This is a genomic window from Halobaculum saliterrae (genome assembly GCF_009831625.1).
Lineage (GTDB): Archaea > Halobacteriota > Halobacteria > Halobacteriales > Haloferacaceae > Halobaculum > Halobaculum saliterrae.
Window position 1 is genome coordinate 224,172 of the sequence record NZ_WUUS01000004.1, and the last position, 108,396, is coordinate 332,567.

The 108,396-nt window shown below is 70.9% G+C and carries 119 protein-coding genes (2 of these 119 running past the window's edge); 65 read left to right on the plus strand and 54 right to left on the minus strand.

The features are described 5' to 3' along the window. The 8 genes from GRX01_RS07875 to GRX01_RS07910 form a co-directional block, all read left to right on the plus strand. Positions 1 to 422 carry the 3' portion of a DUF7319 domain-containing protein gene (locus GRX01_RS07875; protein WP_201289541.1) on the plus strand. The gene continues 472 nt to the left of window position 1, outside the view, so the window shows 422 of its 894 coding nt (coding positions 473-894); its start codon lies beyond the left edge, outside the window; its stop codon occupies positions 420 to 422. Positions 423 to 499: 77 nt separating this feature from the next. Next, positions 500 to 1,126 (plus strand): plastocyanin/azurin family copper-binding protein, encoded by a 627-nt coding sequence (locus tag GRX01_RS07880; RefSeq protein ID WP_159665261.1) that lies wholly within the window; start codon positions 500 to 502, stop codon positions 1,124 to 1,126. Positions 1,127 to 1,129: 3 nt separating this feature from the next. After that, positions 1,130 to 1,516, plus strand: a complete 387-nt coding sequence (locus tag GRX01_RS07885) for a DUF7318 family protein (RefSeq protein ID WP_159665263.1) — start codon at positions 1,130 to 1,132, stop codon at positions 1,514 to 1,516. Positions 1,517 to 1,520: 4 nt separating this feature from the next. Further along, a complete protein-coding gene (locus GRX01_RS07890; protein WP_159665266.1) occupies positions 1,521 to 2,327 on the plus strand; it encodes a cytochrome b in 807 nt (268 codons plus the stop codon). A gap of 9 nt (positions 2,328 to 2,336) precedes the next feature. Beyond that, positions 2,337 to 3,110: a cytochrome bc complex cytochrome b subunit gene (locus GRX01_RS07895; RefSeq protein ID WP_159665269.1), complete on the plus strand. Its 774-nt coding sequence runs from the start codon at positions 2,337 to 2,339 to the stop codon at positions 3,108 to 3,110. A 236-nt stretch (positions 3,111 to 3,346) separates the two neighbouring features. Next, on the plus strand, positions 3,347 to 3,811 hold the full coding sequence (locus tag GRX01_RS07900; RefSeq protein WP_159665272.1) for a DUF7315 family membrane protein: 465 nt from the start codon (positions 3,347 to 3,349) through the stop codon (positions 3,809 to 3,811). Positions 3,812 to 3,815: 4 nt separating this feature from the next. Beyond that, positions 3,816 to 4,079, plus strand: a complete 264-nt coding sequence (locus GRX01_RS07905; protein ID WP_159665275.1) for a DUF7314 family protein — start codon at positions 3,816 to 3,818, stop codon at positions 4,077 to 4,079. A 112-nt stretch (positions 4,080 to 4,191) separates the two neighbouring features. Then, positions 4,192 to 5,166: a cation diffusion facilitator family transporter gene (locus tag GRX01_RS07910; RefSeq protein ID WP_159665278.1), complete on the plus strand. Its 975-nt coding sequence runs from the start codon at positions 4,192 to 4,194 to the stop codon at positions 5,164 to 5,166. A 7-nt stretch (positions 5,167 to 5,173) separates the two neighbouring features. Here the strand turns inward: GRX01_RS07910 and GRX01_RS07915 are convergent, their stop codons facing one another. The 3 genes from GRX01_RS07915 to GRX01_RS07925 form a co-directional block, all read right to left on the minus strand. Beyond that, positions 5,174 to 5,635, minus strand: a complete 462-nt coding sequence (locus GRX01_RS07915) for a hypothetical protein (RefSeq protein WP_159665281.1) — start codon at positions 5,633 to 5,635, stop codon at positions 5,174 to 5,176. 113 nt (positions 5,636 to 5,748) lie between these two features. Beyond that, positions 5,749 to 6,327 (minus strand): S26 family signal peptidase, encoded by a 579-nt coding sequence (locus GRX01_RS07920; protein WP_321167966.1) that lies wholly within the window; start codon positions 6,325 to 6,327, stop codon positions 5,749 to 5,751. Positions 6,328 to 6,451: 124 nt separating this feature from the next. Then, positions 6,452 to 7,702 carry a tRNA (N(6)-L-threonylcarbamoyladenosine(37)-C(2))-methylthiotransferase gene (locus GRX01_RS07925; RefSeq protein ID WP_159665284.1) on the minus strand — a complete coding sequence of 417 codons (1,251 nt, stop codon included), beginning with the start codon at positions 7,700 to 7,702 and terminating at the stop codon, positions 6,452 to 6,454. 145 nt (positions 7,703 to 7,847) lie between these two features. Between GRX01_RS07925 and GRX01_RS07930 the strand changes: the two genes are divergently transcribed. After that, positions 7,848 to 9,035, plus strand: coding sequence for an outer membrane protein assembly factor BamB family protein (locus GRX01_RS07930; protein ID WP_159665287.1), 1,188 nt, complete (start codon positions 7,848 to 7,850; stop codon positions 9,033 to 9,035). A 64-nt stretch (positions 9,036 to 9,099) separates the two neighbouring features. Here GRX01_RS07930 and deoC read toward each other — a convergent pair whose 3' ends face one another. Beyond that, positions 9,100 to 9,792, minus strand: a complete 693-nt coding sequence (gene deoC / locus GRX01_RS07935) for a deoxyribose-phosphate aldolase (protein ID WP_159665290.1) — start codon at positions 9,790 to 9,792, stop codon at positions 9,100 to 9,102. A gap of 133 nt (positions 9,793 to 9,925) precedes the next feature. Here deoC and GRX01_RS07940 point away from each other — a divergent pair, with 133 nt between their 5' ends. After that, positions 9,926 to 10,786 carry a DUF63 family protein gene (locus tag GRX01_RS07940; protein ID WP_159665293.1) on the plus strand — a complete coding sequence of 287 codons (861 nt, stop codon included), beginning with the start codon at positions 9,926 to 9,928 and terminating at the stop codon, positions 10,784 to 10,786. A 48-nt stretch (positions 10,787 to 10,834) separates the two neighbouring features. On the opposite strand, the gene GRX01_RS07945 is transcribed toward GRX01_RS07940, so the two are convergent. The 3 genes from GRX01_RS07945 to GRX01_RS07955 form a co-directional block, all read right to left on the minus strand. Then, entirely contained in the window at positions 10,835 to 11,698 is an 864-nt protein-coding gene (locus GRX01_RS07945; RefSeq protein ID WP_159665296.1) for an isoaspartyl peptidase/L-asparaginase, read from the minus strand. A 70-nt stretch (positions 11,699 to 11,768) separates the two neighbouring features. Next, positions 11,769 to 12,581, minus strand: coding sequence for a CDP-alcohol phosphatidyltransferase family protein (locus tag GRX01_RS07950; RefSeq protein ID WP_159665299.1), 813 nt, complete (start codon positions 12,579 to 12,581; stop codon positions 11,769 to 11,771). Continuing rightward, positions 12,578 to 14,659, minus strand: coding sequence for an aldo/keto reductase (locus GRX01_RS07955; protein WP_321167967.1), 2,082 nt, complete (start codon positions 14,657 to 14,659; stop codon positions 12,578 to 12,580). Before GRX01_RS07955 ends, GRX01_RS07950 begins: the two co-directional genes overlap by 4 nt. A 179-nt stretch (positions 14,660 to 14,838) precedes the next feature. Here GRX01_RS07955 and icd point away from each other — a divergent pair, with 179 nt between their 5' ends. After that, a complete protein-coding gene (icd, locus tag GRX01_RS07960; protein WP_159665302.1) occupies positions 14,839 to 16,101 on the plus strand; it encodes an isocitrate dehydrogenase (NADP(+)) in 1,263 nt (420 codons plus the stop codon). A gap of 181 nt (positions 16,102 to 16,282) precedes the next feature. Here the strand turns inward: icd and GRX01_RS07965 are convergent, their stop codons facing one another. Then, the gene (locus GRX01_RS07965) at positions 16,283 to 17,632 is read right to left on the minus strand and encodes an NAD(P)/FAD-dependent oxidoreductase (RefSeq protein ID WP_159665305.1); all 1,350 of its coding nucleotides are present in this window, start codon (positions 17,630 to 17,632) and stop codon (positions 16,283 to 16,285) included. Positions 17,633 to 17,759: 127 nt separating this feature from the next. Here GRX01_RS07965 and GRX01_RS19130 point away from each other — a divergent pair, with 127 nt between their 5' ends. From GRX01_RS19130 to GRX01_RS07985, 4 genes are all read left to right on the plus strand, one after another. After that, positions 17,760 to 18,056: a hypothetical protein gene (locus tag GRX01_RS19130; protein WP_159665308.1), complete on the plus strand. Its 297-nt coding sequence runs from the start codon at positions 17,760 to 17,762 to the stop codon at positions 18,054 to 18,056. An 81-nt stretch (positions 18,057 to 18,137) separates the two neighbouring features. Beyond that, the gene (locus GRX01_RS07975; RefSeq protein WP_159665311.1) at positions 18,138 to 18,671 is read left to right on the plus strand and encodes a DUF5815 family protein; all 534 of its coding nucleotides are present in this window, start codon (positions 18,138 to 18,140) and stop codon (positions 18,669 to 18,671) included. Positions 18,672 to 18,886: 215 nt separating this feature from the next. Then, the gene (gene carB, locus GRX01_RS07980; RefSeq protein ID WP_159665330.1) at positions 18,887 to 22,240 is read left to right on the plus strand and encodes a carbamoyl-phosphate synthase large subunit; all 3,354 of its coding nucleotides are present in this window, start codon (positions 18,887 to 18,889) and stop codon (positions 22,238 to 22,240) included. Positions 22,241 to 22,312: 72 nt separating this feature from the next. Further along, positions 22,313 to 22,966 carry an HD domain-containing protein gene (locus tag GRX01_RS07985; protein ID WP_159665333.1) on the plus strand — a complete coding sequence of 218 codons (654 nt, stop codon included), beginning with the start codon at positions 22,313 to 22,315 and terminating at the stop codon, positions 22,964 to 22,966. Between the two features lie 35 nt (positions 22,967 to 23,001). On the opposite strand, the gene GRX01_RS07990 is transcribed toward GRX01_RS07985, so the two are convergent. Continuing rightward, positions 23,002 to 23,823: an NAD(+)/NADH kinase gene (locus tag GRX01_RS07990; RefSeq protein WP_159665336.1), complete on the minus strand. Its 822-nt coding sequence runs from the start codon at positions 23,821 to 23,823 to the stop codon at positions 23,002 to 23,004. 203 nt (positions 23,824 to 24,026) lie between these two features. Here GRX01_RS07990 and GRX01_RS07995 point away from each other — a divergent pair, with 203 nt between their 5' ends. Together GRX01_RS07995 and GRX01_RS08000 are read left to right on the plus strand one after the other, a co-directional pair. Then, positions 24,027 to 25,448, plus strand: coding sequence for a KaiC domain-containing protein (locus tag GRX01_RS07995; RefSeq protein WP_321167968.1), 1,422 nt, complete (start codon positions 24,027 to 24,029; stop codon positions 25,446 to 25,448). 308 nt (positions 25,449 to 25,756) lie between these two features. Beyond that, positions 25,757 to 26,245: a universal stress protein gene (locus tag GRX01_RS08000; protein WP_159665342.1), complete on the plus strand. Its 489-nt coding sequence runs from the start codon at positions 25,757 to 25,759 to the stop codon at positions 26,243 to 26,245. 78 nt (positions 26,246 to 26,323) lie between these two features. Here GRX01_RS08000 and GRX01_RS08005 read toward each other — a convergent pair whose 3' ends face one another. Both GRX01_RS08005 and GRX01_RS08010 read right to left on the minus strand, forming a co-directional pair. Continuing rightward, entirely contained in the window at positions 26,324 to 27,028 is a 705-nt protein-coding gene (locus tag GRX01_RS08005; RefSeq protein ID WP_321167969.1) for a class I SAM-dependent methyltransferase, read from the minus strand. A 123-nt stretch (positions 27,029 to 27,151) separates the two neighbouring features. Beyond that, positions 27,152 to 27,544: a PPOX class F420-dependent oxidoreductase gene (locus GRX01_RS08010; RefSeq protein ID WP_321167970.1), complete on the minus strand. Its 393-nt coding sequence runs from the start codon at positions 27,542 to 27,544 to the stop codon at positions 27,152 to 27,154. A gap of 233 nt (positions 27,545 to 27,777) precedes the next feature. Here GRX01_RS08010 and GRX01_RS08015 point away from each other — a divergent pair, with 233 nt between their 5' ends. Next, positions 27,778 to 28,050 (plus strand): MarR family transcriptional regulator, encoded by a 273-nt coding sequence (locus tag GRX01_RS08015; protein ID WP_159665345.1) that lies wholly within the window; start codon positions 27,778 to 27,780, stop codon positions 28,048 to 28,050. A gap of 137 nt (positions 28,051 to 28,187) precedes the next feature. Then, a complete protein-coding gene (locus tag GRX01_RS08020; protein WP_159665348.1) occupies positions 28,188 to 29,102 on the plus strand; it encodes a glycosyltransferase family 2 protein in 915 nt (304 codons plus the stop codon). Between the two features lie 39 nt (positions 29,103 to 29,141). On the opposite strand, the gene GRX01_RS08025 is transcribed toward GRX01_RS08020, so the two are convergent. The 4 genes from GRX01_RS08025 to GRX01_RS08040 form a co-directional block, all read right to left on the minus strand. Further along, a complete protein-coding gene (locus GRX01_RS08025) occupies positions 29,142 to 29,975 on the minus strand; it encodes an amidohydrolase family protein (RefSeq protein WP_159665350.1) in 834 nt (277 codons plus the stop codon). A 165-nt stretch (positions 29,976 to 30,140) separates the two neighbouring features. Beyond that, positions 30,141 to 30,773: a trimeric intracellular cation channel family protein gene (locus GRX01_RS08030; protein WP_159665353.1), complete on the minus strand. Its 633-nt coding sequence runs from the start codon at positions 30,771 to 30,773 to the stop codon at positions 30,141 to 30,143. A gap of 3 nt (positions 30,774 to 30,776) precedes the next feature. Next, on the minus strand, positions 30,777 to 31,601 hold the full coding sequence (locus GRX01_RS08035) for an SAM hydrolase/SAM-dependent halogenase family protein (protein ID WP_321167971.1): 825 nt from the start codon (positions 31,599 to 31,601) through the stop codon (positions 30,777 to 30,779). 7 nt (positions 31,602 to 31,608) lie between these two features. Then, positions 31,609 to 32,169, minus strand: a complete 561-nt coding sequence (locus GRX01_RS08040; RefSeq protein ID WP_159665356.1) for a nicotinamide-nucleotide adenylyltransferase — start codon at positions 32,167 to 32,169, stop codon at positions 31,609 to 31,611. A 166-nt stretch (positions 32,170 to 32,335) separates the two neighbouring features. On the opposite strand from GRX01_RS08040, the gene lonB reads away from it, so the two are divergent. The 3 genes from lonB to GRX01_RS08055 all read left to right on the plus strand — a co-directional run bounded on the left by lonB (position 32,336) and on the right by GRX01_RS08055 (position 35,986). Then, a complete protein-coding gene (gene lonB / locus GRX01_RS08045; RefSeq protein ID WP_159665359.1) occupies positions 32,336 to 34,462 on the plus strand; it encodes an ATP-dependent protease LonB in 2,127 nt (708 codons plus the stop codon). A gap of 9 nt (positions 34,463 to 34,471) precedes the next feature. Further along, positions 34,472 to 35,386: a CPBP family intramembrane glutamic endopeptidase gene (locus tag GRX01_RS08050; protein ID WP_321167972.1), complete on the plus strand. Its 915-nt coding sequence runs from the start codon at positions 34,472 to 34,474 to the stop codon at positions 35,384 to 35,386. Between the two features lie 252 nt (positions 35,387 to 35,638). Then, positions 35,639 to 35,986: a hypothetical protein gene (locus GRX01_RS08055; RefSeq protein ID WP_159665362.1), complete on the plus strand. Its 348-nt coding sequence runs from the start codon at positions 35,639 to 35,641 to the stop codon at positions 35,984 to 35,986. A gap of 50 nt (positions 35,987 to 36,036) precedes the next feature. On the opposite strand, the gene GRX01_RS08060 is transcribed toward GRX01_RS08055, so the two are convergent. After that, the gene (locus GRX01_RS08060; protein WP_159665365.1) at positions 36,037 to 36,528 is read right to left on the minus strand and encodes an MGMT family protein; all 492 of its coding nucleotides are present in this window, start codon (positions 36,526 to 36,528) and stop codon (positions 36,037 to 36,039) included. Positions 36,529 to 36,617: 89 nt separating this feature from the next. On the opposite strand from GRX01_RS08060, the gene trpC reads away from it, so the two are divergent. Genes trpC through GRX01_RS08080 form a run of 4 tightly spaced genes read left to right on the plus strand, consistent with a single transcriptional unit; the run spans position 36,618 to position 40,409 of the window. Next, the gene (trpC, locus tag GRX01_RS08065) at positions 36,618 to 37,424 is read left to right on the plus strand and encodes an indole-3-glycerol phosphate synthase (protein ID WP_159665368.1); all 807 of its coding nucleotides are present in this window, start codon (positions 36,618 to 36,620) and stop codon (positions 37,422 to 37,424) included. After that, positions 37,421 to 38,710, plus strand: coding sequence for a tryptophan synthase subunit beta (gene trpB, locus GRX01_RS08070; protein ID WP_159665371.1), 1,290 nt, complete (start codon positions 37,421 to 37,423; stop codon positions 38,708 to 38,710). The genes trpC and trpB overlap by 4 nt, the downstream gene beginning before the upstream one ends. Then, the gene (gene trpA / locus GRX01_RS08075; protein WP_159665374.1) at positions 38,707 to 39,567 is read left to right on the plus strand and encodes a tryptophan synthase subunit alpha; all 861 of its coding nucleotides are present in this window, start codon (positions 38,707 to 38,709) and stop codon (positions 39,565 to 39,567) included. Before trpB ends, trpA begins: the two co-directional genes overlap by 4 nt. A 44-nt stretch (positions 39,568 to 39,611) precedes the next feature. After that, on the plus strand, positions 39,612 to 40,409 hold the full coding sequence (locus GRX01_RS08080) for a 2-amino-3,7-dideoxy-D-threo-hept-6-ulosonate synthase (protein ID WP_159665377.1): 798 nt from the start codon (positions 39,612 to 39,614) through the stop codon (positions 40,407 to 40,409). Positions 40,410 to 40,435: 26 nt separating this feature from the next. Here GRX01_RS08080 and GRX01_RS08085 read toward each other — a convergent pair whose 3' ends face one another. After that, positions 40,436 to 41,122 carry an HAD family hydrolase gene (locus tag GRX01_RS08085; protein ID WP_159665380.1) on the minus strand — a complete coding sequence of 229 codons (687 nt, stop codon included), beginning with the start codon at positions 41,120 to 41,122 and terminating at the stop codon, positions 40,436 to 40,438. A 92-nt stretch (positions 41,123 to 41,214) separates the two neighbouring features. Here GRX01_RS08085 and GRX01_RS08090 point away from each other — a divergent pair, with 92 nt between their 5' ends. Continuing rightward, positions 41,215 to 42,411 carry a 3-dehydroquinate synthase II gene (locus GRX01_RS08090; RefSeq protein ID WP_159665383.1) on the plus strand — a complete coding sequence of 399 codons (1,197 nt, stop codon included), beginning with the start codon at positions 41,215 to 41,217 and terminating at the stop codon, positions 42,409 to 42,411. A gap of 44 nt (positions 42,412 to 42,455) precedes the next feature. Here the strand turns inward: GRX01_RS08090 and GRX01_RS08095 are convergent, their stop codons facing one another. From GRX01_RS08095 to GRX01_RS08105, 3 genes are all read right to left on the minus strand, one after another. After that, positions 42,456 to 42,848, minus strand: a complete 393-nt coding sequence (locus GRX01_RS08095) for a DUF7575 domain-containing protein (protein ID WP_159665386.1) — start codon at positions 42,846 to 42,848, stop codon at positions 42,456 to 42,458. Positions 42,849 to 43,029: 181 nt separating this feature from the next. Beyond that, positions 43,030 to 43,737 (minus strand): type I 3-dehydroquinate dehydratase, encoded by a 708-nt coding sequence (locus GRX01_RS08100; protein WP_159665389.1) that lies wholly within the window; start codon positions 43,735 to 43,737, stop codon positions 43,030 to 43,032. A gap of 112 nt (positions 43,738 to 43,849) precedes the next feature. Further along, positions 43,850 to 44,848, minus strand: a complete 999-nt coding sequence (locus GRX01_RS08105; RefSeq protein WP_159665392.1) for a transcription initiation factor IIB — start codon at positions 44,846 to 44,848, stop codon at positions 43,850 to 43,852. Positions 44,849 to 45,045: 197 nt separating this feature from the next. On the opposite strand from GRX01_RS08105, the gene GRX01_RS08110 reads away from it, so the two are divergent. Then, complete coding sequence (locus GRX01_RS08110) at positions 45,046 to 45,819, plus strand: helical backbone metal receptor (RefSeq protein WP_159665395.1); 774 nt, start codon at positions 45,046 to 45,048, stop codon at positions 45,817 to 45,819. Between the two features lie 71 nt (positions 45,820 to 45,890). On the opposite strand, the gene GRX01_RS08115 is transcribed toward GRX01_RS08110, so the two are convergent. Continuing rightward, positions 45,891 to 46,157 (minus strand): MarR family transcriptional regulator, encoded by a 267-nt coding sequence (locus GRX01_RS08115; RefSeq protein ID WP_159665398.1) that lies wholly within the window; start codon positions 46,155 to 46,157, stop codon positions 45,891 to 45,893. Between the two features lie 127 nt (positions 46,158 to 46,284). Between GRX01_RS08115 and pan1 the strand changes: the two genes are divergently transcribed. The 3 genes from pan1 to GRX01_RS08130 all read left to right on the plus strand — a co-directional run bounded on the left by pan1 (position 46,285) and on the right by GRX01_RS08130 (position 48,568). Further along, positions 46,285 to 47,502: a proteasome-activating nucleotidase Pan1 gene (gene pan1 / locus GRX01_RS08120; protein WP_159665401.1), complete on the plus strand. Its 1,218-nt coding sequence runs from the start codon at positions 46,285 to 46,287 to the stop codon at positions 47,500 to 47,502. Between the two features lie 119 nt (positions 47,503 to 47,621). Continuing rightward, a complete protein-coding gene (locus GRX01_RS08125) occupies positions 47,622 to 48,140 on the plus strand; it encodes a DUF2240 family protein (protein WP_159665403.1) in 519 nt (172 codons plus the stop codon). Continuing rightward, positions 48,140 to 48,568, plus strand: a complete 429-nt coding sequence (locus GRX01_RS08130) for a hypothetical protein (RefSeq protein ID WP_159665405.1) — start codon at positions 48,140 to 48,142, stop codon at positions 48,566 to 48,568. The genes GRX01_RS08125 and GRX01_RS08130 overlap by 1 nt, the downstream gene beginning before the upstream one ends. A 35-nt stretch (positions 48,569 to 48,603) precedes the next feature. Here GRX01_RS08130 and GRX01_RS08135 read toward each other — a convergent pair whose 3' ends face one another. Further along, a complete protein-coding gene (locus GRX01_RS08135) occupies positions 48,604 to 49,269 on the minus strand; it encodes an HAD family hydrolase (protein WP_321167973.1) in 666 nt (221 codons plus the stop codon). Positions 49,270 to 49,439: 170 nt separating this feature from the next. On the opposite strand from GRX01_RS08135, the gene GRX01_RS08140 reads away from it, so the two are divergent. Then, on the plus strand, positions 49,440 to 50,696 hold the full coding sequence (locus GRX01_RS08140; RefSeq protein ID WP_321167974.1) for a DNA double-strand break repair nuclease NurA: 1,257 nt from the start codon (positions 49,440 to 49,442) through the stop codon (positions 50,694 to 50,696). 109 nt (positions 50,697 to 50,805) lie between these two features. On the opposite strand, the gene GRX01_RS08145 is transcribed toward GRX01_RS08140, so the two are convergent. Next, positions 50,806 to 51,558 (minus strand): hypothetical protein, encoded by a 753-nt coding sequence (locus tag GRX01_RS08145; RefSeq protein WP_201289542.1) that lies wholly within the window; start codon positions 51,556 to 51,558, stop codon positions 50,806 to 50,808. 117 nt (positions 51,559 to 51,675) lie between these two features. Next, positions 51,676 to 52,011, minus strand: coding sequence for a DUF7113 family protein (locus tag GRX01_RS08150; protein ID WP_159665411.1), 336 nt, complete (start codon positions 52,009 to 52,011; stop codon positions 51,676 to 51,678). Positions 52,012 to 52,181: 170 nt separating this feature from the next. On the opposite strand from GRX01_RS08150, the gene GRX01_RS08155 reads away from it, so the two are divergent. The 3 genes from GRX01_RS08155 to GRX01_RS08165 all read left to right on the plus strand — a co-directional run bounded on the left by GRX01_RS08155 (position 52,182) and on the right by GRX01_RS08165 (position 55,226). Further along, entirely contained in the window at positions 52,182 to 54,113 is a 1,932-nt protein-coding gene (locus tag GRX01_RS08155) for an ATP-binding protein (RefSeq protein ID WP_159665414.1), read from the plus strand. A gap of 59 nt (positions 54,114 to 54,172) precedes the next feature. After that, the gene (locus GRX01_RS08160; protein WP_159665417.1) at positions 54,173 to 54,598 is read left to right on the plus strand and encodes a universal stress protein; all 426 of its coding nucleotides are present in this window, start codon (positions 54,173 to 54,175) and stop codon (positions 54,596 to 54,598) included. Positions 54,599 to 54,683: 85 nt separating this feature from the next. Beyond that, positions 54,684 to 55,226, plus strand: coding sequence for a CARDB domain-containing protein (locus GRX01_RS08165; protein ID WP_159665420.1), 543 nt, complete (start codon positions 54,684 to 54,686; stop codon positions 55,224 to 55,226). A gap of 50 nt (positions 55,227 to 55,276) precedes the next feature. Here the strand turns inward: GRX01_RS08165 and GRX01_RS08170 are convergent, their stop codons facing one another. Both GRX01_RS08170 and GRX01_RS08175 read right to left on the minus strand, forming a co-directional pair. After that, the gene (locus tag GRX01_RS08170) at positions 55,277 to 55,690 is read right to left on the minus strand and encodes a TRAM domain-containing protein (RefSeq protein WP_321167975.1); all 414 of its coding nucleotides are present in this window, start codon (positions 55,688 to 55,690) and stop codon (positions 55,277 to 55,279) included. A gap of 89 nt (positions 55,691 to 55,779) precedes the next feature. Next, positions 55,780 to 56,625: a YkgJ family cysteine cluster protein gene (locus tag GRX01_RS08175; RefSeq protein ID WP_321167976.1), complete on the minus strand. Its 846-nt coding sequence runs from the start codon at positions 56,623 to 56,625 to the stop codon at positions 55,780 to 55,782. Positions 56,626 to 56,766: 141 nt separating this feature from the next. On the opposite strand from GRX01_RS08175, the gene GRX01_RS08180 reads away from it, so the two are divergent. Beyond that, positions 56,767 to 56,979: a DUF7511 domain-containing protein gene (locus tag GRX01_RS08180; RefSeq protein WP_159665426.1), complete on the plus strand. Its 213-nt coding sequence runs from the start codon at positions 56,767 to 56,769 to the stop codon at positions 56,977 to 56,979. Positions 56,980 to 57,027: 48 nt separating this feature from the next. Here the strand turns inward: GRX01_RS08180 and GRX01_RS08185 are convergent, their stop codons facing one another. The 4 genes from GRX01_RS08185 to GRX01_RS08200 all read right to left on the minus strand — a co-directional run bounded on the left by GRX01_RS08185 (position 57,028) and on the right by GRX01_RS08200 (position 60,929). Then, the gene (locus GRX01_RS08185; RefSeq protein ID WP_159665429.1) at positions 57,028 to 57,837 is read right to left on the minus strand and encodes an MBL fold metallo-hydrolase; all 810 of its coding nucleotides are present in this window, start codon (positions 57,835 to 57,837) and stop codon (positions 57,028 to 57,030) included. Next, complete coding sequence (locus tag GRX01_RS08190) at positions 57,837 to 59,618, minus strand: radical SAM protein (RefSeq protein ID WP_159665432.1); 1,782 nt, start codon at positions 59,616 to 59,618, stop codon at positions 57,837 to 57,839. The genes GRX01_RS08185 and GRX01_RS08190 overlap by 1 nt, the downstream gene beginning before the upstream one ends. Before the next feature lie 98 nt (positions 59,619 to 59,716). Beyond that, a complete protein-coding gene (locus GRX01_RS08195) occupies positions 59,717 to 59,959 on the minus strand; it encodes a hypothetical protein (protein ID WP_159665435.1) in 243 nt (80 codons plus the stop codon). Between the two features lie 79 nt (positions 59,960 to 60,038). Beyond that, positions 60,039 to 60,929: a DUF429 domain-containing protein gene (locus GRX01_RS08200; RefSeq protein ID WP_159665438.1), complete on the minus strand. Its 891-nt coding sequence runs from the start codon at positions 60,927 to 60,929 to the stop codon at positions 60,039 to 60,041. 147 nt (positions 60,930 to 61,076) lie between these two features. Between GRX01_RS08200 and GRX01_RS18800 the strand changes: the two genes are divergently transcribed. Next, complete coding sequence (locus GRX01_RS18800; RefSeq protein WP_201289543.1) at positions 61,077 to 61,235, plus strand: DUF7559 family protein; 159 nt, start codon at positions 61,077 to 61,079, stop codon at positions 61,233 to 61,235. A gap of 2 nt (positions 61,236 to 61,237) precedes the next feature. Beyond that, entirely contained in the window at positions 61,238 to 61,822 is a 585-nt protein-coding gene (locus tag GRX01_RS08205; protein WP_159665441.1) for an Hsp20/alpha crystallin family protein, read from the plus strand. Between the two features lie 17 nt (positions 61,823 to 61,839). Here GRX01_RS08205 and GRX01_RS08210 read toward each other — a convergent pair whose 3' ends face one another. The 4 genes from GRX01_RS08210 to GRX01_RS08225 form a co-directional block, all read right to left on the minus strand. Further along, positions 61,840 to 63,033 carry an NAD(P)/FAD-dependent oxidoreductase gene (locus GRX01_RS08210; RefSeq protein WP_159665444.1) on the minus strand — a complete coding sequence of 398 codons (1,194 nt, stop codon included), beginning with the start codon at positions 63,031 to 63,033 and terminating at the stop codon, positions 61,840 to 61,842. Next, entirely contained in the window at positions 63,033 to 63,800 is a 768-nt protein-coding gene (locus tag GRX01_RS08215; protein WP_159665447.1) for a creatininase family protein, read from the minus strand. The genes GRX01_RS08210 and GRX01_RS08215 overlap by 1 nt, the downstream gene beginning before the upstream one ends. A 93-nt stretch (positions 63,801 to 63,893) precedes the next feature. After that, positions 63,894 to 64,922, minus strand: a complete 1,029-nt coding sequence (locus tag GRX01_RS08220) for a phosphotransferase family protein (protein ID WP_159665450.1) — start codon at positions 64,920 to 64,922, stop codon at positions 63,894 to 63,896. Positions 64,923 to 64,974: 52 nt separating this feature from the next. Continuing rightward, positions 64,975 to 65,781 (minus strand): DUF7388 family protein, encoded by an 807-nt coding sequence (locus GRX01_RS08225; protein ID WP_159665452.1) that lies wholly within the window; start codon positions 65,779 to 65,781, stop codon positions 64,975 to 64,977. Positions 65,782 to 66,080: 299 nt separating this feature from the next. On the opposite strand from GRX01_RS08225, the gene GRX01_RS18805 reads away from it, so the two are divergent. Next, on the plus strand, positions 66,081 to 66,245 hold the full coding sequence (locus GRX01_RS18805) for a hypothetical protein (protein WP_201289544.1): 165 nt from the start codon (positions 66,081 to 66,083) through the stop codon (positions 66,243 to 66,245). Positions 66,246 to 66,320: 75 nt separating this feature from the next. Continuing rightward, positions 66,321 to 66,461 carry a hypothetical protein gene (locus GRX01_RS08235; RefSeq protein WP_159665454.1) on the plus strand — a complete coding sequence of 47 codons (141 nt, stop codon included), beginning with the start codon at positions 66,321 to 66,323 and terminating at the stop codon, positions 66,459 to 66,461. A 20-nt stretch (positions 66,462 to 66,481) separates the two neighbouring features. Here GRX01_RS08235 and GRX01_RS08240 read toward each other — a convergent pair whose 3' ends face one another. Continuing rightward, entirely contained in the window at positions 66,482 to 67,081 is a 600-nt protein-coding gene (locus tag GRX01_RS08240) for an NUDIX hydrolase (protein WP_159665457.1), read from the minus strand. A 95-nt stretch (positions 67,082 to 67,176) separates the two neighbouring features. Beyond that, complete coding sequence (locus GRX01_RS08245) at positions 67,177 to 68,292, minus strand: glycosyl transferase family 2 (RefSeq protein WP_159665459.1); 1,116 nt, start codon at positions 68,290 to 68,292, stop codon at positions 67,177 to 67,179. 223 nt (positions 68,293 to 68,515) lie between these two features. Between GRX01_RS08245 and GRX01_RS08250 the strand changes: the two genes are divergently transcribed. The 3 genes from GRX01_RS08250 to GRX01_RS08260 are packed head-to-tail and all read left to right on the plus strand — an operon-like array spanning position 68,516 to position 71,238. After that, entirely contained in the window at positions 68,516 to 68,743 is a 228-nt protein-coding gene (locus GRX01_RS08250) for a DUF3311 domain-containing protein (RefSeq protein ID WP_159665461.1), read from the plus strand. Then, positions 68,736 to 70,214, plus strand: coding sequence for a sodium:solute symporter family protein (locus tag GRX01_RS08255; RefSeq protein WP_321167977.1), 1,479 nt, complete (start codon positions 68,736 to 68,738; stop codon positions 70,212 to 70,214). Before GRX01_RS08250 ends, GRX01_RS08255 begins: the two co-directional genes overlap by 8 nt. A 46-nt stretch (positions 70,215 to 70,260) precedes the next feature. Then, a complete protein-coding gene (locus GRX01_RS08260) occupies positions 70,261 to 71,238 on the plus strand; it encodes an HFX_2341 family transcriptional regulator (protein WP_159665463.1) in 978 nt (325 codons plus the stop codon). A gap of 79 nt (positions 71,239 to 71,317) precedes the next feature. Here GRX01_RS08260 and GRX01_RS08265 read toward each other — a convergent pair whose 3' ends face one another. Further along, positions 71,318 to 72,457 (minus strand): hypothetical protein, encoded by a 1,140-nt coding sequence (locus GRX01_RS08265; RefSeq protein WP_321167978.1) that lies wholly within the window; start codon positions 72,455 to 72,457, stop codon positions 71,318 to 71,320. 58 nt (positions 72,458 to 72,515) lie between these two features. Further along, a complete protein-coding gene (locus tag GRX01_RS08270) occupies positions 72,516 to 73,274 on the minus strand; it encodes a DUF1405 domain-containing protein (protein WP_159665465.1) in 759 nt (252 codons plus the stop codon). Between the two features lie 168 nt (positions 73,275 to 73,442). Between GRX01_RS08270 and GRX01_RS08275 the strand changes: the two genes are divergently transcribed. Both GRX01_RS08275 and GRX01_RS08280 read left to right on the plus strand, forming a co-directional pair. After that, positions 73,443 to 74,162: a DUF1405 domain-containing protein gene (locus GRX01_RS08275; RefSeq protein WP_321167979.1), complete on the plus strand. Its 720-nt coding sequence runs from the start codon at positions 73,443 to 73,445 to the stop codon at positions 74,160 to 74,162. A gap of 26 nt (positions 74,163 to 74,188) precedes the next feature. Then, positions 74,189 to 74,932, plus strand: a complete 744-nt coding sequence (locus tag GRX01_RS08280; RefSeq protein WP_159665467.1) for an ArsR/SmtB family transcription factor — start codon at positions 74,189 to 74,191, stop codon at positions 74,930 to 74,932. A gap of 121 nt (positions 74,933 to 75,053) precedes the next feature. Here the strand turns inward: GRX01_RS08280 and GRX01_RS08285 are convergent, their stop codons facing one another. Further along, a complete protein-coding gene (locus GRX01_RS08285; RefSeq protein WP_159665469.1) occupies positions 75,054 to 75,581 on the minus strand; it encodes a hypothetical protein in 528 nt (175 codons plus the stop codon). A gap of 182 nt (positions 75,582 to 75,763) precedes the next feature. Between GRX01_RS08285 and gatD the strand changes: the two genes are divergently transcribed. The 5 genes from gatD to GRX01_RS08310 all read left to right on the plus strand — a co-directional run bounded on the left by gatD (position 75,764) and on the right by GRX01_RS08310 (position 78,968). Continuing rightward, on the plus strand, positions 75,764 to 77,032 hold the full coding sequence (gene gatD, locus GRX01_RS08290; RefSeq protein ID WP_159665471.1) for a Glu-tRNA(Gln) amidotransferase subunit GatD: 1,269 nt from the start codon (positions 75,764 to 75,766) through the stop codon (positions 77,030 to 77,032). Beyond that, the gene (locus tag GRX01_RS08295) at positions 77,029 to 77,982 is read left to right on the plus strand and encodes a GNAT family N-acetyltransferase (protein ID WP_159665473.1); all 954 of its coding nucleotides are present in this window, start codon (positions 77,029 to 77,031) and stop codon (positions 77,980 to 77,982) included. Before gatD ends, GRX01_RS08295 begins: the two co-directional genes overlap by 4 nt. A 45-nt stretch (positions 77,983 to 78,027) precedes the next feature. Next, positions 78,028 to 78,348 (plus strand): hypothetical protein, encoded by a 321-nt coding sequence (locus GRX01_RS08300; RefSeq protein WP_159665475.1) that lies wholly within the window; start codon positions 78,028 to 78,030, stop codon positions 78,346 to 78,348. A gap of 64 nt (positions 78,349 to 78,412) precedes the next feature. Next, the gene (locus GRX01_RS08305; RefSeq protein WP_159665477.1) at positions 78,413 to 78,661 is read left to right on the plus strand and encodes a hypothetical protein; all 249 of its coding nucleotides are present in this window, start codon (positions 78,413 to 78,415) and stop codon (positions 78,659 to 78,661) included. A 55-nt stretch (positions 78,662 to 78,716) separates the two neighbouring features. Further along, positions 78,717 to 78,968: a hypothetical protein gene (locus GRX01_RS08310; protein WP_159665480.1), complete on the plus strand. Its 252-nt coding sequence runs from the start codon at positions 78,717 to 78,719 to the stop codon at positions 78,966 to 78,968. A gap of 14 nt (positions 78,969 to 78,982) precedes the next feature. Here GRX01_RS08310 and GRX01_RS08315 read toward each other — a convergent pair whose 3' ends face one another. After that, positions 78,983 to 79,444 (minus strand): hypothetical protein, encoded by a 462-nt coding sequence (locus GRX01_RS08315; RefSeq protein WP_159665482.1) that lies wholly within the window; start codon positions 79,442 to 79,444, stop codon positions 78,983 to 78,985. 161 nt (positions 79,445 to 79,605) lie between these two features. On the opposite strand from GRX01_RS08315, the gene GRX01_RS08320 reads away from it, so the two are divergent. Next, complete coding sequence (locus GRX01_RS08320) at positions 79,606 to 80,232, plus strand: adenylate kinase (protein WP_159665485.1); 627 nt, start codon at positions 79,606 to 79,608, stop codon at positions 80,230 to 80,232. Between the two features lie 99 nt (positions 80,233 to 80,331). After that, positions 80,332 to 81,249, plus strand: a complete 918-nt coding sequence (locus GRX01_RS08325; RefSeq protein WP_159665497.1) for a DUF106 domain-containing protein — start codon at positions 80,332 to 80,334, stop codon at positions 81,247 to 81,249. Between the two features lie 55 nt (positions 81,250 to 81,304). On the opposite strand, the gene GRX01_RS08330 is transcribed toward GRX01_RS08325, so the two are convergent. Beyond that, positions 81,305 to 82,003 carry an SDR family NAD(P)-dependent oxidoreductase gene (locus tag GRX01_RS08330; protein ID WP_159665499.1) on the minus strand — a complete coding sequence of 233 codons (699 nt, stop codon included), beginning with the start codon at positions 82,001 to 82,003 and terminating at the stop codon, positions 81,305 to 81,307. Positions 82,004 to 82,143: 140 nt separating this feature from the next. Between GRX01_RS08330 and GRX01_RS08335 the strand changes: the two genes are divergently transcribed. The 3 genes from GRX01_RS08335 to cruF are packed head-to-tail and all read left to right on the plus strand — an operon-like array spanning position 82,144 to position 85,606. Beyond that, entirely contained in the window at positions 82,144 to 83,727 is a 1,584-nt protein-coding gene (locus GRX01_RS08335; protein ID WP_159665501.1) for a phytoene desaturase family protein, read from the plus strand. A gap of 8 nt (positions 83,728 to 83,735) precedes the next feature. Next, the gene (locus tag GRX01_RS08340; protein WP_159665503.1) at positions 83,736 to 84,692 is read left to right on the plus strand and encodes a prenyltransferase; all 957 of its coding nucleotides are present in this window, start codon (positions 83,736 to 83,738) and stop codon (positions 84,690 to 84,692) included. A 44-nt stretch (positions 84,693 to 84,736) separates the two neighbouring features. Continuing rightward, positions 84,737 to 85,606 (plus strand): bisanhydrobacterioruberin hydratase, encoded by an 870-nt coding sequence (cruF, locus tag GRX01_RS08345; RefSeq protein WP_159665789.1) that lies wholly within the window; start codon positions 84,737 to 84,739, stop codon positions 85,604 to 85,606. Positions 85,607 to 85,655: 49 nt separating this feature from the next. Here cruF and GRX01_RS08350 read toward each other — a convergent pair whose 3' ends face one another. Beyond that, the gene (locus GRX01_RS08350; protein WP_159665505.1) at positions 85,656 to 86,615 is read right to left on the minus strand and encodes a phytoene/squalene synthase family protein; all 960 of its coding nucleotides are present in this window, start codon (positions 86,613 to 86,615) and stop codon (positions 85,656 to 85,658) included. Positions 86,616 to 86,810: 195 nt separating this feature from the next. Then, positions 86,811 to 86,948, minus strand: a complete 138-nt coding sequence (locus tag GRX01_RS18810) for an HVO_2523 family zinc finger protein (protein WP_201289545.1) — start codon at positions 86,946 to 86,948, stop codon at positions 86,811 to 86,813. Positions 86,949 to 87,063: 115 nt separating this feature from the next. On the opposite strand from GRX01_RS18810, the gene GRX01_RS08355 reads away from it, so the two are divergent. Both GRX01_RS08355 and GRX01_RS08360 read left to right on the plus strand, forming a co-directional pair. Further along, complete coding sequence (locus GRX01_RS08355) at positions 87,064 to 88,614, plus strand: molybdopterin-dependent oxidoreductase (protein WP_159665508.1); 1,551 nt, start codon at positions 87,064 to 87,066, stop codon at positions 88,612 to 88,614. Between the two features lie 85 nt (positions 88,615 to 88,699). Further along, complete coding sequence (locus tag GRX01_RS08360; protein WP_159665511.1) at positions 88,700 to 89,560, plus strand: ZIP family metal transporter; 861 nt, start codon at positions 88,700 to 88,702, stop codon at positions 89,558 to 89,560. 61 nt (positions 89,561 to 89,621) lie between these two features. Here the strand turns inward: GRX01_RS08360 and GRX01_RS08365 are convergent, their stop codons facing one another. Next, positions 89,622 to 90,005, minus strand: a complete 384-nt coding sequence (locus GRX01_RS08365) for a hypothetical protein (protein WP_159665514.1) — start codon at positions 90,003 to 90,005, stop codon at positions 89,622 to 89,624. Next, positions 90,002 to 91,012, minus strand: a complete 1,011-nt coding sequence (locus GRX01_RS08370; RefSeq protein WP_159665539.1) for a DUF7490 domain-containing protein — start codon at positions 91,010 to 91,012, stop codon at positions 90,002 to 90,004. The genes GRX01_RS08365 and GRX01_RS08370 overlap by 4 nt, the downstream gene beginning before the upstream one ends. A gap of 113 nt (positions 91,013 to 91,125) precedes the next feature. Between GRX01_RS08370 and GRX01_RS08375 the strand changes: the two genes are divergently transcribed. Then, positions 91,126 to 91,527: a universal stress protein gene (locus GRX01_RS08375; RefSeq protein ID WP_159665542.1), complete on the plus strand. Its 402-nt coding sequence runs from the start codon at positions 91,126 to 91,128 to the stop codon at positions 91,525 to 91,527. A 102-nt stretch (positions 91,528 to 91,629) separates the two neighbouring features. After that, a complete protein-coding gene (locus tag GRX01_RS08380) occupies positions 91,630 to 92,163 on the plus strand; it encodes a GNAT family N-acetyltransferase (RefSeq protein WP_159665545.1) in 534 nt (177 codons plus the stop codon). Here the strand turns inward: GRX01_RS08380 and GRX01_RS08385 are convergent, their stop codons facing one another. The 4 genes from GRX01_RS08385 to GRX01_RS08400 form a co-directional block, all read right to left on the minus strand. Continuing rightward, on the minus strand, positions 92,164 to 93,420 hold the full coding sequence (locus GRX01_RS08385; RefSeq protein ID WP_159665548.1) for an ornithine cyclodeaminase: 1,257 nt from the start codon (positions 93,418 to 93,420) through the stop codon (positions 92,164 to 92,166). 100 nt (positions 93,421 to 93,520) lie between these two features. Continuing rightward, entirely contained in the window at positions 93,521 to 94,015 is a 495-nt protein-coding gene (locus GRX01_RS08390) for a hypothetical protein (RefSeq protein ID WP_159665551.1), read from the minus strand. A gap of 100 nt (positions 94,016 to 94,115) precedes the next feature. Further along, positions 94,116 to 95,063, minus strand: a complete 948-nt coding sequence (locus GRX01_RS08395) for an alpha/beta hydrolase (RefSeq protein ID WP_159665554.1) — start codon at positions 95,061 to 95,063, stop codon at positions 94,116 to 94,118. Beyond that, a complete protein-coding gene (locus GRX01_RS08400) occupies positions 95,060 to 95,494 on the minus strand; it encodes a hypothetical protein (RefSeq protein WP_201289546.1) in 435 nt (144 codons plus the stop codon). Before GRX01_RS08400 ends, GRX01_RS08395 begins: the two co-directional genes overlap by 4 nt. Before the next feature lie 289 nt (positions 95,495 to 95,783). Between GRX01_RS08400 and GRX01_RS08405 the strand changes: the two genes are divergently transcribed. Continuing rightward, a complete protein-coding gene (locus tag GRX01_RS08405; protein ID WP_159665557.1) occupies positions 95,784 to 96,671 on the plus strand; it encodes a winged helix-turn-helix domain-containing protein in 888 nt (295 codons plus the stop codon). Positions 96,672 to 96,684: 13 nt separating this feature from the next. Here GRX01_RS08405 and GRX01_RS08410 read toward each other — a convergent pair whose 3' ends face one another. From GRX01_RS08410 to GRX01_RS08425, 4 genes are all read right to left on the minus strand, one after another. Beyond that, complete coding sequence (locus tag GRX01_RS08410; protein ID WP_159665560.1) at positions 96,685 to 98,916, minus strand: prolyl oligopeptidase family serine peptidase; 2,232 nt, start codon at positions 98,914 to 98,916, stop codon at positions 96,685 to 96,687. A 136-nt stretch (positions 98,917 to 99,052) separates the two neighbouring features. After that, positions 99,053 to 101,290, minus strand: a complete 2,238-nt coding sequence (locus tag GRX01_RS08415) for an amino acid permease (protein ID WP_159665563.1) — start codon at positions 101,288 to 101,290, stop codon at positions 99,053 to 99,055. Further along, on the minus strand, positions 101,287 to 101,733 hold the full coding sequence (locus GRX01_RS08420; RefSeq protein ID WP_321167980.1) for a universal stress protein: 447 nt from the start codon (positions 101,731 to 101,733) through the stop codon (positions 101,287 to 101,289). Before GRX01_RS08420 ends, GRX01_RS08415 begins: the two co-directional genes overlap by 4 nt. 262 nt (positions 101,734 to 101,995) lie before the next feature. Next, entirely contained in the window at positions 101,996 to 102,190 is a 195-nt protein-coding gene (locus tag GRX01_RS08425; protein WP_159665566.1) for a hypothetical protein, read from the minus strand. Positions 102,191 to 102,356: 166 nt separating this feature from the next. Here GRX01_RS08425 and GRX01_RS08430 point away from each other — a divergent pair, with 166 nt between their 5' ends. After that, positions 102,357 to 103,403 carry a DHH family phosphoesterase gene (locus tag GRX01_RS08430; protein ID WP_159665569.1) on the plus strand — a complete coding sequence of 349 codons (1,047 nt, stop codon included), beginning with the start codon at positions 102,357 to 102,359 and terminating at the stop codon, positions 103,401 to 103,403. A gap of 150 nt (positions 103,404 to 103,553) precedes the next feature. Beyond that, complete coding sequence (locus GRX01_RS08435) at positions 103,554 to 103,985, plus strand: universal stress protein (RefSeq protein ID WP_159665572.1); 432 nt, start codon at positions 103,554 to 103,556, stop codon at positions 103,983 to 103,985. 30 nt (positions 103,986 to 104,015) lie between these two features. Here GRX01_RS08435 and GRX01_RS08440 read toward each other — a convergent pair whose 3' ends face one another. Continuing rightward, positions 104,016 to 105,221, minus strand: coding sequence for an inorganic phosphate transporter (locus tag GRX01_RS08440; protein ID WP_321167981.1), 1,206 nt, complete (start codon positions 105,219 to 105,221; stop codon positions 104,016 to 104,018). Between the two features lie 261 nt (positions 105,222 to 105,482). Between GRX01_RS08440 and GRX01_RS08445 the strand changes: the two genes are divergently transcribed. From GRX01_RS08445 to GRX01_RS08455, 3 genes are all read left to right on the plus strand, one after another. Further along, the gene (locus GRX01_RS08445) at positions 105,483 to 106,913 is read left to right on the plus strand and encodes an APC family permease (RefSeq protein WP_159665575.1); all 1,431 of its coding nucleotides are present in this window, start codon (positions 105,483 to 105,485) and stop codon (positions 106,911 to 106,913) included. A gap of 1 nt (position 106,914) precedes the next feature. Further along, positions 106,915 to 107,646 carry a universal stress protein gene (locus GRX01_RS08450; RefSeq protein WP_159665578.1) on the plus strand — a complete coding sequence of 244 codons (732 nt, stop codon included), beginning with the start codon at positions 106,915 to 106,917 and terminating at the stop codon, positions 107,644 to 107,646. A gap of 178 nt (positions 107,647 to 107,824) precedes the next feature. After that, positions 107,825 to 108,396, plus strand: the 5' end (the start) of a protein-coding gene (locus GRX01_RS08455) for an amidase (RefSeq protein WP_159665581.1). Its footprint extends 952 nt past the window's final position; 572 of the gene's 1,524 nt are visible here — the first part of the coding sequence; its start codon is at positions 107,825 to 107,827; its stop codon lies beyond the right edge, outside the window.

Consider the following 108,396-nt stretch of genomic DNA (forward strand, 5'->3'; position numbering starts at 1 on the left):
TCGAGGGGGGGACCGGCGAGTTCGGGAACCTGATGATCCAGGCCGTCGCGGCGATGCAGATCCTCGGCGGACTGGGGCTGTTCGTCGCGTGGCTGTTCCTGGGCGTCGAAACGATCGTCGCCCCCGTCATGGGGGGGTTCTTCCTCCTCGTCGGGGTGCTGTTGTTCGCGCTGGTCGCGAACGCCAGGCTGTCGGACCGATTCCGGGCCGAGGAGTACCGCGACCGACTCCGCGCGGCCGGCATCACCGACCCGGGCGAGGACGCCGAGTTCGTCCCCTTCGAGGAGGTCGCAGAGGAGGCACTCGCGGCCGCCCGTGCCGAGGGGTCCGACTCGCTGGACACGAGCGGTTCACCCGAGAACGGCGACGGGGAGTCCGTCGGCTCCTCCGCCGACGCGACCCGCCCCGAAACCGACGGATAGCGGGCCGTTGTATGGGCTATGCGCCGGCCGAGAGGTCGGTGGGTTTATGCGCGCGCAACCCCGACCCTCAAACACCCATGAAGAGGCGGGATTTTATGCGACAGGCCGGCGGTGCGACGGCCGCCATCGGGGCGGGCGCGACCGCGACGGCCGGCACCGCCGCGGCCCAGGAGGGCGGCGGCGGCCAACGGCCCGACTTCGGCGGCTACACCGACGGCGCCAAAGGCGGCGAGTACCTCGATGCCCGCGGCGAGTCGGAGGTGACCGTCGAGGTCGGCGGCGGCGGGGGCCTCGCGTTCCTGCCGACCGACCTGTGGATCGACACCGGGACCACCGTGGTGTTCGACTGGGTCTCCGACGGACACAACGTCCTGTTCGAAGACAACCCCGGCGACGTCTCCGGGCACGAGCCGCTCGAGGGAGAGGGGTTCTCCTTCGAGGTGACGTTCGAGTCCGGCGGGATCTACACGTACTACTGTGACCCCCACAAGTCGCTGGGAATGCTCGGCGCCATCGCCGTCGGCGAGGACGTTCCGACGGTGTCCACCGGCGGCGGCGGTCCGAAGGAACTCGACGAGCTGGGCGTCGCCATCCAGGCCCACTGGGTCGGCGCGGCGACCATCCTCGGCATCATCATGAGCGTGATCTTCACGTTCTACCTGGTGAAGTACGGGGAGTCCGCACACACGGGCACGGGGAGATAACACATGTCAAGCACCGGATCAACCTACGGCGACATCCATCGCTACGAACCGGCGCGCGAGAGCACCGCCGCGGCCATCGCTATCGTCCTCCTGACGATCGTGGAGGTCGTGTTCGTGTTCATGTTCACCTACGGCCTCGTCAACGGCTGGGGCCTCTCGGACACGGGGAACATGTTCCTCGGCGGCATCCTCGCGGTGGTCTTCATCGACCTCGCGTTCATCCTGGCGCTGTACCGCAAGGAGTTCCTCCCGGACGTCGTGATCGTCAAGAAACGGCGTCGCAAGTGGGAGGACCTCTACATCCGTGAGGACGACGTGGACGGAACCGACCTCGGCGGCGACGCGTGGGAGCAGGTGAAACGCGCCGTCTACCCCTACTACAAACGGTGAGACGATGAGTCTGGAAAAGAAAGACGAGTACGACCACAAGAACTGGCTCGAGAGCAAGGACCTCACGCCGGTGGAGGCGACGTTCCTCACCGCGCTCATCTGGGTCGACAAGCGTCTCCGCATCGTCGACTACCTCGAACTGCTGGAGTCGCTGTACTACCGGTCGAACCTCCAGATGCCGAAGTCCCACACGGAGCAGTACGACCTGGACAACAAGTTCTGGTACTGGTACGCGCTGTACACGCTGGGCTTCTTCAGCACGCTCGCGTACGTCGTGGCGGCGATATCGGGCGCCCTACTGGGGTTCTACTACGTCCCGGCTGTCGGATCGGCGGGACCGGGCGAGGCGTCGATCGCGTACAGCCAGATCGCGTTCATCATGCGCGACCTCCAGTTCGGCTTCATGCTGCGCTCCATCCACCGGTGGTCCGCGCAGGTGATGACTGCCGCGGTCTTCCTGCACATGCTGCGCGTCTACTTCACTGGCGCGTACAAGGAGCCGCGCGAACTGAACTGGCTGCTCGGCATCGTGCTCATCTCGCTGACGATGGTGTTCGGGTACTCCGGATACCTCCTGCCGTGGGACCAGCTGGCGTTCTGGGCCGGCCAGATCGGCGTCGAGATGAGCCTCTCGATCCCGCTCATCGGCGAGTGGGTCGCTCAGCTCCTGTTCGGCGGGTTCTCGCTGAGCCAGGCGACGCTGCAGCGCATGTACATCCTGCACGTGTTCCTGCTCCCGTTCGTGGTGACGGCGCTCATCGCGCTCCACATCGGCATCGTGTGGGTGCAGGGCATCGCGGAGCCGCACTAAGCCAAACCAATGACCGACGACACCACCAACACGGACGACGAACCGCGGACGGACGGCGGCGGTACCGGCATCGTCGCGCCGGACGACGAGACCCCGACGTGGCGCGAGCGCAAGGAGCGCACCGAGGGGCTCTCCCGGCTGACGTACGAGTACTTCGAGCGTGCGCGCAGCGAGGACGAGTCGCTGCGCCGCGAGTCCGACTACGTCGAGCGCGACGTGCTCGCGTTCCCGACGTGGCCCCACGAGACGGTCCGCAACCTCGCGCTCACCAGCTTCTTCGTCGGGATGATCATCTTCCTGTCGGCGACGCTGCCGCCGCACATCGGCAACCCGGCGAACCCGAACTCCACGCCGGCGATCATCCTGCCCGACTGGTACCTCTACTGGTCGTTCGGGCTGCTCAAGCTCGGCCCGCTCAACCCCGAGCTCGCCATTCTCGGCGGACAGAAGCTGATGGCCGACCGCACGTACGGCGTGCTCACGAACGGCGTCGTCGTCGGCGCCATCGCCATCGTCCCCTTCATCAACAAGGGGAGCGCGCGTCGGCCCGTCGAACAACCGTTCTGGGCGGCCGTCGGCATGTTCGGCGTGACGCTCGCGTTCACGCTGTCGATGCTGTCGGTGAAGAACCTCATGCCGATGAACGTCGACCTGCTGTTCGACCTGACGTTCCTCGTCCCGCCGATCGTCGCCGCGATCACCTACGCGGTGCTGAAGACGATGCGGGAGGGATACATGTACGACCTCAATCGGCGGTACTACCGGCTGCGCCCCCCGAAGTAGGGACCGCGCCGGCCCGCCACGCCCCGTCCCGCCTCTTCGATTCGCCGTCCGTTCCGTTCCCGTCTCCGTCCGTCCCGTCCGATATCTCCCCGATCGCACGACGACCATCCTCGCGTCCGCCATGACTCCTCGTGTCCGCTGTAAGTGCCCTCGTCCGCCGGGATGCCGCGCCTTCGAACGACTCCCGAACGGGCGATGCCGCAGGACATAGTACCGTCGAGCCCTTCCGACGAGACATGAGCGATACGTCCCCCGAGGGGGACACCGTGGCCGTGTCAGACGACGGTCCGCCGGGGACGACCGCGAGCGCCGACGCCGCGTCCACACGGGACGACGCGTCCGAGCCCGACGCGCCGGTCGCGAGCGGCGAGGGTCGCGCCCGGGACGTGGTCGTGCCGATCGCGCTGTACAAGCGGGTCACCGCGTACTCGACGCTGGCGGCGGTCGTCGCGGTCGTTCTCGGGTTCGTCATGCTCGATGCGGCGACGCTGCAGGTGTCGTTGACGCGGCGGTTCGTGGTGGCCGCCGCGGGTACCGTCGGGATCGTCCCGCCGGAGACCCTCCTGACTGCGTTGTTCTCTGTCGCCGGATTGGGGTTGATCGCGTTCGGCGCCGGCGTGTACGTGCTCGGATCGCGGTTCCGCGCGGCCGGGATGAGCGCGGGGAACGGAAACGCTCAAGACGGCGACGACGAAGTGTAGGACAATGGCAGACGAGTTCATCAAGGGCCTCGGGCTGTTCTGCGGCGCGGGCCTCGCGTGGATGGTGCTCGCGGGCTGGTACCGGACGCCCTCGTTCGAGAGCCCCAAGCAGTTGATCGCGGCGCCCCCCGAGCCGAATTCCGTCTTCGACGCCATCGGCATCTTCCTCAACGACGTGTTCTTCTGGACGGCGATCATCGGCGCGTTGACGTTCTGGGTGCTGATCCCGGCCGTCAACCAGGTCCGCGAGTCGTCCTCCTCGGCGTAACCCCTCGTCGTAACCCATCGTATCGACGAACCAGCCGCGACTGCTCCGACGCCGTCGCCCGATTCGATCACCCGTGCGGAGCGTTTTTCATCGCCCGGGGTCCCACACCGGTATGGACCGCCGCGCGACCGTCCGCCGGGTGGGCGTCGTCATCCTCGTCGTCAACCTGCTGTTGGCGGTCGCGAAGGCGATCGTCTGGCAGGTGACCGGGAGCCTGGCGGTGGGTTCGGAGGCGGTGAACTCCGTCGCGGACGTGGCGTACTCCGCGGTGGTGGTCGCGGGACTGTTCCTCACGACGCAGCCGCCGGACTTCGAACATCCGCACGGCCACGAGCGCATCGAGCCGTTCGTCTCGCTGTTCGTCGCGGCGGGGGTGTTCGTCGCGGGGATCGGGGTCGCCTACTCCGGCGTCACGGCGCTCGTCTCCGCCGGGCCGCCGCGAACGGTCACCGGCGGCCCCCTTGCGATCGCCGTGCTCGTCGCCACGGGCGCGGTGAAGCTCCTCCTGTACCGCTACTGCGTGCGCGTCGGCCGCCGGCGGGACTCCCCGGCGCTGGTCGCGACCGCCCTCGACAACCGCAACGACACGTTCACGGCGCTGGCGGCGCTGATCGGGGTTCTCGGGGCGACGGCGGGATTCCCGCTGCTCGACCCGCTTGCGGCGGTGGCCGTCTCCGTCGGCATCCTCTACACGGGCTATGAGATCGTCCGCGACAACGTCGGCTACCTCGTCGGCGCGGCCCCCCCGGAGGATCTCCGTGCGGAGATCCTCGATCGGGCGCTCTCCCACCCGGAGGTCCGGGGCGCCCACGACGTGGTCGCCCACTACGTCGGGCCCGAGGTCGACGTGAGCCTCCACATCGAGGTCGAGGGCGAGCGCTCGCTGTTCGAGGCCCACGACATCGAGACCGAGGTGGTGGACTCGATCCGGTCGATAGCCGCCGTCGACGACGTGTTCGTCCACGTCGACCCGAAGGAACTGGGCGAGTGGAAGGAGGCGGACGACGTGCGGATCGCCGCCGAGGAGGTCACCGAGGGGGACGAGCAGGAGGCGGACGTCCGGCCGCCGGACGCCACGGACCGGTAGGCCACGGTCAGTAGAAGTTCACCCGTCGGTCGTCATCGCTCGACAGCGACACCGATGGATCCGCCTGGTCGACGGTCGACTCGCCCGAGACGCCCGTCTCGATCCGCGCGGCCATTCGACTCGCCGCACGGAGCGCCGCCGCCAGTTCCTCGCGGTCGTCGCCGGTCGCGGGGACGTCCGCGACGACGGTTCGACGGCCGGCGACGCGGTCCCGTTCGTGGACGACGAGCGCCTCGTCGCCGTCGGCGCCCGCGTCGGAGATCACGAGGTCGCGGGGGTAGTCGTCGTGCCCGAGGGTGACGCCGTCGGCGGGAAGCCGGTCCTCGAACTGCACCACCTCGGTGCCGACGCGCCAGCCCGCGGGGACGAGCGCGTCGACCGGGATCTCGTGGAGGGTGTCCCGGAGAGTGCGCTGGGTCCGCGTCGCGCTCAGGTCGCCCGCGCGGTCCCCGCCGCGAGGCCGAGTCATGCATGTCAATTCGTTGGCGTCCGACATGAATCCGGCGGTCGTTCGGGTGGGGAGCTCGTCGCCGTCGGCGTCGCCCGGGCGTTCCCGAGGATCCCGGAAACCCTCCCGGCGTCTCAGGCGCCGGTGAGCGCGAGCCGAACGTGGCCGAGCAGCGGGATCCTGACGCGCGCCTCCGCTCGGATCCGGTCTGCGGTGACGATCGGCGAGTTCCCGTTCACCTGGTCGTACCGGTCGTTGGCGTCGCCCTTCGTGACGAACCCCGTCCGCGGCGCCGGACACCGGGTCAACTCCGTGCAGGAGTCGACTCCGGGCGGGAGGTACTCCGGGTTCGCCTCGCCGTACCAGTTCTCCCCGCGCTCGACGTGGAAGTGCGCTCGATGGATGATCGGCGTCCCGGGAAGCGCGGGGGAGGAGAACACGATCACGTCGCCGCGCGCGCCGAGCGTCCGGCTTCCGGACGGTGCGCCGTGGGCCGTTCGGACGCCGGCGGCCGTCCCGTCGGCGCCGAAGCGGGCCGGCTCGGAGACGACGATCAGGTCGCCCCGTTCCATGTGCGGCTCCATGCTCCCCGACTGGACGGCCACCATCGGCGGCCACACGCCGACGAGGGCGAACAGCAGCGCCGCGACGACGGCCACCGCGAGCGCCGTGCTCGCGGCGTCGCGGACGACCTGCCGGAGGGCACGGATCACGACCGGAGGTACGACCGGGAGGGAATCAGTCTTCGGGTCGGACGGGGTTCGACCGCCCGACACGCGAGCGTACGGCCGGCGTTCGACCGCCCGACACGCGAGCGTACGGCCGGCGTTCGCCGCGTCAGACCGGCTCGCCGAAGGCGTACATCGTGTTCTGTCCGGTGATCTCCACGTCGAGGAAGTCGCCGGGCTCGACGCCGTGCTCGTCGGCGTGCTGGACGATCACCTGCCGGTAGGCGCCGTCGCGACACTTGACGGAGTCGCCGGTGCCCTCCTCGACGACGAGCACGCGGCGGGAGGAGCCGACCATCGACTCGTACGCCTCGCCGACGATCTCGCGCTTGGCCGCGCTCATCTCCTTCGAGCGGTCCTTCTTCGTCTGGCCGCCCAACCCCTTCAGATCGGCCGCCTCGGTGCCCGGGCGCTTGGAGAACCGGGTGACGTTCACCTTCTCGGGGCGGATCTCCCTGAGCAGCGCCATCGACTGCTCGTGGTCGTGATCGGTTTCGGTGGGGAACCCGACGATGAAGTCCGTCGAGAGCGTCCACTCGTCGAGGCGCTCGTCGAACGTCTCGACGATCTCGAGGAACTCCTCGACGCGGTGTTGCCGGCGCATCTCCTCGAGCACCTCGTCGCTGCCGGACTGGACCGGGAGGTGGATGAAGTCGTACAGCTTCTCGTTGCGGGCGAACACGTCGGCCAGTTCCTCGCGGATGCCGTGGATGCCGCCCGGGTTCGCCATCCCGACGCGCACGCGGAACTCGCCGTCGATGTCGCAGATGCGGTCGAGCAGCTCGGGAAGCTTCCGCTCGCCCTCGTCCCAGCCGTACACGCCGGTGTCCTGCCCGGTGACCCGGATCTCGGTGGCGCCGGCGTGGACGAGCGCCCGGGCCTTCTCGACGTTCTCGGCGACGGGCGGGGAGTCGATGCGGCCGGTCGCGAACTTCGTGATGCAGTACGAGCAGTTGCTCATACAGCCGCGGGCGATCGGGAGGATGCCGACCTGTCCGTCGAGGACGGGGGCGGTCCCCTCGGTCGGCGTCGGGCACTCGCCGTTCATGACGGCCGTGGGGACGTCCTCCCAATGGAGCACCTGCGCGTCCACGTCCGCCTCGGCGAACTGTTCGCCCTGCGCGAGCGCCATGCAGCCGGTGACGATGAGATCGGCCGTCTCGTCGGACAGCTCCTCGGCCCGTCGGAGCATGTTGCGCTCGGTCTTCTCGACGACGGTGCAGGTGTTGAGGATGGCCACGTCCGCCTCGGCCGGCCCGTCCACCGGGCGGTGGCCGCCGTCGCGGAGCCGTCGCTCGATCTCGCGGCTCTCACCCCGGTTGGACGTGCAGCCGTAGGTCTCGATGTGGTACGTCGCCATTCGCTTGGACGGATCTTCCCGCGAGCGAGGTTAAGGGGTGCGGTCCGGGGAGAGTGTGTGGTTCGGGGCGACGGGCCGATTCGCTCCGATCGGCCTCACGGATGGGAAACGGATATACGCCGTCCGTCGAAGGATCCGTCGAACGATGCCCTCGCGTCGCCGGTTCCTCACCGGGCTCGCCGCCGCCGGAGCCGCGGGACTGGCGGGCTGTTCCGGGGGTGGCTCCCGGGGCACGAACTTCTCGCCGGGGCGCGAGTCGAACACGGAGTGGCCGCTCCCGGGACACGGCGCGCGCGCGAGGAGTTACGTCCCCGACGCCGTCGCCCCGCGCACGCCGCCGGCCGAGCGCTGGCGCGCGGAGACGGGACGGGCGGTCGGGCGCGTCGTCGTCGCCGACGGAACGGCGTTCGTCCCGGCCGAGGACGGCCTGCACGCCCTCGGACTGCGGGACGGCGAGGAGCGCTGGCGCGCCTCGATCAGGCCGTACGGGGTGGCCGTCGACGACGGCGTCGCGTACGCCTCGAGCCGATCGGAGCCGCTGGTGTACGCCTTCGAGGCCGACACCGGCGAGGTGCGCTGGCGCGCCGAGACGAGCGGCGACTTCGCGGTCGCGCCGCTGCCAGCGCCCGCCGGCGACGCGGTGATCGTCGGCGACACCGACGGACGAGTCGCGGCGCTGGCGCCCCGGACGGGGGAGCCGCGCTGGACGTTCGACGCGTTCACCGGCGTCTACTCGATGGCCGCGCGCGACGACCGGATCTACGTCGGGACCACCGGCGGCGAGGCGTACGAGCTGCACGTCGTCGAGGAGGAGCCGGGCGACCCCCGCGGCGTCCCGCTATGGCGCCGCAAGCTCCCCGGCACCGTCCGCGCGCTGACGGCGGCGCCCGAGTCGGTGTACGCGGCCACCTTCGGCGGCGGGCTCCTCCGGCTCGCGACGGGACCCGCGGCCGGCCGCACGGAGTGGCACGCGCCGGACGCGCCGACGGTGACGGACGCGCTCGTGCACGCCGGCGGGCTCGTCGCCGGCGCGGGGTCGGAGGGCGTCTCCGCGTTCGGCGCCGCCGACGGCGCGCCGCGGTGGCGCGTCGCCGTCGACCGCGTCGCCCCGGTGTCTCCGGCGATCGCCGCGGGGGACACGCTGTACGTCGGCGTCGGCGGGGCGCTCCGGGCGTACGCGCTCGGCGGGGGCGTCGGCGTCGGCCCCTACCGGGCGGACATGCAGCGGTGGCGTCGTGACCTGTCCGTCAGAACCCTCGCGATCGCCGACGGCGCGCTCGTCGTCGCGTCCGACGACCTCGACGGCTCGCCGGGCGTCGTCGTGCTGGAGTGATCGCCGGCGGTGCGCGCCGTCGGGGCCGTCGGCGGTCCCGTTCCCCCGTCGAGGCTCGAACCGCTCAGGCGTCCGGGTGGCCGCTGACGATGGCGGCGCCCGAGGACGCGCCGATCCGGACGGCGCCCGCATCCAGCATCGCGATCGCCTCCTCGTAGCTGCCGACGCCGCCGCTGGCCTTCACCGGGAGGTACTCGCTCATCAACTCCACGTCGGCGACGGTCGCGCCCCCGTCCGCGAAGCCGGTGGCGGTCTTCACCATCGCGGCGTCGGCGTCGCGGGCGGCAGCGCACGCCCGCCGCTTCTCCTCGTCGGTGAGCAGCGCCGTCTCGATGATCACCTTCACCGGAAGGGGGACGGCGGCGACGATCTCGGCGATCTCCTCGCGGACCGTGTCGTCGTCGCCCGCCTTCAGGCGGCCGACGTTGATCACGAGGTCGAGTTCGTCGGCGCCCGCACGCCAGGCGTCCTCCGCCTCGGCGCGCTTGGCGGCCGGAGTGTGCTGTCCGTGGGGGAAACCGATCACCGTCGCGGTCGTCACGTCCGGGGCGTACTCGACGGCTTCGGCGACGTAACACGGGGGAATACAGGCGTTCATGCCGTGCTCGGCCGCCTCGTCGAGGACGCGCTCCACGTCCGCGAGCGTCGTCTCCGGCCCGAGCACGGTGTGATCGATGGTCGCGGCGAACTCCCCCAGCGAGAGGGACGTGGGGTCGTCGATGGCGTGCGCGTCGGCGGCGTCGTCGGCGTCAGTCATGTCGGTCACTCCGACGCGCCGCCCGGAAAAGCTACCGAGTGGCGGCGATCGCGACTCGCGAGGCGGGCCTCGACGCGAGCGAACGCGCGCCGACTTCCCCAACGCTTTCACTCGCCGACACGCCCCCACGAACATGGACGCCTTCGCCCTCTCCCTCGCCCGCCGGCCCTCGACCCCGGGACAGGTGCTCCCGGCCGGCTTCGGGCTGCCGCCGTTGCCGTACCTCCTCGCGCTCGCGGTCGTGCTCGCGGGCGTCGCCCTCGGCCTCCGGCGACGCGACCCCGACTTCGGCGGGCGCCACGTGCTTGCGCTGGTGCCGTGGATGTGCGTCGGCGCCGCCGGCCACGTCCTGTACGCCCTCGGCGCGCTCCCGAGCGCACTCACGCCGCTGTTCGGCACGCCGAGCGCGTACCTCACGACCGCGGCGATCGCGGGGGTCGTGTGGCTCGTCGCGCTCTCCCTCGACCGCGCGGACGATGCCCTCGCGCTCGGCGTCGCCGGCGCGGTCGCGCTGGTCCCGGCGGTCGCCGGCGTCGTCGACCACGGGCTCTCGAACGGAACCCTCTCCCCGGCCCTCCCGGCTGCGGGGCTCGTCGGCGGCGCCGCCCTCGGCGTCGGCGCCGGGGCGTTGCTGTACCGCGTTCGCGAGCCGGCCCGGATCGCCGGCCGCGCGGGCCTCCTCGCGGTCGCCGCCCACGGCGTCGACGGCGTCACGACCGCCGTGGGCATCGACCTGCTCGGCTTCGGCGAGCGCACGCCCGCCTCGCGGCTGATCATCGAGTTCGCGGCCGGCCTGCCCACGGCCGACGCGCTCGGCGCCGGCTGGCTGTTCGTGCTCGTGAAGCTCGCGGTCGCGTGTCTGGTCGTCGTCGCCGTCGCGCCGACCGTCCGCGAGGAGCCGCGCTATGGGCACGCCCTGCTCGCGCTCGTAACGGCCGTCGGGTTGGGCCCCGGCGTCCACAACGCGCTGCTGTTCACAGTGGAAGTCGCGTAGAAACGCGTCGAACCCGTCCGAGGAGGTGAGCGTGTCGAACGTCGCAGGCTACTCCGAGGTCGCGACGCTCGTCTGCATCCCCTCCGAGTTGTACGCCGACCCGGCGCCCGCCTCGTCGAGGACGATGACGCCCGCCGAGGAGCCGGTCAGCTCCCCGAACTCCGCGATCGCGCGGTCGGCCGCCGCCTGCGCGTCCAGCCCGTTCTCCAGGTGGCGAACCGCCCGGCGCGTCAGCGTCGCCTTCGCGATGTCCTCGCCGGCGCCGGTGGCGCTGGCGCCGCCGGCGGGCGCACAGAAGAAGCCCGAGCCGATCTGGGGCACGTCGCCGACGCGCCCCGCGAGCGCGAACGTCCGTCCGCCGGTAGAGGTACAGGCGGCGAACGTCCCCGTCTCGGGGTCGTGGGCGACCGCTCCGACGGTGTCGTGGCCGCCGAACTTCTCGTCCAGCCACTCCAGGTGGGCCTTCGGCCCGGCGTCGTGCGCCGGCGGGTCGGCGTCCTCGTAGTCCGCGCGGCCGTCGTCGGTCAGCAGCTCCCGCTCGACTTCGATTCCGAAATCGTCGGCGAGATCGACCGCGTGGACGCCCGAGACGAACACGTGGGGCGTCTCCTCCATGACGACGCGCGCGACGCCGGCCGCGTTGGCGACGCCCGGCATCGACGCGACGGCGCCGGCCTCGCGCTCGTCGGTCATGATCCCCGCGTCCGTGCGGACGACGCCGTCCGACTGGACCGCGCCGCCGTAGCCGGCGTTGAATCGGGGCGACTCCTCCAGCACCTCGACCGCCGAGACGACAGCGTCGACGACACCCGACTCGCCCGCGCCGGTCTCGGCCGCCTCGTCGAGGATCGCCTGTCGGGGCTCCGGTTCGTCCGGGACGCCGCCCGCGCCGCCGTGGCAGATGACTCGCATGGGAGTCCCGGCGGCGTCGCCCCGCATCAATCCACGGGAACCGGCGCGGCGGGGGGACGCGTGGCGGGAATCAGTCGTCGCCGGCGCCGGTCACGTCGCCCGCGGTTTCGGATCCCTCGCTGCCGGTTCCGTTCGACCTGTCGCCCTCGCCCCCGATGCGCCCCGCGACGACGAGGTAGTCCCGCGCGAACACCGCGAGCGAGGGGACGACGACCACGGCGGCGATCACGGCGACCACCGAGGGCGGGAGCACGGGCGCGAGCGCGACGGCGATGAACGCCATCTGAACCCCCGCGAGCGGTCGTCGCACCCGGCTCGGCGGGAGGTCGAACACGGGGAGGCCATGTCGCTGCCGTCGCCAGCGACCCAGCTTGAACAGGTAGCGCGCGGCCGACAGCGACAGGTACCAGATCGGGATCCGTCCCCACGCGACCCCCGCCAGCGGCGCGACGAGGAACCCGAGCGTGTCGGTCCCCATGTCCAGTTTCTCCCCGAGGACGGTCGGATGACCGAGTCGGCGCGCGACCGCGCCGTCGACGGCGTCCAGCGCCGCGCCCGACCCGTACAGCAGCGCCGGCGCCCACGCCCAGGTCCCCGAGATCGGCCCGGTCAGGACGAACCCCGCGACGCCGGCGTACAACAGCCCCCGCCCGAGCGTCACCGCGTTCGCGACGCCGAGGCCGTCGGCGACCGCGTTCGGGTCGCCGGGCGGATGGTTCAGGCCGGTTCGACGGGAGAGGAACACGGCCTCCCAGGCGACGACGACCGCCGCCGGAAGGAGCCACGCGCCGGCGGCCTCGGGGCCGATCCCGGCGGTTACCGCGCCGGCGCCGACCGCGAGTCCGATCGCGAGCACCGCCGAGACGACCGGGACGGGGGTCATCGCTCGAAGTCCGGGTCGGCGAGCGCGTCGAGGCGCTCGCGCTGGTCGGTGGTCAGTTCGACCCGCGCGGCCGCGAGGTTCGAGACGACGTGCTCGGGGTCGGTGCTTGCCGGGATCGGGACGACGCCGGCGGCGACGTTCCACGCGAGGACGACCCCCGCGGGCGTCGCGTCCGCCTCAGCGGCGACCGCGGTCACGACGGGATCGTCGAGCAGTCCCGGCGCCGACAACGGGGAGTGCGCGACCACCCGGATCCCCCGGTCGTGGCACCAGTCGACGAGGTCTACCTTCGGCGCGTACGGGTGGCGCTCCACCTGCACGAGCGCCGGCTCGATATCCGTCTCGGCGACGAGGTCGCGTAGGTCGTCCAGACCGACGTTGCAGATGCCGATGGTTCGGGTGAGCCCCTCCTCGCGGAGCGCGGCGAGGTCGCGCCAGGTGTCCGCGAGGTCGCGGTCGACGGTCGCGCGCTCCCCCTCGTCGGTCTCCGGGAACGCGAGCCGCTCCTGCTCCTCGACGGGGCGCTCGGCCAGCTCGCGGAGCGGTCCCTGATACGCCCAGGCGTCCGGCCAGTGGAGCGCGTAGCAGTCGAACGCGTCGACGCCAAGTTCCGACAGCGACCCCTCACACGCCTCGCGGAGGTGCCCGTGGTTCGTGTTCCACGCCTTCCCGAGCAGGAACACCCCCTCGCGGTCGGGCGTCCCCGGCGACGCGAGCAGGTCGCCGATCCGCGACTCGTTGCCGTACAGCTCCGCCGAGTCGAGCAGGCGGTACCCCGCGTCCAGCGCGGTGCCGATCGACTCGATCCGGTCGACGTACTCCTCCCCCCGGTAGCGTGAGCAGCCGAATCCCACCGGGGGGAGACGGAGCGCGGCGCCGTCGGGAACCCCGGACGCGGGCGGACGGACGGTCGGGGCCGACCGGGACCCGACGGCCGCGAGCGCGGCGAGGTCGCCGAGGTCGCGGTCGTCACACACGGTCGCGTCGACGCCGCCGACCGCATGACCCGTCCCGTCCGATCCCGTCGTGTCCGGTTCGGTCGCCGCCGCCTCGATCGCGGCGCAGACGGCGACGACGTGGGCCGCGCGCCGCGCCGACGCTCGCGGGCGATCGCCGCGGTCGACCGCCCGGGCGAGCCGTTCGGGGCCGTCGAGGTGCGAGCGCTCGCGTCGCGGGCGCGGATGGGGCGCGGACACCGACCCGCGGTCGCCCCCGCGGACCCGGACCGCGTCGCGGTCGGCGGCCATCGCGCCGGCGTCCGCCAGATACAGGGTGCCGTCGTCGCCGTGACACTCCAGCGAGTAGAACTCCCGGCTGCGGTGGTCGGCGTACAGGCTCGCCCGCAGGGAGACGACCGGCCCGTCGGCGAACTCGACGGTCGCCTCGACGTGCGCGGGCGCCTCCGGCCGGCGTTCCTCGCGGTCGGGCCAGGCGTCGACGGCGTCGGCCGAGCGCACCCGCGCGACGGGGCCGAACCAGTCGACGAGGACCGACAGCGGGTACACCGCCCCGTCGAACAGCGGGCCGACCGCGAGGAAGGAGTCGGGTCGCTCGTGCCACTCGGTCACGCGGCCGACGTGAGCCGTCGCATACACGAGCCTCACGTCGCCGAGGCGGCCGTCCGACAGGAGCGTCCGCGCGTGGCGCTGGGCGTCGCAGTCGGGAGCGATCGGCGCACAGCCGAGCGCGAGGTCGCGCTCGCGGGCGAGCCGGAGGAGATCGCCGGCTTCCGCCGGATCGAGCGCCAGCGGCTTCTCGGAGAAGACGTGTCTCCCCGCCGCCAGACAGGTCCGCGTCACCTGCGCGTGGGCGGCGTGGCTCGTGAGGTTCACGACGACCGGGGCCGACTCGGCGTCGAGCATCGCGTCGAGGTCGGCGTAGACGGCGGGGGATCCCGCGTCCGATCCCGCGTTCTCTCCGGGCTCCGTCTCGGACTCCGATCCCGTCACCGTCCGCGCGAGCGACGCGGCGCGGTCGCGATCGGTGTCACAGACGGCCGCGAGCGACAGTCGAGAGCCGCCGAGGTCGGCCGCGTACTGGCGGGCGACCGCGCCGGCGCCGACGAACAGACAGTCCACGTCCCGTCAACGGGACGATCGACCAAATAACCGGAGGGCGGGTCCCCATGGCGAGTATCGGAACGGCGTTCGGTGGCGTCGTCCGCCGACCGGTTACCGACGTTCATCCCCCGAGTTAGTCGCCGGGAGACGGAGAACGGCAGGCTTTTTCGCGCGCCCTCGGAACTCGCCTGTAGCCTATGAGCTACGACATCGCCGAACGCCCCGAGGAGGGCGAGGTCATCACCCTCGCCGACGAGGAGACGGGCGAACTCGACGTTCCCGAGAACCCGATCATCCCGATCATCCACGGCGACGGTATCGGCACCGACGTCGGTCCCGCCGCCCAGAAGGTACTGGACGCGGCCGCCGAGGCCACGGGCCGCTCCATCGCCTGGATGCGCGTATACGCCGGCGAGTCCGCCCGCGAGAAGTACGACGAGAACCTGCCCGAGGAGACCGTCGAGGCGTTCCGCGAGTTCCGCGTCGGCATCAAGGGACCGCTGACGACGCCCGTCGGCTCCGGCTTCCGCTCGCTCAACGTCGCGCTGCGGAAGACGCTCGACCTGTACGCGAACGTCCGACCCACCTACCACCTCGACGGCGTCCCCTCGCCGGTCAAGAACCCCGGCGAGATGGACATGGTCACGTTCCGGGAGAACACCGAGGACGTGTACGCCGGCATCGAGTGGGAGGCCGGCACCGACGAGGTCGAGGAGGTCCGCGAGTTCGTCGAGGACGACATGGGATTCGACTCGACCATCCACGACGGCCCCGTCGGTATCGGCGTCAAGCCCATCTCCGAGTTCGGGTCCAAGCGCCTCATCCGCCAGGCGATCGACTACGCGGTCAAGAACGACCGCGACTCGGTCACGCTCGTCCACAAGGGGAACATCATGAAGTTCACCGAGGCCGCCTTCCGCGACTGGGGCTACGAGGTCGCCGAGGAGGAGTACGGCGAGGACGTGATCACCGAGGACGAGCTGTGGGACGAGCACGACGGCGAGCAGCCCGAGGGCACGGTCGTGGTCAACGACCGCATCGCCGACAACATGCTCCAGCAGCTCCTCACGCGGACGGACCAGTACGACGTCATCGCGACGATGAACCTCAACGGCGACTACATGTCCGACGCCGCGGGCGCCCAGATCGGCGGCCTCGGCATCGCGCCGGGCGTCAACTACGGCGAGGGCAAGGCGCTGGCCGAGCCGGTCCACGGCTCCGCCCCGAAGTACGCGGGCGAGGACAAGGTCAACCCGACCGCGATGATCCTCTCGGGCCGCGAGATGCTCGACTACCTCGGCTGGAACGACGCCGCGGACCTCGTCCGCGACGCCGTCGAGGAGCAGATCAGCGAGGGTCGCGTCACCTACGACCTCGAACGGCAGCGCGAGGGCGCCACGAAGCTCGCCACCTCCGAGTTCGCCGAGGAGGTCGTCGAGCGCATCCACGACCTCGCGTAAGCGGGTCGCACCGCTCGGCCGGACGCATCGGCCGAACCCGATACCGCGCGCCCGCCGTTCGCGGCGCGTCCACGACTGCACCGCTGTTCTTTCGCCATCGCCGCGTACGGACGCCCGTGAGCGACGGTCACACCGACGGTGATCGTCGCGCGCCCGCACGACGGAACCGTTCCGGGGACGATCAGCTCGGGGACGATCGGTTCCCGAGGATCCGGTCGGCGCACTCGTAGCCCGCGACGACGCCGCCGTTCAGACTTCGCTCGGGGTACTGCGCCTCGCTTGCCATTCCCGCGTAGTACAGTCCGTCGGCGACGTCGTCCGCGAGGTCGTAGGGGACGACCATCTCGCGGTAGCCGCGCTCGTAGACGGGCGCCGCCCGCGGCGCGCGGGCGATGCGGAACTGCGAGACCGAGTCGCGCGAGAAGTCCGGGAACATCTCCTCCACGTGGTCGAGCCAGCGCTCCTCCACCTCCGCGTCGCTCGCGTCCCAGAGCCACTCGTCGGGCGACTGGACGTAGCTGGCGACGTACAGGAGGTGGTCGCCGCCGTAGCGCTCGGGCGGCACGAAGTTCGTGTGCTCGATGAGCGCGCCGAACGGGGCGTCGTGGCCGATGTTGAGCCAGTAGGTGTCCGTCAGCGGTTCGTCCATCGTCGCGACCGCACAGACGGCGCCCTGGAAGTCGATGTCGCAGACGTAGCCGGTGAGGTCCTCCAGCACGTTCGGCATCGTCGCGACGACGACGCCGTCGACGGCCTCCGTTCGCGTCTCGCCGTCCCGCTCGACGGTGATCGCGGAGACCGCGTCGCCCTCGCTGTCGCCAGCCTCGTGGACGTCGAGGTCGACGACGCGGGCGTTCGTCTCGATGTGCTCGCGGCCCACGTCGTCGATCAGCGCGTCGATGACGGGCGCGAAGCCGCCGTCGAAGTAGCCGAGGATCTCCCCGCGAAGGAGGTCGCGCTCGCCGCGGAACTTCACCCGACCGAGCAGCCACGCCGCGCTCACGTCGTCCTTGCGGGAGCCGAACTTCGCGTCCAGCAGCGGCTCGAAGAAGTTCTCGTACACGCCGCGAGAGGTGTGGTCCAACAGGAAGTCCCTGATAGGCACGTCCTCGAAGTCCGCGAGGTCGTCGTAGGTGTCGAAGGAGGGGATCCCGCCGCGCACGTCGATCTCGAGGGTGAGCATCCCGAGGCGGAACTTGTCGTACACGCTCATGTGCGGGTACGCGAGGATCTGCCAGGGGGTGTCCAGCGGATGGACGACGCCGTCGACGTAGTACGCGTTCTTGCCGACCAGCCACTCCAACCGGTCGCCCAGCCCGAGGTCCTCGGCCAACTCGACGATCGTCTCCTCGGACTTCGAGAGGTGGTGGTAGAACTGCTCGATGTCGTCTCCCGCGGTCTCGTAGGTGCGCGCGAGCCCGCCCAGCGCGTCGTCGCCCCCGGCCTCGTAGACCGTCACCTCGCGGCCGTTCGCGCGCAGGCGACGTGCGGCGGCCAGCCCCGCGATGCCGCCGCCGACGATAGCGATCATGTCGGAGCGTGCGCGACGGCGTGGCAAGTCGCTTGTGGATGGTCGGCGGGAGGAAGTCGACGGCGGGACTCGACGCGGCGCCGACGCGGCGAGAACGTTGAAATCGCTGGCGAGCGAACACGGCGGCATGGCAGACGAGGACATCGAAGTGGACGTCGAGGTGGAGATCGAGGTCGACAGCGACGAACTGGAGGTCGAGGTCGGCGACGCCGCTGAGTACGAGGCCGAACTGGAGACCGACGGGCTGGAGATCGAGATCGAAGTCGAGGTGGAACGCGGCGGCGACGAGCACGGCGAGCACGAGCCCGGGGAACACGAGGGGGAGGACGAGCCGGACGAGGTCGGCGAACCGAGCCACGAGGCCGAGCCGGACGGGAACACCGACCGGGACTCGGAGGGGGAGGAGCACGAGACCGACGGGTAGCCGTCGCCCAGGGTCGTGGCCGACCGAAGCCGAGTCGCCGACGAACGCGCTTTTTAACCCACGCGGCCGCCAACGACGGGTATGAGCGAACCGCGCGTCCCCGGAGGCGGGGACGACGCCGTCGAGTTGCCCTGCGGCGAGACGCGGGCGCTGTCGGTGTTCGACCTCGGCATGCGCGAGTACGACTGCGCCTGTGGGGCGACCCACGGCGTCGTCACCGACGTGAACCCCCCCGAGCGCTTCCTCCCGGAGTTCCTCGTCACGACCCTCCGGGAGGCCGTCGAGACGACCAGCGAGGAGATGCCCGAGTTCGGGACCCCACACCTGATGGGGGTCGTGCTGGAGGAGTTCCCCGAACAGGTGACGGCCGTCGACGCCAGCGAGAACCCCGACATGGGGTACTCGATGCTGTGGGTGACCGAGTTCGACTCGCGGCGCCTTCACGAGATCATCGTCGAGTTGGTGATCGAGCTGATGGAGCACGCGGTGAGTCACGCCGACGACTCGACCGCGATGACGCAGTTCGAGGAGAAGATGCTGCAGTTCGACGTGGCGGAGTTCGTCGACCAGTACCGCGCGGAGCGGGACCTCGACGCCGACGACGTGTACGTCTGACATCGACGGTCCGTCCGATCCCGCGACGTGTCCGTCCCTCCCCGTGGAGCGGCGTTCTCGCCACGGTTCCGACCCCGGCCGGACAGCGACTGCGACGGGGAACGAGGCCGCGCTGTGAGGTGTGGCACACCGCCTCATTACGAATTTCGTAATGACACTACGAAAATCGGTGCAAGTCGTCGGCCTTATTACGATGAGCGCACTCGGTGGCGGTAATGAGTCAGGACACCGACGGGGAGGACCGCACTATCCTCCTCATCGGCAGCGGGCCCATCCAGATCGGACAGGCGGCAGAGTTCGACTACTCCGGCGCGCAGGCGTGTCGCGCGCTGCAGGAGGAGGGCGCGCGAGTCGTCCTCGTCAACTCCAACCCGGCGACGATCATGACGGACCCCGAGATGGCGGACAAGGTGTACATCGAGCCGATCACGGTCGAGGCGATCTCGGAGGTCATCGCGAAGGAGACGCCCGACGGCGTCATCGCCGGCCTCGGCGGGCAGACCGGCCTCAACGTCACGGCCGAGCTGGCCGAGGAGGGCGTGCTCGAGGAGTACGACGTGGAGATCATGGGCACGCCGCTGGACACCATCTACGCGACCGAGGACCGCGACCTGTTCCGGCAGCGGATGGAGGAGTTGGGCCAGCCGGTCCCCGCCTCGACCACCATCTCGCTGGACGAGGGTGAGTCGGTTGCGGCCCTTACCGAGGAGAGCTTGCGCGAGCGCGTCGAGGACGCCGTCGACGCCGTCGGCGGCCTCCCGGTCATCGCGCGGACGACCTACACCCTCGGCGGGAGCGGGTCGGGCGTCGTCGACGAGATGGAGGAGCTGATCGACCGCGTTCGGAAGGGGCTCCGCCTCTCGCGCAACTCCGAGGTGCTCATCACCGAGTCCATCTCCGGGTGGGTCGAGCTGGAGTACGAGGTGATGCGCGACGCTGACGACTCCTGTGTCATCATCTGCAACATGGAGAACCTCGACCCGATGGGCATCCACACGGGCGAGTCGACAGTCGTCACGCCCTCGCAGGTCATCCCCGACGACGGCCACCAGGAGATGCGCGACGCCGCGCTCGAAGTGATCCGCGACTTGGGGATCCAGGGCGGCTGTAACATCCAGTTCGCGTGGCGCGACGACGGCACGCCCGGCGGCGAGTACCGCGTCGTGGAGGTGAACCCCAGGGTGTCGCGCTCCTCCGCGCTGGCGTCGAAGGCGACGGGCTACCCCATCGCCCGCGTCACCGCGAAGGTCGCGCTCGGCAAGCGCCTCCACGAGATCACAAACGAGATCACCGGCGAGACGACCGCGGCGTTCGAGCCCGCGATCGACTACGTCGTGACGAAGGTGCCGCGCTGGCCCATCGACAAGTTCGAGGACACCGACTTCACGCTCTCGACGGCGATGAAGTCGACCGGCGAGGCGATGGCGATCGGCAGGACCTTCGAGGAGAGCCTCCTGAAGGCGCTTCGCTCGTCGGAGTACGACCCCGCCGTCGACTTCGGCGATCTCGAGGACGACGAGCTCACCGAGGAGTACCTCGTCCGTCCCAGCCCCGACCGGCCGTACGCGATGTTCGAGGCGTTCGAGCGCGGCTTCTCGATCGACGAGGTCGTCGAGGCGACGGGCATCTACGAGTGGTACGTCGAGCGGTTCGCCCGCATCGTCGAGGCGAGCAAGGAGGTCGTCGACGGCGAGTTCACGCCCGCGGCGACCGCCGGCTTCACGAACGCGGAGATCTCGGCGCTCGCGGGCAACGTCTTCGAGGACAGCAGCCTCACGTGGCTCCCCGAGACGCGCGGCGCCTGGCGCACCGCGGAGGCGACGGAGGCGGCCGCCGCGGGCGCCGCCGGCATCGAGACGACCGACGACGGGGTGCCGGTGTCGGCCGCCCGCGCTGGCGTGGGCCAGGTCGAGGCGGACGTGCCCGGCCGGACGTACAAACAGGTCGACACCTGCGCCGGTGAGTTCGAGGCGTCGACGCCGTACTACTACTCCTCGCGCAAGCCGGAGTGGTTCTCCGGCCCCTACGAGGGCGACGCCGCAGCGGGCGAACTCCGCGTGAACCGCGACGCCGAGAGCGTGGTCGTCGTCGGGGGCGGCCCGATCCGCATCGGCCAGGGCGTCGAGTTCGACTACTGCTCGGTCCACGCGGTCCGCGCGCTCCGGGAGGCGGGCATCGAGGCGCACGTCGTCAACAACAACCCCGAGACGGTGTCCACCGACTACGACACCTCCGACGGCCTGTTCTTCGAGCCCATCACCGCCGAGGAGGTCGCCGACGTGATCGAGGCGACCGCCGCCGACGGGGTCATGATCCAGTTCGGCGGACAGACCTCCGTCGACATCGGCGAGCCGCTTCGCGACGAACTGGAGCGCCGCGGCGTCGACTGCGACATCATGGGCACCTCGGTCGAGGCGATGGATCTGGCGGAGGACCGCGACCGGTTCAACCGCCTCATGGACGAGCGCGGCATCGCCCAGCCCGAGGGTGGCAGCGCCACCAGCGAGGAGGAGGCGCTGGAGCTCGCTCGGGAACTGGGCTACCCGGTACTGGTCCGCCCGAGCTACGTGCTCGGCGGTCGCGCGATGCGCGTCGTCGACGACGACGCGGAGCTGAAGGAGTACATCGAGGAGGCGGTCCGCGTCTCCCCGGACAAGCCGATCCTCGTCGACGAGTTCCTCGCGGACGCGATCGAGCTCGACGTGGACGCCGTCTCGGACGGCGAGGACACCCTCATCGGCGGCGTGATGGAGCACGTCGAGGCAGCGGGCGTCCACTCGGGCGACTCCGCATGCGTCATCCCGCCGCGCTCGCTGGACGCGGAGACGATGACCCGCGTGCGCGAGGTGACCGAGGAGATCGCCGACGCGCTCGACACGGTCGGCCTCATGAACGTGCAGCTCGCTGTCCGCGACGGCGAGGTGTACGTGCTGGAGGCGAACCCGCGCTCCTCGCGCACGGTTCCGTTCGTCTCGAAGGCGACGGGCGTCCCGATCGCGAAGCTCGCCGCGCGCGTGATGGCCGGCGAGTCGCTGGCGGACATGGACATCGACGAGGCCGTCCCGGAGCACTACTCGGTGAAGGAGGTCGTCCTGCCGTTCGACCGCCTGCCGAACTCGGACCCGCGCCTCGGTCCCGAGATGAAGTCGACGGGCGAGGTGATGGGGACGGCGAGCGACTTCGGCGTCGCCTACGGGAAGGCCCTCGACGCGGCCGGACAGCGGCTCCCCGACGGGGGGACGGTCGCCTTCGAGACGGTCGGCGACAGCCTCCCGCTGAAGGCCACCGAGGAGTACGAACACCTCCGTGCGGGGCTGGAGGAGTACTACGATATCGAGCCCATCGGCGACATCGAGGAGGCGCTGCGCCGCGGCGACATCGACCTGCTGATCTCCGACGAGGTAGACGCGCTGCGCGCGGCGGTCTCCGAGGAGGTCGCGTACCTCTCGACGACCGAGTCGGTCGAGGCCTCGCTGGAGGCGCTCGCCTCCCGCGGAAAGGACCTGGACGTGCTCGCGGTCTCGGAGCGCCCCCGCCGCTTGGAGGCGTGGGGACGCGCGGACGACTGAGGCGCGCGACGACCCGATCCGTCGACCGTAGCCGCGACCCGTTTTTTCACCGTTTCCCGCGTACGGCCGCACATGAGCGACGACCCGACCGACCACGCGGGCGCTCCCGACGGTTCCGACCGACTCCCCGCGGATCTCGCCGACGTGTTCCCGGCGTACGACGAGATCGAGGACCCCGACCTCCGAGACGGAGTCCGCGACGCGTACGCCCTCGCGCTTGCCGAGACCGGGTGGGACGACCTCCGGGCGGTGCCGTGGCTCCCGGACGAGCAGGCGCGCCTCGGGCTCCCCGACGAGACGAACGTCGAGCACGTCAACGACGTGGCCGCGCTGTCGACGGCGCTGGCCGACGGGTTGCTCGAACGTCGACCGGACATCGGCCTCGACCGCGATCTCGTCGTCGCGGGCGCGCTCGTCCACGATATCAGCAAGCTGTACGAGTTCTCCCCCGAGGGCGTGGGCGGGGTCGCCCCCGGAGACGACGAGCCGGCCGCGGACGGGTCACACGGCACCGACTACTACGATCTCCTCGGCCACCCGTACGTCGGCGTCCACGTCTGTGAGGCCGCGGGGCTGCCGGTCGTGGTGTCGCATATCGTCCTCTCACACACCGGACGGACGAACGTGGAACCGGCGACGATCGAGGCCGCGGTCGTCAAGCGCGCGGACGAGGTCGCCGCCGCTGCGATACGATCGCGGGCGCTGGCGGACCTGCGCGACGCGTGACTCGGTCGTCCGGAGGGCGTCGGCCGCTCCCCGCGTTACTGTAGCTTCCCGAGCGCCTCGAAGAAGTCCGAGGAGGGCCCGGCGACCCGGACCGGCGGCTCCGTCGTCGCGACGGTCACCTCCGTGGGCACGTCGAGGGTGCGCTGTCCCCGGCCGTCGGTGATGACGACGGCCTCGTCGGCGTCGGTGAGCGTGACGCTCACCGCGGCCCCGGGATCCGCAAGCAACGGGGGCATGCCTCCCTCGGCGCACATCTCGGTGACGACGAGGCCGTCGACCGACGGATGGACGAGCGGTCCGCCCTCCGAGAGGTTGTACGCCGTCGATCCCGTCGGGGTCGCGACGAGCACGCCGTCGGCGTGGCCGCTGGAGTACAGCGAGCCGTCGACGCGAACCTCGTAGCCGACGCCGCCGCCGCGGCCCCGACGGGCGCCCTGCACGACGACCTCGTTTGCCGCCGGCTCCGAGCGCCAGCCGTCACACTCGGCGGCGAGGCGAGGAGCCTCGCGCACGCGCATTCCCTCGCCGCGGAAGGCCTCGACCTCCGCGAGCACGGCGTCGACGGCTTCCTCGGGGGCGACCGCGTTGAGAAAGCCAACCTCGCCGAGGTTCACGCCCAGGATCGGCACGCCGCCGGCGCCGCGGGCCGCGAACAGGAACGTCCCGTCGCCGCCGACGGAGACGACGAGGTCGACGCCGTCCATCTCTGCGACGGGGATCCCATCGAGGCCCAGCGCGTCGGCGGTCGCCTCGTCGACGGCGACGCGCACGTCGACCTCGCGGAGCCTGTCGCGGAGGTCCTCCGCGAGGAACGCGGCGCGGTTGTTCCCCTTCTGGGCGACGATGCCGACTTCCATACGCGCCCGTCGCCGTCCCCGGGCAAAAAGCCATCCGACAGCGGCTCGCCGTCCACACGGCGCCCTCGACTGCGCACTGGGGAACATTCATGCCCGCGGACCGTCTCCGGGGTGACGATGAGCGAACGACCGACGACGCCGTACGCCGTCCACGACACGCCGCGGCCGGCGCCAGTCGGTTGGATTCGCCGGGGGAACCGACCGTGAGCGACGACGACGACTGGTTCGAACGCGCGCTCCGTGAAGCCGACCGGGACGACGGGGGGGAAGCGGAGGGCGGCGATGCGGAAACGGGGCCGGACGAGGATCGGACGGACGATAGCGACGCCGGGACGGACGCCGAACGGACGGACGTCGGGGACGCGGCCGCCGACACTGAGACGCCGGATCCCGCCGACGAGGACGTGTTCGGCGGCGGGGAGTTCGGCGGGGACGGCTTCGACGGAGACGAGTTCGGCGGGGACGGCTTCGACGGAGACGAGTTCGGCGGCGAGGAGTTCAGTGAGGACGGGTTCGATGGCGAGGGGTTCGATGGGGACGGATTCGGCGGCCTCGACGGAAACGGCGGCGTCGACGACGGCGGAGGAGCTCCGGACCGTCCGACGGGGGACGCGGAGGACGACCGGGCGACCCCGCCGGCAACCTCGGACGACGCCGACCCGTTCGGCGGCGCGAGCGGCGAGCCTGCGGACGGTGCGACCGCCGGCCGCGACCCCATCGACGGCGACGGCGGCCCGGCGAACGACCCGTTCGGTGAGGACTTCGGCGCCGCGATGGAGCGGTCGCCCGGAGCGGGCGGACCGGACGCCGGCGCGCCGGGAGGGGGCGGCGCCGACTTCGGCGGCGGCTTCGGGAACTTCGGTGGCGGGGCCGGCGGCGACGACTTCGGGGGCGGCCCGGAGTTCGACGAGGAGGAGTTCGACTCCGACATCGACCGCATCGACGTCGGGATCGAGGGCCTCGACGAGATGATCCTCGGCGGGGTTCCCGAGCGGTCGCTGATGGCGGTCATCGGGAGCGCGGGGACGGGGAAGACGACGTTCGGGCTCCAGTTCCTCAACGAGGCGCTGGAGAACGACGGCGACGCGGTGTACATCACGCTGGAGGAGTCCAAGGAGGCGATCCTCTCGACGGCCGAGGAGAAGGGGTGGGAGTACCGGCGGTACGCCGAGGAGGACCGGCTCGCAGTCATCGCCATGGACCCCATCGAGATGGCGAACTCGCTGGACTCCATCCGGGACGACATCTCCCGGCTGATCACCGACTTCGGGGCCGACAGGCTCGTCCTCGACTCGGTGTCGCTGCTGGAGATGATGTACGACAGCCCGAGCAAGCGGCGCTCGGAGGTGTTCGACTTCGCCCGCTCGCTGAAACAGGCCGGCGTGACGACGATGCTGACGAGCGAGGCCTCCCAGGAGAACGCCTACGCCTCCCGCCACGGCATCGTCGAGTACCTCACCGACGCCGTGTTCGTCCTCCAGTACGTCCGCCCGTCGGACTTCCGTGAGACCCGCCTCGCCGTCGAGATACAGAAGATCCGCGACGCGAACCACTCGCGCGAGACGAAGCCCTACGAGATCATGAACGACGGCATCTCCGTGTACCGACAGGCGAACATCTTCTGACCGACCGTCGTTCCGACGGGGGAGGAGTTCGATCGGCCGGCCGAGGACCCGATCGACCGGTCTCTACCGTGTAGGGTCGCAGTCCTCACCCAGCGACAGGCCGTGTTCGTCCCGTGTTCTCGCTGTCATTGCCTGCCGTCGATCGTCGCACACGCCTGTCGCCCCGCCGGCGACGGATCGCGATCCATCACGAACGTCGACAATGTAATGGATATTCATACGCTATTCGTCTGTAACGGTCGATGATTTCGTTGTATTCGGCGCATGTATGGACAAATATTTGGTGATGGGGCCCTATTGGTGTAGTAATGGCAACTACGAGTTCGAGCATCGACGCGGCGGACACGCGGGCGGTCGGGTCGGGCGCGGCGGCCGGCACGTTCGACCGGGTGCTTCTCGCGGTCGACGACGACACGGACGATCGGGTACGCGACGTGGCGGTCTCGCTGGCCGCCGCACACGGCGCCGAGTTGGACGCGCTGTCGGTCGTTCGGATGGACGCGTCGGTGGACCACTGGGACATGGTCGTCGAGCGGCGCGAGGAGGAGGCGGAGACGGCGCTCGACGCCGTCGGCGACGCCGGTCGGAAGGCGGACGTACCGGTACACAAGCGGCTCCGCTACGGCACGCCCTCGGCGGAGATCGGCCTGTACGCCGACGGCAACGACGTGGACCTCGTCGTCGTCCCCGAGCCCGACCGGAGCGGGCTCAAGCGGCTGTTCTCCCCGTCCAACCTGGCGAGCAACGTGCGGGACGCGACCGCCGTTCCGGTCGTCTCCGTGCCGACGAACGAGTGACGAGCGGCGGTAGCTGTGCGTGGCGACGGCCGACGACGTGGTGACCGGATACGACGGAGCCGCCGCCGATCCGGCGGGTCAGACCTCGGTCGTCCAGTAGGAGACGGAGGAGAGCTTCTCCCCCAGAGCGTTCGAGCCGACCGCCCCATCGAGCGACCAGAACGGGTCGGCGACCGCGTTGGGGACCTCGCGGTAGAAGCCGTAGGGGAACACGAAGTCGTGGTCGGCACGACGGAGACGCAACCCGGCGCCGTCGATGAGCCGCTCGACCTCCTCGCGACCGTACAGGCGCGAGCCCATCGGCAACGCCCAGTTGTACAGGACGCGGAACGAGGACCCGCGGAACGTGTCGAAGAAGACGACGTCCTTGGAGACGCGAGCCATCTCCGCGAGGAACTTCGCCGGGGTGTCCGCGAGGTGGAAGAAGCGCATCGCGAACACGGCGTCGAAGTGGTCGTCGGGGAACGGCAGCCGGGCGGCGTCGCCGCGCATGAACTCGACGGTCGACTCGAGGCCGGCGCGGCGGGCCTTCTCCCGGCCCTGCGCCAGCATCGCGTCGGAGATGTCGAGGCCGACGATGTCGGCGCCCCGCTCGGCGAGCATCACGGTGAACCGGCCGGTGCCGCAGGCGATCTCGAGCACGCGCTCGTCCTCGACCGGCCCGAGCGCCTCGAGCACGGCGCGCTTCTCGCGGCGGTCGATGAGCCGCCCGCCCTTCGAGAACCGCTTGTCGTCGTACTCCTCGGCGACCGAGTCGGCCTGGTACCACTCCTGGCCCTTCACACTACACTCGACTGCTCGGGCGAGCGGTAAAACGATACTGATAGCCCGACGACCGGGACGCCGTCGGCTGACCTCGCCCGTCCCCGGTTCCCGTTGGGCATCCGGCCGCGGTTGCCGGATCGATCACCCGCTGGTGACGATCCGCTCCGTCGGGATACGAACGATGACACGCGGTCCGGACTCCTCGCCGTGATGCGGGTACTCGTCGACGTCGAAGTACCGTCGGGCCAGCTCGTCGATGTGTTCGACGGCCCCCTCCTCGGTGAGCTCGGCCTCGCCCATCACGGACACGTAGCGGTACGGGTCGTCGGGGTCGGTGACCGAGAGCCCGACCTTCGGGTTGTTCCGAACGTTCCGTTCCTTGCGTCGCCCGCGGGCGGTGTTCACGAGCACGTACTCCCGGTCCTCGTGGTCGACCCACACCGGCGTCACCTGCGGGGTGCCGTCCGGCATGACCGTCGAGAGGTGGGCGAACGACTCCGACTCGAAGATGTCGACGTGTGACTCGGGGATCACGCCGGCACACTCGTCCGGAGATCACTTGGTCGTTCGCGTCCCGTCGCTCCCGTCCGCGCCATCGCGGTCGGTCCATAGCGTCGCCTCCGACGCACGTGTCGACGCGAGTATCGGGAGACGGCGCCGCCTTCCACCCCCTCACGATCGGCTTCTTATAATGAGTATAAGGGATATGGAGGGGTTGCACTTGTATTGAGGCAACCTTTACCATCACCCTCGGACTTCGGACGGGTATGAGCACCAGTACCGCGGACCCGGACGCCGCAGACGCGCTCACCGACACGGAGTATCGCGACCTCCTCAGGGATCTGCCCCCGAGCGCGAAGCTCGTCGCCAAGGTCCTCGAGGGCGATGCGCCGCTCTCGCAGGGCCAGTTGGCCGAGGAGTCGCTGCTGCCCGACCGCACCGTGCGCTACGCGCTCAACCGGCTGGAGGAACAGGGACTCGTCGGCTCGCGCTACTCGTTCAAGGACGCGCGCAAGCAGGTCTACTACCTGAACCGCTGACCGGTCGACCGTCCACCTGAACCGCAGACCGTTCGAACGCCACCGCGGGCCCTCGAGGGCGCCGTCGTCCGCTGTGCGTTCGGCTCGACCCCGGCGCGAAACCCCTCTTTTAAGTCTCCGACCGCCTATCTCCGGCTATGGAGATCTCGGTCGTCGTCCCGACGCTCAACGGTCGGGACAGGCTGGCGACGGCCCTCGACGCCCTGTCGGCCGTCGCGCCGAACGTGGAGGTGATCGTCGTGAACGGTCCCTCCGCCGACGGGACGACCGGGATGGTGCGCGACCGCGACGACGTGGACGTCCTCGTCGAGATCGCGGCGCGCAACGTGAACGTCGCCCGCAACGCGGGCCTCGAGGTGGCGAACGGGGACGCGATCGCGTTCCTCGGCTACGACCACGAACTCGAGCCGGGGTGGCGCGAGGCGGTCGAGGAGGCGTTCGCCCGGGGCGCGTCGGTCGTCACCGGACCCCTGCGCCGGACGGTGCGCGGCGGCGCGACCAGCGACGGGCTCGAGCGTCGTCGGATCGCCGACCGGGAAGTGTCGTACTTCAACGGCCGCAACGTCGTCTTCGCGCGGCACGTCCTGGAGGAGTTGGACGGCTTCGACGAGTACCTCGAGACCGGCGGCGCCCGCGACGCCGCCCACCGCCTCGCCGGGATGGACGTGGACGTGACCTGGCGGGGCGACGTCGCGGCCAGACGCCCCACGGAGGCCACAGACGGGGGGATCGAGCGCCGCGACCTCGGGTGGAAGTACCGGGCGCTCGCGTACCGGCTCACGAAGAACTACGGGCTCCGTCCGACGGTGCTCCGCCGAACGATCGGCCACGCCGTCGGCGACGCCGCGGACGCGATGCGCGACGTCCTCGGCGGCGACGCGACTCCGACCTCGTGGGCGCGGAACGGACGCGACGTGGTCGGGGGTATCTCCACGGGTGCGTCCGACGGCCTCGTCGCCCGCGCGCGCGACCGCTCCCCGAAGCGAAATCCCAACGGGGTCACCGCGCGCGCCGACCGGGCCGTCGCGCGGTACGACCGGCGAACGGACTAGGCGATCGATGCGGGGTCGGACCGGACGGTCGGTGCGGAGTCAGGCGTCGGCGCCGGGCGCCAGTCCCTCGATGACGCGCGCGGCGTTCTTCGAGAGCGCGCGGTCGAGCAGGTCCTCGGGCACGTCGAGCGTGAGCACCTCCATCACGCCCACGTCCGGGTGCGTGTCGGGCGCGCCCGAGCCGAACAGGACGCGATCGGGGTGTTCCAGCAGTCCGCGTTCGAGAACGTCCCGGAACCGCACGAACGCGGTGTCGAGGTACAGGTCGTCGTAGGAGTCCAACAGCTCCAGCGCCTCGTCCATCAGCGCCCGGTCGAGGGGGTAGCCGCCGAACGACGAGAGGATCGTCGGAAAGTCGTACGACAGCACCGTCTCGGCGACCACGTCGGGCGGATAGCCGCGCCCGGCGTGGACGAGCACAGGTTCGCCGGCGGCCGCGATCTGGTCGAGCGTCGCCTCCGTGGGAAGTCCGTCGTTGATCGGGTCGAGCACGAAGCCGTGGAGGCGGCTGTCGTAGGCGTACTGCTCGACGTCGCCGGGGTCGGTGTGGTGATCCGCCGGGGCGGCGGCGAGGTTGCGCAGCCTGGAGACCGCGGAGTCGCCGGGATCGCGGGGACCGTTCAGCCGCGCCATCGCGCGGAACGGTCGATCGACCGAGAGGCGCGCGACGGCGTTGTTCGCGCGGAGGTACCCCTCGCCCGCCGGGCGCGGCCCCGGGGAGACGGCCGACAGCACGACGCCCGCCTGGTGCATCTCGCGCTGGAGTCGCTCGGGGGAGATGTCGCGCCCCCGAGAGGCGACGACGGCTCCGTCGTCGGGGTCGAGGCGGGCGTGCACGTCGACCACACGGAACCCGTGCTCTAACTCCAGCATCTACCAGTTCCCAACGACGCGCTCGACTTGAGTGTTGCAGTCTCCAGTTGCGCCCGACACCCCGGGCGGTCAGGTACGTTCGGCGGACGTTCGGCCCTCGACCCACACACGACTCGCGCGCGACCGTTCCCCGTCTCGCGTCAAGTCGATCGGACGACCCCCGAGTCAGACGGTCGGCAGCGACCACCCGCGCCGAACCGCGACGACCCGGAGGACGAACACGCCGACTGCGACCCCGAGCGTCGCCGTCGCGCCCCGAACGCCGGCCGCCGCGGCGACGACGTAGGCGGCGCCGCCGAGCAGCGCGGGCGTCGCGTAGAAGTCCTCGCGGAGCACGACCGGCGTCCGCGTGAGCAGCAGGTCAGACAGCGAACCGCCGCCGACGCCGGTGAGCGTCGCGGTGACGACGACGCCGAACGCCGAGAGGCCGGCGTCGGCGCCGACGGCCGCGCCCGAGGCGGCGAACGCCGCGAGCCCGACCGCGTCGGCGACGAGGAACGCCGAGTGATCGCGGACGCGGCCCGTTCCTCCGGTCAGCGCCCACGCGACGAGGAGGCCGACGCCGACGCCCGCGAGGACGACGAGCACGTCGCCGGTCGAGCGAAGCGCGGCGGGGACGCGTCCGACGAGCACGTCCCGGATTGTGCCGCCGCCGAGCGCGGTGAGGACGCCGAGGGTCGCGACGCCGAAGGGGTCGAGGTCCGCGTCGGCGCCCTTGAGCGAGCCCGCGACGGCGAACGCAAGCAGGCCGACGAGGTTCATCGCGGCGACCGCGGCGGCGGCGGAGACGACGCCCATGGGTCAGGCCGTCGGCACCGTCGCCGCGATGGCCTCCTCGAACGAGAGCGTCACGGCCCGCCCCGGCGCCAGGTCGAACGCCTCGTCCCCGCGTCCCTGGTTCGCGTCGCACTCCACGAAGCCGTGGCTGCCGACGGTGACCAACGGGTCGTGTTTGTCCACGTCGGCGAACGTCTCGACGACCGGCACCTCCCGGGTCCCTGCGGCCGTCTCGACGGCGATGGTCTCGCCGACGCGTCCGTCGAGGAACGAGCCGGGGACGTTGGTGATCGCGTTGCCGAAGTCGTCGACGACGAGCACCTCCCCGGCGGCCGTCTCGGCCTCCACCCACGCCTCGGGAAGCGCGTAGTCGTCGTACTCGTCGGTCCGCGAGAGGCCCTCAAGCGACTCGATCGCGTCGACGCCGGCCTCGTGGACGCGGGCGGCGGTCGGCGCGAACACGTCCCGTCCGTGGAAGGTGCTGGACCTGGGGTCGTCGTCGTCGACCGCGAACACCTCGATCCCCCCGTCGGTATCGCCGTCGTCGGCCGCCGCCAGCGCCCTCGCGGGCGGGAGGAGACAACCGTTGTCCGGGCCGACGAGCGCGTGATCGCCCGCGCGAACGCAGACTGCCGCGCGGTCGGTGCCGACGCCGGGGTCGACGACGACGAGGTGGACACCGGGCGGGAACTCCGGGAGGACGAAGCGCAGCCAGAAGGCGGCCGCGCGGGGGTCGCCCTGCGGGAGGTCGTGCGTGACGTCGACGAGGTCGGTCACGCCGCGCGAGCGGAGCACTCCCTTCATCGCGGCGGGGTACGGGCTGCCGAAGTCGGATGCGAGCGTCAACACGGGTGGATCACTCCGGGTCGGGGGCCGCGTCGCGGTCGGTCGGTACGCCGTCGTTCGCGCCGTTGGCGTCCGAGGAGGCCACCTGTCGGATGCGGTCGACGCCGTCGATCTCCTCGATCGTCCCGGCGACCTCGTCGGGGACGAGCCCCTTCCAGCCGTCGCCGCGGATCATGCGCTGGCGGAGCTCGCTGCCCTCCAACACCTCGCGTCGGAACATCGGCGACGAGCGAACCTCGACGCCGGCCTCCTCGAACAGTCGGACCACGAGCGGGTTGTTGGAGTACGCCACGTCGAACTTCGGCGACATCGACTGGACGTGGCTCACCCACACGGAGTTGCGCTCGAGGTCCTCGATCGGAACCACGTACGTCGTCACGTCCAGATCCCCCAACGCCTTCGTCACCATCATGACGCGCTCGCCGGCGGTGAACGGGTTGCGACGGGTGTGCGAGTCGCCCGCCGAGCCGATGCCGAGAACGATCTCGTCCACCTCGTCGGCGATCTCCTCGACCATGTGGTGATGGCCGTTGTGGTACGGCTGGAACCGCCCGATGTAGAACCCCCGCATGCGTGGACGTATCTCGTGGCGAGTTTAAAAGCCCGGCGAGAGGCGCGGATGCCATCGAACGGCGTCATCAGGGCCTCTGTTGCCGGTTCCCGTTCGGGCGGGCGGGACTCACAGGGGGAGAAAGTATATGAATCGACGGACCCTGTTTATCGGTAGCGACGATTCTATGAGCAACGATCGAAACGACAGCCGGGACGGCGGTGATGTCCTGGATCCGGAGGACGCCCCCGACGGCGGCGGTCCCGACTCGAACGGGACCGGCGGCGGGAGGTCCGGCGGAACGACCGGCGGTCGGTCGGTGGGCGCCTCCAACGATCCCTCCGAACAGGAGGCGGACATCGACGACCTCGGGAGCGACGTCGAGATCGACGCCGAGATCGACGAGGAGATCGCGGAGGACCACCTCCTCGGCGGCCTCAGGATCGACTCGACCGACGACATCGAGGTCCCCGATCGTCTGGTCGACCAGGTGATCGGACAGGAGCACGCCCGCGACGTGGTCATGAAGGCGGCCAAACAGCGGCGCCACGTCATGATGATCGGCTCGCCCGGGACGGGCAAATCGATGCTCGCGAAGGCGATGTCCGAACTGCTCCCGAAGGAGGAGCTACAGGACGTGCTCGTGTATCACAACCCCGACGACGGCAACAATCCCAAGGTGCGGACTGTGCCGGCGGGCAAGGGCGAACAGATCGTCGAGGCCCACAAGGAGGAGGCCCGGAAGCGCAACCAGATGCGCAGCTTCCTCATGTGGATCATCATCGCGGTGGTGCTGGGCTACTCGCTGCTCGTCGTGAGCAACATCCTGCTCGGCATCCTCGCGGCCGGTATCATCTACCTCGCGTTCCGGTACGGCTCCCGGGGCTCGGACTCGATGATCCCGAACCTCCTCGTCAACAACGCCGACGAGCAGTCGGCGCCGTTCGAGGACGCCACCGGCGCCCACGCCGGCGCGCTGCTGGGCGACGTTCGCCACGACCCGTTCCAGTCGGGCGGGATGGAGACGCCGAGCCACGACCGCGTCGAGGCCGGCGCCATCCACAAATCGAACAAGGGCGTCCTGTTCGTCGACGAGATCAACACCCTCGACATCCGGTCCCAGCAGAAGCTGATGACCGCGATCCAGGAGGGCGAGTTCTCTATCACCGGGCAGTCCGAGCGCTCCTCGGGAGCGATGGTCCAGACGGAGCCGGTGCCGACGGACTTCATCATGATCGCGGCGGGGAACCTCGACGCGATGGAGAACATGCACCCGGCGCTGCGCTCGCGCATCAAGGGGTACGGCTACGAGGTGTACATGGACGACACCATCGACGACACCCCCGAGATGCGGCGCAAGTACGCCCGCTTCGTCGCCCAGGAGGTGGCCAAGGACGGTCGCCTCCCGGCGTTCGCCGACGAGGCCATCGAGGAGCTCATCCTCGAGGCGCGCCGTCGCGCGGGCCGGAAGGGACACCTCACGCTGAAGCTGCGGAACCTCGGCGGGCTCGTCCGCGTCTCGGGCGACATCGCCCGCGGCGAGGACGCCGAGGTCGTCACCCGCGACCACGTGCTGCAGGCGAAGGGGCGCTCGCGCTCGATCGAACAGCAGCTCGCCGACGACTACATCGAACGCCGCAAGGACTACGAGCTGCAGGTCGCCGACGGCTTCCAGGTCGGCCGCGTGAACGGCCTCGCCGTCATGGGCGAGGACTCGGGTATCATGCTCCCGGTCATGGCCGAGGTCACCCCCTCGCAGGGGCCGGGACAGGTGATCGCCACGGGGCAGCTCCAGGAGATGGCCGAGGAGGCCGTCCAGAACGTCTCGGCGATCATCAAGAAGTTCTCCGACGAGGACATCACCGAGAAGGACATCCACATCCAGTTCGTCCAGACGGGCCAGCAGGGCGTCGACGGCGACTCGGCGTCGATCACGGTCGCCACGGCCGTCATCTCGGCGCTGGAGAACGTCGGCGTCGACCAGAGCCTCGCGATGACGGGGTCGCTGTCGGTCCGGGGCGACGTGCTTCCGGTCGGCGGCGTCACCCACAAGATCGAGGCGGCCGCCAAGTCCGGCTGCGACCGCGTCATCATCCCGAAGGCGAACGAGCAGGACGTGATGATCGAGGACGAGTACCAGGAGATGGTGGAGATCATCCCGGTCTCGCACATCTCGGAGGTGCTCGACATCGCGCTGGAGGGCGAGCCCGAGAAGGACTCGCTGGTCGCCCGGCTCAAGAGCATCACCGGCTCCGCGCTGGAGAAGACGGGCGAGGGCGCCGGCGCCGGCCCGACCAGCCCCAGCCCGCAGTAGCGACCCGACGTGACGCGCTGGACGGCGTTCGCCGGCCTGACGGGCGTCGTCCTCCTCCTGTTGCTCGGCCTCGCGCGGCTTTCCGCGGCGCAGTTCTCCTCGACCCCACAGCCCGACCGCCGCGAGCGGGTCGGCGGCGACGGCGGCGACTCCCGATGGGCCCCGGAGGACGCGGCACCCGCGGCGCCGTCGCCGTCCCACCCGGCATACGACACCGCCCCGACGCTCTCCACGCCGGAGCGTAGCCCCGTCGCCGCCGGTGGAGCGGAGGCGTCGATGTCGCCGGGCGCACTGCTCGCGAACGTCGCGCTCTCCCAGGGGCTGTTCGGCGCGATGCTCGTCGCCGCCGCGGTGTGGGCCGGGGTGCCGGCGGCGGCGCTCGGGCTCGTGCCGCCCGCGACGGCGACGGACGTGGCACTCGGGGCCGGCCTCGGGGCGACGCTGTGGCTCGCCAGCGAGGCGGCCGGCCGCCTCGCGGAACGTGTCGGGATCGAGGTGAACGAGTCGCTCCGGGGCGCACTCGCGCCCGACACCGCCCTCGGGTGGGCGGTGCTCCTGCTCGCGGTGTTGCCGACGGTCGCGCTGTTCGAGGAGTTCCTCTTTCGTGCGGCGCTGGTGGGTGCGCTCTCTGTCGGGCTCGACGCGCCGGCGTGGCTCCCGGCGGCGGTCCTCGGGACCGACCCGTGGCCGTGGCTGCTGGCGGGCGCCTCCTCGGTCGCGTTCGCGCTCGGGCACGGCGCCCAGGGTCGCGCCGGGATCGTCGCCACGGGCGTGCTGGGGTTCGTTCTCGCGGGGGCGTTCGTGCTCACCGGGAGCTTCGCGCTCGTCGCCGTCGCACACTACGTCGTCAACGCGGTCACGCTCGTCGTCCACGAGTTCGACCCGGCCACGCTCGGCGCCGGACCCGCCCGCGCCCGTCGGTAAGCGTCTCTCACGGGTACCCACGCGCCCCCGTGTGCTGACCGAACGCGGTCGCACGTGGAACACGGCCGCCGGGGCCGAGGTGGACCGACCCGACGGCTCGGACCGCCGGGTCCCGGGCCCGAGTCCGCGCCTGCCCGCGGGAACCTCATCCGAACGCGGCAGCGACGGCGCCGGCACCGGCGTTGGACGCGCGACCGACGGACGGCAGACGCACCCGTCGCACTTACGTCGATCCCGCTCCCGTCATGCGGTATGCACGTTTCGAACCGTGGCGTCGACCTGTCGGCCTGGGCGGCGGTGTTCCTCGCCTGTGCCGCCGTCTTCGTCGGCGTCAGCGGGTGGGTCCGTGGGCTGGTCCCCGCGGACATGGCGGTCGGGGCGGCGATGCTGGCGGTCGGCGTCCTCGCGAGTCAGCGGACGATGTGGCTCCACAGCGCGCCCACCGAGGCCGGCGCGCTCTCGAACGCCGGGCTGTTCGCGCTCGCGGCGGGCGCGAAGATCGGCGGCGTCGAGGTGGGTCTCGGCCCCCTCGAAACCGCCGGGGAGGCGCTGTTCCTCATCGCCCTCGCCTACTACCTCGTCCGGGCGTACGGCCGCTAACGCCACGCTCGCCGGCCCGGTCAACAGTCCGACTGACGCCCCCTTCGCGGTCAGAACGACCTGACTCCCTCTATCTCCCTGAGCCGGGCGGCCGTCGCCTCGGGCGTCGCCCCCGCGGCGTCGCGGACCCGGTGATCCGGGACGACGATCGGGAGCGGATTCGCGCGCAACGCCTCCCGCGCGAGTTGGAGGTCCGTCTCCTCCTCGTGATCGAGCCCCGCGGTCATCCTCGCGATCCGCGCGAGGTCGACCGACTCGCCGTAGGGGACGTTCCGAACCGACTCCAGTACCGACCGCTGATCGGTCGGGACGGTGAGGGCGATCTCGACGTCGGCGAAGTCGTCCTCGGCGCCGTCGAGGTACTCCTGAATTCGGTCCAACAGCGCGTGGTCGGCGGCGGCGTCCGCCGAGAGCGCCTCCGGGAGGGTGACGGAGATGAGCCGTCCGCTCGCGGTCCCCAGTTCGACCGCGCGGTCGATCGCGTCGTACTCGCGTCCGAACACGCCGGTGTCGCCGACGCCGGCGCCCGTGTCCGCTGTCATATCGGATCGAAGGCGACGACGGCGTTTGAATCCACCCCTGCCCCACCGACGCAACACTTTTGAACGAAAGAGCCCACCGATGTACATAGATGAACACACAATCCGACGACCTCGCGCCGGCCGTGCGCTCCATTCTGGAGGCCGCGGCCGAGCGGTCCGGCGCCGACGGGCGGACGTCCGTCGACGCGCGATCGCTGCCGGCGGCGTTCGCGGCCGCGGAGGCGGACGGGCGGGTGCCGGTGATCGCCGAGGTGAAGCCGACGAGTCCGACGACCGACGGGACGCGCCGCGACGACCCGGTCGACCTCGCGGAGGCGATGGTCGAGGGCGGCGCGGCGGCGCTGTCGGTGCTGACCGAGCCCGAGCACTTCGACGGCTCCGTCGAGAACCTCCGACGGGTGCGCGAGGCGGTCGACGTCCCTGTCCTGCGCAAGGACTTCCTCGTCCGCGAGGACCAACTGGACGCCGTCGAGGCGGACGTGGTGCTGCTCATCGCCCGGTTCCTCGAGGACGACCTCGCGGACCTCGTGACGGCGGCGCGCGACCGCGGGTTCCAGCCGCTCGTCGAGGTGCACACCCGGGAGGAGCTCGCGGCGGCGCTGGCGGCGGGCGCGGAGCTGATCGGCGTCAACAACCGCGATCTCGGGAGGCTGGAGGTGGACCTCTCGACGTTCGAGGCGCTCGCCCCGGAGGCGCCCGACCGCGTGACGCTGATCGCGGAGTCGGGGATCGCGACGCCGGCGGACGCGCGACGAATGCGCGAGGCGGGCGCGGACGGCCTGCTCATCGGGTCGGCGATCATGGACGCCGAGGGGGCCGACGAGGCGGGCACCGACGGCGACGTCGCCGCCAATACCCGGCGGTTTACGGCCGCGGAGACGGAGGGTGACGTATGAGCAGCGACGCAGGGTTCGGTGAGCCGTCCGACGGGGAACACGTCTCCGCCGGCGACGGGAAGTTCGGCCGCTACGGGGGCCAGTACGTTCCCGAGGCGTTGATGCCGGCGATCGAGGAGCTGACGGACGCCTACGAGCGATACGTCCTCAACAACGAGGACGGCTTCATGGACGAGTTCCGCCGACGCATCCGCGAGTTCGGCGGACGACCGACCCCGCTCCAGCGCGCGGATCGGCTCTCCGAGCGCTACGACACCGAAGTGTACCTCAAGCGCGAGGACCTGCTCCACGGCGGCGCACACAAGCTGAACAACGCGCTCGGGCAGGTGCTGCTCGCGAAGTACATGGGGAAAGAGCGCATCATCGCCGAGACCGGCGCCGGGCAACACGGCACCGCGACCGCGATGGCGGCGGCCCACCTCGACATGCCCTGCGAGGTGTACATGGGCGAGCGCGACATCAACCGCCAGCGGCCGAACGTCTTCCGCATGAAGATCAACGGCAGCGAGGTGACGCCGGTGACGACGGGCCGAGGGACGCTGAAGGAGGCGATCTCGGAGACGATGCGCGACTGGGCGACGAACGTCGAGGACACCCACTACGTCATCGGCAGCGTCGTCGGTCCACACCCGTTCCCGCGGATGGTGCGGGACTTCCAGTCGCTCATCTCCGAGGAGGCACGCGAACAGGTGATCGACCGGACCGGCGGCCTCCCCGACTCGGTCGTCGCCTGCGCGGGCGGCGGGTCGAACACGATGGGCACCTTCCACAACTTCGTCGGCGACGAGGCGGTCGACCTTCTCGCCGTCGAGGCCGGCGGCTCCTCGCTCGGGGTCGACGCCGAGGAGGGCGTGGCGCCCAACTCCGCGTCGCTGTCGACCGGGAGCGAGGGCGTGCTCCACGGCGCGCGCACGAAGCTCCTGCAGGACGGCGACGGCCAGATCGTCGAGAGCCACTCCGTCTCCTCCGGGCTCGACTACGCCGGCGTCGGACCGGAGCTCGCGCACCTCGTCGACGAGGGACGCGTCTCTCCGGTGAACGTCGACGACGACGCGGCCCTCGAGGGGTTCCACCGGCTCTCACAGGAGGAGGGGATCATCCCGGCGCTGGAGACGGCCCACGCGTTCGGCTACCTCCACGAGCACCACGACGAACTCGGCGACGTGACGGTGATCAACGTCTCCGGGCGCGGCGACAAGGACCTCGACACGGCCATCGAGGAGACCACGAAACGGGACATCCCGAACGCGCCGGACATGTCGATGTTCGAGGGGGGACTGCGATGAGCGACGACGGAGCATCCGACCGTGTCGCCGCCGCGTTCGCCGACGGCCCGGCGTTCGTCCCCTATCTCGCCGTCGGCGACCCGGACTACGAGTCGTCGCTGGCGTACGTCGAGGCGCTCGCCGAGGGCGGCGCCGACGTGATCGAGCTCGGACTCCCCTTCTCCGAGCCCATCGCCGAGGGGCCGACGATCCAGAACGCCGTCGTGCGCGCGCTGGAGTCGGGCATGACGCCGACGCGCTTCTTCGAGTTCGTCGAGGAGGTGGACGTCGACGTGCCGCTCGTGTGCATGACGTACTACAACCTGATCTACCAGTACGGGGACGAGCAGGGGCCGCGCCCGTTCGTCGAGAAGGCGGCCTCGGTCGGCGTCGCCGGGTTCGTCGTCCCCGACCTCCCGGCCGAGGAGGCCGGGCCCCTCCGGGAGGCGTGCGACGAGTTCGGCCTCCACCTGATCTCCATCGTCGCGCCGACGACCGACGAGGACCGGCTGGAGCGGCTGGTCGAGGTGTCCTCCGGGTACCTCTACGTCCAGGCGCGACTGGGCGTCACCGGGGCGTCGTCGTCGGTGTCCGACCGGACGGGCGAGTCGCTCGCGCGCCTCTCGGACGTGGACCTGCCGAAGGCGGTCGGGTTCGGCATCTCCTCGGGCGAGCAGGCCGCGACGATCGTCGAGGCGGGCGCCGACGGGATCATCGTCGGCTCCGCGCTCGTCGACATCGTCGCCGAGGGTCACGAGCGGGGCGAACCGACCGAGGAGACCGCGGCCCGCCTCGAAACGAAGGCGCGCGAACTGAAGCGGGGAGCCCTCGACGGGTACGGGCGACGGACGCCGACACCCGAAGGTACTTCCGATTGACCCGTTCGCAAGCCATTTACGCCCGATCACGCCATACCACACCAATGGAACACGCCGGCCTCACAGCACGACTGGATCGCATCTCCACGGACGACCGAATCCTCATGGTGCCGATGGACCACGGCATCACCCTCGGCGCGGTGAAGGGCCTGAAGGACATCGAGGGCACCATCGACGCCGTCACGCGCGGCGGCGCAGACGCGGTGCTCACCCAGAAGGGGATCGCCCCGCGTGTCCACGCGAACCTCAACGGCGCGGGCTACGTCGTCCACCTGAACGCCTCCACGTCGGTCGGTCCCGAGAACAACGACAAACGACCCACGGGAACCGTGAAGGCCGCCATCCGCGCGGGCGCCGACGCCGTCTCGATGCACATCAACGTCGGCTCCGACTACGAGCCCGGCCAGATGACGTTCCTCTCGGAACTGTGTGAGGAGGCCGGCGACTACGGCGTCCCCGTCCTCGCGATGGCGTACGCCCGCGGCGCGAACCTGGAGGGCGACGACCCCGAGCACGACGCCGAGTACCTCGGGCACGCCGTCCGACTGGCGGAGGAGTGCGGCGCCGACCTGGTGAAGACCGCGTACTCGGGCGACGCCGCGAGCTTCGAGCACGTCTGCGAGTCGACCCGCCTGCCGGTGATCATCGCCGGCGGGTCCCCGTCGGGCGACCGTCGGACTCTGGAGAACGTGCGCGGCGCGATGGACGCCGGCGCCGCCGGCGTCTCGATGGGGCGCACCATCTTCCAGCACGACGACCCCGAGGCGATGACCGCGGCGGTGTCGGCGGTCGTCCACGACGACGCCGACGCGGAGGACGCGCTGTCGGCGTCCGGGCTGTAGCGGGTCGGACGCCCGTCGTCGCGCGCTCAGATCAGTTCGGCGAGCTCCGCCATCGCGTCGATCGTGTGGTCCGGCGACGGTCCGCCGCCGGGGACCGGCCGACCCGACCCCCCGCGGTACCAGACCGCCTCGATCCCGAGGGCGTTCGCGCCGGCGATGTCGGCGTCGAGGCTGTCGCCGACGGCCGTCGTCTCGCCCGCCTCGACGCCCAGTCGCTCCAGCGCCGCCTCGAACGGCTCCGGGTCAGGCTTCGCGGGCCCGCCGGGCTCGGCGAAGACACACGCGTCGAACCGGTCGCGGACCCCCAGGGCCGCCAGCTTCGTCGTTTGCGTCTCGCGGCTCCCGTTCGTGACGAGCCCGACCGGCCGGTCGGAGGCGACCGCTGCCTCCAGGGCCACCTCGGCGCCGGGGACGAACGAGACCCGCCGGTGGTCGCGCTCGGCGTCGTAGGCGGCGGCGAGCTCCGTCAGCACGGGCGAGTGGGGGTCGGGGACCGACGGGTCGTCCGCGCGGCGCTCGGCGACGATCCGGAACTGCTCGCGGTAGAACCCCGCCTCGGTGTCGGCGTCGTCGACCTTGGTCCACGTCGCGACGAACTCGTCGGCATCACAGAACGGCTCGACCCCGACCCGGTCGCACGCAGCCGACAGCATCGCGGCGGGGGACTGGTCGTCGACACAGAGCGTGCCGTCGAGGTCGAACACGACCGCCATCACGGGGCGGTGTCCCCGCTCGGACATGACTGTTGTCCCGCGGCGTCACCGTATCCGCCAACTTCAAGCGCCGTCCGCGATAGCGACCGACAATGACACGAACGCGGTCCGTCTGGATCCGCGCCGACGGCGACGTGGGCGACTGGAACACGCGACGCGAACGGATCACCGCGGGCCTCGAGGCCGGCGTCGACTGGGTGCTCGTCGACGAGCGGGACGTGGCGAAGGTGCGCGAGCTTGGCGACGTGAACGTCGCGGCGTTCCTGTCGGACGCCGACGTCGACGTGATCGACGACGCCGAGTCCGGCGGCGACGACGCGGTCGCGGACGCCTACGTCGTCGGCAAGAACGGCGAGGGCGACGGCACGGTCGACCTCCCCGCGGACCTCTCGGGCTCCGCGGACCTGTCGACGCTCCGGCGCGACGACGACCGCGCGCAGGGCGCGTTCGTCCGCATCTTCGACGAGGAGTACGAGGCGTTCGCGGAGTCCGCCGCCCGCGACGCGGAGTTCGTCGTCGTCGCCAGCGAGAACTGGGAGATCATTCCCCTCGAGAACCTCATCGCCCGCATCGGCGACGACACCACCCTCGTGGCCGGCGCGACGACCGCCGAGGAGGCGCGTACCGCCTTCGAGACGCTGGAACTCGGCGCGGAGGGCGTCCTGCTGGACACGGACGACCCAGACGAGATCCGCAAGACGGTGGAGGTCCGCGACGAGGCCGACCGCGAGACGCTCGATCTCACGACGGCGACGGTGACGGCGGTCGAGCGCACGGGGTCGGCCGACCGCGTCTGCGTCGACACCGGCACCATGATGGACCACGACGAGGGGATGCTCGTCGGGTCGATGTCGCGCGGGCTGTTCTTCGTCCACGCCGAGACCGCGGACTCCCCGTACGTCGCCTCCCGGCCGTTCCGCGTCAACGCCGGCGCGGTCCACGCGTACGTCCGCACGCCCGACGGCGGCACGAAGTACCTCTCGGAGCTCCGCTCGGGCGACGAGGTGCAGGTGCTCGACACCGACGGGCGGACCCGCGAGGCCGTCGTCGGCCGCGTGAAGATCGAGAAGCGCCCCATGTTCCGCGTGCAGGCGGAGGTCGAGACCGACGACGGCGAGGTCGACCGCGTCGAGACGCTGATCCAGAACGCCGAGACGGTGAAGGTCGCGACGACCGGCGGGCGGAAGGCCGTCACCGACCTCGCGGAGGGCGACGAGGTGCTCGTCTACTACGAGGACGTGGCCCGCCACTTCGGCGAGGCCGTCGAGGAGTCGATCATCGAGCAGTAAGCCCCCGTGCGGGCGGACGGCCCTCACCACGCACCGCGACACCCCTACCGTTCGACGTACTCGAACTCCACCGCGCAGTACCAACAGAACCGCAGCGACAGGTCGACGCCGCGGCCGCACCGCGGGCACGCGAGGACGCCCCGCCGGCCCTCCCGTCGCGCGAGGACGTACGCGTCGACCGCCGACAGCGCGATGACGACCCCCACCGGGACGGCGAACGCCGTGAGGCCGGCCGGCGCGGTCGAGAACGCTCCCGTCGAACCGCCCGCCGACGACAGCCAGCGGCCGCTCCCGCCCTCCGACAGCCCCGCGAACACGAGCGCCGCTCCGACCAACAGCGACAGCCACGCGATCCCCCGGGTCCACTTCCGGAGGTACGCGTGCCCGAGCGCGGGCACCACCGCCAGCGCCGCCGCGACGACGGGTCGGCGTTGCATGGCCCCACACACCGAAGCGACCGATAAGAAGGTTCTCACGCCACGTCAGACGCCCGTCCGCCCCGCGGCGGTCCCACGTCAGCGGACCGTCGATGCCGCGTCCACGGGTCCCCTTCCGGATCCGGCCGACTCGGTCCGACGGGTGTTCGCGGAGGACCGCGGTCCGACGGCGCTCACTGGGTCACGAGAGGTCGTCGACGAGCCGCCGCAGCGTCGCGAGGTCGTACTGGCCCGGCGCGGTCGCGTCGGCCGCGTCGACGGGGGCGTAGCCGAGCCGCGATCCGTACACCGGCGCGACCGCGCGGGTGTGGCGTCCCGCCTCGCCCATCGCCATCGTCGCCACGCGGTCGCCGCGGATCGTCGCCCGGTGAGTCGCCGTCAGCAGGTCGAGCGCCTCCCCGGTCGTCCGCGCGGTGACGGCGAGCTTCCCCACGTCGCCGGCGGCCGCCGCCGCACGGAGCAGGCCGTCGAGCGTCGCCGGCGCGGGCGTCCCGTCGAAGTCGTGCACCGACGCGACGACCGCGGCGTCGCGTTCGCGGGCTCGGTCGAGCAGTCCCTCGGCGTCGATCTCGTTCGTCCCAGCCGGTCGCCCGCGCAGCGTCGCCAACTCCACGTCGACGGCGGCGACGGCGGCGTGCTCGACCGCCGCCGCGAGGGCGTCTAGGCGACCGTACGGCGCCGTCTCTCCACCCTCCCAGTGTGGCCGATTCGTCACGAGCAGCGGGGGGTCGCCGTCGTAGTCCGCAAGCGCGTCGAGCGGGTCGTCCGCGAGGTCCATCCGGAACTCGATCAGGTCGGCGTGTTCGCGGGCCGCCGGCTCCTCGTCGAGGTCCGCGGTGCTCGCACACAGCGAGAACGAGTCGAGGTCGACGGAGAACGCGTCGCTCATGGACGGTGGACGTGGGCGGGACGCAAAACCGTACGTGATCGTTCGACGGCTCCGGCCGATCCCGGCCCCGCCGTGGGTCGCCGGTTCGCCGGTCCCTCGTTCGGCGAGCCGCCTACGCGACGAGGCCGTCCTCGGCCTCGAGCAGCTCGTGGTACCGGTTGCGGATCGTGACCTCGGAGATGTCAGCGACCTCCGAGACGGCCGCCTGCGTCGTCTTCTCGTTCGTGAGCAGCGCGGCGGCGTAGACGGCCGCGGCCGCGAGGCCGACCGGCGACTTGCCCGAGTGGACGCCCTTCTCCTTGGCGTTCTTCAGGAGCTGCTTCGCGCGCATCTCCGACTCCTCGGAGAGCTCCAGCGAGGAGGCGAACCGGGGGACGTACTGCTCGGGGTCCGCGGGCTTCACCTCCAGCTTCAGCTCGCGGACGACGTAGCGGTACGTGCGCGCGACCTCGTCCTTGCCGACGCGGGAGACCTCCGCGATCTCGTCGAGGCTTCGCGGGACGCCGGCCATGCGGGCGGCGGCGTACACGCAGGACGTCGAGACGCCCTCGATGGAGCGGCCGGGCAGGAGGTCCTCGTCGAGCGCTCGGCGGTAGATGACCGAGGCGGTCTCGCGGACGTTGTCCGGCAGCCCCAGCGCCGAGGCCATCCGGTCGATCTCGCCGAGCGCCTGCTTCAGGTTGCGCTCCTTCGAGTCGCGCGTGCGGAACCGCTCGTTCCACTTGCGCAGGCGGCGCATCTTCTGGCGCTGGCGGGCGCCCAGCGAGCGGCCGTAGGCGTCCTGGTCGCGCCAGTCGATGTTGGTCGACAGCCCCTTGTCGTGCATCGTGTTCGTGGTCGGGGCGCCGACGCGGGACTTCTGGTCCTTCTCGGCGGCGTCGAACGCGCGCCACTCGGGCCCGCGGTCGACGGAGTCCTCCTCGATGACGAGGCCGCACTCCTCGCAGACGGTCTCGCCGTGCTCCTCGTCCTGGATGACGTTGCCCGAGCACTCGGGGCAGACGAGCTCGTCGCCCGACTGGGCCTCCTCCTCGGACTCCTGCTGGTGTTCGTGTGCTGTTCCTCGTTCGCGCCCGGCGGGTCGCCGGCGGGTGTGGGTGTTCTCGCTCATTGCGTCTGAGGGGGCGTGAGCCCGAAAGGGGATACAAAAAACCCCGGGTGACTCTGTGCCCAACAGATGTGTGATCGATATAAAAATCAAACGGTGTGGCGACGACGGTGCCACGCCGTCACGTGATCTCGAAACCGCCCGACGGGAGCTATTTATGCGAGCGTGTCTCACGCCCTAACGATGGTGAACGTTCCGCGATGGTGACCGAGCGCGTCGTCTCGCTGGCGCCGAGCGCGACGGCGACGGTCTCGGCGCTGGGCGCGAGCGAGGCGCTCGTCGGGGTGACACACGCCGGCGATCGGTCGGACGCGGGATCGCGGGCGGCGGTCGTCGGCGGCTGGCCGAACCCGGACCTCGATGCGGTCGAGGGGCTGGAGCCGACGGTCGTGTTGACGTGCGATCCGCTGCAGCGGGAGACGGCCGACGCGCTGCGGGACCGTGGACTCAGGGTCGTTCACGCCGAGCCCACCCGATTGGCGGACGTGTTCGAATACGTCGCGGACGTGGGAGCGGCGGTCGGGCGCAGGGACGCGGGCGAACGGGTTGCGAGCGACCTGCGCGACCGTGTCGACCGGATTCGGGCGGCGGTCCCCGACGACCCGGCGGAGCGCCCGGTGGTCTACGCCGAGGAGTGGGGCGAGCCCCCGATGGCCGCCGGCAACTGGGTTCCCGACGCGGTCGCCGCCGCGGGCGGCCGCTGTCCGTTCGTCCCGGCGGGCGAGCGCTCGCGGGAGGTCGACGCCGCGACGGTCGAGCGCGTGGATCCGGATCACGCGGTGCTTCACTGGTGTGGCGCGGATCGCGAACCCGACCGCGACGCGGTCGCCGACCGCGACTGGGATATCGATCCCGCGGTTCACGTGATCGACGACTCGCTGTTGAACCAGCCGAGCCCGCGGCTGGTCGACGGGATCGAGGCGCTCGCCGGGCTGCTCCACGGGGTGGACGTGACGGAGCAATCGGCGCTGTGAACGGATAATCGACGCCGTGAACGGATGAAGGAACTCGTACGCGGACGACTGCGGGATCCGGCGGTGGCCGCCTACAGGTCCAGCGTGTAGAGCCGCTTGCGTGCGTCGGTGAAGGAGAACCGCGACTCGACCGCGTCCGCGTCCTCGAGGCGAGTCAGCGCGTAGCGGACGGTCCGCGGCGGGAGGAGCGTCTCCTCGGCGAGCTCGCTCTGGCTCAGCGTGTCCTCGTAGTCCAGCACCTTCGCGACCAGCTTCGCGCTCGGCGGCAGGTCGCGAACGCGTTCCCATCGATCGATAGCGGCGTCGTCGACGACCCCCTCCGCGTCGGATGCGCTCATGGTGTCCCGATCCACGTGATGCCATCTGTTAATAGTTTCTATTTTCAATATTACCATCAGATATTCGATTCTCACGATCCTCACCCCGACCCGAAGTCTCTTGGTACTCACCGCCCTAGCTTCGCCGATGACTGACACCGTTGACGACGTCGAGCTCCCCTACAAGGAGGAGGCGGCGTCGCAGCAGGAGAAGATCGAGGCCCTCCAGGAGCGCCTCGAGGTTCTCGAGGGGCAAAACGAGGAGATGCGCGACAAGCTCCTGGACGCGAACGCGGAGAACAACAAGTACCAGCAGAAGCTCGAGCGGCTCACCCACGAGAACAAGAAGCTCAAGCAGTCGCCGCTGTTCGTCGCGACCGTCCAGGAGCTGACCGACGACGGCGTCGTGATCAAACAGCATGGCAACAACCAGGAGGCGCTGACCGAGGTCACCGACGAGATGCGCGAGGACCTCGACCCCGACGACCGCGTCGCCGTCAACAACTCCCTGTCGGTGGTCAAGAAACTGGAGAAGGAGACGGACGTGCGCGCCCGCGTCATGCAGGTCGAGCACTCGCCGGACGTGACCTACGCGGACATCGGCGGCCTCGACGAGCAGATGAACGAGGTGCGCGAGACCGTCGAGATGCCGCTGAAGAACCCCGGCATGTTCACCGAGGTGGGCATCCAGCCGCCCAGCGGCGTCCTGCTCCACGGGCCGCCCGGCACGGGCAAGACGATGCTCGCGAAGGCCGTCGCGAACCAGACGGACGCGACGTTCATCAAGATGGCCGGCTCGGAGCTGGTCCACAAGTTCATCGGCGAGGGCGCCAAACTCGTTCGCGACCTGTTCGAGGTCGCTCGCGAGAACGAGCCGGCGGTCATCTTCATCGACGAGATAGACGCCATCGCCTCCAAGCGGACGGACTCGAAGACCTCCGGCGACGCCGAGGTCCAGCGCACGATGATGCAGTTGCTCTCGGAGATGGACGGCTTCGACGAGCGCGGCGAGATCCGCATCATCGCGGCGACGAACCGCTTCGACATGCTCGATCCCGCGATCCTCCGCCCGGGCCGGTTCGACCGCCTCATCGAGGTGCCCAAGCCCGGTCCCGAGGGGCGCGAGCTCATCTTCGAGATCCACACCCGCGACATGAACGTCGCCGACGACGTCGACTTCGCGGCGCTGGCGGAGCTCACCGACGGCGCCTCCGGCGCGGACGTGAAGGCCGTCTGCACCGAGGCCGGCATGTTCGCGATCCGCGAGGACCGCACGGAGATCACGATGGCGGACTTCCGCAGCGCCTGGGAGAAGACCTCCCAGGTCGAGGAGACCGACGCCGCCGACTCGATCGCGTTCGCGTAGTCCGAGCCGTCCCCGTACGGCCTTCTCGCGTTCTCCCCGGTCTCTCAGCGTCTCGCTTCCCGTCCGATCGAGCGTCGCCCAACGGGCGGCTTTTGTTCCGGGGGACGAACCGAACGGGCATGACGCTGGAGGCGGCCGTGGCCGCTCCGTTTCACGGCGCTGGCACCGACCGGATGGGGGAGGGCGAGTTCGTCGTCGCGCTCTCGCTGGACCGCGACTGGTTCTCGCCGGATCAGGCGAAGCGCCTCGTCGACATCGCGACGGGACGGGGACTGCTCACGGAGGAGGGCGGCGACCTCGTGGCCGAGTTCGACCCCGCGGAGGTCCACGTCCCGCCGGACTTCGTCCCCGACGAGTCGATCCTCCGGGAGCAGTCGACCTTCGAGAAGGCGATCGACGCGATCGTCGCCGACGGGATGGAGAAGCGCGAGGCCGTCGCCGCCGCGAACCGTCGGCAGCGCGAGGTCGGCGTGACCCTCGAGACGGCGGCGGTGCTCGTCGCCCGCGAACGCGGCGTCGACGCGGAGGCCGTCGCCGACGCGGCGCGCGAGGAGTTGCTCGTCGGCGACGGCGACGCCGCCGCCGCTCCCGACGGCGGAGACAACGACCGCGACGAGCCGGCGGCGGGGGGCGCGTGATGGTCGCCGACCGGACGACGGACGGCGTCCGTCTCGCGCAGCTGCTCGCCTCCGAACTCGTCGGCGACGGCGGCGTCCTCGCTGACGTGCACGTGAGCGACGCGGACCCCGGAGTGGATCCGACGACGCAGGGAACGCTCGCGTATCGCGTCCGGGTCGGTGGCGGCGAGGGATCGGACGACAACGAGGGCCCCGAGGCCGACGACGCCGAACGACCCCTCGCGGAGGTGTACGTCCACCCGGACCGCGCGCGGGTCGAGTTCGTCGTCGCCCCCGACGTCGCCGCCGAGGCCGCTGAAGACGCCGGACTGCGCGTCCGCCCGAAGGCCGTCGAGCCGCCGCGAACGGTCGCCTTCGTCGAGGACGGCGCGCAGGTGAAGCGGGTGCTGTCGGCGTTCCGTGCGGTCGTGAGCGGGAACTCGGCGTAACCCGGTCGGACGGGCCCCCGAACCGCCCACGGTTCTCACAGGCTCCGAAGGATCCCCGGAAGCTCCGCGGCCAGCCGGTCGCGTGCGACCGTCGCGTCCGCCTCCGGCGCGGGGTCGTCGTCCTCGCCGAGGACGTGGACGGTCCGCAGTCCCGCGTCGGCGGCGCCCCGCATGTCCTCCTCGGGGTGGTCGCCGACGAACGCCGTCTCCGCCGGGTCGCTCCCGAGTCCGTCGAGCAGCGCCGCGAACGCGCGCCCGTCGGGCTTTCCGGCCGGGAGCTCGCCGGAGATGTGGACGGTGTCGAACGCGTCCCACCAGCCGAGGTAGTCCAGCTTCGCCGACTGCGCGCGCACCGGGCCGTTGGTGAGCAGGCCGACGCGGTACGTCCCGCGCAGGTCCGCGACGAGGTCGCGAACGCCGGGCACCGGGACGAGCGCGGAGGTCACCGCCTCGCGGTAGGCGTCCGCGAGGTCGACGGGGTCCGCCTCGGCGTCGAGAGGGTCGAGCAGTTCCGCGAAGACGGGGATCCTGCTGTCCGCAGTCCGGTGGTTGGCGTGGGCGTCGAGGTACGCCGCCCGGTCGACGATGTCGATCAACTCCGGGGCGCCGCCGGCGTCGAGGGCGTCCGCGAGCAGCCGGGCCCGCGAGCGCTCGGGGACGGCGAGCGTGTCGTCGAGGTCGAATCCGACCGCGCGTATCACGACCGGGAGGTGGGCACGGGGGGGTATGAAGACGGCGACGCCGACACGGCGGCAGACCCACGCGTGCACCCGCGACTGGCGGGCGTCCGCCGGCAGCGCCGCGGCCGATGACGCCGTCGGACGCGCCGCCGACCGCACCGCTTTTGCGCCGCCGGCGCCCGCGTTCGGGCGTGACGCTGGACCCCGTACACGTCGACACCATCGCGTACCTCGCCTCGGCCATCGCGGACGGGGTCGACGACGCCGACCACGACGACCTCGCGGGCACGGCGTGGACTGAGTGGCTCGACCCGCTCCACGACGACGGCCGGGTGGTGCTGGAGGCGTTGGGCGACCACGAACTCCGACGGACGCCCGTCGAGGACGCCGCGCTCGCGGACCGGCCGTTCGAGACGAGTCACGGCGTCGACTCCGGCACGCTGAACCCCACCTCGTTCAAGAACGGCCTCGTGGTCGACGTGGCGCAGGCGGCGATGGGCGCCGAGCCGACCGACCTCGACCTCCACCGCGCGCGCTCCATCGTCGTCACCGTCCACGCCAACGACGCGACGGTGTTCTTCCCCGACGTGCCCGACGGCTGGATGCCGTACGACGACGGCAACTCCGAGCGGCGAGTGCTGAAGGTGCCCCGGAGCCGTCGGTTCGCAGACGAGATGGTTCACGAGCTGGCGCTGTCGCTGGCGGAGTCACACCACGCCCGCAAGCACCTCGAACGCGGCGAGGTGTCGGACCTGCTCGTGCTTGACGGCCCCCTGTACCCGAAACGCCTGTTGAACTGGGCAACCCGCGACAGCGAGCTCCGCGAGGTCGCCCACGGCGAGACGGTACGGGAGGCCGTCCGGACGTACGTCCGGCTCGTGGAGTCGTGCATCGAGCGCGGCGTGCCCGTGCTGGGGTTCGTGAAGAACCCGACCTCGGGGTACGTCACCCGGACGCTCGACCGCAAGGGCGTCGAGGCGCCGTGGCCCGACGACGCCGCGCTGTTCACCCGACTGCTGGAGCGCCGTCCCGACGGCGACCGCGCGGACGACGCGATCACGTTCACCTCGTGGCTGCGGTCGCGGGGCGGCTCCGACGCGCCGCTGGCGAGCGACGGGGACGCGCTCGGCGTCGAGCGCGCGGCGGCGCCCGAGCGGTACGAGGTGACGTACATGCACGTGTACGAGCCCCGCGAGGACGTGCTGTTCAAGGTGGAGGCGCCGGCCGCGTTCACGGGCGACCCGGAGACGCGCGAGCGGCTCACCCGACAGGTCGTCTCGGAGGTCGCCGCCGAGGCCGGGCCGCCGACGCCGGTCGCGAAGGCCGACGAGCTGGCCCGGATCGGCGTCGGCGAGACGGAGGCGCTACGGCGGAAGTTCGAGGAACGGTTCGGCGCGGAGCACCTGCGGACGTACGACGACGTCCGGTGGGGGGACGGCGAGCCGTGAGCGAAGCGAACGGCTCGGATCACGGCGGAGCGGTCCCCGAGCCGTCCAAAATCGGCGAGCCGTGAACGGAGCCGACGCGGCGACCGAGTGGTAGAGCGAACGTCTCGGTTCAGTCCGCCAGCTCGGACACCTGCGGGGAGTCGGCCGCGTTCGTGTCGGCGAGCTGGCGGTAGGCGCTCACCAACACGGCGAGGCTGAAGAGGCTCGCGACGCCGCTGACGGCGGCGGAGACGATGTTCCCGACGGCGGGGGAGATGATGCCGAGCAGGCCGAACGCACCCCCGACGACGCCTGCGACGACCACGACGAGCAGCCCGAGCAGGAACAGCCGGATCCGGTTGCCGGACGTCAGCGACCAGCTTCGCTTCAGCGCCTCGACCACGCCGGCGTCCTCGATGACGACCGCCAGCTGGGCGAACACGAGGCTGACGGCGAGGAACAGCCCGGGGAAGAACAGCATCGCGAACCCGACCGTGATCGCGACGGAGACGATCACCGAGAGGACGATCAACACGGCTGCCGTCCGACCGAGTCGGCGGGTGTGCCGTTCGTTGGGAACCGCATCGATGTCGGCGTACACCGCGCGCATGGCGACGATAGTGACGAGGAAGGTCCCGATCAGGGCGACCGCGGTGATCAGCGCGGACGCCGCCACCGGAACGGGGAGCGCGAGCGGGTAGGCGTTCGCGGCGGCCTCGGCCGGGAGGTTGTCCGCCAGCAGGTCCGCGAACAGGGAGTTGAGCCCGACCTGCGCGATCACCTGCAACGCCGCGAGCACGGCCGCGAGCTTCAGTCCGCCGCGAGTGGTCAGCTGGTCGACACCGTTCGAGAGGGCCGTGCCGATACGTAATTTCGGGGACACGAGCCGATTTTGAACACACGTTCAGCAAAAAACTACTGATACGCCGTCGGGCCGTCCCGGTGTTATCGCGGTAGGGGAGTACACGGACGGCGACGGCGGCGGTCGCGGGTGGAACGGCTACGTGGGGTTCCGCTTCTCGATCTCGACCTCCACGTCGCGCTCGGGGACGCCGACGCGGGCGAACTGCGTGCGGACGTGCTCCTCGGCGGCGGCGACCGCCTGCTCGCGCGTGTCGAAGCCGCGGGGCGTCGGCGACTCGAAGGCGACGCGGATTGGTTCGCCGTCGACGACCAGCTCCGAGCCGCCGGACTCGACCTCGTAGAACGCGTCGCACACCCACACGTACGGCGCGTCCTCGTCGGGCGCCCCCTTGAACGACGGCGCCTCCTCGCCGCGTTCGTAGATCGTGCCGGTGAGGGCCGTTCCGCCGCCGCTCCCGCGGACCAGTAACATGTCCGCAGGTTGTCGCCCACGTCGGAAAAGCGGTCGCATCGGCGGACTCGATCCGCCACGTCTGACGGGGGGCGTCTGTCTCGAACGGGGCGGGCGTCCGTCTCGAACGCGGCCGCCGTTCGCGTCCGGCGACGGATACGGTTTTCACCCCGCGCGCCACAGACCCGGGCATGACCGACGCCGGAGAGCCGAACCTCGGCGACTTCGAGGACCCCGGACGATTCGACGAGTCGAACGGCGGGGACGGGGCAGTCGACGGGGTCGACGAAGCCGACTCGATCGCCGGCGACGACGCGGAGGTGACCACGGACGGCGCCGACTCGACCGCCGGCAGCGACGGCGAGGCGGGCGCCGAACCCGGCTCGGACGCGACTGGCGACCCGGAGTCCGGGTTCGCCCAGTACGCCATGGACGCCGCCGAGGCGGCCACCGCCGACGGGATCGGGACGGTCTCGGTCGCGCAGGGGCTGCGCGTGGCCGAGGACGACGACGAAACGAGCCTGAAGGCGTTCGTCACCGCCGGCAACCGCGAGGACGTCAGGATCGGGACGTACCTGCTCGTCCCGTACCCCGACGGGGAACAGCTGTTCTGTCGGATCACGGCGCTCGAATACGACCAGGAGTTCCGCACCGACGACGCGACGGAGCTGACGGCGCGCCGGCGGATGCGAACCGGTCGCGGCGACTTCACCGAGGCCGACTACAAGTACATCGCGGAGCTGTCGCCGGTGGCCGTGCTGTTCTCCGAGGGCGACGATCTCAAGCGCCGGATGGTCGATCGCGTTCCCAAGCCGGGCGCGCTCGTCCGACAGGCCGGCGACGCTGAGCAGATCAAGACCGGGCTCGCGATCCCGGAGGAGGGCGTCTTCCTGGGCCACCTCTCGGTCGGCGGCGAGACGGTCCGGACCGCCGCCGAGCCCCCGACGGTCGACTACCGGCTGAAGGACGACTACGCGGACGGCGACCCGCTGGTGTTCCGGCACACGCTCGTCGCCGGCGGCACGGGGTCGGGGAAGACCCACGGCGCGAAGAACGTCCTCCGGCAGTACCTCGGGCGCTCCTACGAGACCGACGACGGCCGCGACGCGCGCGCGGCGGTCGTGATGTTCGACCCGCAGGACGAGTACGCCCAGATGCACGACGACAACCCCGCGCTCGACGACGAGTGGGCGCGGCGGCTGGAGCGCGAGAACGTCGCGTACGGCGGCCACGACGACACCGTCGCGCTCGTGCCGAAGGAGGCGGGCGTCACCTACCCCGGCCGGGGGCACCGTGCCGAGCAGGTCGAGTTCACGATCCCGTTCTCCGTGGTCGACGAGTACGACATGCCGTGGCTCGTCGCCGGCGCCTCGCTCAACGAGAACCAGTACCCGGCGCTGCTCACGCTGATCAACCGCTTCTTCCGGAACCACGACGACGGCACCTACCAGCAGTTCCTGAACTTCCTCGACGACCCGGCGCTGAAGGAGGAACTCGACGAGACCGGCCGGGTCCACGAGGCGACGTTCGACGCGGTGAAGCGACGCGTGCGCGGCGTTCCCTCGGGCGTGTTCGATCAGGACGCCAAGCCGATCACGGAGCTGGACACGACGCTCGTTCGCCCCGGCGGGCTGACCGTCGTGCCCACGTATCACCTCTCGTCGGCGCGCGCCAAGGAGACGTTCGTCCTCGCGGTTTCGGCGATGCTCGTCGACGACAAGCTCTCGAACTCGCCGCGAAGCGACCGTATCGACGAGACGCCGCTCGTGCTCGGCATGGACGAGGCGCACAACTTCCTCTCGGACGCCGACAACGTCCAGGCGCGACAGGTGGTTTCGAAGTTCACCGAGGCGGCCAAGCAGGGGCGCAAGGAGCGGCTCGGGCTGTTCCTCATCACGCAGGACCCGCAGGACATCGCCGACCCCGTGTTCAAGCAGGTGAACACCCGGCTCGTGCTCAACCTCGGCGACGAGGAGGCGATCCAGTCGGTCAACATTCCGCCGTCGCTCGCGAGGAAGGTGCCGTACATGGAGAAGGGCCAGCAGGTCGTCTACTCCCCGGACAACTCGGAGCCGGTAGAGGTGACCGGGCTCCCGGTGTGTGTGACCCGACACGGGGAGTGACCGCCGACGGGGGACGCTCGTAACCGACCTTTTTCTCGGCGTAGGGGTATCGTTCGGTCATGACAGACCGTATCCTGATCGGCGTGGACGAGTCCGAACAGGCGCTCGACGCGCTGTCGTTCGCCGCCGACGAGTGGCCCGAGTCGGATCTGGTGTTGGTGTCCGTGATCGACCCCTCAAAGGGCGGATACACGCCGGGCACGGGGATCCCCAGCGGCGCCGAGCAGTGGTACGAGCGACGTAAGTCGGAGACCGAGGAGCTGCTCGCGTCGGCCGCCGACTCGCTCGACACCGCCGGCTCCGTCGAGACGACGACGAGGGTCGGAACGCCCGCGGCCGCCATCGTGGAGTACGCGGCCGACCACGACGTCGATCACATCGTCGTCGGGAGCCACGGGCGGGGCGGGATCTCGCGGATCGTGCTCGGCAGCGTCGCGGAGGCGGTCGTCCGCAACGCACCGGTCCCGGTGACGGTCGTCAGGTAGGACCGGACGGCTCCGTTCGGCCCGGAGTTTCAGCTTCGATAGTCGCGGGCGAGGGTTTAGGTCGCCTCCCGGACCGGGTGCGGGTATGGGAGCGCGGAGCGCGGTCGTTCGGGGAGCAGTCGTACTGGTTATCACGGCGCTGCTGGTGGGGCCGGCCGTCGGGGGAGCGGCCGGCGCGCAGGCGTCGTCGTGTCAGCCGAACGGGGACCAACAGGTGTGTCTCACCGCGGCGTCGCTCGATCGGGGGACGCTGACCGCCGGCGAGTCGACGGAGCTGTCGTTGACCGTCGAGAACACCGGCGAGGAGCGTGCGACCGCGATCGTCGCCCTCAACGTCGTGAGTCCCGACAACGAGACGAACACCTACGAACTCCGGAACCGATCGCTGGCGCCCGGGGAGACGCTCTCGGTCACGCAGTCGATCGACGCGAGCACGCCCGGGACACACGGGATACAGGCGGTCGTGTACGCCGACGGCTACGCGCACCGCTACGACGCCTCAGAACCCATGAGCGTCACCGTCGAGCGACAGGGCCTCGGCGGGAGCATCGACACGCCGGAGTACGCGCTCGCGGCGCTCGTCGGATCGCTGGCGGTCATCGGCGCGGTGATCTACCGCCGCCGATAACCGGAACGGAGGACGCGGCCGGCCGGGGATCCGGTCGGCCGGCGGCCTCCTCAGTCGTCGTCGATGACCTCGCCGACGGCGAAGTTCGACTTCACTTCGGTGATCTCGATCTTCACCCGTTCGCCGACCTCGGTGTCGGGAACGATGATCACGTACCCGCGCTCGACGCGAGCGATACCGTCGCCCTGCTTTCCGAGGTCCTCGATCTCGACGTAGCGGATCTCGCCGCGCTCGACCGGCGGTTGGGGACCGTCGACGGTCGCGGTCGACTCCGTCGTGTCGGCGTCGGAGCCGGCGTCGCCGGCGGCGCCCCTGTCGCGCTCGATGAGCGCCACGCGGTACACGCCGCCGGGGGACACCGACCCGGCGTCGACCTCGCGTTTCGGGATCTCGATCGTGTATCGGTCGCCGTCATCGCGGACGTCCGCGCTGAACAGACAGATGAGTTCGTCGGAGATTTCCACGGAGATAACCCTCCACCGGCACGTTCGACCGATGTGCCATATACCTACCGCCCAACGGGAGCGACGCGGTTCGTCCCGCGCCCACCTCCCTACCGGTCGCCCTCCTCGTCGACCCGGCTCCCGTCCGGGCGCTTGGCCCCCTCCGAGTCGTGGACGACGACCTCCCCCTGTCCCGGGGAGGTCGGCTCGTACGCGTCGCGGACGCCGATCGCCTCCTCCAGTTCGCGAACCGCGCGCTCCTTCAGCGCGCTCGCCAGCGACTCGGCGTCGGCACGGTCGATGTCGCGTCCGAGCCCCTCGCACTCGTGGGCGCGGACGACTCCCCCGGCATCGTCGGTCCCGTCGTGCTCCCGTTTCCCTCCAAGCGCGACGGTGTCGACCACCTCCCCCATCGGCTGGCTCGTCCCGCCGAGGCCGACGGAGAACGGGTACGTCTCGCAGATGAGCGGCCGGTCGGCGTGGACACGGCAGGCGCCCGCTCCGACGGCTTCGTCGTCTCCGGGGGACGCCTCCGACGCCTCGCGCTCCTCGTAGAACACGCAGTCGCCACAGGAGTCGGTCTGCAGCGCCCACTCGAACGTCTCGCCCTCCGGGCCGTCGTCGCCCTCGGTCAGTCCGTACGGCATCGGACGGGCCACGTCGCGCCAGTCGCGGGCGTCGCCGTCGTCACCGTCGATGTCGCCGTCGTCACGCGCCTCGCCGTCGGTGTCGTCGCCATCGCTGCCGGCCCCATCGTCGGACGCACCGGCGACGGCCGCCTCCTGGAGCCGCCGCACCTCGTCAGGGAACACGGTCGCGGTGTGGGGGTCGTCCGCCTCGCTCTTGCAGCACGCGCCACAGCGCGTGCACTCGAAGCCGATCGCCTCGACGGCGTCCGCCAACTCCGCCACGTCGAGGTCCCGCGCGCGCTCCAGTTCCGTCTCCAGCGACTGCACGTCCAATCGTGCGGCCCTCGCGGACAAAACGTCGTCGGGGCGCCGGCGGGACCCGTCCGCGCGACACCGCTCTGTAGCGCTCGGTAGGGCTCGAAACTCGTCTTAGCGAGGTTTAAGTATGTTCGCCGGGTTGACACGAGTATGTCGGCCGCATCCGACCGGTCACCCGAGGACGTGCGCACGCCCGACCCCCGCTTCTCGGCCCCGTCGGGGCTCCGAGCGGCGGTGGTTCGCCACGACGGCGAACCGGACCGGTGTACGCTGTACCCCGAGGACGCCGACGACGTCGATCTCGTGACGACGTGGCTCTCGGTCGACGCCGACTGCCTCGTCGGGCTCGACGACGCCCGCTGAGTCGACGCTCCTCCACCGACCCGACGGTCCCCGAACCCGTGACGACGCTCACTCGTCGCCAGCTTCGACGGTCCCCGACGACGGATCCCAGCGCACGCGACGCTCGCGTGCCAGCTTCTCGACGTGCGCCCGGACCGTGGCGCGAGCCAGGTCCCTGACACCCGTGAGGTCCTTCTCGTAGGCGCGCTCCAGCACCCCGTCGAGGTCCGTCGCTCCCCCGCGGACCGCCGCGAGCACGGCGCGCTCTCGGTCGCGCCGGTGGTCGATCAGCCGGGCGCAGGTCGCCCGCGTGTCGTCGATCCGGGGACCGTGCCCGGGGAACAGCGCTGGGGGGTCGCGGGCGTGGAGACGACGGAGCGTCGTGAGGTACGCGCGCATGTCGCCCTCGGGCGCCGCGACGACGACGCTCCCCTCCGCCACCGCCACGTCGCCGCAGACGACGCCGTTCCGGGTCTCGAAGCCGACGCCGTCGGGGGCGTGCCCCGGGAGGGCGACGACCGTCGTCGGGCCGACCGAGTCGCCGGCGAGGAACGTGCGGTCGGGCTCGACGCCGGTCGCGTCGACGAAGCGGTCCTCGTACCCCCGCCGCGCCCAGACGGTCGCACCCGTCTCGGCGGCGTACGCCGCGACCGCCCCGACGTGGTCCGGGTGGGTGTGCGTGACGGCGACGTGGTCGGCGACCTTCTCGCGGACGACGGTGTCCAGCGTGTCGGTGCGGGCCGCCGGGTCGACGAGCAGCGTCTCGTCGGTTCCGACGACGTACGCGTTCGTCGACCCGCCGGGCGCGCGGGTGTCGACGGGGACCGAGAAGCGGTCGACGTGCGTGCCGGCCCCGCCGCCGGTCTGTGACCCGCTCATCAGTCCGCGCTCCGCGGCGCCGGCGCGCCGGGGTACTCCGCGTCGGCGTCGACGCCGGGGACACCGGCGTCGGCGAACCGGGTCAGGTCGGCGTCGGCGCCGGCGACCTCGGCGGCCTCGGCGGCGCTCGCGTACGGGCGGTTCACGACCAGATCGCCAGCCGTCCCGCTCGCGATCCCCGGGATCGCGGTCAGTTCGTTCATCGAGGCGCCGTTGAGATCCAGCGGGTACGGAACGCCCGTCACCGAGCGGTAGCCCCAGTCGACGACGGCCACGTCGACGGTCCGGCCCAGTTCGTGTTCGCCGGGGACGCCGACGAGGATCGGATAGGTGCCGAGCTGGCGGCCGAAGGTGGTGCCGTCCTCGTGGTACTCCAGGTACACGTCGGGGAGGACGGTCCCGGTGGGCATCACGCGCTCCAGCATCGGGCGGTCGACCGTCTCGCGCACCTCCCGCTTGTACTGCTGGAACTCCTTCTTGTGCTCGCGGGCGAGGCGCGCGCCGGTCTCGGCCATCTCGGTGCCCTCGAACGCCATCACCTGCCGGACGTTCACCCGGCGGAGCATGAGCCCCTCGTCCATCACGGAGTCGAGGAAGTCCCTGTTGTGCTCGAACGTCTCGCTGGTCTCGCCCTCCAGCCCGTGGACGAGGTTGATCCCGGGCAGGAGCTTGGGAAGCCGCCGCGGGGCCGAGTCGCCGAAGCTCGGCGCGTCCGCGGGCGACTCGCCGGGTCGCCACCCGGCGGCCTCGTTGACGACGCGGACTGCCTCCAGACACTCCTCGGCGCTGACGAGGAGGTTGTTCCTTTCACGGACCTCGGGGTCGGCGGATTCGAGGCCGAAGGCGGCGGTGTCGCCCGGGGTGTTGTGCCGGGCGATCACTTCGATGGCCTCCCGCGACGCCTCGGGGTAGTCGGTGATCGTCACCGGGTTCATGTTGTCGAGGTGGAGCGTGCGCAGGTCCGGGGCCACCTCGCGGATCCCGCCGTACAGCTGTCTGAGGGCGTCCGGATTGGGCGCCTCGCCGTCGCCGCCGAACGCGAGGATGTCCGCCTGTCGGCCGAGCCGGAAGTGGCGGACGCCGTGGTCCGAGAGGGCGTCGACCTCCGAGACCACGTCCGGCGCGGTCCGGAAGTCGGGGTCCCCGTACAGCGGCTCCGTGCAGAACGAACAGCGATAGGCGCAGCCGCGGGAGGTCTCCAGCTCCGCGATGAGGTACTCGGGGTGGTTCGGGTGCTGCTCGACCACGAACGCGCCCATGCTCGACCATCGAGACACCTCGTCGTAGTCGCGGATGCGGTTGCCGAAGCCCTCCAGCCCGCTCTCGACGATGTCGAAGGCGGCCGCCTCCACGTCGCCCATGGCGACGAAGTCGTAGTCGAGGTCGTCGCGCTCCATCTCCTGTGCGCCGGCGTTCTCGTCGCCGACGCCGAAGCGCACCGGACCGCCGAGGAGGGTGACGCCGTCGGCGGTCCACGCGAGTTCGCGCACCTCGTCGGGTTCGGCGGGGGTCCCCCCGACGTACTTCCCCGGGACGGTCATCCCGCCGACGTAGATCATGAGGTCGGCATCGGCCACGTCGGCCCGCTTGCGGCGCTCGTCGCGTAGCTCGTCGATCGTGTGGTAGGTGACGTTCGACTCGGGAACGCCGGCGTCGACGAGCGCGCCCGCGGTGAAGCGGGGGTACGTCGAGACGTAGGGCGGGACGCCGAAGTGCGCCGGCTCGTCGACGTAGCCGTCGACGATCGTGACGGAGAGGTCGCTGGGATCCGGCGCGGTCATAGCCGACGATGGCGGGCCGAGCGGCTAAAGCCGTGCGGTCCGGGGTCGCTCCCCGGCGACCCGGGATCGCTCACTCACGCGGACGTGACACGCCCGGATCACCAGCCGCCGCGCGTCCGGGCGTCGCCGTCGGTCTCGAACCCGCCGACCTCCTCCTCGATCCCGCCGACGAGCGCCGCCTCCTCGTAGGTTATCCCGTCGCCCTCTTCAAGGATGTCGAGCAGGTCGCCGACCGTCCCCGGCGGGTCGGCCACCGTCGCGTCGACGTCCCGTCGTTCCTCCCGGTCGGCCGCCTCCCGGGCACGACGCTCCCGCTCTCGTTCCCGCCGTCTCGTGCGCATTGGTGTCACCCCACACGAACTCGAACGGCGGAGCTATTGAGTGTTGTGTCGGACTCCGTTCCGTATCGCTCACGCCTCCTCAGCCGTAGATCCGTCCCTCCAGTCGTTCGGTCCGATCCGAACCGTCGTCCGGATCGAGCGCCGTCTGGTAGTTCCGCTCGGCGGCGGACGCCGCCGCGACCGCATCGAGCGCGTCGTCGGTCGCGACCGCGCAGTCGCGGGCGGCGTCGTCGGCGAAGCGAACGCCGTCGTCGACGAGCGCCGCGACGTTCCGACGGCGCGCCTCGACGTGCCGGCGTTGGGCCTTCTTGTATCCGGTTCGCTCGGCGCCGTCGAGTCGGTCGAACACCGACGCGGGGTACGTCTCCAGTACGGCGAGGCGGGGGAGTTGATCGCCGTCGGCGCCGGCGGTACCGCCGAGCGCGGACGCGGGCAATGCCGGCGGGACGCACACCCCCTCGCGTTCGATCAGTCGGCGGAGGAGCACGGAGATGCCGTAGTACGTCTGCGTCTTGATCCGGAAGCCGGCGGGGTCCTGTCCGCCGTGCGCGTCGTCGGTCGCGCGCCGGATCGGCCGTCCTGCGTCGGCGTCGGCCGCCTCACGCACCGCGTCGTACAGGTCGCGCGGGTCGTCGACGGCGTCGAGCACGCCCCACTCCCCGGGCGTCGCCGCCACGAACTCGCGCCACGTGCGGTCGCCGAGCACCCACGCCGGGAGGCTGAACGGCACGTCGACTCCCGCGACTGCGGGGCCGTCGACGCCGCCGAGGTGCGCGGAAAGCGCCGGCAACACGTCGTCGCGGGCGGTCGAACCGAGACCGAGGAACTCGGCGGCCGACGCCAACTCGTCCACGACGAGCGTGCCGTCGTCGACGAAACAGCGCGCGACCCAGGTGTCGGCGCCCGCGCTCGCGGCGGCGGCGCTGAGGTCGACGCCGTACACGGCGGTCGGATCGGGGATCCGGGGCACGGGTGTTCGAAGGGATGCGACAGTCAAAAGCGGCGGCGACTCGGAGGGACAGACCGAGCCGCGGCGACCCTCGGGGGAGCGGATCGAGATACCGGAACGGCCCGCCCTCCCCACGTCGTTTATGGCGCGTGCGGCCCAAGTCGGGGTATGCCCGCCACGAAGGAAGTCAAGTGCACCAGCGAGAACTGCGAGCTCGACATGTTCGAGAACCACTACACCTACGACATCGCGGACGACCACACTGTTGCCGACCTGTCGTGCCCGCTGTGCGGGGGGACCGACTGTCTGGAGGAGATCGAGCTGTAACCATGCCGGAGCGAGACCAGTTCGCCGAGGGTGCCGACCGACTGAAGGACGTCGGCGAGTCGGCGATGAACACGGTGCTCGACCGCGTCGGGCGCGGCGTCGCGACGGTGCAGGAGAAGTCGCCGCTCGCGTACGACGTGTTGGAGTCGGCGGACGCGTTCCTCGTCGTCTTCGATGCCCCGGGCGCCGAGCGCAGCGACGTGCAGGTCCGGTTCAACGAGGGCGCCGTCGAGGTGCGGATCGACCGCTTCCGCGACTTCCGCGAGGGGTTCGAGATGCGGTTCCCCGGCCGCGGGCTCGCGCTCGACGGCCGCGCGGAGCTTCCCCCGGGCGCCGCCGTCGAGCCCGAGGATGCCTCGTCGACGCTCACCGACCACGGCACGCTCCGCGTTCGCGTTCCCAAGGCCCCGGGCGGCTCAGTCGCCGTCGAGGAGAGCGACGCGGACGCGAACGCCGACGACGAGCCGGTGCAGTTGGACATGGAGGAGGACGCGGACGCCGGAGACGACGACGCCGATGACGCCGATGCCGGCGCGGACGACCCGGCCGACGGTGACGGCGACGACGCGGACGCCGACGAGGAGTAGTCGCTCCCGACCGACGGTCAGCAGCCCTTCTCCGGTCCGTCGTCCGTGTCGACGGCCATCCCCTCGCTGATCTCGAACGCCTCATCGCCGTCGAAGCGTCCGGGAGCGAACTGCGGAACCCCCTCCCGCTCGCCGAGCACCTGCCGTGCGATCGCCTCGCCCGTCGCCGGCGCGCGCATGAACCCGTGTCCCTGCCAGCCGGCGGCGACGAGGACGCCGTCGGCGACCTCGCCGAGCAGCGGGTCGCCGTCGGGCGTCGCCGTGCACAGCCCGGCCCACGCGCGCTCCACGTCCGGATCGTGGCCCGCGCGGTCGCGGAGCGTCCCGCCCACGTCCGCGAGGAACCAGTCGTCCGCGTCCCGATCCCACTCGTCCGGGTCGGCCTCGACCGGGACGGTGCCGTCGCCCGCGAGCAGGCCCGCTGGGTGCGGGCGCGCGTACGCCCCCGCCGAGGCGTCGTACCACATCGGCCCGTCGAACGCGCGCCCGGAGACGAGCGCCTGCACGCGGTAGGGCTTCAGCGGGACCGCGATCCCGGCGTCCGCGAGCAGCCGCTTCGTGTGTGCGCCGGCGGCGACGACGACGGCGTCGAAGCGCCGCGTCACGGGCGCCTCGTCGGCGACGGCCACGCCCGGAGGCGCCGTCGACACCGCGACTTCGCTGTCGGTCCGGATCTCCGCGCCCGCGGACGCGGCGAGGTCGGCGACCGTGGCCACGTAGCTCCCGGGGTCGGTCCACCCGGCGTTGCGCGCGACGGCCGCGACGGCCACGTCGTCGACCTGAAGGCTCGGGAACCGTTCGCCCAGCTCGTCGCCGCCGAGGGTCTCGACGTCGCGGTCGTGGACGCGCATCCGCCCGGCCGCGCCGCGGATCGCCTCCGCGAGGTCGTCGTCGCCCTCGCGCGCGAGCATCACGTACGGGCACTCCGTGAACGTGAACTCGCCGGTTCCCGAGAGCCGCCGGAAGCGCTCCAGCGCGCGGGCCCCCATCTCGGCGTCGATGTCCTCCGCATAGGCGTCGTAGAGGACGCCGGCGGCGCGGCCCGACGCGCCCGAGCCGATGTCCCCCTTCTCGAACAGCGTCACGTCGGCGCCGGCGACCGCCAGGTCGTACGCCGCGGTGACGCCGAAGGCGCCGCCGCCGACGACCGCGACGCGCATGCCGTCGCCGGCCCCCGATGCGGGTCCGGCGTCCGGATCGCGCCCGGCCATCAGCGGTGCGGCTCCGGCATGAGCGCGTCGAACGGCTGATCGGCCAGCCAGCCGACGAGCGCGTCGAGCTCGCCGGTCGCCTGCTCGAACAGCTTCCGGCCCTTCTCCGCGGTTCCCTCGGTCGGCGTTCCGACCGCGCCCGACTCCGAGAAGTCCGCGGTGTCGAAGCCGACGGCGGCGCCGTGGACCTCCATCCCCCACGAGTCGGCGGCGCCGTCCTCGGCCTCCTCCAGCAGCCCCTCGCGCACCAGGTCGCCCGCGAGGTGGGCGACCATGCTCGTCTCCATCGCGTCGGCGTGGCCGATGCCGGACTGGTCGAACAGCTCCTCGTCGAGGCCGTCGAGGCTCGACCACCAGTTCCACGGCGCGGCGTACGCGATCTGGTCGCCGCGGAGCCGTCGGGCCGCCCGACGAAGGGCGTCGCTGTTCCCCCCGTGCCCGTTGCAGAACACGAGCTTCCGGACGCCGTGGCTGGCGACGGACGCCGCGACCTCTCCGACGTAGTCCTCGAACGTCTCCGGCTCGGCCCACAGGGTCCCGTCGAACTGGCGGTGGTGCGCGGAGACGCCCACCGGGACGGTCGGCAGCACCACGGCGTCGTCGCGGTCGATCCCTCGCGCGACGGCCTCCGCCGCGAGGAAGTCCGTCCCCAGCGGGAGCGCCGGGCCGTGCTGCTCGACCGAGCCGGTCGGCAGGATCGCCACCTCGACGCCGTCGTCGAACGCCTCGCCCGCGCTCGTCGTCGTCTCCTCGTGGAGCAGTCGCATATCGGTCGGTCCGTTCGGGGGGACGTAGGCGTTCGGGTGACGGCCGTCGGCGTTGCTCCGGGCGCACCGAACCGGCGGAAGGGGACGGCCGACCTACCGCGGAACCCGAACCAGCCGCCGGTCCAGTTCGTCCTCGGCCCAGGCGACGAGTTCGTCCTCGTTCTCGTCGAGGAGAGTCGATTGCTTGTCGACGAACCCCGAGAACCCGAGGAACCCCACGGCCTCGTAGACGGGGCGACGCTCGGCGAGCCCTGTCGGGAGCGCGCCGGCGCGACCGCGATAGCCCTCGTGGAGCGCGGCGCGCAGCCGCGGGGCGGTCTCCGTGCGGGGACCGCCGAGCAGTTGTCGCTCGGCGCGCACCACCTCGCGGGCCGGGTCGCCGACGTGGGACAGCTCCCAGTCGAGCAGGCCGACCCGCCGCTCCCGCGGCGAGACTGCGTCCCCGGGATGTTCGGCGACGACGGCGTTCGGCTTCGCCGGGTCGCCGTGGACCAGCGTCGCCGGCGCGTCGTCGAGCCCGACCGTCGTCTCTCGGACCGCGTCGGCGACGCGGTCGAAGTGGTCGTCAAGCCGGTCGCTGGAGGCGATCGCGCGCATCCGCTCGATCCGCCCCACCAGCACCTCGGTCCACGGCTGTTCGTCCACTGACAGCCCCTTCGCCCCGCCGGCGGTGGGTTGATCGCGGGCCTCACCACGGATCTCGCCGTGAGCGTCGAAGCGGACGGTGTGCACGGAAGCGAGCGCGGCACCCATCGCGCGGGTCAGGGTCTCCGTTCCGTCCCTCCCGGCGTCACTCCATGCCGAGAGAACCGAGTCGCCGGCCATCGGCGCCGTCGCGAGAACGGGCGGGTCCGCGTCCGGGTCGGCCGCGAGCACGTCCGGCACCCGGAGGGCGATGTCGGCCGCGTCGACGGTCCCGATGCAGGCGCTCTCGCGCCGGATCCGGGAGCCGTCGCCGTCGAGGGCGACCTTCAGGAACGCCGCAGCCGGCCGCCGGTCGTCCGCGAACGCGACCCGGACGGTCTCGTTGTCGTCGTTCCACGACGGCCCGGTCGACCGGACGCCGGCGACGGGTCGTCCCGGGAACGCGGCGGCGAATCCCCGGCGGATGGCGTGGTCCATGGCGCCGGCTGTCCGCGCGAGGGCAAAATGCGTTCGGGGCGCGTGTGACGGGTTATCGCAGCGAGTCGACGCCGGTCGCGGGGTAGCCGACGACGTGGTCGACGCCGACGGCCTTCAGGTCGCGCACGCGTTCGCCGACCGTCTCGGGGTCGCCGACGAGCGCGAAGTCGCGCACCGCCGCCGAGAGCACCTCGCGGGCGCGCCCCGTCGCCGCGGCGTCGGTCTCGGCGCCCTCGGGGAGCGCCTCGCGGACTGGCCTGCGACGCGCCGCGTACGCGCCCACGGCGTCGAGGACGGCGTCCTCGTCGTCCGTCGGGACCACGGGCGCGTAGAGGGCGAGTTCGCCGTCGAAGCCCGCCGCACGCAGTCCGCGCACGTCGCGCTCGGTCGAGCGAGAGAGCAGGTCGTACTGGACGCCGCCGGCCGCGAGCGCGAGGCGCTCGACGCCCTCGGTGCCGACCCACGGCGTGCCGCCGGCCTCGCGAACGGCGGCCGCCGCGTCGCCGAGGCGGGGCGCGACCGCGCGCTCCCGCTCGGCATCCGAGAGGTACGCGCCGTGACCCGCGACGAGCACGCGCTTCGCGGCGTCGGGCAGCGTCGCAACCAACGAGTCGTCGCCGCGGGGGTCGAAGCCGTCGGCGCGGACCGGCGTCGTCACCCGGAGGTCGACCGATCCCGCGAGATCGGCGAGCGTTTCGGGGTCGGGCAGCGCCTCGCGTCCCTCGTAGTCGAGGCACACGAGGTCGACCGGGAGGTCGGCGGCGACGGACACGTCGCACTCGGTCGGCTTGAGCGCGACTCCGTCGAGTCCTGTTCGGGAGACGACGCTGTCGGCGGGTTCGGATGCGGTGAGTGTCATTGGTTGGAGCGGTGAGGCAGGTCGGCGAAGTCGGTGGGTTCGGGGAAGTCGACGGAGTCGGTCGAGTCTCTCGACACGTCGAGATCGGTCGGAGCGATCGAACGAGGTCGCTGCCGTCGCGTCGACGGAGCGAGTTGCGGCGGCAGTGTCGAGGGAGAACTAGGACCGTCGCGGAACGCGATCCATCGCCTGTGCAGCCATACTCAACATGAACACGTTCGCGGGAATAAGCGTGGTGTTCCCGTCAGAATCGACGCGCCGGGCCTGGGGTTCTTCACCGTGGGGGAACAGCGGCGGGTATGTCCGACGCTGGCGGCGCCGATCGCGGTCCGATCGTCACGAGCGGAGAGCGGTCGATCACGGACCGCTACGGGAGCGTCGACGGCTGGGTGAAGGCGTCGATCGCGCTGGCGGGCGTCCTCCTGTTGTTCTTCCTCGCGCTGGTCGTCGTGAGCTACGTCTGAGCGGTCACCGACGCCGGTCGACGCCGTCCGCCCCGGCGCCGCCGACTACTTGTGGACCCGCAGCCTATCGGTGCCGTGGACATCAGTAACCTCATCGTGGACTCGGACGACGGCGGCCGGAGCGTCGTCCAGTCGAGCCGCGTCGCCTCCATCCTCGTACTGGCGGGCGCGTTGGGTCTGTTCTTCCTCGCGCTCGTCGTTCTCAGCTACGTCTGAGGGCCGGTCGGTCGACCGCGTCACACCGGGAGGTCGGCGTCCGGGTCGACGACGCGGTCGACCTCCCGTGGCATCTCCCAGTCGGCGAGCAGTTCGAGCAGTTGCACGAGCATGCGGCCGGTCGCCCCCCAGACGGTGTAGCCGTCGACGTGGAAGAAGTGGAGGCGGATCTCCCCGTAGTGCGGGTGGTCGCGGCGTTCGGACTCGTAGTTCTCCCGGTCGGTCAGTTCCGAGACGGGGAGGATCGCGATCTCGGCGACCTCGTCGTCGCTGGGGACGTACTCGCGGTCGGGGGCGGTGCCGACGAACGGCGTGACCGCGTACTCGGAGACCGTCCGGATGTCGTCGATGCGGCCGACGACCTCGACCTCCTCGGGCCGCAGGCCGATCTCCTCGTTCGCCTCCCGCAGCGCCGTCGCGGTGAGGTCGGCGTCCTGGGACTCGACGCCGCCGCCGGGGAAGCTCATCTGCCCGGGATGGCTCCCGAGATGGTCGGCCCGCTTCGTGAAGAGGACGTGCGGCGCGCCGTCGCGGTCGACGACCGGCGCCAGCACCGCGGCGCGCCGCTCGGCGTCCGTCACCTCGACGGGCGCGTGCCGGCGAACGCGCTCGAAGTTCATACCCTCACTGTTCGCCCGTCCGGCTTCAAGCGTGCGGTCGTGTCGAACGTCGCGGTCGGTCGCCGTCGCCCCGAACACGTTCACTCACCGCTTCGTCACTCGTCGGCGACCTCGCCGTTCGCGGCGTCCCGTGCGTCCGCCCGCGCGGCGGCGGCGACGTCGGCGGGCGACAGGTCGGTCGACTCCCACGGCGGCAGCCGCGTGTCCTGTCCGGGGGGTGCGATCGACTCGGCGTACGTGCGCACCTGATCGCGCTCGCCGCCCCGGTCGTAGGCGAGCCCGTTGAACGCGGCGTCGGCGGCGTACCGGTCGACGTACGACGCGGCGGCGGAACGGTAAGCGTCCGGCAACGCGTCGTAGTCCGGGTCGACGCCGTGTTCCTCGGCCGCGCGCAGCAGCGCCGCGCCGACCGACCGGCTCATGTCCGAGAGCCCGGTCGGCCCGGACACCGCCCGGTGGTCGTGCTCGTAGCTGCCCAGGTCGACCTGCGCGGCGCCGTCGACGCCGACCGCGTCGTAGGCGGCCGCGAGGGTGCCGACCTCGAGCCCCCACGTGCGCTGGACGGGCATCGCGGCGACCACGTCGCCGGTCGCGGCGAACTCCCCGGCGAGCGCGTAGCGGAACGCCGCCATGTACTCGAGGAACTCGGAGTCGGGCGCGGAGTCGCGGAGCGCGCGCACCAGCGGGGTGTAGAACAGCCGGAACAGGCGTCCGTACAGCTGCTCGTTCTCCACGCGGGCGTAGTACCCCTTCGAGAACTCGAAACCGTTCGCCAGCGGGAACAGCAGCCGACGGACGTACTCCCGCGAGTAGGACTTCGTGTCGGCGTCGTGGAGGACGACGTACTCCGAGTCGAGCGCCCGCCCCAGTGCCAGCCACACGTCCCGTCCCTTCCCGCGCTCGCCGTCGAGGCCGGCGTCGTCGAGCAGATCCGCGACGCGCGGGCCGTCGCACCACAGCGTCTCCAGCGGGAGGTCGAAGCCGGCGAGCCACTCGCGGAAGGCGCCGACGCGGTCGGCGGGCGCGCGCAGCGGGACGATCACTCGTTCGGGGTCGAGCGCCTCGAGTTCCGAGAGCACGCGCTCGGCGGCGAGCCCCGCGTACTCGCGTTCGGTCATCGGCACGACGACGGCCGCCCGGTCCGTCGGCGCGTCGGGCGCCCCCTCGCCGAACGCGTGGAGCGTGGCGACGCGCTCCTGCACGTATTCCATCGACGGATCACAGGGCCGCGCGGCGAATAAACCCGGGGATAGCGGGTCCGTCGGTGAGGGACGCGACCCGTCGATCCGGATCGCTCGCCCCGGTCCGAACTCCCCGCGGAACGAAGCGAGACTATATCGCCGACGGAGTCATCGAAGAGATTTCCTCTTCGAACTCGCAAACGAATGGACGATCTGGCAACATTCATGGTGTACGAACGGCTACCACCGCGCGATGACGCGAACACGAAGTGACGCGCTGTGGGTCGGGGCGTTCGCCCTGCTCGTCGCGTTCGCGGTCCCCTGGTTCCTCTGGGGCGACGCGACGGTCGTCGCGGGGCTGCCGCTGTGGCTGTGGTGGCACGTCGGCTGGATGGCGCTGGCGAGCGTGGCGTTCGCCGCGTTCGCGCGCGGCGACGCGTGGGACCGCGGCGTCGACGCGGAGGTGATCCGGCGTGGCTGACCTCGCCGTCTCGCTCGGCGTCGTCGTCGGCTACCTGTTGATCGCGCTCGCGATCGGTGTGCTGGCGTACCGGCTCACCGACCGCACGGCGGAGGACTACTACCTCGCCTCCCGGTCGGTCGGGACCGTCGTCCTCCTGTTCACGACGTTCGCGACCCTGCTGTCGGCGTTCACCTTCTTCGGGGGACCGAACCTCGCGTTCTCCGCCGGGCCGGAGTGGATCCTCGTGATGGGGCTGATGGACGGCATCCTGTTCGCGCTGCTGTGGTACGCGATCGGCTACAAGCAGTGGCTCGTCGGGAAGGCCCACGGCTACGTGACCCTCGGGGAGATGCTCGGCGATCGGTTCGACTCCACCGCGCTCCGGGGACTCGTCGCCGGCGTGAGCCTGCTGTGGCTGTTCCCGTACGTGATGCTCCAGCAGATCGGCGCCGGGCAGGCGCTCGTGGGGCTGACCGACGGCGCGGTCCCCTACTGGGCCGGCGCGGCGCTGATCACGGTGTTCATGATCGCGTACGTCGGCCTGTCGGGGCTGCGCGGGGTCGCGTGGACGGACACGCTGCAGGGCGTGTTCATGCTCGGCGTGATCTGGCTCGCGGTCGCGTGGATCGCCTCCTCGGCGGGCGGCGTCTCGGCGCTGACGGCGGGGATGACCGACGCGGCGCCCGAGTTCGCGGCGCTGGGCGGCGGGCTGTACTCGCCGCAGTGGATGATCGCGCAGGCGGTCGTCATCGCCTTCGGCGTCGCCGCGTTCCCGCAGGTGAACCAGCGGTTCTTCATGGCAGACCGCGTCGAGACGCTCAAGCGCTCGTTCGCACTGTGGCCCGTGCTCGTCCTCCTGCTGTTCGTGCCTGCGTTCCTGCTCGGGTCGTGGGCGGTCGGGCTGGGGATCGAGGTGCCCGACGGGAGCAACGTCCTCCCGTTGCTGCTCAACGAGTACACGCCCGCGTGGTTCGCGGCGCTGGTGATCGCCGGCGCCCTGGCGGCGATGATGTCCTCCTCGGACTCGATGCTGCTGTCGGGGTCGTCGTACCTCACCCGCGACATCTACCGCCCGTTCGTCGCGCCCGACGCGAGCGACGAGCGCGAGGGCTGGATCGGCCGCGTCGGCGTCGCCGTCTTCGCCTCCTCGACGTTCCTTGCGTCGCTGCTCGTCGGCGGCGGCGGCGGGCTGGACGTGCTCGTCACGCTGGGCGACACGGCCTTCGGCGGGTACGCCCAGCTCACGATCCCGCTGTTGCTAGCGCTCTACTGGAGCGGAACGACCGAGTGGGGAATGCTCGCGGGAATCGCGACCGCGGAGGTCGCGTACCTCGCGCACGTGTTCCTCCCGCTGCCGGCGACGTATCTCACGTGGGACTTCGCGCTGTGGTGCATGCTGCTGTCGCTGGTCGCGACGGTCGCGGTGTCGACGATGACCGCGAGCGCGCCCGCGGAGAACGCGGCGAAGTTCGGGGTCGGCGCCGACTGACGCGCGCCACGGCACGCTTTTCCCGTCACCCGACCACCGCCCGAGCATGCAGACGCACGTCGTCCCGGTCGGGTTCGACTACGACCGACTCATCGCGCCGCTCGTCCGCGACCAGATCGACGTGGACCGGGTCGTGCTGCTCGAGGGGGCCGTCGGGAGCGAGGCCAACGTCGAGTACTCCCGGAACCTCTCGGGGAAGCTAGAGACGGACTTCCGGAACCTGCTCGGGGCGGAAACCGAGCGCGTCGAGATCGCCGACGTGTACGACTACGACGCCGCCTTCGAGCAGGCGTACGACCTCATCAACGAGGAACTGGACGCGGGCCGGGAGGTGTGGGTGAACGTCTCCTCGATGCCCCGGCCCGTCTCGTTCGCGTTCGCCACGGCCGCCCACTCGGTGACGCTGGAGCGACAGGCCGACCGCGACCGGATCCACACCTACTACACGGCGCCCGAGAAGTACCTCGAGACCGAGTTGGCCGAGGAGCTCCGGGCCGACCGCGACCTCCTGCGGGACCTCCTCGACGGCGTCGGCGACGACGCGGTCGAGGTCGGTGACGGCGCCGCGGAAGCGGCCGACGACGCCGGATCGGTCGCCGGGGTCGACGTCGGTCGCATCCGTGAACGCCTCTCGACGGCGACGGACCTGCTCGCCGAGTTCGACGAGCGCGGCACGACCATCGGCGCCAAGGAGGTCGACGGCAAACACATCATCGAGCTTCCGGTCGCCTCCTTCTCGAACGTGAAGCCCTTCGAGGAGGTGATCCTGTTCAAGCTCGGGGAACACGGCGAGTTCGAGTCGGTGAGCGAACTGGCGAAGGCGCTGGCGTCCGAACTGAACGAGGAGTACACCGACTCGTTCCGCTCGAAGGTCATCTACAACGTCGACCGCCTCGGTCCGGGCGGGAAGGGGTACATCGAGCAGGAGTCTCACGGGAAGTCCTACCGGACGCGCCTCTCGCGCATCGGCGAGCTGTGGGTGCGCGCACACGCTGCCGAGGACTCGTCCGACTACGATCGGTAGGCCCCCGACCGGACCCGACGGTCCACCCGACCGCGATCGGTCGGTCTCTCTCGGTCGAGAACGGGTCCGCCCTCCCGCCTCAGAACTCGAACCCGCGCGGCGCGGCCGACGGGGCCAGCGGCGTCGCCGGCAGTCGCTCGGGAACAGCGGGGTCGTTGAACGCGCCGGGCGCGACGTCGTTCGGGCCGTCGGGGTGGAACACCGACGCCAACGCGTGGAGCTGGTCGCGCCCGACGCCCAGCTCGAACTGCCCGCCCCCGTACAGCGTCACGTCGCGCTCGCGGGCCCACTCGAGCGTGTCCGACAGCGACTCCAGCGTCCCGAACCGCGAGGGCTTGACGTTGAGCCACTCCGGCTCCCACGGCAGGTCCTCGACGCTCGCGACGCCGGTGATCGGGTAGTCCCACGAGACGCGGTGCTCCTCGCCCTCGAACGCGTGCCGGGTCTCGTCGGTGACCGCGGGGTCCTCGATCACCGCGTTCGGGAACGACTCCAGCACCCACTCGTAGAACTCGGCGTCGGGCTCCTGGTCGACCTCGGTCCCCTCGTACAGCCCCTTCAGGTCGAGGACGCGCACCCGTTCGGTCGGGAGGTCCGCGACCACCTCGTCGGTCCAGTCGTCGGTGGGGTCGAGCTTGAATCCGATCCCGGGGACGCGTTCGGCGATGGCCGTCACGCGGTCCGCTGACGGGCCTTGCGGGTCCCCCGCTCGGCTGTTCGAGTCGGTCCCCGACTCGCTCGGCTCCCCCAGCCGCGTCGACGCGGCGAAGGCGACCGGGTCGCGCTCGCGGTCGAGGATGCTCGCGAGGTCCGTGTCCGCCTGGCGGAGCGCCAGATCGGTCGCGGCCGACTCGACCGCCCACCGTCGGTAGGCGTGCCCGGTGTCCCGCTCCGGCTCCCCCTTCGGGAACAGGTCCACGTCGTCGAGGCGGTTCGAGAACTCCCGGAACGTCCACTCGCCGACGAGTGCCGCCTCGAAGCCGAGGCCGTCGGCCGGCGTGCGCGGGTCGCGCTCGGGGTTCGCGAACAGCGCGTCGTGGTCCGGGGCGTCGTAGGTCACGTCCTCGCCGCGGCCGAGTTCGCCGTCGCCGCGCAGACGGAACGTCGTGCTCACGCGCTCGAACCCGGAGGAGGTGTCGCGTGCGCGTCGCCTGAGCCCCACCGACTCGATCGTCAGCGGGAGGTCGGCGATCGCGCGGTAGAGGGTGGGTGTGCTCACGGTCGGAGTCTCTCCCCCGCGGGGGATAGCCCTTACCCGTCCGCGGGGGAGCCGACGGTCAGGATCGACGGTCGGTCGCCTCGAGCAGCTTCACCCGCGTCGCCAGCGCGAGGAACGTCGCCGTGAGCGTGAGAACGACCGCGCCGGCGGCGGCGATCTCGTGGGTCGGCGACAGGTGGGTGAACCCCTCCCCGGGTCCGATCAACTGCTGGCCGGGCAACAGCGTGTGGTGTGGGGTGCCGGCGACCGGGAGGAAGTAGTCGACGACGTCGTTGAGTCCGTACCACGCGACGGCGACGGCGACCGCGCGCACCGGGAACTCGGAGATCCGATAGAGGAGGAACCCCTCGACGGTCATCGCGAGGTGCGAGAACAGGAGGAACAGATACATCGGGAGCGGGTTGGCGGCGGTGAACCCGTCGGCGAACGCGAGGAGGACGAGCGGGGTCCACAGCCCCAGCTTCCAGCAGCCGAAGAAGGCCAGCACGTTCACGTACTCGTTCGACCGCCCGAGCGTCCACAGGCCGAGCGCGAGCGCGATGAACAGCGTCGCGACCGGCGAGTCGGGGACGAAGGCCCACATGCTCGGCGGCGTCCCGGCGAGCTGCCAGGTGATCAGCGGGTCCGACAGCGGGAGCGGGTGGAACCCGTAGTACCAGAAGCCGAAGGCGGTGCCGACGAGGTTGATCGCGACGACGAGCGCCGCGAGCCGGAGGCCGAGGTTCTCGACGGCGCGCGGGAGCGGCGCGACGTACCACGGGAGGTCGGGGCGTTCGGGGAGACCGTCGGCGGCGGTCAGGTCGGCGAGGAGACTCATTCGGGTGTGGCGAGTGGTGGCGCGTCGGCGGCTTAGCCGTGGCGGTGCGCGGCGGCGCCGACGCGACGGCGGCGCGGAACGACGCGAACCCGTTCCCGGGAACCCACGCGTCGCCGGCGCGGGACCACGACCGATTAAGCCGGCGGCGGCCGAAGTCGCGTCAAGACCGTGGCCGACGACACCGAGACGCGACGGACGCGCAACCCCGTCCCGGAGGCGCTCGCCGAGTTCTACCTCACGACGCCGTTCACGCTCGGGCTGCTCCTCGTGGCTAACGCGCTCGCGTTCCTCGTCGGCGTGCGCTACTACGTGGAGACGATGCCCGCGGTGGCGACGTACCTGTGGCCGCTGTACGGCGACTCGCCCACCGCGATCGCGCTCGCCACGCTCGTGCTCGCGGCGCTCGTCCCGTTCGCCGGCTACCGACTGTCGTCGGTGCCGCGGTCGACGCTGTTGTCGGTGCTGTCGACGCTGGCGGTCGTCTGGCTGGTCAAGACGGGGCTGTGGACGTTCGTCGCGCTCAACGTCCCGTTCGTCCGGCCCGACCTCCCGACGGACCTGTACGTCGGCTTCGACCCCGACTCGCTGTGGGCCTACTGGGGCATCCTCGCCACACACGCCGCCTTCCTCGGGGAGGCGCTGTTGATCGCCCGGGTCGGGCGGACCTCGCGGCCGATCCTGGGCGGCGCCGCGCTGCTCGCGCTCGCCAACGACCTGTTCGATTACGGCTACCTCCTCGGGCTCCCCCTGGCGAACCACCCGCCGGTTCGGTACGACCCCGGCTGGACGCTCGCGTTCGGGAGCCTCGCCGCGACGTTCGTCGCGATCGCTGTCGCGGCCGCCGTCCTGCCGTCGGGCGATAGCGACGACCGGCGACGCGGCGTTTAAATACTGCCGGCGATTACCTCACGTGTATGGACTCCGCGGTACTGCTCGATCTCCTCGGGAACGAGAACCGCCGGCGCATCCTCCGGCTGCTCTCGCACAAGTCGTGTTACGTCACCGAGATCAGCGAGTACCTCGGCGTGTCGCCGAAGGCGGTCATCGACCACCTGCGGAAACTGGAGGAGGCGGGCCTCATCGAGAGCCACACGGACGACCGGCGGCGCAAGTACTTCCACATCGCCCGTGACGTTCGGCTGGAGGTGAACGTCTCCCGGCACGGCTTCGGTACGAAGTCCGCGTACCCCGCGAGCCCGAACCTCGACATCCAGGGCCGATGCCCGCACATGCACATCGACCTGGAGCTTCGGTCCGGCGCCGGCGACCCCGACCGCGACGACGTCGACGGCGCCGGCGCGGCCGAGAACGGCGACGGGCTCGCCGACGGCGTCGGCGACGACGGGGAGGACCTGGCCGAACTCGCCGCCGAGTTCGACGAGCTACAGGACCTGGAGAACGAGCTCTCGCTCGCACAGCGGTGGGTTCACGGGCGAATGAGCGACCTCCTCGACCGGGTGAACGACCGGCTCGGCGTCGACGCGGACTCCCGGTTCTACGCGAAGCTGCTCGCGGCCGTCACCTCCACGGACGGCTCCCACGGCGCCGTCGTCGAGGAGGTGAACGCCGACCCGCAGGCCGTCGAGGACGGGCTGCGGCGGCTCGCCGACGCCGACCTGCTCGCACGCGAGTCCGATCGCTGGCGGCTCGTCGGGTGAGTCGCCGGCGGCTCGTCACGAGGTCGCCGACCCCCCGCGGTCCGGAGTCGGTCACGCCACTCGACGATCTCCGTTCGTGTCGCTCCAGGAAGGGCGTGAGCAGTCCGAACGGCGACGGCGCTCAGACCTCCCGTGTCAACCCGTCGCGGAGGTCGCGCCCGAAGTACAGCCCCGCGACCGACAGGAGTACGCCGACGGTGACGCCGACGCCCGCGACCGGGAGCCCGTAGTCGGCGAGCAGGCTCGTCCCGACGAGGAGCGTTCCCGTCGTCAGCGTCCCGAGGAGGAACGCGCCGCCGGCCGCGAGCGCGCCCGCCACGGCGGTCTCGAGGTACGCCCGCCGCGAGCGACCCAGCCCGAGGGCGAACGCGGCGGCGAACAGTCCGAGGTACCGCGCCAGCCCGCCGACCAGCGGCACCGCCGAGCCCGCGATCAGTCCGGCGAGGAGCACGACGAACGTGAGGAGGAACCCCTTCGCCGAGAACGGAGTCCGTCCCAGCAGCGCGCGCGAGTCGCCGTCGGCGCTCCCGCGGTCGGCCTCCTCGACCCCGCTGTCCCCGTCGGGAGCGTTCGCCGCCGAGTCCGCGGACGAGTCGCCGGCGCCGTCGCGCTCGGCGAGTTCCTGTAGTTCCTCCAGACTCTTCGACATACCTCCACGTGGGCGGCCCTGGATGATGGCTCTTGTGCCATCGACGGGGACGCGACCGCTCGCATACGGACGGTGATCGCGTCAGTGCGACACACGGCGCGTCCCCGGGACCCGCCACGGGAGCCCGCCGTCGGAACCACGGACGGGCAGGTTCAAGTTCGCCCCGGCCGCTATCCTCCGGTATGACCCCGAGCCCCGGAGACCGCGTCCGCGTCGACCGCGCGGGCGTCACCGACGAGGGCGTGTTGATGCCGTCGAGCGACGAGGACCACCTCGTGCTCAAACTGGAGGGCGGGTACAACGTCGGCGTCGACCGCGACGCCGCCGCCGTCGAGGTGCTGGAGCGCGGCGCCCGCACGGTCGACGGCGACGGCGACGAGGCCGACGCCTCAGCCGTCGAGTTCGACGACGACCTCCCGACGGTCGCACTCATCTCCACCGGCGGCACCATCGCCTCCACCGTCGACTACCGCACCGGCGCCGTCACCGCTCGTTTCGACGCCGAGGACGTCCTCCGCGCCGTCCCGGATCTTGCGGGCCGAGCGAACTACCGCGGCCGCGTCGTCGCCAACATCCTCTCGGAGAACATGAACCCCGAGATCTGGACCGACCTCGCCGAGGCGGTCCACGAGGAGATCGAGGCGGGCGCCGACGGCGTCGTCGTCATGCACGGCACCGACACGATGCAGTACTCCGCGTCGGCCCTGTCGTTCATGCTCGACACGCCGGTTCCGGTCGTGTTCACCGGCAGCCAGCGGTCGGCCGACCGTCCCTCGTCGGACAACGTGATGAACGCCGTCTGCGCCGTCGAGGCCGCCAAGTCCGACTGCGCGGAGGTGCTGGTCTGCATGCACGCGACGCCCTCCGACGACCACTGTGCGCTCCACCGCGGCACGCGCGTCCGCAAGAACCACACCTCCCGTCGGGACGCCTTCGAGACCGTCGGCGCCGAGCCGCTGGGTCGCGTCGAGTACGACCCCCACGAGGACCGCGTCGACGTGTCCTACCGTGACGGGCGGGCGTACGCCCGCCGCGGCGACACCGACCTCGCGCTCGCGTCCGATCTGGCCGAGGACGTGGAACTGGTGAAGTTCACCCCCGGCATGGACCCCGCGGCGCTCGAGTACCTCGACGGGAAGTCCGGCGTCGTGATCGAGGGGACCGGCCTCGGGCACGTCCACACCGACCTGATCCCCAGGTTCGAGGAGCTCGTCGACGACGGCACGACCGTCGCCATGACGAGCCAGTGTCTGGAGGGTCGTGTCTGTGATCGCGTGTACGACACCGGCCGCGACCTGCTCGACGCGGGCGTCGTCGAGTCCGGCGACACCCTCCCGGGCACGGCGAAGGTGAAGCTGATGTGGGCGCTCGCGAACGTCGCCGACCCCGAGGACGCGATGGGCCGCGATCTGGCGGGCGAGCTGACCGAGGAGTCGAAGCCGTGGGTATGACGGGGGGCGAACTCGTCCGGGACGACCCGGACCACGAGTTCACGATCCGACAGGCCCGCGAGTCTGACGTCGAGGACGTCGTCAGCTTCACGCAGGACACGTGGGGGGACAGACACGGCGATTACCTCCCCGAAGTGTTCGACGAGATGGTCGCCACCGACGGGCCGACCCAGCACACGCTCGTCGTCGACGTGGACGACGGCGCCGACGTGGCGGGCGTCCTCCAGTGCGTCATGCTCTCGGACACCGAGGCGTGGGCGCAGGCGATGCGGGTAAATCCCGACTACCGCGGCCGGGACCTCTCGCCGGAGCTGTCGCGTGCGGCGTTCCGCTGGGCGCGCGACCGGGGCGCGGTCGTCTGCCGGAACATGGTGTTCTCGTGGAACGTCGCCGGGCTGGGCCAGTCGCGCTCGGTCGGCTTCGACCCGGCGACGGAGTTCCGCTGGCTCCAGCCCGACCCGGACGCCGACGCCGATCCCGGACTCGACGTCGTCGCCGACGCCGACGCGGCGTGGGCGTACTGGAGCCGCAGCGACGCGCGCGAGCACCTCCGCGGGCTCGCGATGGACGACGAGGAGTCGTGGGCCTGCTCGGAGCTGACGCGCGCGGACCTCCGGAACGCCGCCGACGGCGATGGCCTGTTCGTCGTCGTCGACGGCGGCACGCGGGCCATGTCGGCGCTGGCGTACACCTACGACCGCGAGAACGAGGACGGCGTCGAGGAGACGTGGGGCGTCTATCACGCCGCCGCGTGGGACGACACCGAGGCGCTGGACGCGCTGACGGACGCGATCGCCCGCGACGCCGCCGACCGCGGCATCGACGCGACCCGGATCCTGATCCCGGAGGGCGTCCGCTGGGTGTCCGACGCCGCCGCGACGCGAACGGCGGTCTCCGACGAGCCGGATTTCGTGCTCGCGGCGGACCTCACCGACGAGTCGCTGTTCTGACGACTCACCACGACCGAACCACTTTTTCTGCCGGATTCGATCCCCATGAGCGTGCTCCCCGTGGACCCCCTCCAGCAGTCCGTCGCGTCGATCCCGCCGCTGTTCGGGTCGCTTCCGGGCGGCGCCGACCTCGCGTGGACACTCCTCGTTCGGCTCGTGCCGACCGCCTGTGTCGCCGGCCTCCTCGGCTGGGACGCCGGACTCCGCAGCGACAACCCCCGCGCGTGGCCGACCGCCGCGGTCCTCGTCGGTGTCGTCAGCACGACCGCGCTGGTCGTCCTCGCCGCGCTGTACCTCGTCGGCGGCCGTGATCACCCGGTTCCGGACGCCCACGAACGGTACGGCGACGGCGGACGCGACGAGTGAGTGCGGCAGGGGACGCGAGGGACGGTGCCGCAGGAGTTATCCCTCGGCGAGCGCCTCCGGTGACATGGACGTCACAGTCGCGACCGCGGCGCTCCCGCTCCAGTTCGGCCTGATCGATCCCGGGTTCCTCGGTCTCCTGAACGTGATCGTCGCCGTCGTCGTCGGCTACTTCACCTATCAGGACGCCAAGAGCCGGCGAACCGACTCCCCGAAGCTGTGGGCCGGCGCGATGGCGCTCGCCTCGCTGCTGTTGAACCTCGTGGGGTTCCTCGTCGCGTTCGCGGTGTACTACTTCGTCGTCATTCGCGACTGAGCCGCCACACGGCGGCACCGACGCGACTTTGTCGGATGCGTCGCAACGCCGGGACATGGTCCCCCTTCCGCTGTTCGGAGCCGTCCCCGGCGGTGTCGAGTTGCTGATCGTGTTCTTCGTCCTCCTGTTGATCTTCTCGCTGTTGCTCCCCGTCGGGATGGCCTACTGGGTGTATCAGGACGCCAAGGGTCGTCGCGGAACCGACGAGACGCTGTGGGCGCTGGCGACGGTGCTGGCGGGGCTGTTCGTCTCCGTCTTCGGCGCCGGCGCGGTGCTGCTGCTGTACCTCCTCATCGAGCGCGAATAGGCTGCGCCCTCGCCCTAGACCTGCACGACCCACGCCCGGTAGTCCTCGGGCTGATCGTACACCTCCGCGAACGCGCGGTCGAGGAACCCCGAGAGGCGGTTCGCGTCCGACCGAGCGGAGATACGGACGTTCGTCCCCTCGGCCTCCTCGGGCGTCTCCCGTTCCTCGATCCGGAACTCGGGGTAGTCGTCGAGCAGGGCGTGCAGTCGCTCCAGCTCCTCGTCGGTGCAGTCGAGGTTGAACGTCTTCTCGGCGAACTGGATCCACGGCGGCGCCGCCTCGCCCTCGGGCGACCCCTCGTCGTCGCCCGGGTCCTCGGAGTCGTCCTCATCGCCGGACTCCCCGAACTGGATCTCCTCGCGCGGGGGCTCGACCTCGATCGTGAGGAAGGCGCTGCCGCGCTCGCGGTGGGCGGTGACGGCGTCGGCGAACAGCTTCCGCCGGTCGGCCGACGTGTCGGCGTCGAATCGGGTCATACCCGTTCGTACGACGAACCGGCGTAAAAACCGGGCGCTCCCGTTTGGCCGTCGGTCGTCGGGGGCGATCGACCGACCGCGGGCGGCGGGCGACCCGGCGCGACCCCGCGAACCGCGCCGGATTCAGCACGCCTTTCACCGTGGCCCCGGAGCGTGCAGACATGGCCGACCACCGAATCCTGCTGCTCGGTCCCCCCGGGGCCGGGAAGGGAACCCAGGCGAAGCGACTCTCCGACGAGTACGACCTCGACCACATCACGACGGGGGACGCGCTCCGGCAGAACAAGGACATGGAGACGGAGTACGGCACGCCCGGCGAGTTCATGGACGCCGGCGAGCTCGTCCCCGACCCCGTGGTCAACGAGATCGTCGTCGCCGCTCTGGAGGAGGCCGACGGGTTCGTCCTCGACGGCTACCCGCGCAACCTGGATCAGGCGGAGTTCCTGAGCGAGGAGACCGAACTCGACCACGTCGTCTTCCTCGACGTCCCCGAGGACGAACTGGTCGACCGACTCACCGGCCGCCGCGTGTGCGACGACTGCGGCGCCAACTACCACGTCGAGTTCGACCGGCCCGAGGAGGCGGGCGTGTGCGACGAGTGCGGCGGCGAGCTGGTCCAGCGGGAGGACGACACCGAGGACACCGTCCGCGAGCGCCTGCGCGTCTACCGGGAGAACACCGAGCCGGTCGTCGAGCACTACCGCGAGGAGGGCGTGCTCGTCGAGGTGTCCGGGGAGGGGACGCCCGACGAGGTGTTCGAGAGTCTCAGCGACGTCGTCGAGAACTGAACGACGGAAACCCTGCGGCGACGGCGCCGACCGCGACGCCTCGCCGGCGGCGCGACGAGAGTACAACCTTCTTACGTTGCTGTCGCCTAGCCGGGTGCAATGGCACGAATCGAGAAGCGCACTCGGGAGCTCGCCTCCGAGTCCGAGATGCGCGAGGCGATCGAACTCGTCCTCGAGCGCGCGGAGGACGGCGAGATCCAGTGGGTCGACGTACGCGAGGACCTCACCAGCGGGCAGTGGGGCCGACTCATCGAGCGCGGGCTCCTCGAGGACGGCGAGACGGGCTTCGCGCTCGCCGACCGCGACGCGATCGAGGCCGGACTCGAGGCGCCGGGCGCCGACGACAGCGCGGGCGGCGGAAGCGACGTGGAGCTCCCCGACTCCGAGGGGGCGTCCTGGAGCATCTACGACAAGGGCGCGGCCGTCGTGACGCTGTTGTTCTTCGTCGGCTACTCGTACGGACCGGTCCGCAGCATCGTCGGCGAGGCGATGGACGTGGTGCTCGGGCCGCTGCAGGACCTGTTGCCGCTGTACGCGGTCATCATGATCATCGCGACGCTCACCGGGCTGTACTCCACGCTCCTGCGCGCGAACCTGATGGACATGGACCGGATGGCCGCCTACCAACAGCGGATGAAGGACATCCAGGAGCGCCGCAAGGAGGCGAAGGAGCGCGGCGACGACGACGCCATGGAGGCCATTCAGGAGGAGCAGATGGAGGCCATGGGCGACCAGCTCGGCATGTTCAAGGAGCAGTTCCGCCCCATGGTGTGGATCATGGTCCTGACCATCCCGGCGTTCCTGTGGATGTACTGGAAGATCGGCTTCCGGGGCGCCGAGGGGCAGCCCGGCCTCGACCTCCAGCCCATCGTCCTCCCCATAGCCGGCCAGGTCACGTGGACGGACACGCTGTTCGTCATGCCCACCTGGATCATCTGGTACTTCCTGTGCTCGATGGCGTTCACCCAGATCATCCAGAAGGGACTCAACATCTCGATGTCGCCGTCGACGTCGTAACCCACACGTACCCGAGGGCGTCCGTTCTCACGTTCCCTCCTTCTTCAGTCGCTCCCTATCTCGTCGCCGTCTTCCACTCCCTGAGGCCGACGACCGCGCCGCCGTGCTCGGCGGGGTCGGCGTCGGTCGCCGCCCACACGAACATCGGCGCCACGTCCTCGGGGTCTCTGCCGCCCTGGTTCCCGGTGAGCGCGGTGTCGACCAACCCCAGATCGAGCGTCATCGCCGTCGCGTCGAGGTCGGCGTGCGCCTGCCGGACGACCGCCTCGGAGCCGGCCTTCGAGACGGCGTACGCGCCCATCCCCGGCTTCGGATCGCGGGCGACCGACCCCGAGGGCACGAGGACCCGTGCGTCCTCGTTCAGGTACGGAGCGGCCTCACGAACTGTGGCGAACACGCCCCGGACGTTCGTGCGAACGGTGTCGTCGAAGCGGCTGTACGGCTCGTCGTCGAGGGGCATCTCGCCGGGGGCGCCGTGGTTGACGGCGGCGTTGGCGACGACCACGTCGACCCCGGCGCGCTCGCCCGCGCGGTCGGCGTGTTCCATGAGCCGTTCGAGGTCGAACTCGTCACGCACGTCCGCCCGGAGGCCCGAGGCGGAGCCCGGGCGCGAGAGCGCGTCGACCGTCCCCTCGACTGCGTCGCCGTCGCGCGAGCAGACGACGACGTGAGCGCCCGCGTCGGCGAACGCCGAGGCAACGGCCCGTCCGACGCCGCGCGTTCCGCCGGTGACGACCGCGGTGGTTCCGTCCATGGGATCGCCAGGGGCCGGCGGGAGGTAGTGGTTGCGGACCGCGGCGACGTGCGCGACGGGCGATCGCCCTCCGTGGAGGGACCGATGGCGGCGATGCTCGTGCGACCATATTTATACATCGCCCCGCCGTAACACGGTTAATGCGCGAACCTCGTGACCGCTCCTCGCTCTCGGGGGAGGACGTGGTCGTGATCGGCGGCGGCTTCGGCGGGCTGTCGACGGCCTGCTATCTGGCCGACGCCGGCGCCGACGTGACCCTGCTGGAGAAGAACGAACAGCTCGGCGGCCGCGCCTCCGTGCTGGAGACGGACGGCTTCCGGTTCGACATGGGCCCGTCGTGGTACCTGATGCCCGACGTGTTCGAGACGTTCTTCGGCCACTTCGACCGGAAGCCGTCGGAGTACTACAGCCTCTCGCGGCTCGACCCGCACTACCGGATCTTCTTCAAGGACGGCGATCAGGTCGACATGGTCCCGGACCTCGAGGCGAACCGCGAGACGTTCGAGTCCTACGAGGCCGGCGCGGGCGACGCCTTCGACGACTACCTCCGCAAGTCCGAGCGGAACTACGAGATCGGGATGGAGCACTTCGTGTACGAACACCGCGACGACCTCGCGGACTTCGTCGATCCCGACGTGCTGCGTTACTCGTGGGGGCTGTCGCTGCTCGGGACGATGCAGGACCACGTCGAGAGCTACTTCGACGAGCCGAAGCTCCAGCAGATCATGCAGTACACGCTGGTGTTCCTCGGCGGATCGCCGCACAACACGCCGGCGCTGTACAACCTCATGAGCCACGTCGACTTCAACCTCGGCGTCTACTACCCCGACGGCGGGCTCGGCGCCGTCGTGGACGGTATCGTCGAGCTGGGGTCGGAGTTGGGCGTCGAGTACGTGACGAACGCGCCCGTCACCGCGATCAAGGGACAACGCGGCGGCTTCAAGGTGGAGACGACGACCGCGGACCCCGGCGACGGGTTCGCGGAGGGCGCCGCCGTGGCGGACGGTGGTGCCTCCGCGGACGCCACGATCACCACCGGGTCCGGCGAGAGCTACTTCCCGGACCTCGTCGTCAGCGACGCCGACTACGCCCACACCGAGCAGGAGCTGCTCGCGCCGCGCAAGCGCCAGTACGACGCCGACTACTGGGAGTCGCGGACGTACGCGCCCTCCGCGTACCTCCTGTACATGGGCGTCGAGGGCGACGTGGAGGAGCTCGCCCACCACACGCTCGTGCTTCCGACAGACTGGGACGAGCACTTCGAGCAGATCTTCGAGGAGCCCGCGTGGCCCGACGACCCCGCCTACTACCTCTGTGTTCCCTCGAAGACCGACGACACCGTCGCTCCCGAGGGGCACTCGAACCTGTTCGTCCTCGTTCCGATCGCGGCGGGGCTGGAGGACACGCCGGAACTGCGGAGCCGGTACCGGCAGCAGGTCCTCGACGATATCGCCGAGAACACGGGCGTCGACCTCCGCGACCGGATCGTCCTCGAGGAGGAGTTCTGCGTCGACGACTTCGCGGGGCGCTACAACTCGATGAAGGGATCGGCGCTGGGTCTCGCGCACACGCTGCGCCAGACGGCGCCGTTCCGCCCCGGCCACGAGTCCTCGAAGGTGGACGGCCTGTACTTCACCGGGTCGACGACGACCCCCGGGATCGGCGTCCCGATGTGTCTCATCTCGGGACTGCTCACGGCCGAGACGATGGGCGAGTCCGCCTGACCGCGCCCATGACGACCGCAGTCGACCCCGGCGATCCGGGGGACGCGACCGATCCGGCGGACACCGACGCGACGGATTCGGCCGACGCCGACGCGACCGATCGGCCCGCCGGCGCCGTCGCGAGCGCGCGCTACCTCCTGAAGCTCTCGCGCCCGCGCTTCTGGCTGTACCTCGCGGGGCCGATCGTCGTCGGGGTCGCCTTCGGCGCGACGACCGTGCCGGGGCTGTTCCGCCCCGAGAACTTCCTCCTGTTCGGCTACTTCCTCCTCCCGGCGAACCTGTTCCTCTACGGCGTGAACGACGTGTTCGACCGCGACGTCGACGAGGATAACCCGAAGAAGGAGGGTCGGGAGGTCCGCTACGGGGGCGACCCGGTCGTCCCCGCGGTCGTCGTCGCGTCGCTGGCGCTGGGAGCGGGAACGTTCGCGATCACGCCGCGGGTCGCGTGGCCGTTCCTCGCCGGGTTCTTCCTCCTCGGCGCGCAGTACTCGGCGCCGCCGCTCCGGTTCAAGACGACGCCGTTGCTGGATTCGGTCTCGAACGGTCTGTACGTCCTCCCGGGCGCCGCCGCGTACGCGCTGGTCGCGGGAGCCGCCCCGCCGACCGCGGCGCTCGCGGGCGCGTGGCTGTGGGCGATGGGGATGCACACGTTCTCGGCGATCCCCGACATCGAGCCGGACCGCGCGGCGGGCATCCGGACGACCGCGACCGCGCTCGGCGAGCCGCGGACACTCGCGTACTGCGCGGCCTGTTGGCTCGCCGCGGCGGGCGCGTTCGCGGCGGTCGACCCGCGGATCGGCGCGGTGCTGCTCGCGTACCCGGCGCTCGTGGCGGTCGTCCGGTTCGCGGGCGTCGCGATCGACCGCGCGTACTGGTGGTTCCCGGCGATCAACACCGTCGTCGGCGCCGTGCTCACGATGGGCGCGCTCACGCGGATCGTTCCCCCGGAGGCGGTGCTGTCGTGAGCCCCGGGACCGGGATCGGACGGGTCGCTGCCCTCCGCGAGGCGATGCCCGCCGACCGCCGCGAGGCGGAGGCGCGCCTCGACGCGCTCGTGCGCGAGAACCGCTTCACCATCTCGGTCGTGTTCCCGGTCGTGGGGGCGATACTCCTCGTCGCCAGCGCGGAGGGCGCGTTCGCGGGCACCCCGCTGGAACCGCTGGCGTTCAACGGGGGCATGATCCTGCTCGGCACGCTCGTGATGCGCTCCCCGCTGGTCGTCGGGCTCGCGCCGCTGGTCGGCCGTCGAGAGCTCGCGGGGATCGGGCTGCTGTCGGCGTACGCGTACGCCATCGAGTACGTCGGCGTGACCACGGGCTGGCCCTACGGCGAGTTCGAGTACCTCGTCGCGCTCGGTCCGGAGCTGGCCGGCGTCCCCCTCGGACTGCCGGTGTTCTTCCTCCCGCTCGTAGCCAACGCCTATCTCCTGAGTCTGCTCCTGCTCGGCGACCGCGCGGAGCGCACGGCGGTCCGGCTGTTGGCGGTCATCTCGCTCGTGTTCGTCATGGACGTGGTGCTGGACCCGGGCGCCGTCGCGCTCGGCTTCTGGGCGTACGAGGGCGTCGCCGACGCGGGCGCGCTCGGCGTGTTCTCGGGGGCGGGCTTCTACGGCGTCCCGCTCTCGAACTACGCCGGCTGGGTCGTCTCCGCGACCGTCGCCGTCGTCGTGCTCGACGCCGCCTTCGACCGCGGCGCGCTACGGGAGCGACTCGCCGAGTGCGATTTCATGCTCGACGACATGGTGAGCTTCGTGCTGCTGTGGGGCGGGGTGAACGTGTGGTTCCTCAACCCCGTCGCCGCCGCGGTCGCGGCCGGCATCGGCGTCGGGCTGGTCCGGGCGGACCGGTTCGACGCGTCGCTGTTGCGGCAGGCGTTCTGAGGAAGCGATCGCGGCGGCGACCGGACCGACCGCGGAACGCCTTCGCCGGTCAGCGCGCCGGGACGCGGTCGGCGTGGCCGGCGCCCGAGCGGTTCGACTCGCTGTCGCCGTACGGGACACAGGAGACGCGCCGGAACACCGTCTCGGGGTCCTTGCACCGGAACCACGCCCAGCGCGTCCTGACGAACAGCTTGAGCTTGCGGTACGTGCTCAGCTCCGGCGTCGCCGAGAGGGTATCGAAGCCCCGTTCGCGGATGAGCGCGTGGTGCTCCGCGTACAGCACCGACGCGAGCAGCACGGCGAACTGGCAGTCCTCTGGGAGGTACTTGATGCCCGCGACGCCCTGCTTGTACAGCGACTCCGCGCGGCGTACCTCGTGGCGCATCACGGCCTCGACGCGCTCGTCGAACTCGAAGCGCTTGATCTGCGCCTCCGTGACGTCGTACTCGCGCAGGGTCTCCTGCGGGAGGTACACCCGGTCCAGCTCCACCACGTCCTCGCGCACGTCGCGCAGGAAGTTCGAGAGCTGGAACGCGTCGCCGAGCGCCGTCGCGTGCGGGAGGGCGGCCTCGGGCTCGTCGGGGTCCATCACCGCGGTCATCATCCGGCCCACCGCGGAGGCGGAGCCGTCCATGTACGCCTCCAAGTCCTCGTACGTCTCGTAGCGGTCGGTGTCGATGTCCGAGCGCATCGCCTCGATGAACGTCTCGACGTCCTCCTCGGCGATGTCGTGCTCGTCGCACAGCTCCGCGAACGCCGAGAGGACGGCGTCGTCCGTCTCCTCGCGGCCGAGCGCGGCGTCCCGGAGGCGATCCAGCTCCCGGCGCTGTTCGTCCGGCGGTCCCGTCTCCGCGCCGTCGACGATCTCGTCGGCGACTCGGAAGAACGCGTACAGCACGTACGTCGGCTCTCGAACCCGTTCCGGCAGCACCCGGGTCGCGAAGTGGAACGTCTTCCCCGTGCGCTGTTGAATGCGCTTGCTTCGGGCGATCTGGTCGTCGTCTACCATCGTCCCTCCGGCGCGGCCCCCGCGCTGGTAGCGCTATCCCGTCCTCGCATCTGAGTGAAACTCACTAGGGCCGCCGACACCATAACAGTTGGTGCCGGTCGTGGCCTGCGGTTTTCGCCCCCGTGAGCGCCATCATCGAACGTGGAACGGTCACCTAGGACCCGCCCCACGGTCGACCCTCGAGGCGATCACCGTCTATCCGTAGAACGGGTCGGAACAGTCGAAGACGACGCCGTGTCGCGGGCAGACGTACTCGCAGTGGCGGTGAACCATCGACGCCCCACAGTACGGACAGGGCCGCGTCCGCTTCGTCGCCCCCTCGTCGTCGCTCATCGGTTCCAACTCGTCCTCCCACGACAAAGCGGTTCGGAAGCGCGGTCGGACCGGTCCGACGGCGGGTCCCCCGCAGCCGCACCCGTTTTATCCGTGGGAACCGTTGGGTAGCTGAATGGACCTCCGCCCCGCTCGCTCCTCTCGTCGGACCGCGATCGCCGCCGAGGTCGCCGTCGCCGTCGCCTCCGGAGTCGCCGTCGCGGCGGGCACGTTCCTCGTCGTCGGGTTCTCCCCCCGCTGGGTCGTCGTCGCGATCGCCCAGACGGTGCTGCTCGCGCTGCCCGACGCGGCGCTCGCGGCCGGCATTCAGGGGCTCGGGAGCACGGCCCAGCCGCTGCTCGTCGCCGGGGCGGCCGGGCTCGCGGTGGCGCTGTTCGGGACGCTCGCGTGGGTCGCCCGACGGGTCGGCCGGACTGCCGACAGGGAGCGGGCGGAGGTCGTCTTCCTCGTCGGCACGCTTCAGGCGCTCGCGGCGTTCCTGCTGTCGATATCGCCGGTCGCGGCCGTCGTCGGGGGCGCGTTCGGCGCGGCGGTCGTGGGGCTGGCGGGGGAGATCACGACCGGAACGGACGACGTGTCTCCGGCCCGCCGCGGACTGTTGCGATCGGCGGGCGTCGCGGCGACGGCGGTGGGACTCGCCGGGGCCGGGCCGCTCGCGCGGGCGGTCGGCGGGGGAACCGGCGACGGGTCGGAAGCGGTCGATCCCGATCCGCTCGTCGAGCGACTGCTCGGGACGGCCGCCGACCGCTCGTTCGACCTCGCGGGCGCGGAGCCGCTCGTCTCGGAGTCGTTCTACGTGGTGGACAAGAACGCCGCCGACCCCAGGGTCGACCCCGAGACGTGGTCGCTCCGGGTCACCGGCGCCGTCGACGAGGAGGTCGAGGTCGACCTCGGCGCGGTCGAGTCGCGGCCCGCCGAACATCGCTTCGTCACCCTCCGGTGCGTCGGCGACGAGGTCAACGGGCGGAAGGCGGACACCGCGGCGTGGACGGGCGTTCCAATCGCTGACCTCCTCGAGGAGGCGGGCGTTCGTCCCGACAGCTGCTGTGTCATGTTGCGCGCCGCGGACGACTACTACGAGGAGTTCCCGCTGTCGGCGCTCAGGGAGGGCCTGCTCGCGTACCGGATGAACGGGCGGCCGCTCCCGCGACAGCACGGCGCGCCGGTCCGGGCGCTGATCCCGGGCCACTGGGGAGAGATCAACGTGAAGTGGCTCACCGAGATCGAGATCCTCGAGGAGGAGGCGACGGGCTACTGGGAGGAGCGCGGCTGGCACGGCACGGGCCCCGTCTCGACGGTGGCGAAGCTCCATCACGTCGAGACCGATGACGGCGCGGTCTCCGTCGGCGGCCACGCCTACGCCGGAACCCGCGGCGTCTCCGCCGTCGAGGTGTCGACCGACGGCGGCGACACGTGGTCGGAGGCCGACCTCACCGACCGGCTCCCGGGGCCGACTCCCGCCGACGCCGACCCCGACGACTCGGACGCCGTCGGCGGCGAGGCCGCGGACGCATGGCGCGGCTGGCGCTACGAGTACGAGGCCGACCGGGAACACGAGGTCGTCGTCCGCGCCGTCGAGGAGGACGGCACCGTCCAGCCCGCCGCGGAGCGCGACCCGTACCCCCGCGGCGCCTCCGGGCGGGTGAGCCGGACGATCCGCCCCTGAGTGGGTCGGACCGACCGCCGACTCCGACCGGCGAATCGCTCCGCCGATCGGAGCCGTTATTAACGGCAATCGGTGCGTTAGTAACATGGCCGACGTGACTGCCGACGGGACCGAGCGTCGCCGGACGACTCGGACCCGGCTGATCGGCGCCGCGAGCACGGCGGCGCTCGTGGCCGCGACCGCGTACGCGCTCGCGACTGGGCGGACGAAGCTGTTCGGGATCGCGTGGATCGCGTTCGGGGCGATGGCGGTCGCCGGGTGGGTCGCCGGGCGGACCGACGACACGCACGCCGGGACGCTCGTGTGGGGCTACGGGCTCGCCGCGGGCGCAATGATCACCAGCGCGGCCGTCTTCCTCCTCCCGCAGGCGATCGGCCAGCACCCGGCCTACGGCGGGTTCGGCGTCGCGCTCGGGCTGCTCGTGGGGTACGGCGCACACACGCTCGGGCACCGTCTCTCGCACATGGACCTCCCGCTGGACCGATCGCTGGCGGAACTGACCGCCCACGCCGTGAGCGCCGGCGCGATCATCGGGATCATCTACGGCAACTTGCCGGACCTCGGGCTGCTGCTTGGGCTGTCGATCATCTCGCACAAGGGGCCGGCCGGCTACGCGGCCGTCCGTCGGTTCTCCGGCGACGGTGGCGACTGGACGGCGATCCTGTTGCCGGCGGCGGGCGTCGGCGTCGCCGCGATCGCCTCGTCGCTGTTCGCGCTGCCCGCCTCGGCCGCGATACGTGGCGTCGTCTTCGGGTTCGCCACCGGCGTGTTTCTCCACGTCGCGATGGACTTCCTCCCGGAGTGTGAGATCGGCAGCGAGGTCCACGACTCGCTGAGCCACGACGGCGACGCTCACGCCCTGTTGGACCGCCTCCGCGTCCACGCCGTCGCCAGCACCGCGCTCGGCGGACTGGCGGTGTTCGTCGGCTGGCTGGTCGTCGCCTGAAGACCTGAGACTACGCCGCGTTCGAGTTCGACACCTTCGGCGGATCGTGGTCGGGGCAGTCCTACGAGGTGACCCGACGGACCTGCCAGGAGATGCCCGCGGCCGCGACCAGCAACACGGCGAGGTTGAACGCGCCGTGGAACAGCGAGCGATACTCCGCGGTGACCCACTGGTTGATCGTCCGGGAGACGGCACCGTAGAACTGGATCCCCGCGATGAGCGCGAGCACGACGAGCGCGACGAGCACGAGGTAGTTCACGTACCTGACCATGTCCCGCGAGCGACCGCCGGCGCCCTCACTGATTGAGGCGTCGTCCGCCCGGGCGTCCGAGGCGGTGGCGGGTGCGACATCCGCAGTCGCCGGGGCGTCGTGGGTCGACGCCGTCGGCTCGCTTCCGCTCGATTCGTTCGGCGTGTCGTCGGGTTCGTCCGTTTCCTGGGTCATCGTCGGGTTCGCCTCCGTGCGAGCAGCGCGGCGCCGGCGAGCGCCACGACCGCGAGCGCCGGGCCGAACCCGGGCGTCGCCGTCGAGGTCTCCGTGCCCTCCGCAGCCTCGGTCATTCGGTCGCCCGCTCCGTCGTCGCCGCCGGCGAAGTCGCCGACCTCGAACTCCACCTCGCGGGTGGTCTCGTTGGCCGAGATCGTCTCGGTCGGGTCGAGGTTCGCCACCGAGCGGGCGGTGTCGACGAGCACGCCGTCGCGGTACACCGCGGCGTCGACGTAGTAGTTGTAGTCGCTCGGGACGCTCACCTCGGTCGTCGCGTCGGCGGTGCGGCCGGGGCCGATGTCGGCCACGGTCGTCGACTGGCGTGCGGCGACGAGGTTCGACTCGGCCTGTCGGAGGATCACCTCAACGCGCAGGTCCTCGCTCGACACCGCGCCGCCGTTCGTCAGCGACGCCGCGACCGCCAGCGTGGTTCGGTTCGCCCCCTCGTCGACGGAGGCGACCGACACCGACAGCGGGGGGACCGCCTCGCTCTCGGTGAAGCGGACCTCCGTGCCGAGCGCCTCCAGCCCCGAGACCTGCGTCCGGTCGCGGTCGACGACCTCTCCCTCGCGGAAGACGACCGTCTCGATCACGTAGCCGCCCTCGCGGGGCACCTCGATCGTCGCGTTCACCGCGACGCTTCGATCGCCGGTCAGCTCGTCCAGATCGACCGTCCGCTCGGTCGTCAGGAGGCCGGACTCGGCGTCGTACGCGCGAAACCGTACGGAGACGTTGTCCGTGGGGTTCCCGCGGTGGCCGATGCGGGTGTGCAGCGTCAGCGTCGCCGTCGCGCCGTCGACCTCTCCGGGTGCGATCGCCGGCGACTCGGCGATGGCGACCGGGCCGGGACGGACCGGACCGTCCGCGGCCGGGTCTGCGAGGACGCCGGGACCCGCGGCGACCCCGAGGAGGGCGACGAGCAGGACGGCGACCGCGCCCGCGGTCAACCGTCGTTCTCGTGACATGCGGGCGACACTGCACAGGCGCGTGGTAAACCCTTTGTGTACGACGGGACGGCAGTGTGTGAGCCTCGGTAACGGGGGACACAGTTATTTCCGGTCGGTGTGTGGGCCGAACCATGGAGTACGTCCTTGCGACGAACTCGGTGGCACGGAGCGAGGCGTTGTGTGAGTACCTGCGGACGCGGATCGACGGGACGGACGTCGTCCACGCCGTCAACTCCCAACGCGGCGGCGACCGGACGACACAGGGGGAACTCGACCGGGGCGAGGAGGCGCTCGACGTGGTCGACGCGCGGCTCTCGGACGTCGCCGAGGTCCACTGCCACCAGGTCGTCCGGGGGAACGACCCCACGGAGGACCTGCTCGAGTTCGTCCACCGGCACGACGCCGACGAGATAGTGATGGGGATCCGCAAGCGATCGGCGACCTCGAAGCTGGTCTTCGGGAGCGTCGCGCAGGACATCCTCATGACCGCGAACGTGCCCATGCGCGTCGTTCCGGTCCCAGAGCGCCGATAGCCCGCGCCGGCGACGACGGTCGAACGCCGTGTCACGTGAGCACACGTCACTGACCCACACTCCGCCGACCAATTGAAGCGGCGCGGGGTCGAGCGACCCGGTATGCCCGGTCCCGTGTTCCGTCGCGGCGAGGCTGTCGAGTTGCGGACGGTCGAGGAGGAGGACGCAGGGTTCCTGGCCGAGCTGGTCAACGACCCGCGGGTCCGCTCGGGAACCGCGATGGCGACTCCGGTCAGCGAGGCGGACGAGCGCGAGTGGATCGACTCCGTCGGCGACGACGGCGGGGTGCACCTCCTCGTGTGCGTCGACGGCGGCCCCGTCGGGATCGCCGGCGTGAACGCCCCGAACGAGACGTGGGGTGCGGCGGAGCTCGGGTACCAGTTCGTGCCCGACGCCTGGGGGAACGGCTACGCCACCGATGCCGCCCGCGAACTGTGCGCCCACGCGTTCACGGAGCGACGGCTCCACAAGGTGTACGCGAAGGTGTACGAGACGAACCCCGCCTCCGCGCGGGTGCTCGAGAAGGTCGGCTTCACCGAGGAGGGACGCCACCGCGACGAGGCGTTCGTCGACGGCGAGCACGTCGACGTCAGGCGGTTCGGTCTGCTCGCCGACGAGTGGGTCGAGGATCGATAGCTACTCCACCAGTTCCTCGGCGAGTATCGGGACGAACGTCCCCACGTCGGTGACCATCCCGACGGCCTGCGCGGAGCCGCGATCGAGCAGCTGTGTGACCGTGGCGGGGTTGATGTCGACACAGACCGTCCGCGTCGTCGACGGGAGGCAGTTCCCGACGGCGACGGAGTGCAACAGCGACGACAGCATGAGCACGAGGTCGGCATCGCGCGCCTGTTCGCGGATCGCGTTCTGTGCCTCGACGGCGTCGGTGATCGTGTCCGGCAGCGGGCCGTCGTCGCGGATCGAGCCCGCGAGCACGAAGTCGCGGTCGTTGACGACACACTCGTACATGACGCCCTCGGTGATCAGTCCCTCCTCGACGGCGGCCTCGATGCCGCCCGCGCGGACCACCTCGCTGATCGTGTAGATGTGGTGCTTGTGCCCCTTTCGCGGGTGCTCCATCGTCTCCACGTCCATCCCGAGGCTGGTCCCGTAGCGCGACCGCTCCATGTCGTGGACGGCGAAGCCGTTGCCCGCGGAGATCGCGTCGACGTACCCCTCGCGCACGAGTCGCGCGAGCGCGGGGCCGCCGCCCGCGTGGATGACCGCGGGGCCGGCGACGCACAGCACGCGCCCGCCCTGTGCCTTCGTCTCGGCGATCGCCTCGGCGATGTCGCGGATGAGCGACTCGGAGGGTCGCTCCGCGGAGACGCCGCCCTGCATGAAGCCGAACGGCCCCGACGAGTCGCGGGGCCGCTCGGGCGGTTTCACCCGGATGCCGGCGTCGCCCGTGACGACGAGGTCCCCCGCCTCGATGCCGTTGAGAACCTTCGTCTCGGCGGTGACCTCGCCGTCCTCGGCGACGACGTTTCCGTCCTCGTTCTCGACGCCCTCGACGACGACGGCGCAGTCCATCTCGATGTTCTCGACGCCCACCCACTCGCCGTCGATCCGGACGTCGGTGGGGTGGTTCGTCGTCGAGTAGAAGCCGTGCGGGACGACGTTGTCCGCGGGTGCGGGGGTCAGCGTCGCGTCCGTCGGCGCCGCGAGCGTCGCGCCCGACTGGTGCAGTTCGTGGAGGATCGGATGCAACGTCTCCTCGTCGTCGGCGATCACCCGCATTCGGCAGTACGACTCCTCGTCCTTGCGCGTCCCCACGTGGAACTCCTCGATGTCGAACTCGCCGCCGAGGTCCATCACGACGGTGAACGCGCGCTCCATGAGGCCGGAGTCGATGATGTGGCCCTCCAGCTCGACCACGTCGCTGACAGTCATACCGTCCGTGTGCCCCGCGACGCTGAAAAGGTGCTCGTACCCGCGGTATCGGCCGTGATCGACGGTCAGCCCACCCGACCGTTCGGGGGGTCCGACTCGCCTACAGCAGGAGCCCCTTGAGCGCGTTCAGGACGCCCCAGGTGACCTGTGCGACGACGTTCCCCTGCTCGCCCTTGATGACGATGTCGTCGGATCTGACCGCGTCGGCGAAGCGGTTCGCCGCCTGATCGCCGCTGTTGGCGTCGGCGATGGTAGATATCGTTTCGCGGTCGGTCTCCATTCGGAGCGTCGCGTCCTCGTGTACCGACTCGCGGAGGTCGACGACGGTCCCGTCGCCGGTCATCCGGAACGAGTAGACGGCAGTTTCCGCGCCGTCGCTCACGTAGAGGTTCACGCGCTTGTTCTCGATCTGGCCCGCCAGCGGACCGAGGTCGAGCCCGCCGCTCGCGTCGTTGTACAGGTCGAAGCCCGTCTCGAGCTGTGTGAACACCTCGCCGGACCACGACGGACGGTCCGACTGTGCGGTGACGGGCGCGACCGCGACCGACACGACGAGGAGCGATGCGACTGCGAGGGCGAGCGATCTGTTGAACACGCCCAGTAGAGGTCGGCCGTGGAGATAAATACGTACTACGGGTCGGGTGCTGTCCGGATGCGGTCGGCCCTCAGCGTTCCGCTCGTGGTGGACGGTCCGCCTACGGTCGCTCGAGGACGGCGTCGAGGAACGCCACCTCGTGAGCGAGCACCTCGGTGAAGCGGTCGTCCCACGCGTCGAAGTGTCCCATCGGGAGCGCCACGAGCGAGGAGTCGGGGAGCTCGTCGGCCAGTCGGTCGGTGTACTTGTAGGGGACGACCTGATCCTCGGTGCCGGCGACGACGAGGGAGGGACACGTCACCGCCGACGCGTCGGCGACCGGCCGATACCGCGGGAGCGCCAGCAGCGTCCGCGCACGGGTTTCGTTCTGCCACGTGGAGTCCCGCGGTATCAACGCCGCGTAGCCGTCGAGCGCGCCGGACTCGTTCAGCGCCGCGAACTCCTCGGGGCGGCCGTACACCTTCACCTCGTGCTCCCGCCCGACGAGTCCGGCGAGGCGATCGCGAACGCCGGCACCGATCGCACGCGCTAGGTATCGCGGCGACTTGCTCCGCAGCAGCGACCGGCCGTCGGCGAACGGCGTCCGCGCGACGACCGCGTCCACGTCGTACCGCTCGGCGGCGACGCCCACGACGTGGCCGCCGCCCAGCGAGACGCCCCACAGCGCGATCCCGTCGCCGAGGGCGTCGACCCCGCGGACGCGGTCGACGGCCGCCTGCCAGTCGGCGATCTGCCGGCTCGGGAGCACCAACGGCTCGCCCTCGGAGGCGCCGAATCCGCGGTAGTCGAAGGTGAACGCCGCGTACCCCACGTCCGCGAGGTGTTCGGCGACCCGGTCGAGCCCGAAGACGGCCTCGGCGGCGAGGCCGTGCCCGAGCACGACCGTGGCCGGTTCGGCCACGTCGCGCGGGCGGTACAGCGTCCCGACGCAGTCGTCGCCGTCGACTGTGAACGTGAGCCGACGCGTGGCGAACCGCTCGCGCGACGGGGGGTCCCCGCGCACGCGCCGTGCGGGCGGTCGGTCGGGGGTCGCACGCGGGGCGCTCACCGGCGCCCTCCGTCGCCGGGCGCCGGATCGGGCTCGTCGTCCGCGGCGGCGGTCGCGTGTGGCGCGTCGGCGTCGACGGGGACGTCCGGGTCCGTCTCGACGGTTCCGAGCACGCGCTCGGAGAACTCCTCCTCGGAGATCCGGTAGCCGGTCAGCTCCTCCAGCCACTCGGCCTCGGCGTGCCACGTCGCCTGCACGTCGTCCTCGAAGCGCAGCGAGGTGGCGTCCACGCGCAGGGGGTCGAGCTCGCCGGCCTCGACGAGGTCGATCACCGTGTTACAGACGCGACCCATCTCCCCGTGTGCCGGACGCTCCGCGGGAAGCGTCGTCGTGTATGCGACGGCGACGCGGTCCGGCGAGAGGCGGACGTCCGCGACGTCGATGCCGTCGGCTCGGAGTTCCTGAGCGAGCGCCGACTCGTCGATGGTCATACCCGCGAATACACTCGGGGGCGACTTACTGGTTCCGGGGACTCGGAGGCCGTCAGAAGCGACGCGGACAACGGGACGGCTGGAACGGAGGGGTGGGAGTCCATGTCAGAGGCACTGTGTCCCTCCGTCCCAACGCGAGTTATCGATGATCGTACACCGACTTAACCGCTTGGTGAACCACCGTTCACCACGTGTATGGGGCCGGACAGGAGGTGAATCGCAGTACACTCATTCGATCTGATACGTCGAACGGAACACGTATACACATCCGTCCGGCAGTACGGGTCGGATGGACGACGACGAGGAGGCGTCGAGACGGACGTTCGAGTTGTTGGCGAACGAGACGCGGCTCGGGATCATCTCGACGCTCGGGGAGGCCAGCGGGGAGGGCGGGTACGCGACGCTGGCGTTCTCGGACCTGCAGGCGGCGACGGGGGTGGAGGACAACGGTCACTTCAACTACCACCTGACGAAGCTCGTTGGCGAGTTCATCGAGGAGCGCGAGGGCGGATACGCGCTGACGCTCGCGGGGATCCGGGCGTATCAGGCGATCGTTGCATATCGTGTCACTCCCGAGGTCGAAATAGAGCCGTTCGAGTTCCCTCATAAGGAATCCTGTGTACAATGCGGGGGAACCATCGTCGCACGCTACACGGACGGGCGGTTCATCACGGAGTGTGAAGAGTGTGGAACCGAGGAACTGAACTACCCGGTTTCCGTCGCCGACTTCGATCCGAACGACCCCGAATCGCTGCTCGACGCCGCGACCCGACGCATGATCCGCGATGAGTCGTCGATGTACAACGGGGTCTGTCCGTACTGTGCCGGGCGGGTAGTCTGGACCGTCGAACTTCCGGAGGGCCACTGGGAAGAATCGAACCTGAGGGGAGACGCGATGGCACACGGCGCCTGCACACGATGTGCATGGTTCCTATACGGGAACGTCGTCGGGAAGATCCGTCACCACCCGGCGATATCAGACTTTCTCAGCCGTCATGGGTATGACCCTTGGACCGATCCGCCGTGGGAGGAACAGTACGACTTCGACCACCAGGTTTTGGACGATGATCCGGTGCGGGTGGAAGTGAGTTACCTCGCCGACGGGGAGTGCCTTGAGGTCACTGTCGACAGTGACCTCGTCGTGCTCAACTACGATATCCGTCTCATAGAGGAGTGACGAGGCGACGGCGTCAGTTCGCCTCCCCTTCCACGCCCATCCCCAACCGCTCGAACACGAACCCCCACCGCTCGCTGTTCTCGCGCACCTGCATCGACGTGGGCTTGCCGACGCCGTGACCGGCGTCGTCCTCGACGCGGAGGATCACCGGCTCGTCGCCCGTGTTCCGCTCCTGGACGAGTGCGGTCATCTTGCGTGCGTGGCTCGGGTGGACGCGGGTGTCGCCGAGCGCGGTCGTGAACATCGTCGCGGGGTAGTCGGTCTCGGGAGCGTTGTGGTACGGCGAGTACTCGCGGATGTACGTGAACGCCTCCGGGTCCTCCTCGGGCTGGCCGTACTCCGTCGTCCACGAGGCGCCGAGCAGGAACCGGTGGAACCGAAGCATGTCGAGCAGCGGCACGTGACACAGCGCGACCGCCCAGCGGTTGGGACGCTGAGTGATCAGTGCGCCGACGAGCAGGCCGCCGTTGGAGCCGCCGACGACGCCGATTCGGTCGGGGTCCGCCCAGCCGGTCTCGGCGATACCGTCCGCGACCGCGAGCGCGTCGTCGAACACGCGCTGTTTGTTCTCCCGGCGGCCGGCCTCGTGCCACGGCTCGCCGTACTCGGTGCCCCCGCGCAGCGTCGCGAGCACGAACACGCCGCCGGCGGCGAGGAAGGGCAGGCGGAAGCGGTCGAACGTCGGCGTGCGGTTCACCCGGAAGCCGCCGTAGCCGGAGAGCAGCGCGGGGTTGTCGCCGTCGGGGTCCACGTCGCTCCGGCGGACGACGAACGCCGGCACGTCGGTGCCGTCCGCCGACTCGAACCACTCCTGACTCACCTCGATGTCGAACCCGACCTCGGTCGACTGGCGACACAGCGTCTCGGTCGTCCCGTCGTCGAGGTCGACGCGGCGGACGGCGGGCGGCTCGGCGAACGACTGGACGGTCAGGTACGCTTCGGGCTCGTCGCTGGCCCCGTGGACGCCCGCGACCGTCGGGAACGCCGGGAGCTCGACCGTCCGCTCGCGCTCCCCGTCGGCGTCGAGGATCGCGAGCTCGGAGCTGGCGTCCCGGTGGTAGTGCGCGAGGATCCGGTCGCCGGCGAGTTCCACACCGCGGAGGACGGCGTCCGTCTCGGGGACGAGTTCGTCGAACGCCTCCGGGTCGTTCGTCTCGCCCGCGAGCGCAGCGTCGAGCGGCGCGGCGAGGACACGCGATAAGTCGGCGCCGTGGTCGGTCGCGAGCAGCAGACGATCCCGATCGCCGTCGATCGTCGGCGTGAACACGGCGTCGACGCCGGTAAGCACCGGGCGCAGGTCCGCCTCCGTGGGGTCGCCGCGGTAGCCGTACACGTCGGAGCGCTCCCACCCCTCGACGTAGCCCGCGATCAGCGCGTCGCCGTCGGTCACGAGCGTCGGCCACGTGGTCTCCCCGACCTCGTCCGCGACGACGTGGTCGTCCGCGGGGGCCGCGTGGGAGCCGAACTCGTGATAGCGGATCGCCTTGTCGAGTTGGCCATCCGAGGGCGCGTCGCCCTCGTCGGCGTCGTCGGAGTCGTTTCCGTCGCCGTCGTCGCCCGCGGCCCCGGTCGTGACGTAGTAGAAGCCCCGGGGCGGCGCCGCGGACGCGTCGTCGTCGTCGGTATCGGCCGCGTCGTCGGCATCGGTCGCCCCGTCGGCGTCCGCCGACCCGCCGGACTCCACCCACGCGAACCCGTTTCCTTGGGTTCGCCCGGCGTCCTCCACCGTCTCGACGACCTCGGCGGTCGCCACGTCGACGATCCGGACGTCGTACTGCTCGTCGCCGCCCTCGGCGACGCCGTACGCGAGGTACGCGCCCTCCGGACCGGGGACGAACCAGTCCATCGAGACGGTGCCGTCGCCGGCCCACCCGTTCGGGTCGACCAGCACGGTCCCCTCGTCGGTGCCGACGGCGTCCGGACCGTCGTACGCGTACAGCACGGGCTGTTCGTCGTCCGGCCGCTTCACCTCCTGAAACAGGCGGTCGCCGGCGGGGGTGACGGGGCCGTACTGGCCGACGCGCCCGAGCGACCCGAACCGGTCGGCCAGCGCCTCGCGGTGCGGGGTATCGAGGACGCCCTCGGCGTACTCGTTCTGTGCGTCGGTCCACTCGCGGACCTCGTCGTCGTCGCCCTCCAGCCAGCGGTACGGGTCCGTGATCGACTCGCCGTGAAGTTCGTCGGTGACGGTTCGTCGCGGCGTCTCGGGAGGGCCGTCCGGGCCCGAGGCGTCCGTGTCGGTCATCGATCCTAACATCGGGCCTCGCCGGAAGTAGCTGCCCCTCGGCGGAGCGATTGCCGGGACCGAGATCCGACCCGGACCGGTGCCGACCCGGTCCGAGGTCGCAGTCGTCTTCGGTGGAGACGGTGATCGCCGACGGCTACCGGCCGAACAGCCGGTCGAGGATACCGCGTTCGCTGGGTCGCTCGGCCAGGAGCACCGACGCGTCGACCTCGTCCACCACGTCGAGCGCGAGCGCACCCGAGACCAGGCGCGAGAGCATCCCGCGCTCGGTGGCGCCGATGACGACCAGCGAACAGTCCTCGCTCTGGCGTCGGATCGACTCCTCGACGTCGCCGGACTCGACGACCCGCTCGGCGTCGCCGAGGCCGTGTTCGTCGGCCCAGGTCTCGAGGAACGCCTCGCCCTCGTCGACGTCGTCGTTGACGTGGAGCAGCCGGATCTCCGAGCCGTACGCGTCCCGCATGTAGCCCGCGACCTCCGCGGACAGGTCCGAGTCCGGGCCGCCCGCGGTCGGGACGAGCACGCGCTCGGGGTCGAAGTCGCGGTCCTTGAGGACGAGGAAGTCACACGGGAGGTTCCGCGTGAGCTCGTCGACGCGTCCTTCGACGCGGCCGGGGGAGCCGTGGCCCTCCGGTCCCCAGCCCATCACGACGAGGTCGGCGTCGTGGGTGCGGGCGGCGTCGAACACCTCCTCGAACGAGCGGTGGGAGACGATGGTGCTCGTCTCGACCGGGACGCCGAGCTCCTCGGCGTCGAGGCGCGCACGTTCGAGGAGTTCGTCGCTCCCCTCGTCGAACTTCCGGACGTTGTCCGCTGCGTACTCAAGCGAGGTCTGGTCGGGGACCGAGACGATGTGGACAGCGTCGACGGTTCCGCCGCGCTGGCGGGCGATCCGCGCGGCGAGTTCGATGAGCGTTCCCTCGGTAGCGGGGTTCGCCAGCGGCACCATCACGCGGAACTCCCCGCCGTCGGGGGCGACCGCGTCCGCCGCGTCGACGGCGGCGTCCGGCATGGTCTCGGGCTTCGAGCGGATGTAGTCCGCGAGCGCGCCCTCGCTGGTCGTTCGCGAGCGGGCGTACCCGAAGTACCACACCAGCGCGAACGCGACGAACGCGCCGCCGATGAGCACCACCGTCGGCTCGATGAAGACGATGAGGGCGAGCGAGACGATCGCGCCAAGGATCGGCACGGCCGGGTAGAGGGGCACGGTGTAGCTCGGATCGTACCCCTCGACGTTCGCCTCGCGGAACACGATCAGCGCGACGTTGAGCAGCGCGTAGATGACGAGGTGGAGCACCGATCCGAGCGTCGCGAGCGTGTTCACGTCCGCGAGGACGATGAACAGGAGGATGAGCGCGCCCGTGACGGCGATCGAGCGGTACGGCGTCCCGAACCGCGGGTGGATCTCGTTGAGCTCCGGGGAGACGAGGCGATCCCGGCCCATCGCGAAGTTGATCCGCGAGGACGCGAGGATCGAGGCGTTCGCGCTGGAGGCGGTCGCCAGCAGCCCGCCGATCAGCATCGCGATCGCCCCCGCGGGCCCGAGGACGATCCGCGCCACCTCGACGACCGCGATCTGTCCGTCCGGGATGGCCGCGATGAACCCCTGCTCCACGGCCGCGCTCATCACGATGAGGACGAGCGCGTAGATGACGGTCACGATGACGACCGAGCCGATGACGGCCCGCGGGAGGTTCCTCCCCGGGTCTTTGATCTCCTCCGCGACGGAGGTGATCTGGACGAACCCGAGGTAGGAGACGAAGATGAGCCCGGTCGTCGTGAGCATCGGCCCGAAGCCGGTCCCCTCCGCGATGTTCGCCGGGTCCGCGCGGAGCGTGCCCGCGATCGTGAACACCGTGAGGATGAGGACCAGAAGCACGACGATCACGTTCTGGAGGCGCCCGGTCTCCTTGGCGCCGGCGTAGTTGATGAGGACGAACAGCGCCGCTCCCGCGAGCGCGACCGCCTTCACGCCGACGGGGATCGCGATCCCGACGAACGGGACGGCGATCGACCCGCCGGAGATGTTGACGACGTACTCGCCGAACCCGACCATGTAGAACGCCGAGGCGAACGCGAGCCCCATCCAGTTGGCCCAGCCGGCGACGGAGCCGAACATCGGGCCGAGCGCCTGGTTCACGTAGTAGTAGGCGCCCCCCGACACCGGCATCGCCGTCCCGAGCTCCGAGGCCGAGAAGGCCGTCAGGATCGCGATGGCGCCGCCGAGCACGAACGAGATCACGGCGAACGAGCCAGCCTCGCTGATCGCCACGCCCGGGAGGACGAAGATCCCCGCGCCGATCATGGTCCCGACGCCGATGGTCAGCGCCGCGAGCGGGCCCAGGTCCTTCGCGAGCTCCTCGTCGCCGCTCATTCGTCCACCGGCGACCCGTCGTCGTCGGTCGGTCGCGGCAGGCTCACCACGGGACGGTCGGCGTCCGTCACCAGTCGCAGCGAGACGTCGCCGGTGAGCATCCGGACGAAGCGGCCGCCGTCGCGCGGCGTGAACGCGATCGCCGTCGCGTCCACGTCGCCGGCCACCGACAGGATGCCGTCGAGGATGTCGGTGGCGTAGACGATCTCGCGGTCGACGGTCACGTCCGGCAGCGCGGCGTCGAAGGTGTCGAACGCCTCGCGGGCGGCCTCCTCGCGCTGGTCGACGCCCGCCTTGTCCGGGGCGCCGCCGGCCTTCTCGACGACGTACACGAGCGTCGCCTCGCCCATCTCGGCGCCGTGGGCGGCGATGGCGGCGGCCGTCGCGGCCGCGTCGTCCTCCGAGGCGACGGGGACGACGACCCGCGAGAGCAGGTCGCTCACCGGCCGGTCCCTCCGTGCGTTGCGTCGAGTCCAACGAGGACGCGGTCGCCTCCGCCGATCCGTCGAGGCGGGCCGTTCGCGCCGCTGGTGCGTGTGTCTCTCATGTCCCCTCGATCGACCCCGATCGGCGTAAACGCTTCCATGGGGGTTGTGGGAACAGCTTTATCGCGCGGCAGGAACGGAGCGAGCGATCCGGGGCGGTGGAGGGCGGTTCCGACTCTCGGGTCGGTCGCTCCGTGGATCGCCTCGTGACCGACTCGCGCTATCTGACGTCCTCGATCGACACGGCCGTGTCGGTGTCGACCGTGATCCACGTCGTCTCCAGGGTCTCCGGGTCGTAGACGGTCACGGAGCTCGGATCCGAGCCGTCGTCGAGGAGGTACCGAAGCCCGAACTCGGGGAGGTCGTCGAGGGTGTCCGACTCCCGGAGCTGCGGCAGGTCGTCGCTCGCGTGCATACACATGTCTCCCACGCTCAGGTATATGACAGTACGCTTCGAATTATCGCGTGTGAGACCGCGGGGTGTCGGAGGGATCGACTCCCGACGCCGCGAGCGCCGCCGGGCGACGAAGGAGGACGATCCGTGCGGTGGACGCTTGTGGCCCCCGTTCCAACGGTGAGGCATGCATCCCGCACGGGAACTCGCGGAGCTCCTCGGCGGCGCCGAGGAGCTCACGATCGTCTGCCACAACAACCCCGATCCGGACTGCCTCGCGAGCGCGTTCGCGCTGGGCCGGATCGCGATGGCCGCCGGCATCGACGAACACCACATCCTGTACAGCGGCGAAATCTCCCACCAACAGAACCGAGCGTTCGTCAACCTCCTCGACATCGACCTCACCCCCTTCGAGCCCGCGGCCGTCAGGGACCGCCCCGAGGGGTCGCTGCTCGCGTTCGTCGACCACGCGGTTCCGGGGGCGAACAACCGTGTTCCGGAGGGAACGCCCGTCGACGTCGTGATCGATCACCATCCGAACGAGGCCATCGAGGCGGGGTTCGTCGACCACCGCGAGCACGTCGGCGCGACGGCGACGATCCTGACGGAGTACGTGCGGGAGCTGGACACCGAAATGGACGCCGACCTCGGGACGGCGCTCATGTTCGCGCTTCGTCGCGAGACGCTCGGGTTCCTTCGGGGGGCGACGCCGGCCGAGTACGACGCCGCGGGATGGCTCCACGGCCACGCGGACGGCGCACTGCTCCGGACGCTGTCGACGCCGTCGGTCACCGGGGCGACCGTCGACGCGATCGCGGAGGCGATCACGAACCGGACCGTGCGCGGCTCGGTGCTGATCTCCGGGATCGGACGGACGAGCGAGCGCGACGCGTTGCCGCAGGCGGCCGACTACCTCGCAACGCTGGAGGGCGTCGAGACCGCGATCGTGTTCGGCGTCGTCGACGACGGGATCCAGCTCTCCGCCCGGTCGACGGACTCGCGGATCCACATCGGCGACGTGCTCGACGGGGCGTTCGGGGACGTCGGGAGCGCCGGGGGACACCGCGAGATGGCCGGCGGGGAGGTGCCCCTCGGCGTCTTCGCCGACTTCACGACCGACGACGCGCAGCTGTTCGCGATCGTCGACCAGGTGATGAGCGCGCGGCTCGTCGCCGAGCTCAACCTCTCGACGGAGGCGGACACGCGGGAACCTGTGAAGGACGAACCGAACTGAGGGGGCAGTGCCGCCCGTGCCCGACAGGCTTGCTCCGGTCCGTGCATGTCCGGATGGACGGGGCGGCGGCGTCGACCGGGGGCGCCCCGTTCGCACGGTCGGCCGTCGGACGACCACCGCCGATATGTGCAAGGGGGGCCAAGCTGTCCCATGGCGCCATCACACGTGCTCGTCCCGCTCGACGGGTCGCCGCTCTCGGACGAGGCGTTCGAGCGGGCGCTCGAGCTCTTCGACTGTCGGCTGACCGTCCTGAACGTGGTGACGCCGCTCGACGCGTCGATGAGCGAGGGCGGCGTCCTCGAGCCCGGCGAGGCCCGCCGTCAGAGCGCGCGTGATCGGGCCGACCGTGTCGTCGAGCGGGCGAGGGAGCGGGCGGCCGCGTTCGATCGACCGATCGAGACCGCGGTGGAGACCGGCGATCCGGCCGAGGCCATCCTCGAGTACGTCGACGGCCACGACGTCGACCACGTCGTGATGGGCGGGCACGGGGGCGAACGGGGCGTCATCGCCCGCCGGCTGCTCGGCACCGTGGCGACGAGCGTTGTCGGGGACGCACCCGTGACAGTCACCGTCGTTCGCTGACCGCCGTCCCGGCCCCCGACCCGGCCCGTCTCACCCGCCGAGCACCGTCGCGAAGGCCCTGTAAAGCCCGAACCCGATCGCGGTGGAGGCCGTGAGCGTGATGAGCCAGAACGCGAGCGTCACGCCGATCTTCCGGCGGGAGACGCCGGCCGAGCCGCCGGCGAGGCCGCCGCCGATGACCCCGGAGATGATGATGTTGTTGAACGAGATGGGGATCCCCAGCGAGATGGCGACCTGCGCGATGACGAACCCGGGAACCAGCGCGGCGATGGAGCGCCTGACCCCCAGCTGTGCGTACTCGCGGGAGGTCGCCTGGAGCAGCTTGGGCGCGCCCATCCACGCGCCCGCGAGGATGCCGGTCGCGCCCAGCGTCAGGAGGACGATGCCGGGGAGCCCGAGTTCGGTCCCGTAGAGGTTCTCGAGGGGGCCGGTCGCCAACCCGACCTGACTGCCGCCGCTGGAGAAGGCGACGACGCTCCCGAGGACGATGAGGAACGTCCGGATGCCGTCCTCGGCCGACGCTTGCGTCCGTCGACGGATGGCCCGGAATCCGACGGCGGCGGCCGCGAGCGTCACGACCACGGCGAGGGGGTCGATCCCGGCGACCGTCGGCGTCTCGACCTGTCGCGCGATGAACCCCGCGATGGAACTCTGGCTCGCCTCCGGCGGGGAGGGAATAACGCCCAGTTGGACGTTGGCGACGATGCCGCTGACGACCGCCGCGAGCAACGGGACGCCGACGGTCTCCGGGATGTCGTCGCGTCGGAGGAGGGTGGCGGTGAGGTAGGCGAGCCCACCCGAGACGGGCGGGACGAGCACCCAGAACAGCGCGATTCGGCGGTAGGTGTCGACGGCGGGGTTGCCGCCGAGCGAGAGGCCGACGCCGACCATCGCCCCGGTCGTCGCGAACGCCGCCGGGACCGGATAGCCGGTGTAGACACCGAATATCATGAACCCGGTCGCGGTCAGCAGGCCCGCCGTCGCGGCCAGCGACGTGATCTGGACGCCGTTGATGAGCCCCGCCCCGACCGTCTCGGAGATCGCCCCGCCCTGGGTGAGCGCGCCCAGCGCCGCGAGGATGCCGATGAGGAAGGCCGCCCGCATCGTCGAGATGGCGTTGGCCCCGATCGCCGGCGCGAACGGCGGCGAGTTGCTGTTGGCACCGAGCGCCCACGCCGTCGCGAGGCTGGTGAGCGTCGCCAGCACGACGAGCGCCCAGAAGAGGACTCCCGGCACACTCAGGAGCCTCCACGGACGGGAATCCGAGCCATGTCGATCCGTTCGACGGACGTGGGGATTAAACGTTCGTCCGACGACACGCGACGGAACCGCCCCGTTCTCCACGACTCGTCTCACGACCGTCGAGGCCACTGACCCGGATATCGATCCACGTGAGTTCGAGCCACCGCCGCTCGAGTTCACAGGTCACGCCCTCTCTTGAGGCGTCCGCACGAGGGGCCCGCGGTTTTATTCGAAAGCTGAACCTACTCATGTCGCATGGTAGACAAGCCCGTCGACGTCGAACCGAGTGGCGAGAACGTCGCCGGCGAGGCGCCCGTCGCGGAGCCGGAGTTCGTCACCGACGACGCGACCGTCCACGACGACGACGTCGAACTCGAGCGGACAATCGGACTGGTCGGCGGGCTGGCGATCGGGATCGGGACCATGATCGGCGCGGGGATCTTCGTCTTCCCGGGGCTGGCGGCGAGCAACGCGGGGGTGGCCGCCACGCTCTCGTTCGCGATCGGCGGACTGATCGCGCTGCTCGTGGCGCTCCCCACCTCCGAACTCGCCACGGCGATGCCGCGGAGCGGCGGCGGGTACTACTTCGTCTCCCGCGGGATGGGAACGGCCTACGGCGCGGTCGTCGGGCTGGGGCTGTGGTTGGGGCTGATGTTCGCCTCCGCGTTCTATCTGGTCGGCCTCGGCCACTACGCGAGCGCCGTCCTCGCCGAACTCGACGTCGCGCTCCCGTTCAGTCCCGTCATCGGGATCGGGCTGCTGTTCGGCGCCGCGCTGACGGCGTTGAGTATCGGCGGGACCGAGAACACCGCGAAGATCCAGAACGTCGTGGTCGGGGTCCTCCTCGTGGTGCTCACGGGCTTTCTCTCCTACGGCGTCCTCGACGCGGTGGGCGTGTTCGGCGGCGGAACGGTTCCGGAGCAGTTCTTCTCGAGGGGGTACTTCCCGGTGTTGACGACCGCGGCGCTCGTGTTCACGTCGTATCTGGGGTTCGCCCAGGTCGCGACCGTCGCCGGCGAGATCAAGGACCCGGGTCGAAACCTCCCGCTGGCGATGGTGGGATCGGTCCTGATCGTCACCGTGTTCTACGTCGTGACGATCTTCGTCGCGACCAGCGCGTTCGGCGCCGACCGACTGGGACAGTTCGGGGAGACGGCGATGGTCGAGGTCGCACGCGACTTCCTCGGGTTGTCCGGCGCGGTCGCGATCCTGGGTGCGGGACTGCTCGCGACGTTCTCCAGCGCGAACGCGTCGATCCTGAGCGCGTCGCGGGCGGTGTACGCGCTCAGCCGGGACGCCCTGCTTCCTCGGAAGGCGAGCGAGATCAACCTCCGATACGGCACCCCACACGTCGCGTTGCTCGCCGCCGGCGGGCCGATCCTCGTCCTCGTCGCGACCGGACAGGTCGAACTGCTCGCGGAGGTCGCGTCGTTCCTCCACCTGATCATGTACGGGCTGATGTGTGTCGCGTTGATCGTGTTGCGACGGCGGGACCCCGAGTGGTACTCCCCCAGCTATCGGGTGCCGGGGTATCCGGTGTTGCCCGCCGTCGGCGCCCTCGCCAGCTTCGGGTTGATCGCGTTCATGCAGCCCGCGTCGATCGGCATCGGGATCGTGGTGATGCTCGTCTCGTACCTCTGGTACCGTTATTACGCTGGGGACGTCACACTCAAGGGGGACATCTGACATGAACACCCGCCCGTCGATACTCGTCCCGATCCGCGTGCTCGAGGGGGAATCGATCCCGGAGGGCGTTCCCGGCCTCCTCACGAACGCCCACGTCGTCCTGTTGGGGTATCACGTCGTCCCGGAGCAGACGGCACCCGGCCAGGCGCGAATGCAGTTCGAGGACCGGGCCGCGCAACGGCTCGACGAGTACGAGGCGATCCTCGAGGAGGCGGGAGCGACCGTCGAGCGACGGCTGGTGTTCACCCACGACGGCCAGAAGACGATCGACCGAACGACGACCGAACACGACTGTCTGGCGGCGCTCGTCCCGAGCGCTACCGGCCCGATCGAGGACGTCCTCGTCGCCGTCCGTGGCGCCGTGGGGGTCGACCGACTCGCCCGCGTCGTCGCGGGACTGTTCGGCGGAACGGACGTCTCCGTGACGCTGTACCACGTCGCGGGGGACGAGGAGACGGACGAGGACGCCGGAACGCTCCTCGACGGAGTCGTGGAACGGTTGGGGGACCTGGGGATGGACACGTCGACGGTCGAGACGCGCGTCGACCGGGAACGGGACGCCCTCGATGCGATCGTCGGGGCGTCCGACGAGTTCGACACCGTCGTCATGGGGGAGTCCGACCCCTCCCTCGCGACGTTCGTGTTCGGCCTGCCGGCCGATCAGGTCGCCGACCGGTTTCTCGGTCCCGTCCTCGTGGTACAGCGGGAACCGCCACGAGAGACGGACAAGTAAGCCGTTCCGGACCCGCTCGGCCCGGTCGGGTCGCGGATCGATCCGGAGGCGTGGCCGATTCGCTGAGCCCGACGGACGGTTCGTGTCCGGTCTTCGCGCGGGTGAGGTGCCGTCGTCGCGGTGAACGGGACGGACTACACACAGCTATTTGAGAACACATGACGTGGGACGTGATGGCATGTCAGAGTCGCCGCCGAACGTCCGCCGACCGACCGAGGAGGAGATCCGCGAACTGGCCGCCCACCACCACATGTCGCTGTCCGACGACGAGGTCGCCGACTTCGCGGCGATCATCGACGGGCTGTTCGAGGGGTACGAGCGCATCGACGAGTTGGCCGACCCCACGCCGGAGGTCGCATATCACACCCGCGACCCCGGATACGAGCCGGACGCGACGGAGGACCCGCTCAACGCGTTCGTCCGGCGGTGCGTGGTCGAGGGCGCCGACGACGGGCCGCTGTCGGACTACGAGATCGGGCTGAAGGACTCCGTCTCGCTGGCGGGCGTCGAGATGACGCTCGGGTCGAAACTGTTCGAGGGCTACGTTCCCTCGACGGACGCCACGATCGTCACCCGACTGCTCGACGCCGGCGCGACGATCACCGGGAAGCTCAACATGGAGGACATGGCGCTCTCGGGGAGCGGCGAGTTGTCCGCGACCGGTCCGGTTCGCAACCCCGTCGACGACGACTACCTCGCGGGCGGCTCATCCAGCGGGAGCGCCGCCGCGGTCGGCGCCGGCGACCTCGA

Bases quoted from the DNA above. Each gene is read 5' to 3' on its own strand.
- deoC (WP_159665290.1), bottom strand. From the start codon at position 9,792: ATGACTGACGCCGACGACGCCGCCGACGCGCACGCCATCGACGACCCC.
- cruF (WP_159665789.1), top strand. From the start codon at position 84,737: ATGCCCGCCGACCGCCGCGAGGCGGAGGCGCGCCTCGACGCGCTCGTG.
- trpC (WP_159665368.1), top strand. From the start codon at position 36,618: ATGAACACACAATCCGACGACCTCGCGCCGGCCGTGCGCTCCATTCTG.
- GRX01_RS07895 (WP_159665269.1), top strand. From the start codon at position 2,337: ATGACCGACGACACCACCAACACGGACGACGAACCGCGGACGGACGGC.
- GRX01_RS08385 (WP_159665548.1), bottom strand. From the start codon at position 93,420: ATGACTGTCAGCGACGTGGTCGAGCTGGAGGGCCACATCATCGACTCC.
- GRX01_RS08030 (WP_159665353.1), bottom strand. From the start codon at position 30,773: ATGGGCGTCGTCTCCGCCGCCGCCGCGGTCGCCGCGATGAACCTCGTC.
- GRX01_RS08095 (WP_159665386.1), bottom strand. From the start codon at position 42,848: ATGCAACGCCGACCCGTCGTCGCGGCGGCGCTGGCGGTGGTGCCCGCG.
- GRX01_RS08205 (WP_159665441.1), top strand. From the start codon at position 61,238: ATGCCGGAGCGAGACCAGTTCGCCGAGGGTGCCGACCGACTGAAGGAC.
- GRX01_RS07945 (WP_159665296.1), bottom strand. From the start codon at position 11,698: ATGCGAGTCATCTGCCACGGCGGCGCGGGCGGCGTCCCGGACGAACCG.
- GRX01_RS08445 (WP_159665575.1), top strand. From the start codon at position 105,483: ATGGTAGACAAGCCCGTCGACGTCGAACCGAGTGGCGAGAACGTCGCC.
- GRX01_RS18810 (WP_201289545.1), bottom strand. From the start codon at position 86,948: ATGAGCGACGACGAGGGGGCGACGAAGCGGACGCGGCCCTGTCCGTAC.
- GRX01_RS08315 (WP_159665482.1), bottom strand. From the start codon at position 79,444: ATGACCCGATTCGACGCCGACACGTCGGCCGACCGGCGGAAGCTGTTC.
- GRX01_RS08295 (WP_159665473.1), top strand. From the start codon at position 77,029: ATGACGGGGGGCGAACTCGTCCGGGACGACCCGGACCACGAGTTCACG.
- GRX01_RS18800 (WP_201289543.1), top strand. From the start codon at position 61,077: ATGCCCGCCACGAAGGAAGTCAAGTGCACCAGCGAGAACTGCGAGCTC.
- GRX01_RS08020 (WP_159665348.1), top strand. From the start codon at position 28,188: ATGGAGATCTCGGTCGTCGTCCCGACGCTCAACGGTCGGGACAGGCTG.
- GRX01_RS08335 (WP_159665501.1), top strand. From the start codon at position 82,144: ATGCGCGAACCTCGTGACCGCTCCTCGCTCTCGGGGGAGGACGTGGTC.
- GRX01_RS07915 (WP_159665281.1), bottom strand. From the start codon at position 5,635: ATGACTCGGCCTCGCGGCGGGGACCGCGCGGGCGACCTGAGCGCGACG.
- GRX01_RS08380 (WP_159665545.1), top strand. From the start codon at position 91,630: ATGCCCGGTCCCGTGTTCCGTCGCGGCGAGGCTGTCGAGTTGCGGACG.
- GRX01_RS08025 (WP_159665350.1), bottom strand. From the start codon at position 29,975: ATGCTGGAGTTAGAGCACGGGTTCCGTGTGGTCGACGTGCACGCCCGC.
- GRX01_RS07905 (WP_159665275.1), top strand. From the start codon at position 3,816: ATGGCAGACGAGTTCATCAAGGGCCTCGGGCTGTTCTGCGGCGCGGGC.
- GRX01_RS08240 (WP_159665457.1), bottom strand. From the start codon at position 67,081: ATGAACTTCGAGCGCGTTCGCCGGCACGCGCCCGTCGAGGTGACGGAC.
- GRX01_RS08210 (WP_159665444.1), bottom strand. From the start codon at position 63,033: ATGGCCGGGCGCGATCCGGACGCCGGACCCGCATCGGGGGCCGGCGAC.
- trpB (WP_159665371.1), top strand. From the start codon at position 37,421: ATGAGCAGCGACGCAGGGTTCGGTGAGCCGTCCGACGGGGAACACGTC.
- trpA (WP_159665374.1), top strand. From the start codon at position 38,707: ATGAGCGACGACGGAGCATCCGACCGTGTCGCCGCCGCGTTCGCCGAC.
- GRX01_RS08220 (WP_159665450.1), bottom strand. From the start codon at position 64,922: ATGGACCACGCCATCCGCCGGGGATTCGCCGCCGCGTTCCCGGGACGA.
- GRX01_RS08350 (WP_159665505.1), bottom strand. From the start codon at position 86,615: ATGGTAGACGACGACCAGATCGCCCGAAGCAAGCGCATTCAACAGCGC.
- GRX01_RS08110 (WP_159665395.1), top strand. From the start codon at position 45,046: ATGGTGACCGAGCGCGTCGTCTCGCTGGCGCCGAGCGCGACGGCGACG.
- GRX01_RS08090 (WP_159665383.1), top strand. From the start codon at position 41,215: ATGACACGAACGCGGTCCGTCTGGATCCGCGCCGACGGCGACGTGGGC.
- GRX01_RS08165 (WP_159665420.1), top strand. From the start codon at position 54,684: ATGGGAGCGCGGAGCGCGGTCGTTCGGGGAGCAGTCGTACTGGTTATC.
- GRX01_RS07965 (WP_159665305.1), bottom strand. From the start codon at position 17,632: ATGATCGCTATCGTCGGCGGCGGCATCGCGGGGCTGGCCGCCGCACGT.
- GRX01_RS07940 (WP_159665293.1), top strand. From the start codon at position 9,926: ATGGACGCCTTCGCCCTCTCCCTCGCCCGCCGGCCCTCGACCCCGGGA.
- carB (WP_159665330.1), top strand. From the start codon at position 18,887: ATGAGTCAGGACACCGACGGGGAGGACCGCACTATCCTCCTCATCGGC.
- GRX01_RS08100 (WP_159665389.1), bottom strand. From the start codon at position 43,737: ATGAGCGACGCGTTCTCCGTCGACCTCGACTCGTTCTCGCTGTGTGCG.
- GRX01_RS08435 (WP_159665572.1), top strand. From the start codon at position 103,554: ATGGCGCCATCACACGTGCTCGTCCCGCTCGACGGGTCGCCGCTCTCG.
- GRX01_RS07880 (WP_159665261.1), top strand. From the start codon at position 500: ATGAAGAGGCGGGATTTTATGCGACAGGCCGGCGGTGCGACGGCCGCC.
- GRX01_RS08340 (WP_159665503.1), top strand. From the start codon at position 83,736: ATGACGACCGCAGTCGACCCCGGCGATCCGGGGGACGCGACCGATCCG.
- GRX01_RS08105 (WP_159665392.1), bottom strand. From the start codon at position 44,848: ATGAGCGAGAACACCCACACCCGCCGGCGACCCGCCGGGCGCGAACGA.
- GRX01_RS08450 (WP_159665578.1), top strand. From the start codon at position 106,915: ATGAACACCCGCCCGTCGATACTCGTCCCGATCCGCGTGCTCGAGGGG.
- GRX01_RS07885 (WP_159665263.1), top strand. From the start codon at position 1,130: ATGTCAAGCACCGGATCAACCTACGGCGACATCCATCGCTACGAACCG.
- GRX01_RS08250 (WP_159665461.1), top strand. From the start codon at position 68,516: ATGACGCGAACACGAAGTGACGCGCTGTGGGTCGGGGCGTTCGCCCTG.
- GRX01_RS08125 (WP_159665403.1), top strand. From the start codon at position 47,622: ATGACGCTGGAGGCGGCCGTGGCCGCTCCGTTTCACGGCGCTGGCACC.
- GRX01_RS08310 (WP_159665480.1), top strand. From the start codon at position 78,717: ATGGTCCCCCTTCCGCTGTTCGGAGCCGTCCCCGGCGGTGTCGAGTTG.
- GRX01_RS08280 (WP_159665467.1), top strand. From the start codon at position 74,189: ATGGACTCCGCGGTACTGCTCGATCTCCTCGGGAACGAGAACCGCCGG.
- GRX01_RS08415 (WP_159665563.1), bottom strand. From the start codon at position 101,290: ATGAGCGGCGACGAGGAGCTCGCGAAGGACCTGGGCCCGCTCGCGGCG.
- GRX01_RS08325 (WP_159665497.1), top strand. From the start codon at position 80,332: ATGGCACGAATCGAGAAGCGCACTCGGGAGCTCGCCTCCGAGTCCGAG.
- GRX01_RS08155 (WP_159665414.1), top strand. From the start codon at position 52,182: ATGACCGACGCCGGAGAGCCGAACCTCGGCGACTTCGAGGACCCCGGA.
- GRX01_RS08085 (WP_159665380.1), bottom strand. From the start codon at position 41,122: ATGGCGGTCGTGTTCGACCTCGACGGCACGCTCTGTGTCGACGACCAG.
- GRX01_RS08360 (WP_159665511.1), top strand. From the start codon at position 88,700: ATGGCCGACGTGACTGCCGACGGGACCGAGCGTCGCCGGACGACTCGG.
- GRX01_RS08320 (WP_159665485.1), top strand. From the start codon at position 79,606: ATGGCCGACCACCGAATCCTGCTGCTCGGTCCCCCCGGGGCCGGGAAG.
- GRX01_RS08040 (WP_159665356.1), bottom strand. From the start codon at position 32,169: ATGCGGGGGTTCTACATCGGGCGGTTCCAGCCGTACCACAACGGCCAT.
- GRX01_RS08410 (WP_159665560.1), bottom strand. From the start codon at position 98,916: ATGACCGACACGGACGCCTCGGGCCCGGACGGCCCTCCCGAGACGCCG.
- GRX01_RS08060 (WP_159665365.1), bottom strand. From the start codon at position 36,528: ATGACAGCGGACACGGGCGCCGGCGTCGGCGACACCGGCGTGTTCGGA.
- GRX01_RS08150 (WP_159665411.1), bottom strand. From the start codon at position 52,011: ATGTTACTGGTCCGCGGGAGCGGCGGCGGAACGGCCCTCACCGGCACG.
- icd (WP_159665302.1), top strand. From the start codon at position 14,839: ATGAGCTACGACATCGCCGAACGCCCCGAGGAGGGCGAGGTCATCACC.
- GRX01_RS07890 (WP_159665266.1), top strand. From the start codon at position 1,521: ATGAGTCTGGAAAAGAAAGACGAGTACGACCACAAGAACTGGCTCGAG.
- GRX01_RS08190 (WP_159665432.1), bottom strand. From the start codon at position 59,618: ATGACCGCGCCGGATCCCAGCGACCTCTCCGTCACGATCGTCGACGGC.
- GRX01_RS08245 (WP_159665459.1), bottom strand. From the start codon at position 68,292: ATGGAATACGTGCAGGAGCGCGTCGCCACGCTCCACGCGTTCGGCGAG.
- GRX01_RS08370 (WP_159665539.1), bottom strand. From the start codon at position 91,012: ATGTCACGAGAACGACGGTTGACCGCGGGCGCGGTCGCCGTCCTGCTC.
- GRX01_RS08355 (WP_159665508.1), top strand. From the start codon at position 87,064: ATGGACCTCCGCCCCGCTCGCTCCTCTCGTCGGACCGCGATCGCCGCC.
- GRX01_RS07975 (WP_159665311.1), top strand. From the start codon at position 18,138: ATGAGCGAACCGCGCGTCCCCGGAGGCGGGGACGACGCCGTCGAGTTG.
- GRX01_RS08215 (WP_159665447.1), bottom strand. From the start codon at position 63,800: ATGCGACTGCTCCACGAGGAGACGACGACGAGCGCGGGCGAGGCGTTC.
- GRX01_RS08225 (WP_159665452.1), bottom strand. From the start codon at position 65,781: ATGACACTCACCGCATCCGAACCCGCCGACAGCGTCGTCTCCCGAACA.
- GRX01_RS08080 (WP_159665377.1), top strand. From the start codon at position 39,612: ATGGAACACGCCGGCCTCACAGCACGACTGGATCGCATCTCCACGGAC.
- GRX01_RS07925 (WP_159665284.1), bottom strand. From the start codon at position 7,702: ATGGCGACGTACCACATCGAGACCTACGGCTGCACGTCCAACCGGGGT.
- GRX01_RS08260 (WP_159665463.1), top strand. From the start codon at position 70,261: ATGCAGACGCACGTCGTCCCGGTCGGGTTCGACTACGACCGACTCATC.
- GRX01_RS08285 (WP_159665469.1), bottom strand. From the start codon at position 75,581: ATGTCGAAGAGTCTGGAGGAACTACAGGAACTCGCCGAGCGCGACGGC.
- GRX01_RS07900 (WP_159665272.1), top strand. From the start codon at position 3,347: ATGAGCGATACGTCCCCCGAGGGGGACACCGTGGCCGTGTCAGACGAC.
- GRX01_RS08130 (WP_159665405.1), top strand. From the start codon at position 48,140: ATGGTCGCCGACCGGACGACGGACGGCGTCCGTCTCGCGCAGCTGCTC.
- GRX01_RS08330 (WP_159665499.1), bottom strand. From the start codon at position 82,003: ATGGACGGAACCACCGCGGTCGTCACCGGCGGAACGCGCGGCGTCGGA.
- GRX01_RS19130 (WP_159665308.1), top strand. From the start codon at position 17,760: ATGGCAGACGAGGACATCGAAGTGGACGTCGAGGTGGAGATCGAGGTC.
- GRX01_RS08160 (WP_159665417.1), top strand. From the start codon at position 54,173: ATGACAGACCGTATCCTGATCGGCGTGGACGAGTCCGAACAGGCGCTC.
- GRX01_RS18805 (WP_201289544.1), top strand. From the start codon at position 66,081: ATGTCCGACGCTGGCGGCGCCGATCGCGGTCCGATCGTCACGAGCGGA.
- GRX01_RS08055 (WP_159665362.1), top strand. From the start codon at position 35,639: ATGCACGTTTCGAACCGTGGCGTCGACCTGTCGGCCTGGGCGGCGGTG.
- GRX01_RS08000 (WP_159665342.1), top strand. From the start codon at position 25,757: ATGGCAACTACGAGTTCGAGCATCGACGCGGCGGACACGCGGGCGGTC.
- GRX01_RS08270 (WP_159665465.1), bottom strand. From the start codon at position 73,274: ATGAGTCTCCTCGCCGACCTGACCGCCGCCGACGGTCTCCCCGAACGC.
- GRX01_RS07930 (WP_159665287.1), top strand. From the start codon at position 7,848: ATGCCCTCGCGTCGCCGGTTCCTCACCGGGCTCGCCGCCGCCGGAGCC.
- GRX01_RS08405 (WP_159665557.1), top strand. From the start codon at position 95,784: ATGGACGACGACGAGGAGGCGTCGAGACGGACGTTCGAGTTGTTGGCG.
- pan1 (WP_159665401.1), top strand. From the start codon at position 46,285: ATGACTGACACCGTTGACGACGTCGAGCTCCCCTACAAGGAGGAGGCG.
- GRX01_RS08115 (WP_159665398.1), bottom strand. From the start codon at position 46,157: ATGAGCGCATCCGACGCGGAGGGGGTCGTCGACGACGCCGCTATCGAT.
- GRX01_RS08430 (WP_159665569.1), top strand. From the start codon at position 102,357: ATGCATCCCGCACGGGAACTCGCGGAGCTCCTCGGCGGCGCCGAGGAG.
- GRX01_RS08305 (WP_159665477.1), top strand. From the start codon at position 78,413: ATGGACGTCACAGTCGCGACCGCGGCGCTCCCGCTCCAGTTCGGCCTG.
- GRX01_RS08400 (WP_201289546.1), bottom strand. From the start codon at position 95,494: ATGACCATCGACGAGTCGGCGCTCGCTCAGGAACTCCGAGCCGACGGC.
- GRX01_RS07910 (WP_159665278.1), top strand. From the start codon at position 4,192: ATGGACCGCCGCGCGACCGTCCGCCGGGTGGGCGTCGTCATCCTCGTC.
- GRX01_RS07950 (WP_159665299.1), bottom strand. From the start codon at position 12,581: ATGACCCCCGTCCCGGTCGTCTCGGCGGTGCTCGCGATCGGACTCGCG.
- GRX01_RS08195 (WP_159665435.1), bottom strand. From the start codon at position 59,959: ATGCGCACGAGACGGCGGGAACGAGAGCGGGAGCGTCGTGCCCGGGAG.
- GRX01_RS08185 (WP_159665429.1), bottom strand. From the start codon at position 57,837: ATGAGCGGGTCACAGACCGGCGGCGGGGCCGGCACGCACGTCGACCGC.
- GRX01_RS08365 (WP_159665514.1), bottom strand. From the start codon at position 90,005: ATGACCCAGGAAACGGACGAACCCGACGACACGCCGAACGAATCGAGC.
- lonB (WP_159665359.1), top strand. From the start codon at position 32,336: ATGAGCAACGATCGAAACGACAGCCGGGACGGCGGTGATGTCCTGGAT.
- GRX01_RS07985 (WP_159665333.1), top strand. From the start codon at position 22,313: ATGAGCGACGACCCGACCGACCACGCGGGCGCTCCCGACGGTTCCGAC.
- GRX01_RS08375 (WP_159665542.1), top strand. From the start codon at position 91,126: ATGGAGTACGTCCTTGCGACGAACTCGGTGGCACGGAGCGAGGCGTTG.
- GRX01_RS08300 (WP_159665475.1), top strand. From the start codon at position 78,028: ATGAGCGTGCTCCCCGTGGACCCCCTCCAGCAGTCCGTCGCGTCGATC.
- GRX01_RS07990 (WP_159665336.1), bottom strand. From the start codon at position 23,823: ATGGAAGTCGGCATCGTCGCCCAGAAGGGGAACAACCGCGCCGCGTTC.
- GRX01_RS08425 (WP_159665566.1), bottom strand. From the start codon at position 102,190: ATGCACGCGAGCGACGACCTGCCGCAGCTCCGGGAGTCGGACACCCTC.
- GRX01_RS08180 (WP_159665426.1), top strand. From the start codon at position 56,767: ATGTCGGCCGCATCCGACCGGTCACCCGAGGACGTGCGCACGCCCGAC.
- GRX01_RS08015 (WP_159665345.1), top strand. From the start codon at position 27,778: ATGAGCACCAGTACCGCGGACCCGGACGCCGCAGACGCGCTCACCGAC.
- gatD (WP_159665471.1), top strand. From the start codon at position 75,764: ATGACCCCGAGCCCCGGAGACCGCGTCCGCGTCGACCGCGCGGGCGTC.